Genomic DNA, 110,422 nt, shown 5'->3' on the forward strand with positions numbered 1-110,422 from the left:
GATACCGAGGGGCGACCGCACTTCGACCCCTACGAGTTCGTCCGTTCGAGCGGCACCGTCTACGCGATCTCCCGCGAGGGCGGTGGCAGCGCCCGGGCGATCACCGGTGCGTTGACCATGGCTGTGCTCACAGCCGCCGAGGAAGTCGGTTCCCGGATGCCGGGCGGCCGTCTCGCGACACCGCTCATGGCCGTGCTCGACGAGGCCGCGAACGTGTGCCGGTGGCGGGACCTGCCCGACGTCTACTCGCACTACGGCAGCCGCGGCATCATCATCTCGACGTTCTTCCAGTCCTGGCAGCAGGGCGTCGAGGCGTTCGGGGTCAACGGCATGGACAAGCTCTGGGGCGCCGCGAACATTCGCGCGTCCGGGAGCGGCCTCGCGGACGACAAGTTCCTCCCGCACCTGTCGCAGCTGATCGGTGACCATGACGTGGTTCACCGCACCAGCACGCAACAGCGGGGAGCCAGGTCGACGACGACCAGCATCAGCCGTGAGCGGATCTTCGACGTGTCGGAGCTCGCGGCGATGCCGCGGGGCCGCGCGGTGATGATCCCTGCAGGACAACCCGCAACGCTGTTCGCACTCGAGCACTGGTCCGCCAAACCTTACGGGGAGAAGGTCGCAGCGAGCCGCGACTACTACGAGGCCCAGGCCGTCCAGACGGGTCACCTCGAGGAGGCATCGAATGTCTGACTACGACGACGAGACCCCGGACGAGACCGAGGTCGAAACGTACTACCCGAACGTGTACATGTGGGTCGAACACTGGCTGTTGCCCCACTGGAAGCGCGATGTCACGCAGTCCCAGTGGGATCCCCGCTGGTGGGAGTACACCGAGGTCCTCAGCCGATTCGAGGCCCTGTGGCGAGCGTGGGAGTTCCTGCGCTTGGAGGGACCGACCGGCATGGCGGTGTTCTTCCGTGACTACCTCGACACGGCAATGCCGCTCATCACCGCAAGCGATGGCCCGTTCTGGCGCGTTGAAAAACTCGCACGGGAGCGCACGCTGCCGGAGCAGTGGAAGAGCGAGCTGCCGCCCCCCGAAGACATGGCCGACCTCCTCTGACAAAGGAGCTGCTCGATGCCGTATTTCGACATGCTGATCCTGGCCGTCCCGGTGGTCGCCGCGGCCGCGCAGCCCGCCGAGAAACGCACCCGACCCAGCACCATCAACAGTCTGTGATCCGTCCGAAACCCACACGCATCGGTCGGCGCCACGGCGAGCTCGCAGTTGCCGTGTGGAACCCCGACAATGGTTCTCAGGGTCTGACCCTCACAAGCTCCAACTGCATGACCCGCAAACAAGCGTGCGAGGTAACGCATAAGTGTCAACTCACACGGTCCGGGACGGCTCGACCTCTGCGATGGGCACTTCTGGACGCGGGCGCAGGAAGCGCACAACGTGCCGGAAGGAGTAGCCGGTCATGGCCACGTCGGCGGAAATCTCAACGACGAGAGGCTGCACGAGTGTGAGCTGCACCCGTTCGCGACCGCTTCGGTTGAATCGGTCGACAGCACCGGGCTTTACCTGCTCGGGCCACGGGTGCTGGCCTGCGGGTGTGTGCAGTAGCCGGCCCAACGAGCGAGAAGCTGACGCGGTCAGCGGTGATGACCTGCCGACGATGCGCAGCTCTCCACCGACCGGCAGGCCGATCACGAGCTCTTCGGGGCGCTGACGGGCACCTATTACCGCGGCGCAGATCACGTCGATCGTGTTGCGGTGCTTCACCTTCACCCAGGATCGTTCCCCACCCCGGTAGGGTTGCCCGCCGCCCTTGACCACGAGCCCTTCGATCCCGGAGGCGGTCAGCGCTTCGAACCAGTGCGCTGCTTCATCGGCCTCGGTGGTGACGGGGGAGAGGTGCAGTGGGGGAGACCATGAGCCTGCCAGCTCGTCTAGCAACGCGCGCCGGTCATCGAGACGCAAACCGCGTGTGTCGTGGCCAGCGACCGCGAGGACGTCGAAAGCGACGTACGACGCGGGCTGCTCTCGCACCATCCGGGCGCGAGTTTTCGATCCGGCACTGAGCCGATGCAGCAGCGCGTCAAAGTCCAGTCGGTCATCACTCCACACGACAGCTTCGCCGTCGAGGATGACACCACTAGGAAGCTGCGCTTCTGCGGCCGCCACAAGTTCGGGAAAGCTCCGCGTGAGGTTCTTCCCCTGGCGCGACCACAAACTCACTCCGTCGTCGACGACGACGAGCACGCGAAAGCCGTCCCACTTGGGCTCATATCTGGCCCCGCCCGGCATCCCGTCCGCTGCAGGAAGGGCGGAAGCCGGCCGAGCGAGAGCCACACCCAGCGGCGGGCGCAGCTCGGCCGGGAGGGGCATGTCTAGCCCTTCACATCCCGGGGATCGTTGCCGTAGCTGTTGCGCTCGGCGATCTGCCCGTTCTCGTTCTTGATGATGTGCTCGACCTGACGGGCCCTGGCGATGCCGCGGCCGGCAGCAACGGCTTCGGCCTTCGTCCGATGCGCCCCGGCCACCGTCACTGACTCACCCGTCACGCGATTGAACCAGGCACCATCCTGATGGAATGTTTCAACGTCTCCAGTTGGCATGTTGCCTCCGATCGGTCAGTGAGCGTCCATCGTCACCGACGCACGAAGACACGTGATAGCCCCTTGCGTTGTGCGACCCATTCACCCGTCCGCAAGCGGCCAGGTCGGCCGATGGGTTCAAGCAGAGCCGGGTCAGTGGGTCGACGGTGCGGGAGTTGCTGACCTCTCGGTCAACAATGTGTTTCTCCGATCGTGGCGGCGACGTCGGCGGAGGTGCGCTCGAGCGTGGCGAGCGTCTCGACCTTGCGGGTCGCCGGTGAGCTTGTCAGGCGTCAGACAGGTATCCCAAGTGTCCGGGGTCAGAATGCCGGCATCCGGTCTGGACCTCGGGCAGGTCACTCCGGCGCCGGGTCAGCGGCATGTGCAATCGGACAGTGAACGAACTGGTCGGCGGGGAGGGGCCTTCCGCTCCGCGGCCTGCCCCAGTGCTCGCTCGGCGGAAGGCGAGAACGCGGCGCAGACCATCCCCAGTTCAGCAATACCGCGGTCCTGAGGGTAGGCTACGCCGGTGAACGCACGGCGTCCAGGCGGAGAGCAGGGCCATCCGGAGGTCCCGATTTCAGACGGGCCCTCCGGACGGTCTTCGCGGATGCGGTGATCTGCGCCGTGCCCGTCGTGTTGGAGGGTGTCAACGGCGGTCCCCAGCGCGGTTGTCGCTGTCGCATCGCTCGCGGCTTTCCGGACTTGGCGAGGCCGCGGCTGATCATGTAGCCGACGGTGAGGATGGTGGTGTAGAGCCAGACCTGGGATGCGCCGAAGCCTCGGCCGTCTTCACCATCGTCAATGACCGCGGAAGCGATGAACATCGCGATGAGGATGACGACGTAGGCGATGAACTCGGTGGTCTTGAATGCTGCTTTGGGCTCTGTCGTGAGACGAAAGACGCGCCCGTTCGGGTTGGGGTTCGTCATGGTGACTCCTTGATGTGATCGTGCCGGACGTGGGCGCGTCTTCGCGCCCACGTCCTCAGCGAGAACCAGGTCAGCCCGTATGGGATAACCCCCTTGCTTTCCCGGCACCGCAGCGAAAGTCATACCCGTGTGGCGGGAAGGCTGGGTCGGCCGCGCTTCGATGAGCGCCGCACCGGTGACAGAAAACGAAACATTCCGCGTGCAACTGTTCGCAACTACCGCACCAAGGTCCCGGCCGATATGTTGAGCCGAGATCGCACGTGACGCGCGATCACGAGCCGGTGAAGTCCCCAGCGACACCGGCCGGTGGTCCCGAGGGTTCCCCAGATCTATCGGGACCACCCCTTCACACAGCCGGACCAGAACCACGGCCGCGACGCGCGGTCATAGGTGAGACAAGGCACCGATTCGAGTGCCCGATGCCGACGTAGCACCCCGCGGAATGATGCTGCCGTTCGAACGCCGACCCGGGTCCCTCTGCCCTCTCGCTGAGGTAGCTCGCGGAGTGCTTGAACCTCAGAGTTGGCCAAATCAGACTACCCGGGCAGGGCGCCCTCCCGGTGGCCTTCACCATCGTGGAAGCTCCGTAGCTGGCTGCCCCCGTTATGTGCAGCGCTGTTCGGCTGCGACGGCCTACGGCCTGGTAACGGCGACGACGCGCAACATCCATCCGAGGTCTCGCCGTTGATCGTGGCCTCGCCACTCTCCACCACGATCTCCGACGTGGGTGCCGTCGGTCCAGCCAATAGTCTCGGATCGATTGACGAACACGTATAGGTCGTCGGTGCCGCCGTGCGCCTTGAAGAGGACCGTGTACTCGCCTGAGGCACCCGTTGACCAGTCCTCCGCCCCCGGGGGAGCTCGCCCGTGAACCGGAACGGATCCCCGGTCTGAATGCCGGCGCCCAAAACCCTGTTGCGAGCCTTCTCATCTGCGCGTGTAGTCGGTGCACCCTGGGGACGGTTTGCGGGCTTCTGCCGCCGCTATCGTCGTGCAGACCTCGCATCGACCATGAGACCCACAGCGATGCCGACGGCGACCCCGCCTCCGAGTCCTACGGCGATGTTGTCGAGCAGCAGCCCGACCACCAACCCAAGCGCGAGCCCGAGCGCGACGCCGAGCGTTAGTCCTTTTTGCGATTTCCTGTTGCTTTTCTCAGTCATAGCTCAACGGTACGAAGGTGTTGGCCGACCAGCATCCCCCTCGCAGTTGATCGACCGATGTCCCCCACAGGGAGGACGCCGGGCTGCAATCAGCACGGCATGAGCATCTGATGTTGTTTGAACGGCGACGCGCTCGGCGGCTCTGAGTGCGCTGACGACACGCAAGTCGGACAGGCCTAGGTTGGTACGCATGACATGGTGGCGTCGACAGGGAATGAGAAGCAGCGACAAGGTGAATGGCGGCGGGCTCCGCTGGAAGGTCATCGATGAATCCGGGCAGGCAGTTGTGACCGTTCATCTGGTCTCGATGTTGCCCGGTGCCCGCTACCCACACCTGTCAGCAGTGGCACTCACTCATGCGGCGCCTGGCGCCAGCGATGGCCAGTGGCAACCGACCGACGTGATTGGCGGGAGCTTGGAGACCGGCGACGAGATGCGAATCTATTCCGCGTTCCTCAGCCGTTCAATCGAGAACCTCCGGCCCGGCGACACCCGCTCCTACGTCCTGCCCCTGCCTGCGAGTGAGGTGGTCGGGCTCGTCTTCGGGTCGCTCACCAACCGGCTTTGGGTGGAAACCCCTCGCGATCACCGATGGCTGCTGAACCATGAGCGAGGACCCCGACTCGACGATTGGGCCACGCAGATGGGTACTGACCCGCTGGTGCATTGCCAAAGACTCACCATCACCGACCAGCGCATCGCCCTCGACCCGATCGGCTCGCTTCCGCTCAGCGAGTTAGGCACCCGCGACGACACAATCTGACCGCGCGCCGCCCGCGACCGCTCGTCAGACTCGGCGGGTGAAGAATGACTCGGCAGGTGACGCTTTCCGTTGTAGAGCCGTGGTGAGATTCCGCAGGGGGGTGGGATGCAGGGGTTCGTGGCTCGCCGAGTCCTGTGGCAGTAGCGTTGCTAGGCGTGTCTCGTTCTTCTTCTCCCGCTCAGATATCGACGCGTGTGCTCCTCATCTGCGGTGCGCTGGCTGCAGTCCAGGTTCTGCTTCACCTGATCACTGTGCCTTTGTTGACGGTGCTGGCCCCTCTATCCCCGCCCCTATATGGCCTGGTCGCTGGCGTGCACAGCCTGATGCCCTTCGTCGCGCGTCGATTGACGCGCGTACGGGGTTCTGCCTTGATCACCAGCGGTGTGGCTGCGGTCTTCATCGCGGCCACAAGTCCTTCCGGGATCATCGTTGTCGTACCTTTGCTTCTCGCTGGAACGATCATTGACGGCGTTCTTTGGCCGAGAACGAGGCCGGGAGCCAGAAGTGAGAGGGGGAGCCGCTATTTCCTTGCAGCGGTCATCGCCGGCGTGGCCCTTTTCGTCTTGTCGCTGAGCGTCTTCTCGCCAGAGCATCTGACGGTGACGCTGATGGGTCTCACGCTCATCGGCCGGGTCGTGGGGGAGATCGGTGCGGCGTTCCTCTCAGGGCTTCTGGTTCTCGCGCTGCGGAGAGCTGGTGTGGGTGGGCGGATCTGACTTCTCGATCGCGAGAAGCGGAGTACCATTCCTGCAGGGCTACACGGACATCGACTGCTCAGTGGGGTGCGGGGCGTTCGCCAGTATGAGCGCGCGGAGGAGAGCTTCGCATGGGTACATCGGGTCGCCTGATGCGGGTGCCTCGGGCACGAGACCATCGGCAACCCACTGCTCAGCTCGCTGGAGTGGGATGCCGGCCAGGATGATGAATTCGTGTAACGACATAGCGCCGTCTGCCCCTGCCCGGTCGCGGATGGTGTTGACGGAGCGGTCGAGAGCTTTAGCGATTTCATGGAGCGAAAAGCCGCACGCCCGAGCCGCGGCGAGCAACGAGCGAGTGGCTCGGAAGTGGCTCCTGCGTTGCGCTCCGCTCGCTCGTTGTTCTGCGTCGAACGCCGCCCGCAGCGTGGCGATCAGCGGTGCCGGTATGCCCCCGAGCGGAGGCGGCGGGGAGTACGGCGCCTGCCGGCTTTCCAAGTCATCCAAAGTAGGCCCCTCCCGGTCCGGGGGTCGGGTGATTCTGACACCAGAACGCTATGACCGGTAGGCAGAATAAATGTTCGTTGAGCCCAACGTCGCAAAGGTGACCGCTGGGACGGCTGTGATCCCCAGCAGCTGGCGAATCTGTTGGGGAGTCGGGGTCGTTCCCGCAACCGACCAGTTGAAAGCGAACGGCATCCGTCCGCTTCGTGCTGGAAGGGACACGGGCAGTCCGGTGTATCGTGCGACGAACTGCCCGCCTTCCAGCGCTCTGGCACCGTTGTAGGTGACTCCGCCTGAGGAGAGTGAGACCGCTGTTGGAAGCGGGAACGCCCAGACACCTGTTCGTGTGGTCACGGTCGACGACACGGCAGTCTCGGTCGTGTTTCCGAAGAAGAAGGAGGGCGAGCCGACGAGGTTTCCCTCTCCGCCGGGCATCACAGCAACCCACACCAGCTGGTAAGGGGAGGCAATACTGACGGGTCCTCCCGGCGCGGTCGTCGCCGTGAGCGGGTCAGCAGTCACGGCAAAAGTCTGCGTCTCGGCGGCGAGCGGGAACGGACCGGCCCAGGTCAGAGGAACACTTACCGACTGGTTCGCGGGGATCGTCACTGCGGGCAACGTCCAGAGGCTGGTGGGACCAGCGCTCGTCTGTGTCGCTCCCGCGATGGAGAACGGCGCGACCGCCGACCATGCAGGCGTAGTGACCGTAAGAGGCCCGGAGTAGGGAGCACCGCCGGTATTCGTTACGACGAGCGTTGTGGAGCCGTAAGGGGCCTCGACGTCAACCAGCGGGACCACCTCATACGTAAGCGCTACCGTGGTGACGGAGGCAGCCGCGAGCGGAACGGCAACGGCGGCAGCGATAACGGGCACGCTCCACGCTGCGCCCCTCAACACCGTTCGACGCGTAGCCCCGCGAGAAGCCGCGGCAACACTCGACTGCTGATCCGAATCCATTGATTGTCCCTCTCATAAAGTGCGCGTCTTGACGTTGCCCTTGCCCTCAGCTGGACACGGATGATCGGGAACCGGGGGCGCAAGCACACGGCCGCTCCTGACCGAACCGACAGGTCACACCACCCCAGTCAAGGCATAAGCCAGCTCGCGGTAAACCCCAGACTGTGAACTCCACCCCCTACTCACCCTCCCTTGCCACCACCCGCGAGTCGGCGTACTACGGCCGCGAGTACTACGGCGCATACGAGCGCTACGGCCGCGATGCCGAGTCAGACGCTGACGCCACGGTCAGGGTTCAGGCCAAAGCACAGGATGCTGCTGAGCCCGGTGTCCAGCGGCGAGGCGCAACACGCTGAGCTGTGAACCAGCCGAAGGACAGGTTCGAGCCTCAACCGGCGGTAGTCAGTTCGAGTGATAGATCTGTCCGTTTAGGGATCGGTCAACAGTTCGACGGGCCTCAAAACCGCCAGTTGATGCGGCCGGTGAATTTGCCGGGTGTCTACGTCGGCGGGTGATGTTCAGCCTCGTGTCAAGGGTCAGGAGCAGCTTGGTCGGCTGTGTTCCTATAGGTGGGCAGGTCAGCGCCGAGGGGAGCGGAGCTGTAGCCAAGCGTGCAGATGGCGGAACTGGGGGAGTTCGACGATCACTGCTTTGGGGGCGGCGCTCCCGTGTCCGCGATGACGCGATCTCTTGTTCACCCGAGCTCTTCATTGACGAGCGCTAGCGTTTGAGCCCGCCCGTTTGGGATCGACCTACGGTGCCCGTGGTACCAGATTGCCTGCCTCCGAGGGGACGAGCTTCGCAGGCCATCGGCTTGTCACATTCGGTCTCGAGAATCCCACTTCATCGAACCCGCAGTCCCGACGGTTGCGCACCGAGATCGAGTAACACCGGGACCTGTCCGATAGCAGTGGTTCAGGCGTGCGGGGACGCTTTGAGGCGCTCTGTTGAGGTTGCACCTTCGTCGGGCTCCGGGACGAGGTAGAGGCCGCTGGGTGCGCTGGCGGTGAAGGCGAGTGCGTCGATCCATGCCCGGTTGATGGATGGTTGGCGGCTGCCGTGAAACTTGTAGACAAGGTTGCTTTGTGCGTGGACCCAGACTGTCGTGCGGCCGCCACCGATGCTGGGGTCTTCTTTCCAGGTGAAGCTGAACGGCTCCCCGCGTCGAAGCTTCGCGGTGATGACCAGGTGCAGGTGAGCGAGGGCGCGATCCTCGATCTCCGTCTTGACGCCACCTTCGTAGATGAATTTGCCCATGACGGGCTCCTCTGTTTCGCCACGGAAACCCGTGCCAGAAGGCGCAACCAAAATGACTGCTGAGGTGGTGTGCTCTCACCATCGCACACTTCCCGGCGCGGCGGTCGCTATCTATCGTTGGCGTTGCAGTGTCGGCATCATCGATGTCTGCTGCGCTCGAGTACATCGCTCGAAGACAGGCTCACGCCGTTCAGGACGCAGCGCAGCCGGAACGGGCCTGACCGTGTTCTCGCCAGACCCGCGCATTAGCGGGGTCCGGGCTCACGGGCTCAGCGTATGCCGGAAGCGTGCGGAGCGGCACGGGCTTGTTCACTCAAGCGTTGTGTGTCACTCGGACTCCAGGGCTGATTCGTGGTGCGGTGCCCCGACGGGCTTGGATTCGGCTGAGCCGCGTTGGCGGAGGTAGATCGCGAACGCGACCATGGTGCCGACGGCGAGGAACTCTGACTGCCAGTTCTGCAAGGTTCGGTCCCAGAAGTCTGCGGATCCGACGTAGTCGAGCCAGGTGAGGGGTGCTGCGCCGTGCATGGCGTTCTCTTCGTTCATGACGACCATGCCGGTGAGGGACTGCGCGAACCAGGACAGCAGGAAGATAGCTCCCATCACGATGAGGAGCGAGTTCCCGTAGAGCACGGTGCGCCATCCACCAACTCGAGCCCACAGGGGCGAATCTGGGCGAGTATGGTGCCCGAGCAGCTGGTCGGAGTCACTTCCCGGCCCTTCGTCTCCGGGTTTTTTCGACTCGGGAGAACCGCGCTGCACGAACCAGATCGTTGCGGCGATGAAGAGGAAGAACTGCAGGAACTCGGACTGCCAGTTCTCGGCGACGTCGACGAGGAAGTCCGACGACCAGACGAAGGCCCAGAAGTCGATCAGCGGCTGGCCATGATCGGACAACTCCGAGTTGTTGCGCACATACCCGGCGATTGACTGCCCGATAAGGGCGAGCACGAACAATGCCAGGAAGAAAAGACTGAGAGCGTTGTCACGAATGCGGCGCTGCACGATCAACTCCCGCTCAGGGCGATCGTGATGATCACGGTGAGCCCACTCACGATGATTATCATCCAGGCCCAAAAAATGGCCCGCATCCCACCGGTGCCACTCGCATTCTCCGACATGACTCTCTCCATTCGTCGAAGTCCCGTTCCAGCAGATCCTGGTCGTCCCGGGCCCTGCCGGACAAGACTAGCCACGCAACCGCGCGGGGCGGCGGATCTCCGCCAGCGCGGTGGGATCCGTCGGCGGCATACGTTGTGAAGCGAGCCGGTCCGCTGGGGCAATCTAGGCGAGACGGGAGAAGGGGGCTCCCAGGTGTCCGGTTTGATTCATCCCGGTTCCTGGGACGTCATTCGTCTGGGGTGTCGAGGACCTCGTCGATGAGGGTGATGCCGCCCGAGCTGCTGGCGGACTGCATGAGCGCTTCAACCCACTTGACGTTGAGCTCAGGAGTCTCGGGCTCGTCGAAGGTGAATCGGAGCGGGATCGACGGGTGCAGCCAGATGGTGCTGCGCCCGTTGGACACGTCTCCCTCGGCGTGCCGCCACGAGAGCGTGAAGGACTCGTTGCGGCGAAGTTTGGTCGCGACGACGACTTTGAGGTGCGCGAGAGCGCGTTCCTCGATGTGGATCGGATTCTCCGACCCACCGTAGTGAAGGGTGCCCATATGTTGACCGTATCCCACACGGACCAGACCAGCCGTCACCTACGTAATGTCAGTCGCGAGCCGTCAGGCCTACGGCCCACAAAATTCTGGCACCCGAACCAGGTGGGCAATAGCTCGTGCGAGTCGAACCATCGTTTGACCGATCCACTCATCGCTGATGAGTGGGATCGTTCGCGGCGAAGCGTTCGCGGGTAGGTGGTGGCTAGCATTCGCTGGTCGCCGGAACAAGGGCTTTCCCGAGCAGCACACGTTCGTCGTAGAACGGAAGAATGCGGATGGTCATCTATGCGGGAGACGAGTACCTGACCGGAGACAACATTGCTGACGCCTTGTTGGCGTACGGCCGCGCCTTGGGAGATGATGGGCGCGCTGGGGTTGTTGAGATACCGGTGCAAGAGCACGATGGGTCGGTGACGACGGCGAAGTTCCTCATTGGTCCGGCGAGCCAGATCGTCGCGAAGAGTGTGGATGGTTACGCGACAGAGCCTGAGGACGATGCGCTGGTCGACCGGCTGCGGCGTTTGACGCGCAGCCTGGAGTCTCCGTCAGGGGGAACACTGGACATGTCGGAGGACACCCCGTCCGACTTCGATTGACGCCAGCAAGCTCGCTTCGTCGTTGCTCGTTTCGTCTTTGTCCGCCCAGCCGCGTCGCCGATCCCAACGGGTGTGGGCGGAGGGCTTGCGCCGGGTTCGATGTGAGCGTAGGCAGTTCTCAGGAGGTTTCTTCGACTTCGTGAGCGTCACGCGCTTGAGGGCGGCGGTGTTCGTTGGTCGGGACGATCAAGGAATGAGGAGGGTGTCGTGGGCAGATTTGTGTATGAGGGTGGGCCGAAGACTGAGATCGAGGATCGTGCACTGACGCACCTGCAGCTAGTGATGGTAGCGAAGCTTCGCCGCGGCGAACCGTTCACATTCTCCTGGCGTGAAGACGCGAGCACCGGTGGCGGGCGCACCTCAGTGTGGGTGCACACAGGAAGCAACCTCGCGTTCAAATACGCCGGAAGCCGCCAACCTGCCATCAACCGTGCGTGGGTCGACGCCTTGGCATACACCGCGAACGCACCAACCGGCCTCTACCTGGTGCACGAGCCAACCAACCCCGACGACCACTCCCACGGCGACGAACCGGAACGGCTGAAAGTCTGACGTGCCTCAACGTGCTGTCTCCCGTTGCTGAGGTCCAGGCGATCTCGTCCTCAATCTTCGGGTCCGGAGTGATCTGGGATGTCGTAGTCGATCTGGGATCCGGGTTCTTCACAGACGGCCGCGGTGGGGTGGGTGATCGCATCAATCCGGTCCCGCATATCGACAATCACTCCGGAGTTGTCAGGTGGGGTCACCTCAGAGTTCGTTGATTCGACCATCAGGATGGTGCCCGGAGTCAACAGGAACGACGCTTCGACCGTGTTCCCGTCGGGACTGATCGATTGCAGGGTCACCGTGTCCGCCCTGTCGTTGTCCGCAAGGAGGCGCGCATACTCCAACAACGTGTCGGCCGCGTCGTCACCCATCAGAAGCGATTTTTCTGAATATGTCACATGTTTCATGCGAGCACGATAGGCCGTTGCCTGATGCCGAGCCTGGGTATTGACAATCCAGCGAACGCGCGCGGACACGGTCGGACTGGGAAGCCTGGTTGGACTGCGACCCGTGAGATGCTGCAGCTGCACGGCGCTGCTCGCGTGTGGCGGCGAGCGACTCCGCGTAACTTCGACCGGTACATTCGCGGGCTACCACTAGCCCTTTACCGGGGCAAGGGGCGCTCGGGTCGTCGAGAATTCACCTACAACGGCAGTATGCACGTGATCATGTATGCCGGAGGCGAATACCTGACAGGGGGCGAGATCGCGCAGGCGCTGCTGGGCTACAGACGCGCTCTAGGCAACGAAGAACGTGCAGAGATCGTTCGAATACCCGTACCGGTGCAAGAACGCGACGAGTCGGTCGAGAAGGCTCAGTCTCTGATCGGCCCTGCGAGTCAGATCATCTGATGAAGCGACGAGGTCACCCGCTGCGAAGGCGTCGCTCGTCAGGGTCGGCAGCGCCAGAGTCCACGAACGCGACGGTCGTACCCCCGCCGAGCACAGCGCCTGCGCCGCGCGCCGTGACGGTCTTCATCGTGATCATCGGAATCGTGGTCACCATCTTCGGGCTCCGTGAACTCACCTGGTTCGCTGCCCCCTTGTTCCTCGCCCTCATCCTCGTCATCCTGATGTACCCGATTTACACCACGCTTCGGCGCGGCACCTCTGGCCCTCGCCACGATGATCTCGGCCGCCTTCGCGGTGATCGTGGGGTTGGTGGCCCTGGTGCTGTTCGCGATCGCACGTCTGGTTGCGGTTCTACCCGGTTACGGGCCGGTGGCTGCGGACTCCGAACGCAACCTGTCCCGCGTCCTCGCCGATTTCGGAATCGGGCAGGAACCGGTTCGCGAGCTGCTCGAGTCGATCGATCTCCTGGCCGCAGTGCAGTGGCTCACGACCCAAATTCCGTCGTTGGTCACGATCGGTGCCAGCCTGATCCTCGGCTTCAGCCTGTTGCTGTTCATCGGTATCGAGGCCGCCCAGATCGACCTGCGGTCCCGTGCACTATACGCTCAGCACCCGAGGCTCGCGGCGGCGCTGGGTGGGTTCGCGATCAACACCCGCCGCTACGTCGCCGTCACCGGGATCTTCGCTGTGATCGTCGGTGCGCTCGATGTCGTCCTCCTGATGCTGCTCGGGGTCCCGCATCCGCTTCTGTGGGGAATCCTCGCCGCCGCCTGCAACTTCATCCCGTACGTCGGGTTCGTCATCGGTCTCACCCCGCCGGCCCTGCTCGCACTATTGGAGCATGGGTGGCAGGGGATGATCCTGGTGATGACCGTCTACGTCTTGCTGAACTCCGTGATCACCAATCTCCTACCCGCGAAGTTCGTCGGTGATGCGGTCGGCATGTCGATGACAGTCACGCTCGCTTCCGTGGCCTTCTGGGCGTGGGTGATCGGCCCCCTCGGAGCGGTCCTCGCGGTGCCGCTCAGCCTCCTCGTCAAAGCGAACTTCATCGACGATGTGCCCTCGGCGCGTTGGTTGGCCGGCTTCGTAGACGCAGCACCCCGGCGAAAGAAGCGCGCAGATCGACCACGGTTGGCTCCATGACGGGGGCGCACTGCTACTGAAGCAACTGTCGAGCACTGTTGGGACTACGCATGGAACCGCAGTTCCCGACATGGATAATCATCGCTATCGTGTTGGCGTCGATCATCTCTCCGGCCCGGGCGAACCCGAAAAAGGTAAACCGGTTCTGGATCTCTGACCCCGGCGTCGCCGTGCGTGTCGTGTTCGACGGAGCGTCCCCAGTGGCTGGCGCGGTCGTCGTCGAACGCCAGCACGCACAGAGAAGCCGACGTCGGTTCGCATCTACGGTGAGTTCCCCACGCTGCGGGCGGCGGGAAACGTTCGCCCTTTCCAATCACTGATCTGGCGCGGTCGCGTCTCAATCCTGTGCCACAGGGCCCAGAAGACGAGGGCGGTGAGCGCCGAGAGGCCCGCCGCGAGACTGTGGGCGCCGAGATAGGCGGTGTAGTCCGATGTGGGATCAGCGATGGTGCTGTCGACACCGCGGAGCATTGGCACGACCCACAAGATCGCGCCGAGCACGGTCGATACGACGCCCGCACCCGCGAGGACAACAGCAACTATGGTCCGGCCCCTCAGGGGGTGCCCCGTGTAAGGGACCACGGATCCGCGCCGGGCGAGCCACCAGGACGCCAGGCACGCACAGAAGAGAGCTACGGCGTCCGCGCCGAGAGTGTCACTAAATCGGTGCCATTTCGCGGTGATCGTGTATGCGCCGATCCCCACGGCCCATCCGAGAGTGAGTAGCAGGACGAGTCCGCGCCACCGGTAGGAGGTCACGATCAGAGCGGCGAACAGGACCGTCATCGCGATCGTGGTGTGTCCGCTCGGGAAGCTGTTGCCGGTGAAGTCTCCGGTGACGGCAATCAGCTCGGGTCGCGGGAGAATATAGCGTTTCAGCGATTGGGTGATGAGTTGACCGAGGACGATGACTCCGACGCCCGCGATGGCGAGATCCCAGCGCCGCCGGAGGACACCGACTGCCGCGATCGCCAAAGTGGCCAGCACGAGGGTCCCTACCGTGATATGGGCCAGCGCCACGGATGCCTCAGAGAGTGTGCCGTCGCGGACCCCGTCAGGGCCCCGCAAGGCCGCGTTTTCCAAAGCCTGGCCGCCGGGTGTCAACACAGCGACGGTGTAGGTCGCCACCAGCACCGCGGCACTGATGACAGCGCCCCAAACCCACCGCGCCGTCCAGACGCCCGCAGATGCCTTCGTCTCATCAGCTGCAGTCATACTCGGAATGTAGCAAACGCCAGAAACGATTGTTTTCGGTGGCGTCCAGGCTGAGAACTGGATGCGGCTGCCGCAAACGTCTCCGGAACCCTGACAGGAATCTCGAGGTGCGGCCGGGACTGCGGCTGGTTGCCTGCCCCTGATGCCAGGCGCCAATTCGGGTTCGAGAACGGAGGGCCTCAATGGTTTCGGGCATGGGAACCCTTCACTACGGCTCTGCAACGGACGCGATCCATATCGAGAATCGTGCCCTGGCGCATCTGGAAGTGGTCATCGCGACGAAACTTCGCCGCCTGGAGACCTTCACGCTGTCCTGGAGGCATCTCGAGGACGAGGCTGGGGGGCGGTCGACGGTCTGGTTGCATCCCTCGATCCCGCTGCGGTTCACGTTTGATGACCCGGAAACGCCACAGTTGAATCAGAAGTGGATCGAGGGCTAATGCACTCGGCCAATTGCAGCGGTGGATCATGCTTGTCGAAGAAGTTCTTGATACCCCGGTAGCTAACGCCTAGTAGGTGCGGCCTGACTCTGTCAATACGTGCAGGACATCCCGCGAAGGTGTCTATGGTCGGGTGGTCGGGAGTCGGAGGGCCGCACTGTTGCGGCCTTTCGGGCAGCTCCTGTAAGAGGCTGGCGGCCACCCGGGGGCTTCTCCCGTAGTGGCCTGCCAGCCGCCAAACTTTGCTGACGGGAGGGAACCTGTGGATGCGCTGCTCATCTCGCTCTGCGTGACGATCTTTGTCGTTGGCGCGGGGACTGTGCTGCTACTTTTCACGATGTCCTCGCGCGGTTCTGAGCGCGCGAACCGCTTTTAGTGCGACACCCTGCCGAAGCGGCGGGTGTGTCAGACCGGGGGCACCGGACCCTTGTCGTCACTGGATGTGGAGGTCTCCGGTTCCCGGATCAGGTAGAGCCCGGTGGTCGCGTTCGCGACGAAGGCCAGCGCATCGATCCATTGACGGTTGATGGAGGGCTGCCGGCTCCCGAAGTACTTGAAGACCATCGCGCTTCGCGGATGCAGCCAAACGGTCGTTTTGCCGTTGCCGATGCTTGAGTCTTCTCTCCATGAAAAGGGGAATGGCTCTCCTCGCCTCAGCTTGGCGGTGATCACAAGCTGGAGGTGGGTGAGCGCCCGGTCTTCGAACTCTGCTTTGACTTTGCCGTCATAAATGAACTGGCCCATACGGACGTCCTCTGATTACCACGGAACCCGTGCCAAAGAGGCGCAAACAAAATGATCGCTGAGGTGGTGATTACACACTCGCAGACGTCGAGGCGTGGCGGCACCCCATTGCTACGGAGGGGCAGGTGTGCTCACACCGGGCAGTCGGCTCTAGAGATCGAACATGCCGCCGTAGGGGGCTTCTTCATCGCCCGTGTCCCGCGGGTCGAAAAGAACACTGGCGACTGTGATGGTGATCTGAGTGTGCGGGGTGACCATCACGCTCGCGGATCGGTTACCCACCACGACGAAGTCTACGAAGGTACCGTAGCTAGCCATCGCTGCTTCGAATCGCCGTTTCAGATCGTCGATGTCTTGGTCTTGGGCCAGGAGGGCGCCGTCACCGTTGACCACCACAGTGGTCTGCATCATCGTCTTTGTATCATCGTCCATCAGCGCACTCTATGTGAGCCGACCGCTATTGAGGGTGCCGTTGCACAAGCGGTGGATGCGCGCTAGCACCGGGGGAATCAGGGCATCACGGACTCGTCCGTGTCTTCGCGCTCGATGATCGGCGGGTGGGATCGACCCAACCTCGGCGGTGCCGATGAAGGGCTAGCTCGCCTCTCCCCCGATAGCGACGCCGAAATCGGGCGGTTTCTGGGTCACGAGGAATCGGTGGAATGGTCATCGCCGAAAACTATTTCGAAGGGTCGATGATGTCGCGCGGCTCAATAACGATCATCGCCGTGCCCACCGGAAATGATCGTTTCTGACGCAGTCGAGCGTCGATCCCGTTAGGGCTCGCCACAAAGGTTCTCCGAAACTCCCTTTCGGCAGACGGTTTTGGCGTCCGCCAGGGGCCTTCAAGGTGTAGCGGTTTCCGGATGAGGGAATGACCGTCTACGCGAGGGCGAGCCAGCGAGCTGTGATGCCCTTGAAGCCACCGCTTGATGCTCGTGCGTTGTCATCGGATGTGACGTTCGACTCGGTTGATTTTTCCTTGTCGCTGGTTTCGGTGTTCCTGAGATGACGGGGCAGCTCTGGGGTGAGGGTGAGGATGACGTCGACGAGTTTCCAGTCCAACTGTGTGCATCGTTGCTGCGCGGCGCGGAGGTCCTCCAGGATGGGCATTGCGGCTCCGACGGGCACGATGAATGCTTCAAGGTGGAAGAACTGGCCTTGGTCGCGCACTCGAACAGCCACCTCGCCGACCCACGGCAGCGTGCGTAGGTACTCGAGGACGGCGTCGGATGCCGGGTGCGGTTTGTGGTCGTCGAATGTGGTGGCACGGGTGTCCATAAGGTCGGTGATCGCTGCGCGGGTGTTGCGTAGTCCGTCCCAGAGGATGCTGCCGGCGATGAAGGTTGCTGCTGCGGCGTCTGCCCACCAGTATCCGAGTCCGATGCCGCCGACGCCGACGATGGAGCCGGCGGCGGTCATCCAGTCGGCTTTGTTCATGTCGGCGTCGGCGTAGAGGACTTTATTGTGGAGGTCTTTCGCCAGGCGCATCTTGACTCGTCCGAAGTAGATCGGGAGGGGGATGGTCAGGGCCATCACGCCCATCATCAGCCACCCGGACCAGATCACGGTTCCGAACAGTTGGACGGAACCGATCGGCGGCCGGTCGCCGCTGATCAGCCCGGTCATGGAATCGAACAGGAGGAACGCGCCCATGGTGCAGAGGGCCACGCCGGCGACGAGGTGAGCGACTCCGACGGAGCGGAAGAACCCGTAGGGGTATTTGTCAGTCGGCGGTCTGGCGATGATGCGGACGGCGACAAGGAAAGCGATCGGCGGTGCCAGGGAGAGCAGATCTTCGATCCAGGCGGCCTTCATGGCTTGCGAGCTACCCATGACGAGGTTCACCCCGGTGATGGCAACAGCAAGGAAACCGATTGTGAACCATTCGATGCGGATGGCGCGGCGGAGTGTCTTCTCTTGCGCGGGGGGCAGGGCTGCGTGTGCCGTGTTCATCTGTCGTCTCCGTGTTCGAGCAGGAAAGTCTCGAGCGTCGTCAGGAGCTGGTTTTCACCGAGGACTGTCAACATCACGTGCTTCTTTGCTGTTCCGTCGACGTGTGCCTCGTCGAAGGGGACGGTGATCGCTGCTCTGTCGGTCCAAGGAGTGTCGTCGGTGAACCCGCCGACTGCGAGATCGAGAGAACCGGCGTGGAGCTGATCGGTGAGGATGGCTTCGCTTCCCACGGTCCACTTGATGGTCGCGTCGATCGAGTCGGCAAACCCTTGGACGAGACGAACCTCTTTCCCGGATGGCTCATCTGGGTCGGTGGTGTTTGTCCAGGGCGGGTTGTGCGTGATGCCCACCCGCAGCTGACCGCCCTGCGCGTTTCGAAGGGCGCCATCCACATCGGCAGGTACCCCTGCGCACCCCGAGAGCATCATCGCAACCGCGACACTAGCGATCGAGGAGGCACGCCAGCGGCGTTTGACTGACATCTGATTCCCATCTATTTTGCTGCCGACGCGTCAATCATGACCGGCGCCTGGCGTTACCCGTCTGTCAGGCGCCGATCGCGCGGCTGTGACTTTCCCAGCGGAGAGTCAGTGTCCCGCCGGGCGGCTTAGGGTCGCGGAACCGCGCATCGACCTGGTCGAGAGGCGACGCGCCCGTGCGCCAGGTTCGTCGATGAACGAGGATCACTCGGATCCCTCGGGGATCAGGCGCAAACGAGGGGATCTCTATCGGGTTACAGCTACGCGGCTTCGGCATGATTTTGACAATCGATACAGGCTGATGCGTAAGGGACGACCCCCAGTCGGGCCGGCGCGATCTGTCCACCGCACCGTGCGCACTGGCCGTAGGTGCCGACTTCCAGCCGACCGAGAGCTGCGTTGATCTGTTGGATCGTGACGCAGTGTGCCGCTGCCGTCTGATATGCCACGGGGTCGATCGTCGGAAGTGCCCGGGGCTCGAGTTCACGCAGGAGCGTCTGACGCTCCTGGCGGCGCTGCTCGAGCTGCTCTCTGATGGTCGCGGTGTCGCGGGCACTAGCCGTGACTTCGGAAATGGTGTGGGGTGTCACGACTGCTCCTTTGGGTACAAAAAAAGCGCCGCTGCTGCGACGCGCTGAGTGACCGGAAAGCCCTGAAGGGGAGGGTCTACGGTGAAGCAGCGCGGGAGGGGGACCGGAAGAGCAGGTCACCGCCGCCGATCCGGCGGGGCGGAAGAACCTCGTGCCGCGCGCCCGCGATGTCGACCGCGCTCGTCACCACGGAGGCGTCTGAAAGACGCCCCGAGGCAATGAGGTCAACAACGGTGGTCATGGCCCTCACCATAGTCCCGCCCACAGAAAAAGCAAGTCACCACCGTGTAAGCGTGAGTCAGTTGCGGTAATCCCCGTGCTGACTATGGTGAAGGCATGGTAGCCAACGTCTCTTATCGCAATGATCTCGTTGCGGATGCGGCTGCCCCTTTCCTGGTCGCCGTGCCTTTCCGGTCCGCGGATGTTCCGTGGTTCCTGCGTCTTCGACGCGCTCCGCCCGCGAACGCGTAACGCCTCGTAGCCGTGCGCGCCGCTGATCACGCGACGCGTTCTTTCGCCGTAGCCAAGGAACCCCATGACGACTGAACACAGCCCGGCCGCGCTCATCGAGCGCGCCACATCAGCACGTGTCACCGCACTGCAGGAGACCATCAATCGTTTTCGCCGCGAACACACAACCCCCCTCGCCGCCTCACGCGTTAAGGCTGAGCCTGCGGCCGAGGACGTCGATGTGAACGTGCACCACCGCCTCGCGTGCAACCACGAAACGGCGGAATTGACATGCGAGTGACACGAAAACACGGTTCGTCGCGCGTCGTCGAGGTGACGGGTGACTCGTTGCGTTGCCTGACCGCCATCGCAAAAGCCAACGCATCCGCCGAGCTCCCCTCGAACGTGCGCGTTGTCGGGGTTGACGGGCGCGCCGCCCAGACAAGAGCGGGGTTCGCGGCTCTGCTTCGTCGCCAAAAACGGACCGCCTCACAGGTCCCGGGTTCGACTTCTCACATCATCGTGGTGATCGATCACCCCGACTACAGCGACCCGTGGACGATCACGAAGGTTCACCGATGGGCCATGTCCATCCACCGACGGATCCAACGCGCGCGGGGCATCGATGCTGACGTCACCGCGCTCCTGGTGAACCGCGACGTCGATCCCCAACTCGTTCTCGAACGAATCGAAGAGCTCGCGCAGCGTCCTCCCGGAGTGAACCCCGCAGCTGTCCACACCATGCAGGAGATCCGTGCACACACGATCGCACAAGCATCAACGAACGATTTCATATAGAAACAAAGAGTGGCGTTCAGGGGCACCGACTGCGCGTACATGAGCGCGGAGTTGACTTCCTTTGGAACACGGCTATGGTCAGTGGTTCATGCGCCAGCCACCTAGGGGAAGCGAGTTCTGATGTCGGGTAAGTCACCAAGTACACGCGGAGCGAAAAAGGTCGCTCAACTGTCGATCAAGGAAAAACGAGCGGCGAAACGCGAAAAGCACGAGCCAGACGTGTTCCTCAAGCCGCGCAAGGGAGCGAGCCGCTGACCTGCTGACCTGCTGACCGCCGATCGCTCACAACTGATCAGGAGCATGATGCAACCATCGACAGTGTTCACCATCGGTCACTCCACGCACCCCATCGACGAATTCATTGCCCTGCTCCAACACAACGACGTGCATCAACTCGTCGACGTTCGGACGGTTCCCGGCTCCCGGCATAACCCGCAGTTCGGAGCGCAGGCTCTTGAGCGAAGTCTGACCGAGGTAGGACTGGTGTATGCACGTATGGAGGAGCTCGGCGGGTTGCGTCATACGCCGGCGGCCGTGGAGAGCATCAACGGTGCGTGGCGCAATAAGAGCTTCCGCAGCTACGCCGACTACATGCAAACCGAACCTTTCACTCAGGGGATCGGCACCCTGATCGACCGTGCGAAAGAAACGACTGTCGCGATCATGTGTGCTGAAGCGGTGCCGTGGCGCTGTCATCGGTCTCTGATCGCCGATGCGCTGATCGTTCGCCAGGTCCCCGTGAAAGACATCATGAGCGCCACCTCTACAAAACCTCACACCCTCACCTCGTTCGCGAGGGTGGAGGGTGAGCGGCTGTGGTACCCGCCCACCGATGCAGACCGGCACGTGTAAGCAACCCATTCCAGTCCCGGATCGAACCAACCCATCATCAGCTTTACGAAATGGATCGTCCGCCATGGGCACACTTCACTACGGCGGTACGGAGACTCTTCAATCCACACCGAAGAGCGCGCCCTCGCGCATCTCGAAGTCGTCGTCACGACAAAGCTGCGCCGTAACGAGTCCTTCACGCTCTCATGGCGGCACCCGGAGGGCGATGTTGCCGGTCGCCGGTCGCAGTAGCATCTGGCGCCACCCGTCGGACCTCTGTGATTCACCTTCGTCGAGCCGGAGGTCCGAATCTCAACATGAGATGGATCCAAGCGCTCATCCGTTCGCGAGCAGCTCTGGCGGCATCACGTTTCTCGAGGAAGTTCTCGAAGCACCAGCAGAATGACCCTTCCTGCGGTGCCCCGAGCACCAAACTAGAAGATCACAGCCACCAGCAACGCTGGCGAATTCCGTGAACCACGCAATCGCCCCGCGGTGATCTCTATCGGAGATAGCTAGGAACGGACTGGGACGGCCAGCATCAGCGACCGGTGTCAAGAAGAGCCGTTACGGCGGGAGCGGATAGCCCTCTCGAAGGTTAGATCCCCAGAACCGCGGCTCCGAGAGGGCTCGTCACCAAAACATGACGTCGCTACGTTACGGTCTGGCGTAGCGCCCCAGACGCTCCGCATGTAGCCCCAGCTACCCTCAAACAATATCACGGCGTGTCCCCCAAATGGGGGACACGCCATGATGCCTCGGTACCGCGCGATGCGACTTTGAGCGCGGCAGCGATGATGTCGGAATTGGTCAGGTGAAGTTCTCCTGACGCTTGGCGATGACGTGCGTGTTCTGAGGGCGAGGGAGCGCAGCGCTGAGGCTCTCCTGGTCGATGGCACATAATTGTTGCCCACCATGTAGTTGTTGCCCAACGCGGGCGACGCGCCGATGCTTGGAGATGAAGGGTGCAGTTCCGCCTCCCGCGTTTCGCCAGCGTCCCGGGCTATCAGCATATTGCTGCTGTGCGCCTCAATTGGGGGAGGTGCGAGCAACGCAGCAGACCGCTATGGCTGGCTGATCGTGTACCGGTTGGCGCTGATCGATCCGTTGAAGGAGATGAGGCGGCCGAAGACGGTCGCGGTGTTGGCGGTGATCGCACCGTCCGCGAGCAGCGTGCCGCGCAGTGTGCTGGTGTTCAGGGTCGCGCCGCCGCGAATGCGCCAGTACACGTTGGTGGCCGTGGCGCCGTTCGCGAGGACGACGGTGGTGTTGTTGGCGACGGTCAGGCTGTTGGCGATGAAGACGAATCGTGCGCTGGGGTCTCGCGCGGCGTCGAGGGTGATGGTGCCGGAGGTGCTGAGCGCGTTCCAGGAGTAGGTGCCGGGCGTCACGCGTCCGGTGAGGATTCCGGTGCGGGGTGTCGCGCGTCGCGCCTCCAGTGCGGTGGCGAGCGTGCGCGCATCGGCCATGGCCACGCGTGCCACGTTCGTGTTCCGCTCCAGTGATCCGTACCGGTCGAGCACGCTGAAGTTGGAGATCGTGGTGCCGGGGGTCGTGCCGATGCTGCCGCTGACGTCGGTGAAGGTGAGCAGGCCGTCCGAGACCGACGTGGCGGCCAGGAGTGAGAAGGGCTGGGCGCGTCCGACCGCGATGGGCGGGAGCGCGGCCGCGCCCCAGGTCGCGGAGGTGGTGGTGCGCACGCTGAACGCGGCATACGCGTGCATCGACGGGGATGCCGCTCCGGCGACGATCGCGGCAGCCGCGAGGGCAGCGATCACGATCTGCTCGGCGCGCCGTGCGCGCGACGGCGACGGAAGCGCGAGTCCGACCGCCACGAGGGTGCCGAGTATCCACGCCGCCAGAGCGAGCGGGTCGCGTCCCATCCAGAAGACGGGCAGCCCGATGAAGGGGACGAGCAGCCGGCCCGCGCCGTGGATCTCGCTTTCGGTGAGGATTCCGGAATCGCGATCCGCGTTCGCGTCTCCCCGTGTGACGAACCCGTCTTCGCGGGTCTCGACGATGCGGTGCATCTTGATGATGGGCTCGTCAGCGACAGTGACGGTCTCGAAAGCGACCACCATCCCGTCGCCGTAGGTCTGCCCGGTCGGGATGTCGGAGATGAGGACGACGTCGCCCACCGAGATCGTCGGCTCCATGGATTCGCTGAGGATGATCATGGGCCGCCAGCCGAGCAGGAGCGGCAGCAGGGCGATGATCGCGAGCGTCGCCATGACGGCGAGATATCCGCGGGAGATGAGCAGCAACCCGAACCGGACCCAGCCGTCCCTCCCGAAGGGCCCGGACGGCTGGTCAGGAGTCGCGTGCTCCTGAACAGACGCGTCGGCGTCCTTCGGGGGGAGGGTGGTGGTCATCGTTCGCCTCGCGGCGCGGCTCCTGTGAAGTGGGGGATCAGTTGTCGGTGGTCTGGAGTTCCCAGACCACGTCGAGTCCCACGCGTGCACCCTGGAGAGCGTCGATCTCGGCCTGCGTCATGCCGGTGGTGTCGAACGACCAGGTCGCGCGGTACGTCTTGGACTCGCCGGCCGTGCCGGTCGTCACCCAGCCGTTGGCGCCGGTCGCCCAGTCGGTGTCGGCGGCGGAGAGCTGGGCGAGCGTGCCGGTGAGCGGCGCCACACCCGACTCGGGCGTGAAACCGGTGCAGTCGTTGAACGAGCCGCCCGTGCCCTTTTCCATCGAGATGAGGATGTGGTTCTCGAGGCCGCGGTCCTTGAGCAGGTCCTCGACGTAGGTGCGGACCTCGCCGGGGACGTTCGAGTTCGACGTGACGACGACGCACTTCTGGCCGCGGTCACCCGGGACCATGTTCTCGACGGTGAGGGCAGCCGCGCCGCGGTCGTCGTCGGTGAGGGTCACGCGACCGGTGCTCCAGGAGTTGCCCGAGTTCTCGGTGCGGGCCGAGAAGGCGGCGTACGAGCTCTGCCAGACGAGCCCGCCGGCGAGGAGGACGGAGACGGGGATGACGAGAGCCGCGATGGCACGATTTCGACGGGAGGTAGACATGGAGAAACCCTTCAGAGGATGTGGGGTGGGGAAGAAGCGGGGGTGAGCGAGCGCGTCGCGTGATCGGGGAGGACAGTTTCGCTCAACAATGACGGTAGGCCCACCCCGGGGCGGGCAATAGGGACTAAAGTCCCACGGGGTTCAGGCTGGTGCGAGGAGCAGTATCGGTGATGCGGCGTTCATCAGCACGGTATGCGTGGTTGCGCCGATGAGAGCCCCTGAGGTGCTGCGAGAGCCGCGGCCAAGAACAAGGAGCTCCTTATCGCGTACGACGTCCAGGAGTGCATCAGCGGCCGGTGTCGACAGGATGCGCCGCCGAACGTCGACCGCTAAATCTTCATCCACCAGGGACTCCTCGGCGGCGTCGAGTCCGTCTGTGCAGTGTTCGACGCAGCCCCCATGGACCAAGGTCAGCGGGACTGAGCGTCGGCGGGCTTCCCCGTATGCGGCAACGGCCACGCGCGGGGCTGTGCTCGGGTGGCCAATTCCCGCTACTATTCCGCGTCGGAAGCTCAAGTCGATGTCCGGAATCACCGCGACAGTGCAGCGCGCCGTCATGGCGAGTTGGATACTGAGCACCCCGCTGACCCGTCCATGCAGGTGACCGGTCTTGTCTGTGCCGATCACGATCATGTCAGCCGGCTTAGCAGCACCGTTGAGCGCATCCCAGACATTGCCCTCAAGTAGCACTGATTCCATCTCCAGACCAGCATGGTCGGCTTGCACAAGCGCGCGTGCGTCCTCGAGAACAGAGGAAGCGGAGTGGTTCATCGAAGGAGCCACGTGAGCAAGCATCAATGGCGCGCCATCTTCAGCACATCGTTGGGCAGCCCACCGCAGCGCTGCGGTACCCGCGGCGGATCCATCGATACCAACGATTCGGCGGGGGAGGGGTCTGTCTTTGTTCATGATCCTTTCCACTCTCGTCCGAGTTTTTGCTTGTCAATAGGGTCCAAGGTCCTATGAGCCCTCGTGTAAGGTCCTCGTACACGAGGGGGTGGTTCAGGTGGCGGAGGACCTGAAGTCCGGAGGGAATTCGCGCTCGGAGCCGGAACAGGAACGGCCGGAGCTCCTACAGCAAGCCCAAACGTCGTCGTTGACCGCGAGCCGGCTGGGACGGCTCTTGGAGGCGCAGCGAGCCGTTATGGAGCCGCTTGATGTCGATGTCGTCCTACGGCGGACGGTGGCAGCCGCAGTATCTCTGTTGGATTCCCAGGATGGCGCAATCGTTTTGTTCGACCGGCGCGGCAACGCCGAACGCGTCATCCACTTCGACAGCCGCCCCGCCTCGGAACTTTTGTCATCCCTGAACCCGTCGGATCTCACTCCGCTGGCCCGTGTGGAATACGATCCCCGACATGCGGGATTCCTCGCGAACTGCTCAGCCGCATTCCTCGGGGTGCCGGTTCGCTCCCATGGGGACACCGTCGGCGCGCTCTACCTCGTCGGTCGTCCGAACGAACCTTTCAGCCAATACGACGAAGAGCTAGTGGCGGCGTTGGCGGGAACGGCCGGAGTCGCACTGGAGAACGGGCGACTCTACGAAAAGCTTCGTCGTCAGCTTCGGTGGAGTACTGCCCTAACTGAGGTGTCATCCGCCCTCCTGTCGGAGGACGTTACCGACGCGGTGGGGGTGGTCGTCGCCCGTGTGGGAAGCGTTGTCGCTGCCGACGTCATCAGCGTCGTGATCCCAGACCAAGACAACTCTGACCAGCTACTCATCCGCACGGCACGTGGAAAGGGCGCCGAGCGCTTCGAGGGCCTCCGATACAAGCGGCAGAGTAGCCTCGTCGATCGGGCGCTGAGCACCGGCCAAGCGGTTTTGGCCCCGGCCGGCACGGCAGTGAAGTCTCTGGAAGGGGAAATGGGACCCAACATGGTCCTCCCTGTCATCGTCGCGGGCGAAACGATATGTGCGCTCGCGCTCACACGATCCCACGGCAATGTCCCCTTCACAGCCGATGACGTCGAAATGGCTGCCGAGTTCGCGACCCAGGTGGGGCTCGCACTCGAGCTCATCCGCGCCCGCAGCGACCGACATCGAGTGGAGCTGGCCGAAGAACGCAGTCGAATCGCCCGGGATCTCCATGACCACGTCATCCAACGACTTTTCGGAACTGGACTATCGCTTCAAGCGTTGGCTGCTCGCTTTCCACGGGCGGAGCCCGCACTCTCCGAGCAGGTCGACGCCATCGATGCTGCAATCAACGAGATCCGCACGGCAGTGTTCGCGCTTACCTCTCGTCGAGCAGACACCTCCGCGGGAACGGCACGGCACCAGATCCTCGACGTGGTGAGTGAGATGAGTGGGTCCCTCCACTCGAGTCCACAACTCACCTTCAGCGGTCCGGTCGACCTGATGGTGACCGGGGCGTTGTCGGAAGACGTCTTCGCCGTCGTCCGGGAGTGCCTTGCGAATGCCGCCCGACATGCCTCAGCCAATGAGGTCACCGTGAACGTCACCGTCGATGAGAGCCAGGTGGAGGTGATCGTCGCGGACGACGGTGTCGGATTCTCCTCTGAACCAGTGCGTCGAAGTGGAACTGCCAATCTGGCGGACCGTGCTCGACGGCGCGGAGGTGACTTCACACTCCTCTCCTCCGTGGGGGAAGGAACGCGCGCGATCTGGTGGGCGCGCCTCGTCGAGGAGAGGAGCAGGGTATGACTCGCGTGTTCCTCGTCGACGACCACGAGATCGTCCGGCACGGCGTCGCGGCACTCATCGACGTGCAGCCCGACCTCACTGTCGTCGGCGAAGCGGGCACCGTCCGAGAAGCGCTGGCGCGCATCCCCGCGACATCGCCCGACGTCGTGGTCCTGGATCTGCGCCTTCCGGACGGCGACGGGATCCAGCTCTGCCGCGCCATCCGCTCGGCCCAGCCCCAGATCCACTGCCTCATGCTCACCGCCCACGACGACGACGAAGCCAGTGTGGCCGCAGTGTTGGCCGGTGCGTCCGGGTACGAACTCAAGAACATCCGCGGGCACAACCTCGCGGATGCGATTCGGCGCACCGCCCGGGGCGAATCACTTGTCTCCCGGCAGGTCGCCGACCGCGTCGTGCAGGCGGTGTCCGCGGCGCCTGCGCAGCCGAGCGCTGACAGCAGGTTCCCGGCAGTGGACCTCACTCTGCGTGAACGGCAGGTGCTGACGTGCATCGGCGACGGCCTGACGAACCGACAGATCGGGGATCGCCTCGGTCTCGCCGAGAAGACGGTGAAGAACTACGTCTCCGGCCTCCTCGCCAAGCTGGGCATGCAACGCCGCACGCAGGCCGCGGTCTACGCCATCTCGCCGTCCCGGCCCTAAATTCAGGCCCGAAGCAGACCGCGGTCTGGAGCGGTTCGTCCATCGCGCATCTACGATCTCTGCTGACATAGAGGCTGACGGCCCGCCCTCCTGAGGGGAGATGCGGTCGGGCCGCCAGCATGTAAAGGGGCGTTGAGGGACACCCTGGATCTCTACGCTCAAAATATACCCCCACTCGATCCGACAATCGCGACCGGCAGGGGCCACCTAGTCAGTGCTCTGGTGGGGTCCAGCGTTGCACGCGTGTCATCGCGTAGGACATCATTGATGGGGGGATCATACGCAACCCGGCGTCACGGAGTCCTACACCGAGGGCGCCTCTGCTTTGCCCGATCGCGCCGGTGCGTCGCGACTGTTGCCAGAGTGCACGGGTACGCGGACGCCGCAGATGGTCATAGCGTTCGAGCGCGGCCGTCAGCGACGAGTCAGCGAGTCCTGAGGGGACTTCGCGGAGGAGGTGCACGAGGGTCGCGGCGTCTTCGATGGCTTGCCCAGCTCCCTGTCCCAGGTCTGGAGTCATGGCATGCGCCGAATCACCGAGCAGAACGCCGCGTTTGTGGACGAACGAGCGTGGGAACTCGGCAAGGTCATGGATGTCATGTCTCAGGACGCTGAGGGCGGGGGTTGCGTCGAGCAGCTGCGTGATCGGTGCGTGCCACGAGCCGAACAGCTGCCGCAGGGTCCCGTGGGCGTCTGCATCTTGGCCGTCCGGAGGGGTGGAGAGCGTGGCGAACCAGTAGACGCTGTCGTCGGGCAGGGGCACGATGCCGAAGCGTGCGCCGCGGCCCCAGGTCTCGCCCGCCGCATTCACGAGATGGCCGCTCGCGGGCGCTACGCCTCTCCAGGCGGTGTAGCCCGCGTATCGGAGCCCTCGGTCCAGGCCCCATCGTTGTCGGGCGTCGCTGCGAATGCCGTCCGCGGCCACGACGAGATCAAATGCTTCGGCGTGTTCATCGATCGTGAGAACGGGGGCGCCGTCACTCGACACCGCCACCCTCTTTCCCGTGATGATCGTGCCTTCTGCCAGTCGCGCGACCAGCGCCTCGTGAAGGGCGACTCGGTGGAGGCTGCGGATCGCCGGGGTCTCGGCGGGCGGGAGTGACGTCAGCCATCTCCCCGAGGGCTGGCGTTGTCCGGACTGGAGTTGACCGACGGCGTCGCTGCTGACGCTTCGGACTGTCTCGCCGAGGCCGATCGCATCAAGCGCGGTGAACGCGTTGTCGAAGAGCGTCAGCCCGGCTCCCACGGCGGAGAGTCGCTCGCGCTGCTCGAGGACGGTGACGTGGTGTCCGTCGCTCTGCAGGCCCGCTGCGGCCACGAGGCCGCCGATGCCTGCGCCGACGATGGCGATTCTCATTCGCTGTCTCCGAACTTCACGTGGCGTTGACCGGAGGGAGGGCGTCAAGGAATGCCGTCACGGCGTGGCGATACTCGTGCGGGTCCGCTTTGATGCCCTGAAGATGGCCACCGGGAAGCTGCACGAAAGTGGCTTTCGCGTAGCGGGATGCGAGAGCACTCACCTGTGCCGGTCTCACGGTTTCGTCAGCGCCGCCGCTCAGGAAAAGCATCGGGATCGATCCGGAGGCCGAAGTCTCAGGGTCTGGAGGCCACTCGGTTCCCAACATGGTGACCGCAGATGATGCGAACGCAGACACCACCGCGGGGTGCTGCAGGATTTGGCCGAGCAGGGGAGGGACGGGGAGGTTTCCGCCGGCGATGAAGCTCTGCAACATCGCGTCCAGATCCAGGCCAGGGCCACTGTCGCAGATGATCGCGGCGACCTCAGTTGTTTCATGGCGAAGCATGTGCAACGTCGGGAACGTTGAAAAGGAGAACCCCCACACGATCAGTCTGCGGCTTTGCGGCCACGTCGCCGCAGCGAACGCGATGGAAGCGGCGATGTCGTTGCTGTAGCGCTCCGCGAGTTGCGCCCGTGATCGGTCTCCCGCCGAAAGCCCGTGGTTGCGATGATCGAAGAGGAGCACGTGATAGCCGAGCTCATGCAGCAGGGCGGCCTGACGCAGGCTGGCCGACTTGGTCAGCCCGATCCCATGGCCGACGATGACCGTGCCGATGCCCGATCCCGCGATGCACCACAGGTGCAGCTCGACGCCGTCGCAGCTCTTGGTCACATGCTCTGTCGCGCGTAGACCCAGATCCGCGGGGGAGCGGTGATGCTTCTTCCGCGGCGGATGAAAAAGCATGTACGCAAGCCGCAGACCCACGACGCTCGCGAAAGACGGCACCCTCACGGGGTCGGCCGATCAGAGCGGAGGACGGCCGCGGAGGCCGCAAGTACCGAATCGACAAGCCACGGGGCCGGGTGCTCGGAACGGAGCAATTGACGCGCTGCAGCGTAAGGGAGGTCGATGAGCGCGAATCTGACGCGTCCGGCGGTTTCCGCATCGACATGTCCGAAGTGCGCAACAGTGAAGGCTCTGACCGCAGCTTTGACCGCGTCGTTGAGACTGGCGAGTTCCTCGCCGAGCTCGTCGGGCCACAACGCGATGAGGTCCTCACGGCGGTAGAAGGTCAGAACTCTCGCTTCTTTGCGATGAGCAGCGGTCCATGCGAGCGTGTGCGCGACCGCATCCCGGGCGGCCGCCCCGGTGTCCGCCGTAGAGAGAGCGTCCAGAAAACCTTGCTGAAAGCGTCTGACAGTGCGGATCCACAGTGTTGCCAGGATCAGATCGCGGGAGGCGAAGCGATAGTAGATGGAACCCGACGGAGCGCCGAGCTTCTTGGCGATGGCAACTGCCGTCGCCGCGTGTGCTCCGTCTTCCGCGACAAGGTCCAGCGCCGCATCCAAGATGTTCTCATCCGTGTGCTGTGCAGCACGTCCCATTGGGTTTCCTCCGCGTCTGGATCGGCCAACTCGCCGGGTATGAAACGACTCGCCATCGATAGCGAGACCGACGCCACCCTTTACCCCATCACCGGCATTAGAGACCATTCTCTAATAAAGATCTGTTTCAGTCAATCCGACCGATTCGTGGTCGTCTCAAGTCGCGCTACCCCGAGAGCCGGCCCAGGGAACGAGGGTGTATGTGTTGTCGGCAATCACGAGCCAGCTACTCGCCGAAAACGATCGTTTACGGCGGTGGTACGTGCCGTGGGTCGCGAGCACACTGAAAACGACGGCGATTACTCCTGCCGATACGACCGGTTGTTGACCGCGATTAGAGTCAGGGCATGAGGATACGAGCCGTCGCTGTCGTGATTAATAGCGATGAGGTCCTGATTATCAATCGGACCAAGGACGGCAAGGAGTATCGCGTCCTCCCCGGTGGGGTCGAGGGTGGCGAATCACTCCAACAGGCTTGCCTTCGAGAGCTGTGGGAGGAGACCGGCTTAGAGGGGAAGATCGTCCGACGCCTGCCCTCCGTCTCCGAACCCTCCGAAGCAGAAGCCGTCTACTTTGAAGTCTGTGTCCGCTCGCGGCAACTGCGACTCGGTGGTCCCGAAGCAAAACGGAACGAGCCTCTCAACCGGTACGAGCCAGCCTGGGCCAAATACGGTCGCTCACCGGGTTGGTGCCAGAAACCGCCCGCGAGGTCGTGCGCTGCGTACGCTGGCCTCTAGTCCCACCAACAAGCTGCCGAAAATGATCGTTTCTGGTGGGCGCACGTCCCGTGGTTTCGACGGGCTGGCCTTAACGGTCTCCGGAACACCGTTTCGGCGGACCTATTCGGTGTCCTCGGGTCTGGGGTGCCGTCTGGCTTCGTGCGGTGCCTGATGACAGCTCCGTTACCGCTGCAGTGTCACTGTTCGGGGGTGTCGAGGACTTCGTCGATGAGGGTGATGCCGCCGGAGCTGTTGGCGGAGTGCATGAGCGCTTCGATCCATTTGATGTTGAGTTCGGGCGTCTCGGGTTCGTCGAAGGTGAAGCGGAGCGGGATTGAGGGGTGCAGCCAGATGGTGCTGCGTCCTCGCGGGTCTCCTTCCGGGTGCTGCCACGACAGTGTGAAAGATTCGTTGCGTCGGAGTTTGGTTGCAATGACGACTTTGAGGTGCGCGAGGGCGCGTTCCTCGATGTGGATCGGGTTTTCCGACCCACCGTAGTGAAGGGTGGCCATGCGGTGACCGTATCCCATCCTGCCTCCGTCGGTTTGTTGATATTGACGCGCGTTACAGCAGCGAACACCGTGATGACTGAATGCGCAAGACTCACTCGCGACGGGCGACGCGTCTTTATGGTTACTTGTGGCCGCGTCATGCACTGCGGTCATGGTCGGTGGAGTCCCCAGCGAAGCCGACCGGCGGTCCCGTTGCAGTTCCCCAGACTGCCCGGGGCCGCCGCTTTCGTTTCGACCGGTTATCGGCGGAGTCGTTGTCCGGTGTCGTCTTCGAGGAGCTTCACGGCGAGCAGCTCGCCCAGTGCGGGGCCATACCGGTCGAGCGCTGCGTGATGGATCCGCGCGGACGCGTCGAGCATGGGGGTGGTGACTTGCGCGGTCTTGGCCATGGTGTGGATGGTGTCGAGTTCTTCGACGACGCGGTCGATGCCGAACGTTTCGAGGTAGTCGCCGTCGAGGAGATGGCCGAAATGCTCGTCGAGGAATCGGCTGCCGCCGGCGCTGTTTCGCAGAAGGTCGTGCAGGGCGGGTGGAGTGAGTCCGAGACCTTGCCCGATGAGCATTGCTTCGGAGGTGGCGACGGCGTTGGCGAACCAGAGCCCGTTGGCGAGGAGCTTCACGATTTGTCCGTCTTCTGCCCGGGTGCCTGCCCGTTGCACACCCCCGGTGCGGGACAGCTCCTTCAAGATCGGTTCCGCTCGAGCAACAGCCTGGTCTGACCCGCTGACGAAGAACGTCAAATCGTGTGCCGCAGCCTCGGCAACCGATGCGCCCATCGGTGCAGACACCACATCGATGCCGCGGTCGCTGGCGAGTGCGGCGAGTGCGCGGGTTACGTTCGGGTCGCCGGAGGTGAGGTCGAAGCACAGCGTCCCGGGGCGCAGGGCCGGAAGCGCGTCGGTGACGCACTGGTGTAGCTCTTTCGGACCGGGCAAGACGGTCATGAAGACATTCGAGCGTTCGGCGAGCTCCTGGAGGGTGGAGCACCACTGTGCTCCGGGCGCCGCGGTTTTGCGGTCAGGGTCGGTATCGAACACACGGGTAGGGAATGTGTCGCTGAGTGCGTGCGCGAGGGGCGTTCCCATGCGGCCGATCCCCGCGATCCCGATCGTCACGTCGGTGCGGGGACTGTGTTCTGTGTCCATTCCCGCACTTTGCCACACGAGCGGCTCGAGCTGATCAGTGGGGTCCGGGGAGGTCGTAGTCGATCTGGGAGCCGGGTTCTTCGGTCTCCGCGACAAGCGGGCGGGTGATCGCGTCGATTCGATCCTGCATGTCTACGATCGCGCCCGTGTTGTCCGGTGGTGCGACGGTGGAGTTGGTGGATTCGATCATCAGGATCGAACCGGTGGTCAGCAGACGATGCTTCGACGGTGTTGCCGTCGGGGCTGATCGAGGTGAGGGTCACGGTGTCGGCTTTGTCGTTGTCGGCGAGGAGGCGGGCGTACTCGGGCGTTTGAGGATGAGCTCGCCCTTGAGGCCGCCCTCGTCTATGAGGCGCTCGAGGCGCCGCTGGAGTAGAGATGCGTTGGCCCTTCGCGGTAAGGCTCGGCAGCTTGCATCGACAACCGTGACTCGTGGACATCAATCCCGCTGCTCATCGTCTGAGGGGTTGGTTACCTCGTTCGATGCGCCGTCTGGTGAGCATGGGGTTTTGACAAAGGCGAGTAGACGATCGGCTGCTTCCGTCCAAAGTGCAAGCTCTTTCGTATGGACGGATGTCGGATCGCTTTTTCGAAGTTCTGGTTGATCGTATGTGCGCAGGAGTCCATCGCTGTGGAACTCATGGATGTAGGCGCGTGCCGTGAATCGATTGCCGCCGATGATTCTGGCAAGCTCTTCGACCGATGGCCACGCAGGGCGATCCGTAAGTGTTTCCTGGATCTTCTCTAAAATCTGGAAGTGCTCGAGGTCATACTTCGCGACGATCCGGAGAAACCGGTCGCGTTCAGGATCGCCGTGAGTGCGGACCCAGCCGTTGACAAGACCCAACCAGATGAATTCTCGCTTTTGCTCACTGCTCGCCTCTTCCGCGGCCCGGAGCGCACGAAGAACGGCCGCATCGAACTTTTCGGCGCCCGCAGCATCTTGCCAGTCTTGGGCGCTGACGACGTCCTGAAGGTCATTCATGAGGCGCCAGAGTGTTCGCAACGCACGAGCGTGTTGACGCTCGGCAGCAGACGGCAAGCTTTCAAGAACAAGCGCGGCTGCTGTCGCTGCGAGGGGAACTTCCGCGAGGCCCGTCAGAACCATCCGCGCTGCAGACACGATCTTGTCTCCCGGGAGCGCTGACAGCGGATCCGATTCTTCCGCTCCGCCGGGATCGATCACTGCTACTCCTAGCCTTGTTGCCTCGCCGATGCCTTTATAGTCAGCGAACGGGCTGATTGCCAGCGCCCACGCTCCCACAAGTACAGGGCAGGGAGGCATGATCTGACATAAGTACCCCTATCTTTTCGTTAACGGTCCAGCGGCCAGGCGTGTGCGGGTGCGCTGAGTGTGATCGAGGGCTGTCGGCTGCCGTGGAACTTAAGTACGAGAGAGCTTCCGGCGTGAACCCACACCGTCGTCTGGACTCCACCGATGCTCATGTCCTCTTCCACGTGAATCCGAACGGCTCCCCGCGTCGAAGCTTCGACGTCATCACCAGCTGCAGATGTGTGAGGGCGCGATCCTCGATCTCGGTCTTGACTGTGCCTTCTTAGATGAACGCCCAAGGAGGGCTCCTCTGTTTGCCCGGAACCCGTGCCGAGCGGCGCGATCAAGATGATCGCTGTGTGTGAGCGCTCTCTCCATCCGCACTCCGCGCTACCGGGCCCCCGTTTTCTCCTGATGGTGGGCGCGAATAGCAAGGGCACAGCCAAGAAGCGTGATGCGTGGTTGCGTTCATTGGTCGGTGCGAGTTCGCATCAGGCCTCACCCGATCACCAAAGCAAGGACACTTCATGAGTAACAACACCCCGCAGGCCCGCACTTCACGCCTGGCCACCGAGACCAAGGCCGCGTTCAAGACCACCGAGTTCATCGCCTACGTCGTCATTCTCGTCGTGATGTTCATCGCCTCGGCTGTCGTGGACAATAACGAAGACGGTCAGGGCTTCGGCGCTGAGCAGGTCTGGCTCTACGCCACGATCCTCACGGTCGGATACATGATCAGCCGTGGCCTGGCGAAGTCGGGCAGCCGCGAGAACTACGACCGCGACGACCATAACCGCTCCTCCCGCTGATTTCGCAGGGTTGGCTTCTCAGCCGATCCTGTAAGCAGCACGAGATTTGATGGAGGTTCCTCGCTACGCGAGGAGCCTTCATCTTCGTTCCCGTCCCGATCAACCGAGGTGCCCATGATCGAATCGCCAGTTTCCGAGCCGACCGAGGACGGCGCAGCTGCGCGTCTGCGCGTCGCTGCCGTGATCTACAACCCGATCAAGGTGGACTTGGCTGCCATCGAAGCTGTTGTGGCCACCGAGCAAACGGCTGCCGGGTGGGGGAAGACGCTGTGGTTCGCGACCACGGCGGAGGACCCGGGTGCGGGTGCGACGGCGGATGCGCTCGCGCGGGACGCGACGATGATCATCGTCGCCGGCGGGGATGGCACCGTGCGTGCGGTGGCCGAGGCGTTGCGAGAACACGAGATCCCGCTGGCGCTGTTGCCCTCCGGGACGGGGAACCTCCTGGCGCGCAATCTGAAGCTGACCCTCGACGACCTTGAGCATTCGGTCCACTCCGCTTTCACAGGGGAGAACCGACGGATCGATCTAGGCATGATCGAGATCCGCCGCGAAGACGCACGAATCGACGAGCACGCGTACCTGGTCATGGCGGGTCTGGGACTCGACGCGAAGATGCTCGCCAACACGGATGACGAGCTGAAAGCGAAGATCGGCTGGCTCGCCTACGTGAAAGCCATCGCGATCGCGCTCCGCGACAAGAATCAACTCCGGGTTCGATACAAGCTCGACACCGATCGCTCTCGGACCCTGCGGGCGCACACGATCATCATCGGCAACTGTGGCTCCCTTCAAGCCAATGTGCTGCTGTTGCCCGACGCTGCCGTCGACGACGGGCTCCTCGATATCGTCCTGCTGCGACCGGAGGGATTCGTCAGCTGGGCACAGATCGTCACCAAGATCTTCTGGGAGAACGGGGTCCTCAGCCGCACCCGGCTCGGCAGGAGATTCCGAACCAGAGAAGTCAAAGCCCTCAATTACATCAAGGGCCGAAGGTTCACTCTCACCGTCAACCGCCCCGAACTGATTCAACTCGACGGTGACGAGTTCGGCCAGACCGTTGCCATCCGCACCTGGGTAGAACCGGGGAAACTCACCGTACGCGTCCCCGCCGGCTCGACCGCCTAAACAGCGAGCTCACAAAGCCGCTGAACACAACCGGACATCCTTGATGCCGATCGAGAGACGTACGCCGGCAGGCCTTAGGGGCTGCTGAAGGTTGGTGCTGCCCGGGTGGGGTGTTGCGGGTTTAGGCCAGGCGTGGAGTGGCTGTGTTTAGTATCTCGAACCCGATCGGGTGAGCCGTCCGAGTCCGCGTTGGCGACGTTTGCGGTGGTAGGTCTTCTCGATCCAGGTCACGATCGCCAGGCGGAGTTCCTCCTTCGTAGCCCATCGTTTCCGGTTCAGGACGTTCTTTTGCAGGAGCGAGAAGAAGGACTCCATCGCCGCGTTGTCGCCGCACGCTCCCACGCGTCCCATCGATCCGGTGAGCCCGTGGTGTTTGAGGTGCGCACGAAGGCCGCGGATCGGAACTGCGATCCACGGTCAGAGTGCAGGACGGTGTCGACCAGGCCGCGGAGATGGATGGCGTTGCGAAGCGCAGACACGGCGAGGGCCGATGTCATCCGGTCGCTGATCGAGTAACCCACGATCCGCCGGGAGTGCATGTCTTTGATCGCACAAACCTTGAGGCGGTTGCTCGTCAGCGGCTGACGTATTACGACTATCGGAGCCCTCGAGGAGCGCAATGGTTGGACGGAAACTCGTACCTCATCCGTGCTTAGTCGAACCGTGGGCGCAGCTCTTCACGCAGCTCTCGAAAGTTTTGGGGCGTCATTTTCCATCGGGACTCGTCAAACTCTTCGAACGTGATGTCGTATCTTCCGGAGGTGCGGTCGAACTGCACGAGAAGCTTGCGGGGGAGGGCTTCGCCGGGCTTGTAGTAGCCGGCCATGTAGGCGCGACCGCGGGGGCGACCGCCCAGGGGTCGGACGCGAACGCTGAGATGACTCCGCCTGGTGAGTATGTGTAGCCGTGCGCTTCGTTGAAGGCGCCGTCGGGGAACTCGAGGATCACCGCGAGGGACTCCCAGTCGTCACGCGCTGCACCGGGGCCTTTCATGTTGAAGATCATCGTTCCGATGAGGTCGGTCGTGGCGTCGTCGGACATCGAGGTCTCCTGGTTGCTCATGCGGGCGCGGGCTGGTCGGCGAGGTACTGTTCCATCCGTGCCAGGATGCCCACACGGTAGGGGAGGGAGCGAGCCATCTCGAGGGGTGTGGCACCGCGCGAGGAGGGTGTCTCGAAATCGAGGGTGACGGGCTGGTCGAACCACAGGTCGTACAGCGGCTCGAGGTCCTCGTCCTTGTGCTTCATCCACAGCACTTCGCAGAACACGAGACCTCCACGTGGGCTGACGGCGTTGATATCCGCGCCGAGCGCGATCAGCTGTTTCGCGATCGCGAGGTCGGCGGGGATGTCGTGCTTCGCTTGTCCGAACAGCACGTGTAGCTCGGTGTATCCCTCGGAGTTGGGTGCGCCGAGCGGGCACCCGTGATCGAGCAGCCACTGCGTCGATGCGTACCGTGAGTCGAGATCCGGGTGCGACAGGGTGGACATCAGCAGGCTCTTCCCATCGGGGGAGGGAGCAATCACGTCCGCGTCCGTTGCGGCTGCGATGAACTCGGGAGTCGGCTTCATCGCAGCGATCAGAGCGAGTGTCTTCATCCGGCGGTTCCTGTCACTCGATTGCGGGTCTTCTGCTGGTGAGGCGTGGCCACGCTACACGACCTGAAAGAATGAGCGCATGATTCAGAGTCCGCAACAGGATGGCATCAGGCACGAGGCGACGGTTTCCTGGCGGTTCGACGGACGGGACTGGGTCGTCGCGATCGAGTCTTCGGAGTTCGACCCGGTTGAGGCGACCGCGAACGACGCATTCGAGGCGCTCGGCCTCGTGCGCGCCGAGCTCGAACCCGGCGGCTGGCGTCTCGGGGTCGCCGGTGCGCAGATCGACGTCTGGCCCAGCGGCATGGCCCGCGATCAGGGCGGCGGACAGGTCGCCCACAAGTGGACAGCCAAAGGGGCGGAGTTCATCGTCGACACGTTCGAGCCCGTGGACCCCACGACAGTAACAACAGTGCCGGTACAGACCGCGCAGGCGCACTGGCGCCTCGATGAATGGGACCGCAAATCGCAGACCCGCCCGCTCCGCGAATTCTTCGACATCAGCGACGCCATCGTCGTGTTCCTCACGAACTATCCGGGCAAGAACGAGACTGAGTTCCGCGCACGGTTCGACGGTGAGCGCGCTCGCACCGCCGTGCGAGAGATCCTGGGCGAGACCATCAAGATTCGAATCGAATGGGGGCACAAGACCCTCAGCGAGATCGGCGACGAGATCGTCATCGTGATGCACGAGCGGCACCCCGAACTGTCGGACGCCGCTTTGCAGAGCCTCGCGAACTACTACACCTACAACGTCAAATGATCACAGTCGACGAAGCTAGATGTCAGCCGCAAGATCGGGGGAGCGAATGAACACGAGTGAACTAGAGCGAATCGTGCGCTCAGAGGGCCTCGATCAACCGGTGCTGCACGGGACGGATCGCCCTCGTCGGGACGCGGTCGTGCTCGAGCGTGACGACACCGAGTGGCATGTGTATGTGGCTGACGAGCGCGGCGAACCCCTCGCCTCCACGTCCCGACGCTTCGACAACGAGTCGGACGCCCTCGAACACGTGGTCCGCAAACTGCGCCAAGTCGGAAACGCGCGTGCCGCTATGGAGAGGAGGCTGACGGCCCGACGTGATCCTGATCGGGTCCCTGACATCTGAGCGCACGGGCGCCCGCACTCGATCGTACAAATGGCGCCAGCTCCGTCTGGGCTGCAAGTGTGCGACCGTCCGTCGGATCAGGACGCCGCTCCCACTACCCTTGGCCCTCGAATTCGCCGGTCGGTGCACCTGGACCCGCAGGGGTGAAACGTTATCCTGTCGATCAACAGCTGACGGAGACCGGAGGGCGGCCCCATCATGATCGTGATCGAGGACTGGCGTGCACCGATCGTGGAGATGGCGATAGCGAAACAGGACCTTGCCGCATGGGATCCGCAGGGCATCTTCCCGAACCACCCCCCGGGGGGCGCCGCGACGGAGAAGTCGGTACGAGAAACGGAGCGGACGCTGGGCGTCTCGCTCGACCCCGAGCACCGCAGGTTCCTGAGTTACGCCGACGGCTGGAAGTGCTTCCACCAGAGCGTGACGCTCTTCGCGACGTCTGAACTCGCGGCCGGACCGCTGCGGGACTCTGCCCTGGAAGCTTTCGACTACATGCCGGAGTTGCTCGAAGATCTCGGCCGAGCACCGGAGGGCCTTCTCCCGATAGCAGGGAGCCTCGAACAGGCCGACCTCTTCGTCATGATGATCGACAACGACACCGTCAAGCACCCCGTGCTCTGGCTCGCCGAGGGAGAGGTCATCGACACCTTCACCACATTCGGGCAGTTCTTCGTCAGCATGATCGACTACACCAAAATCCAGACCGGCAGAACGCAGGAACAGGACAGAAATGCTGGATCCAGCGATCAGCCCGAGCGCCCCGATGGGAAGGTCTGATGGCCGAGTTCACACAGCTCGCTGGCAGTCGCGAGCTCGACACCGCGCGGCAGTGGCCGGTGCTCCCATGACCCGGGCAATAAGTGCCTATGAGAACCCCGCGTATCCAGGGGCGTGCGAGATCTGCGTGGCGTACTGGGTGACGTACGTGCCCGCCGGGCGTGCGGTCACGATCGGGGAGAGCGACGAGTTCATGGCCGAGGTGCGTCGCTGCCGCTACTGCGGCACCTACTGGGAGGTAGGCGCCTTCAGCCACCCAAAGGTGCTGTCACGCGAGGAGGCGTTGCGAGAGCTCCCCGACCTGAATGTCCTCGAACAGCGGCTCGGCATCGACTTCCCCGACCCGCCCACCCGGTAGACCCGCAGCGGCATCCGTAGAACCCGAGCACCTCATGCCCACGGGTGCGGGAGCCTGACCCGCCGAAGCGGTGAGCCTCATCAAAGTGGCAACACAACCGCGCCGTGAACGATCGTTTCTGGCGCAATCGTGAGTCTGAACGCAGAGGGCCCCTCCATAAACGTTCGCCGGAAGTATCTTTTGGCGGATTGTTGGTGGATGTGAGGGTGTCTACGTCCGGGTCCCAGGCGAGCTCGACGGCTACGTGTTGTGTGCGAACGCGTCGTCCTCGACAGCAACGGTTGCGGGACGAGGGATGCGCACGCCTGAGGTGCGCTCCACGGCGTGATCGAGGCGATCATCAATACTCGCAACGAGCCTCACGACCAGTCGCTCCAACTGCAAGAAGTCCTCATCGCTCCAGTCGGTGAAGATCCTCTCGTAGGCAGTACTGGATACGTCCGCGATGCGCATCGCGACCTTTCGCCCAGCGGTCGTTAGGCCAATCACGCTCTGCCGACCATCCTCGGGATCCGGCATTCGCCCCACCAACCCCGCGACTTCGAGGCGTCGCACGATCTTGCTCACGTTCGACCGGCCGGTCCCAATCGCGTCGGCCATATCCGTGGGGCGGGCGGTAGTGCGGTAGATGAGCTGGTTCAGCAAGAGGAATGCCGGCATGTCAGCCTGCAAAGGGAAGCCGCTGTTGACCATGATCGACTCACGTACTGCGGTCGAGTTCATGGCGGTGATGAGAGCCTGCAGCGCGATCGAGAGGTCAGTTCCTTGCCCGTGCAGCAGAGGAGCGGGGCTGACCACCACCTCACGAAGGTCGATGCTCTCTTGGGGTCGACGGGCCATGCTCTCAGTATGCACAGTCAGCGGGACAATCGACAATGATTGTCCTCAGGACAATCATGGGTATACAGTGAGGCAGTCAGCCGGATTTGATCGTTTCATTCACGGCAGTCGTAGCCAGTAATCACTTCAAAGGAGAAGCTCGTGTCTCAGATCACGTCTCATCGCAGGACGCGCCCGTGGTGGACTGCAATCGTGTCCGGTATGGCCTCGTACATTGACGCGGCCGCGATCGTCAGCTTTGGAACCGCCATGGTTCTGTTCCAAGCCGCGATCGGCCTGACACCGGGGGAGATCGGCCTCGCATCCGGCGGGCTCACGTTCGGTATCGCCATCGGCGCGATCGTCGGTGGCCGTCTCGGCGACAGGTTCGGTCGCCGCCCGATCTTTACCATCACGATGATTCTCATCGTTGCTTCTGCGGTTGCCTTGGCGTTCGCGGACACGTTCATCATGATCCTGATCGCGGCTATCCTCTTGGGCTTTGGGACGGGCGCCGACCTGCCGGTATCGATCTCGACGATTGCCGAAGCGGCCACTGACGCGAACCGCGGTCGGCTCATCGGTTTCACGCAGCTCCTCTGGGCCGTCGGCATCATCGTTTGCGCATTCCTGAGCGCGGGAGTTGCGAGCCTTGGACGCTTGGGCGCGCAGATCTTGTTCCTGCACATTGCCGTCGTCGCCGTGCTGGTCCTCCTCGGCCGATTGACGATCCCTGAGTCGGAGTCCTGGCTGCGGGCGCGTGACGAGCGTCGTCGCGGTATCCGCACGGTGCGCGCTGACCGCGTCTCGGTCCTGGACCTGCTCCGCGGCTCCTACCGCGCACCGTTCCTCGGCCTCCTTGCTTTCTATGCACTGACCAACATGGCCGCGAACACGGGCGGGCAGTTCGGTAGCTACCTGCTCGTGAATGCTGGCGGCGTGGACCTGCAGACCGCCACGCTCATCGGCCTGCCGTTCATCCCGCTCGGGATCGTGGCGGCCCTGTGGTTCATGAAGATCGCGGATTCCCCGAAGCGGTTGACGTACTTCGCCATCGGCGCGATCTGCTGGGTCGCCGCTCAGCTCGTGTATGTGTTCTTCGGTATCAGCCTCACCACCGCCATCATCGCCGGGCTCGTGGGTCTCATGGGCACCGCGTTCGCGTCTGAAGGCATCATGAAGATCTGGACGCAGGAGCAGTTCCCCACTCTCCTGCGCACCACTGCGCAGGGCGCCATCATCTCCGTCGCCCGCCTCTTCGCGGCCGCTCTCGCCACCGTGACCCCGCTGTTGGTCGCGTGGAGCCCGAACATGTTCTACCTCTTCCTCGCCATCGTCCTGGCGGCCGGTTGCGGCATCGCATGGCTGGTCTTCCGTACCCGCGACCGGCACGACGAGTTCGACACCGAAACACAGGAAGAAGTGGTCGCCACCGTATGAGCACCCCCACCCTCACCCCGTCACCAGCCTCGCTGCGTTTCACCAACCAAGAAGTAGCAAGCTTCATTGCTGCTCCCACGGGCACAGAGAACGCGGCCCCGTACTTCCGACGCGACTTCACAATCCTGGAGGGAGTGCGACACGCCACACTCTCGGTGACCGCCCTCGGCATCGTGGAGCCGTACCTGAACGGCACGCGCGTCGGTGATGAGGTCCTGGCACCCGGATGGACGTCGTACCGGCACCGCGTCACGGTGAGCACGTTCGATGTCACCGACGTCGTCCGCCCGGGTGAGAACGCCATGGGTGCGATCGTTGGAGAGGGCTGGGCGGTCGGTCGGCTGGGGTGGGAGTGGCAGCGGAAGCTTTACGCAGAGAAGCCCGCACTGTTCATGCAGCTCGTGCTCGACTACGGCGACCGGGTCGAGGTGCTCGGTACGGACGGTTCGTTCCGCGTCGGCACGGGAGCTGTTCAGGCGAACAGCATCTACGACGGTGAAACCTACGATGCGCGTCTCGAACCGCACGGGTGGAGTGCCGCCGGCTTCGACGACAGCTCCTGGCCGGCAGCGGACACGTACGACTGGGACCAGGAGTCGCTGCAGAGCCTTACCGCCGAGCCGATTCGACGTATCGAAGAGCTGGCGCCCGTCGCGATCCTGACCAGCCCGTCGGGGAAGACGATCGTTGACTTCGGTCAGAACATCTCCGGGTGGGTGCGCCTCACTGTCACCGGTGATGCCGGCCGACAGATCACTATCCGTCACGCCGAGATCCTCACCCCGGATGGTGAGCTGGAGACGGAGACGAACCGCACCGCCGAAGCCACCGACCGGTACACGCTCCGTGGCGGCGCTGCGGAGACGTGGGAACCACGCTTCACCTTCCACGGCTTCCGATACGCGGAACTCGACGGCTGGCCAGGGGCTGTCATAACAGACGACCTGACAGCGGTCGTCGTGCACAGCGACATGACTCGGGCAGGGTGGTTCGACACGTCGAACCCCCTCCTCAATCAGCTGCACTCCAACGTGGTGTGGTCGATGCGGGACAACTTCGTGGGCGTCCCCACTGACTGCCCGCAGCGCGACGAGCGCCTCGGGTGGACCGGCGACATCAACGCTTTCGCCCCGACCGCCTCCTACCTGTACGACGTGCGCGGTGTGCTCGGCTCTTGGCTGCAGGACCTCGCAGCCGAGCAGGCCGAGAAAGGCTTCGTCCCCTGGGTTGTCCCTGATGCTCTCTCGCAGCCGTCGACGCCGACCGCGTTGTGGAGTGACGTCGCGGTGAGCCTGCCGTGGGTGCTCTACCAGGAGTACGGCGACGACGCCATCCTCCGGGACAGCTACGACTCGATGACGACGTTCATCCGCCAAGTCGCAGCACTGCTCGACGACGCGGGCCTGTGGAGCAGCGGGTTCCAGTTCGGTGACTGGCTCGACCCCGACGCCCCCGCCAACAACCCCGCGGCAGCGAAGACCGACCGACACCTGGTCGCGTCCGCGTTCCTGTGCAAGACGACCCGGGAGATGGCTGCGACCGCCGAGCTGCTGGGTCACAGTGCCGATGCGGCAGAGTTCGCTGCTCTCGCGATCCGTGTGCATGACGCGTTCCGGCACGAGTACATCACCGGCTCCGGACGTCTCGCCACCGAGTCCGCGACCGCCTATGCACTGGCGATCACGTTCGACCTCCTCGACGCCGACCAGCTATCTAAGGCCGGCGACCGGCTGGCCGAGATCGTCGCCGGTCGCGGGTACCGGATCTCCACCGGCTTCGCCGGCACGCCCCTCGTCACGGACGCGCTCAGCCGCACCGGACACATCGATACGGCCTACCGGCTGCTGCTGGAGGAGGAATGCCCGTCGTTCCTCTACCCGGTCACGATGGGAGCCACCACGATTTGGGAGCGCTGGGATTCCGTTCTCCCGGACGGAACCGTCAACGCGACCGGCATGACCAGCCTGAACCACTACGCCTTGGGTGCGGTCGCTGACTGGATGCACCGGGTCGTCGGCGGCCTCGAGCGCACCGACGTCGGCTACAGGCGGATCCGCATCGCGCCCCGCCCCGGCGGAGGGCTCACCCACGCACGCGCCGCCCACGACACCGTGCGCGGCCGCATCGAGGTGTCCTGGACGATCGACGCCGGCGAGATCACCATCACCGCACTCATCCCGGAAGATGTCGATGCTGAAGTGGTGCCCCCGTTCTCCGCTGGCGACGCTTTCACGGTCGGTGCGGGGGAGCACACCTGGCGGTACCCCGCACCCGCCGGATACGGCGCGACTGCCGAGGTGACGATGGATTCTTCCATCCGTGAACTCGCCAAGGATGCCGCGGTGTGGGAGGCCGTCTCCGGGGTCCTGCAGCGCTACTTCCCGGGACTGCCCCTCGACGCTGACGCCCCCGAAGCGGCCGCGCTGTCACTGAACGGTGTGCTGCAGCACGTCCCCGGAGTTTCCGAAGAGCTGGAAAACGACCTGAAGACCGCGCTGACGGCCACCGCCGCCTAATCCCCGAGACCACGACCGTCACGCAGACGCCCGGCGACTCGTCGGCAGAAGGAGCACCATGAACCCGTTAGTCGAGAAACTGACCCTCGAAGAGAAGGCCGCGCTCGTCTCCGGGGAGGCGTTTTGGACGACGCGTGCCGTCGACCGAGTGAGCATCCCGTCGATCACGGTCACGGACGGCCCGCACGGTGTGCGGATGCAGAAAGCTGATGCTGACCATCTGGGCCTCAACGCCAGCGAGCCGGCCACTTGCTTCCCGACCGCCAGCTCGACCGGGTCAACCTGGAACCCGGACCTGCTCGGCCGGATGGGCGTCGCCCTCGCAGAAGAAAGCCGCGCGCTGGGGGTAGACATCCTCCTCGGGCCCGGGGTGAACATCAAACGCTCTCCACTGTGCGGACGCAACTTCGAATACCTCAGCGAAGACCCCTTCCACGCCGGGGTGCTCGGCACGGCCTACGTCAACGGTGTGCAGTCGCGCGGGGTCGGGGTGTCAGTCAAGCACTACGCCGCGAACAACCAGGAGACCGACCGGATGCGCGTCGACGCGCAGGTGGACGAGCGCACTCTGCGGGAGATCTACTTCCCCGCCTTCGAACGCATCGTTCACGATGCTAACCCCGCCACGGTGATGTGCTCCTACAACAAGGTCAATGGCACTTACGCGTCACAGAACCACTGGCTGCTCACTGACGTTCTCCGCGGCGACTGGGGCTTCGACGGGTACGTTGTCTCTGACTGGGGTGCCGTGGTCGACCCGGTTGCCGCCGTGGCCGCAGGCCTCGACCTGGAGATGCCCAGCACTGGAGACCGCAGTCCGAACGCCATCATCGCCGCCGTTCGAGCGGGTGAGCTCGACGAGAACCTCCTCGACCAAGCTGTGTCCCGAGTGCTCACCGTCCACGAACGTCTCCGCGCCGCGCAGACCGCCGTCGCAGCGGTTGATGTCGACGCGCACCACGCCCTGGCCCGGGAGATTGCCGCCGACGGTGCCGTACTCCTCGCCAACGAGGGCAACCTTCTGCCGCTTTCAGCCACCGATGGTGGACAGATCGCCGTGATCGGTGAGTTCGCCCGCACACCGCGCTACCAGGGCGCGGGAAGCTCTCACGTCAATCCAACCCGACTCGATGACGCCCTTACGCAGATCCGTGAAACCACCAGCAGAACCGTCGATTTCGCTGCGGGATTCACTTTCGACGGTGACGGCGACGACGCGCTGCGGCAGGAAGCCGTCACGCTCGCAGAACAGTCCGATGTGGTGGTGCTATTTCTCGGACTGCCTGATCGAGACGAGTCCGAAGGATTCGACCGGACGCACCTGCTCATCCCCGCCAACCAGCGTGCACTTCTGGCCGACATCGCCGCGGTGAACCCGCGGATCGTCGTCGTGCTGAGCAACGGTGGCGTCGTCACCCTCGACGGAATCGTCGGCACCGCGCCGGCGATCGTGGAGATGTGGTTGGCCGGACAAGCATCCGGGGGAGCCGCCGCAGACGTGATCTTCGGTATCGCAGAGCCAGGCGGACGGCTCGCCGAAACGATCCCGCTCGACCTGACCCACACGCCCGCGCACGTGAACTGGCCCGGAGAGAACGGCGTCGTCCGCTACGGAGAAGGCCTTCACGTCGGCTATCGCTGGTACGACGCCACCGACCGCGCCGTCGCATTCCCCTTCGGATACGGACTCGGATACACCACCTTCGCGTACGACCACCTCGCCGTCTCCGTCCCCGACGCGACCATTGCTCGCGCGACCGTGCAGGTGACCGTGACCAACACAGGGGTTCGTGCAGGATCCGAGGTCGTGCAGGTTTACGTGAGCGACAGCACCGCATCCCTCACCCGCCCGCCGCAGGAGCTGAAAGGCTTCACCAAGGTCCGGCTGGAGCCAGGTGAGGAACGTCGGGTGACCATCGAACTCGACGAGCGTTCGTTCGCTTTCTGGGGTGAGTCGAAATGGACCGTTGAACCCGGAGACTTCACCGTCCGTGTTGGTTCGCACTCGCAGAACCTGCCACTCAGTGAAGTCGTCACGCTGAATGTCCCCGCACCGGCCTTCAACTTGGATGCCGAGTCCACCTTGCAGGAATGGGCATCTCACCCGGTCGGACTGCCCGTGTTGCAGGGAGCGATAACCAACATGGGTCAGCCCGCCGACGCACTCACCAACGAAGAGTCATTGCCACTGTTCGGGTCGATGCCGCTCCGCACCATCCTCGGATTCGCCCAGCAAAGCACCGGCGCAACGTTCGACGTCGAAGAAGCGGTGCGGCAGCTCCTTGCTGCTGTGCATAGCGTCGCGCCCTGACCGCGACAAGGTCCTGCGAGAGGGCAGATGTCTAACCGCGATCATCCAGGACAAACTGAAAGCATGGTTATCTCCTTCTGGGTATGCGGCGCAGTGACGCTCGTCAGCGCCGGCGTGAGTTTTCAGCTACTCGATTGCCGCTCTCCGTAGGTCGACCCCTGACTCTCGCAGCGGACTCGTACGCTTTCGCGCGAAGCCTGGCACTCGCTCTCGTCGCCACCGTGGCACTATTCGTTCCATTTGTTCCCTTCCTGGTCGCGGTGGCAACGGCGATGATCCTGGTTCAAGCCGCAGACGCAGTCATCGGCGCCCTGCATCGTCGACGGTTGGAGACGGTCGGTCCGGCGGCCACCGCGCTCGTCAACGCCGCGGTGCTGCGTGGTTGCTTCTCAGCTAGACCCGGGCCCCGCCGAAAACGATCGTATTTGGCGAGGCGAACAAAGCCTGCTTCGTAGGGCCGTCGCTAACGGGGCATGGAATCCGCACGCCGCCCGTTGAGCGTGCCTTGCTAGTCGTCCCGAGCGTCGTCGCCCGAACCGGGCGCAGCTGGCTCGAGAGCATTCTTCGCGGCCCGCGCGATCAAGGGCTGAAGGTAGACGATGGGCAACGCCGTCCGAGTGGCCGCCACAATCGTCGCAATCGCGCCAATGGCTGCGACGATCCGAACCTGCCTGGCGAAGACCTGGGGGTGCAGTGCAGCCATCTCAACGGTGCTCACGGTCGCTACATCGTTGTCGAAGATCCGCCAGAGCGTGGGAACGATTCCCTCCAGAGACGAGCGCAACTCTTCGTCGCTCGAAATCAATGCAGCGAGCATCAGCGCCATGATTCCCGGATTCGCGAGAGCCATCTCAGTGAACAACTCGACAGCCCGTTCGTCCCGTTCGCCGCCGCAGCTGAGATCCTGGACGCGCTCCAGCACTCCGACTATCAGCTCCTCGGAACGGGTCATCACGGCGGTGAACAGACGATCCTTCGACTTATAGCGGGAAAGGAGCCCCGTCTTTGAATAGCCCGTGGCTTCGGCCACAGCCTGCACCGACGTTCCAGCCAGCCCTCGCGCAGCAAAGACTCCCGCCGCAGCATCCAGGATCGCCGCCTCGAGCTCATCACCACGTAGCCGTATCGCCATGACCACCTCCAAACGGAATCTACCATCACCGGGGAAAAACGACCAATATGGTCGGATAACGTCTACAATGGTCACATGACCTTCAACAAGACTCTTGCTCGCGTCGGCACTACCCTCCTTGGCATTGCTGCTCTCTGGTACCTCGTGTGCGAGACAGTGGCAGCCATCGGCTTCCCCGGGTATAACTACGCCACGAACTGGATCAGCGACCTCGGCGTACCGGAACCGGGCGTGTTCCAAGGGCGCGAGATCAACTCGCTGCTGGCCAACGTGATGAACGCCGGCTTCGTCGGCCACGGACTGCTCTTCGCCATCGGAGCGCTCCTCATCTTCTGGGCGCTGCCCCTGGGAAGAAGCCGGACGCTGTTCCTAGCGCTCGGCTTGATCGAGGGACTCGGCATCACACTCGTCGGCATGGTCCACGGCAGCCAGGCGAACCAAGACGCCGGACTCACGGGCTTCCACTTCGGAGGCGCCGCCCTCGCCATCATCGGCGGAAACCTGGCGATCATCGTCGCCAGGAGCGCGCTCCGCGACGAGCTGCCCCTCTGGATCCAGCGAGCGTGCACGTGGCTCGGCGTTCTCGGCCTCGTGTCGCTCGCGTTGCTTTTCGTCGCAGCCAACGGAGGCTGGACCCTCGCGCCCGTGTTCGAACGAGGCGCGGTCTACCCCTTCCTCGCCGCCTCCATCTTGATCGCGGGCAACGCGATCTCTCGCCGACGGGCCGAGGAACGGCTCCTCAACGCGTAGGAGTCAAAGCGCAGCGAGTACGGGTGCATTGTTCCGGCGAGCCCCACCGCCGAACGCCGAAGACGGCGCCCATCCAGCTTCTCACTCCCTTGGGGCAGCGGCCACAACGCTTACCGAAAACGATCGTTTCTGGCGTGGTTTCGTATTCTGCTCTGCGAGGGGTGCCGCAAACGTGCACCGGAAGCCGGTTTCGACAGCCAGTTTCGGCGCACTGGAAAATCAAGTCTCGCTCGATGCCGAGCTTGAGGTCCGAGGATCGGTGGCTCTTCAGTGGATAACGGAGAAGAGGCGGCCGTGAGGCCGCCCCTTCTCTGCGTGAATCGTGACTCAGTGCCCGGCGCCGAGGTTGCCGGTGAGGCGGCCGTGGAAGGCTGCTGCGGTGTCGTTGAGTCCTTCGATGGTGACGTTCGTTCCGTGGTTCTCGTACTTGGTGACGATCGCGTCGAGGGCCGCGACGGTGGAGGCGTCCCAGACGTGTGAACGGCTCATGTCGATGATCACGGTGTCGGGGTCGTCGGCGTACTCGAACTGGGTGGTGAGGTCGTTGCTGGAGGCGAAGAAGAGTTCTCCATCGACGGCGTAATGCGCTGTGTCGGCGTCGTCGCTGAGGGTGCGGGTGACACTGACGAAGTGTGCGACCCGTCGGGCGAACATGATCATCGCGGCGATTACCCCGAGGATGACGCCAACCGCGAGGTTGTGGGTCCAGACTGTGGCGATGACGGTGATGAGCATGACGGCGGTCTCGCTCTTCGGCATGCGCTTGAGCGTGCTCAGGCGGATGCTGTGCCAGTCGAAGGTCGCGATCGAGACGAGGATCATCACGGCGACGAGTGCTGCCATGGGGATGATCGCCACCACGTCACCGAGCGCGAGCACGAGGACCAGCAGGAAGACACCGGCGAGGAAGGTCGAGATCCGGGTGCGCGCACCGGAGGCTTTGACGTTGATCATCGTCTGGCCGATCATCGCGCAGCCACCCATGCCGCCGAACGCGCCGGAGAGGACGTTCGCGGCGCCCTGGCCGAGCGCCTCGCGGGTCTTGCGGGAGTGGGTGTCGGTGATGTCGTCGACGAGCTTCGCGGTCATGAGCGACTCGAGCAGGCCGACCACGGCCATAGCCAGCGCGTAGGGAGCGATGATCTGCAGCGTCTCGAAGGTGAGCGGCACATTCGGAATGAACAGCGCTGGCAAGCTCTCGGGGAGTTCTCCCTGATCGCCGACGTTCGGCACGTTCCATGCGAAGACCACGACTGCCGCGGTGAGCAGCACGATCGCGACGAGTGGTGCCGGGATCACCTTCGTGATCCGCGGCATCAGATACATCACCAGCAGGCCGACCGCGACGAGCGGGTAGACCAACCAGGGAACGCCGATGAGCTGAGGGAACTGCGAAGTGAAGATCAAGATCGCCAGGGCGTTCACGAAGCCGACCATCACCGACCGCGGGATGAACCGCATCAGCTTGGCGACACCGAGCAACGCGAGGACGATCTGGATGAGTCCGCCGAGCAGGACCGTGGCGATGAAGTAGTCCATGCCGTACTCGCGAGCGACGGGCGCGATGACGAGCGCGATTGCTCCGGTGGCCGCGGTGATCATGGCAGGCCGTCCGCCGAGGAAGGCGATCGCGACGGCCATGATGAAGGACGAGAACAGCCCGACCCGGGGGTCGACGCCCGCGATGATCGAGAACGCGATCGCCTCCGGGATCAGGGCAAGTGCGACGACGAGGCCGGCGAGGACTTCACGGGTGAGTAGGCGCGGGCTGCGCAGCGCCTGCATGACGGTGGGTTCGATGCGGTAACGCGACGCGGAGTCGCGGGTGGGAGTGACGGCAGTCATGTGCCCTCCGGGTGTTGGGCTCTCTCGTGAGAGCGCGGGAAACGAATGGGAGCGCAGCGGCGCGCAGGCGTCGGTCAGGCCGACACGGGAAGATAAGGGGAGCGGGCGTGAGAGCCGCGCCGATTTAGACTCTAACGTAACGTGAGTGTTGTGGGGAAATCAGTGGAAGACGAACACGTGACCGTCGAAACGATGCGGATCGGCGAGGTTGCCGAGCGTACGGCGCTCTCTTTCCGCTCGCTTCGACACTGGGATGACGTGGGGCTCGTGCAGCCGTCCGCACGCACGGAGGGCGGGTTCCGGCTGTACACCGAGAAAGATGTCGAACGCATCCTCATCATCCGCAGGATGAAACCACTCGGGTACACCCTCGACGAGATGCGGGAACTCCTCGACGTTGTCGACGCCCTCACCATCGAGCCGAGCGATATCGCACTGCGCGCCCGGATCGACGACATCCGCGACGGCGCTGACCAGCGTCGCCAGAAACTCACGGAGCAGCTCGCCATGGCCGACGAGTTCGTGCAGCTGCTCGGCCAACTCTAGAGCGGCCAATTTGGTCGGCCCGAGGCCTCAAGTCCGTAATCGATCGGTCCACCGAAAACGATCGTTTCTGGTGGGACCGCCGACGGCCACGTGGAAAGCCTTCCACTAACGGTCCCCGGAACACCCAATCGGCAACCGTTTTCGGCTGAGCGCGCTATGGCCTTGTAAGCGGACCAGTGTGTCTCGCAGGTCGGGGGTGCGAGTGACCCACGAGGCCGTCCCCGTCCCGAAGATGAGAAACAGTGAGGCAAGGGCGACCCTGCGCACTCGAAGCGACGAAACCACGTTCTCCTTCATTGGTTGCACTGTGACAACGTTCCAGCCTAGGTGCCCGCCTAGACCACCCCGGCACGGGCTTGAGGGAACCGCTATCTGATTTTCGTCGATGCTCGGGGGATCACCGTGACGGCTGGAACGCTGGCCTCGGGGACCTTGCCGTCTTTCATCCCGAGAGCGGTGGTGACACGGTGTGCGATGCCGTCGGCTTCCGAAGCGAGGTCGAAGCGGACGCTGCTCAGCGATGGGGCGGTTAAAAGGGCCAGAGGGGTGTCATCGCCGCCGACGACGCCCAGATGATCGGGTACCTGGAGGCCGAGGGCTGTTGCTGCGTTGAGGATGCCGGTGGCCGTGAAATCGTTCCATGCGGCGATGCCGAGCGGGCCGCCGGTGGATGACTGCCACGCGCTCAACTGGTGCTGAATGTTCGCAACGGTGGGTGAGACGACGGCGGATGGTGCCTCGGTCAGCCCGCGAGCGGCGCAGAGCTCGTGGAAAGCGCGGACTCGCGCCTCGAGGAAGGAGGTGTCGCCGGGCTCGCTCGTGGCGAGGTACGCGATGCGAGGGAAGCCTTGCTCGAGGAGGTGGTCGACCTGCGCGCGCACGATGTCGTGCTGGCTGATGCGGGTCGTGTGGGGGTGTCCTGGACGATCGAGGAGCCAGGCGTTGACCTCCGGGACGCCGGTCGCTTCCAGGGTCTGCGCGTCGACGTCGCCCATCGGATCGAGCGTGATCACGCACGCGGCGGAGATCCGACCCAGTACGCGGTCCAGCGAGCCTTGCCACTGCGGGCCCTCGTAGCGAAGGCAGACGAGGCCGCGCTGCGAGACGAGCTGCCCGATCTCATCGAGCAGCAGCTCGATCTGGCTGGTGATCGTCCAATCGGGCAGGAGCAGCAGGACGACATCGCCCCGGCCATTGCGAAGCGCACGGGCGGCAGGGGATCCGATGTAGCCCAGCCGCCTAGCGACCGCCCACACGTGTTCACGCGTGGCGTCGCTCATACGGACGTCCTGACGGTCGTTGAGCACGTAGCTCACCGTCGCGCGGGAGACGCCCGCCTCCTTGGCGACGTCGGCGGTGCGTACTGATGGACCGCTCATGGATTTCCTCCCCGGGCTGCTTGACACGAGTAAACATAGCGTCTTAGAGTGACGGAACGAAGTGCTTGACACGAGTAATCAAAGGAGATTCATGTCAACTCGAACCCGAACCCGCCCCGCCGGAGTAAGTGGCTACGCACACCCCTGGTGGGTCGCGGTCGTTGGCGGTCTCGCCTCGTTCGTCGACGGTGCAGCTCTGGCCGGCAACGGCATCGCCCTGGTGATCTATCAACAGACCATCGGGCTCACCCCCGCAGAGGTAGGCATCCTCACTGCTGTCGTCACCTTCGGGGTTGCCGTCGGTGCGCTTGTCGGTGGCCGACTCGGTGACGTGTACGGGCGGCGGAAGGTCTTCATTGTGACGATGGTCATGATCGTCCTGGGAAGTCTCGGGCCGGTCTTCGGCACGACCTTCCCCGTCATTCTTGCTGGTCTGGTCGTCGTCGGCCTCGGCCTGGGCGCGGATCTACCCGTGTCTCTGGGCGACGATCTCAGAAGCGGCGAACGACCGCAACCGTGGTGCGATGCTTGTGTTCACTCAGCTGCTGTGGCTGTTGGGATCGACCGTGATCATCCTTCTCTCCGCGACCACGGGTGGGATGGGTCGCACGTCGGGGCAGCTTCTGTACGGGCTGGTCGGTGCGGTCGGCCTCGTCGGGCTCGTGCTGCGGTTGACGATCCCCGAGTCGCCGCTGTGGCTGAAGTCGCGCGACGAGCGCCGCGCGGGTATCCACACGGTCCGGGCCGACAAGGCGCGGGTGCGCGATCTGTTCCAGTCGCCGTTCCGGCGCCCGCTGCTGATCCTCGTGGTCTTTTACACCCTGGTGACAACTGCGAACGGCATCCTGACCTCGTTCGCCACGTATATCGCTGTCGGTGTCGCGCAGGTCCCGGTGGCGGAGTTCACCGGGTATCTGCTGATCACGATTCCGGTGATCATCATCGCGCTGGTCGTGTTCATGAAGGTCGTGGACACCCGGTTCCGCATGCCGCTCGTCCTGATCGGCGGCATCCTCGCCGTCATCGCGTACGCGATCCCCGCCGTCGCTGGCATTAGTCTGGCGTCTATCGTGGCGGCCCTCGCTATCTCCGCGCTCGGCGCCACCGGTGCCGGCGAGCCGATCGCCCGGGTCTGGTCGAACGAGAGCTTCCCGACGATGCTGCGCAGCACTGCCCAGGGGTTCATCTTCACCGTCGGCCGTGTCGTGCTGGCGCTGCTCTCCATCGTCACGCCGGTCTTCATCGCCACTGCACCCCAGGCTCTGTTCGCCGTCCTGGCAGCCATGGCGCTCGTAGGAGTGGTCGTCGGCTGGCTTGGATTCCGAGGCGGACGGATCGCGAACGAGTTCCACGACGAGCAGGAGCCCGATGCCGAGTTCGCGGCGGCCCCCGTACCCCAGTCCGCCGCAACCCCCGTGGTGGACGCATAAGCGAACCACCCGCAGCGCAAAAAGCGACAGATCCTTCAAACAAACCCAAATCCTGAGACAACGGAGTACACAATGCCCATCGATCCCATCCTCGCCGGCCTCCTGTCGCAGATGCCCTCCCCGGAGATCATCACCGACCCGGACCAGCACCGCGCCGTCGAGAAGGCGACGAACAACGCCCTCGCTGCCCAGTTCGCAGAGCCCGCCCCGGAAGGAGCGGATCGCAAGCTGGTCGAGATCCCCGTCGAGGGCGGCACCATCGAACTGCACATCTACACCCCGCCCACGCCCGGACCGCACGCGGGCTACCTGTTCTTCTTCGGCGGCGGATTCCGCGGCGGGTCGATCCACTACGACTTCGTCGACATCGCCTGCCGTGAGCGGTGCATCGGCGCAGACACCGTGGTCGTCTCCGTCGGGTACCGTCTCGCTCCCGAGCACCCGTTCCCGACCGGTCACAACGACGGCTACGCCGCCCTGCTGTGGGTGAGCGAGCACGCCGAGGAGCTGGGCATCGAGCCGGAGCGCCTCATCATCGGTGGACAGTCGGCGGGCGGCAACCTCGCCTCCACCGTAGCCCTTCGCGCCCGCGACGAGCAGGGACCTGCCATCGCGCTGCAGGTGCTCGAAATCCCGTCGTTCGATCTGACCTGGGGCTCGGCTCGGCATGAGTACGACACGGGCTACATCCTCGAATTATCCGAGATCGAACAGATCAAGAGCGTCCTGTTCACCGACCCCGCCGACGCCCGAACGCCGTATGCGTCCCCGGTGTTCGCCGAGGACCTCTCGGGCCTGCCGGCCGCCGTGATCCTCACCTCTGAGTACGACCTCACCCGCGACAGTGCAGAGACCTACGCCCGCCGCCTGAAAGAGGCCGGCGTCCCCGTCACCTACAAGATGGCCGAGGGACAGATCCACGCCAGCGCAGCGTTGACCGGACTGCTCGAAGCCGCCCGCACCTGGCGCAGCGACGTCATCACCGCACTGCGTACCGTCAGCGCCAACTGACCTTACGCGCCCGATCTCAAACGAAAGACCGCACATGCCCACCATCACCGTCGCCAACGGCACGACCCTGTTCTACGACACCCTCGGCCCGGTAACCGACAAGCCACTCGTCCTCGTCGAGGGTCTCACCGCCCAGATGGTCAAATGGCGTCCGGAGTTCTGCCAGCTCCTCATCAACGAGGGCTTCCACGTCGTCCGCGTCGACAACCGCGACGTCGGACTGTCCCAGAAGTTCGAGGGTCAGAGCTACACGATCGTCGACATGGCCGACGACATCGCCGGCCTCATCCAGGCCCTGGACATCGCCCCCGCACACGTGGCTGGCCAGTCGATGGGTGGAATGATCGCACAGGAGCTCGCCGTCCACCACCCGGATCTCGTCGCGTCGCTCACCGTCTTCTACACCGCAGCGGCGAACAAGTGGCTACTCCCTCAGGCGTCGGATCGCGAGATCCTCAAGGACCACTCGGGCCTGACCAAGGAGCAGGCCCTCGAGGAGTTCATCGCCGGCGAAATCGCCTGCCGCTCCGCCGCGTACCCGCAGGACATGGACTGGCTCCACGAGCTGGCCGAGATGTCCTACGACCGCGACCCGGTCAAGGGAGGGAACGTCCGGCAAGCCAACGCCGTGTTCACCGCCCCCGACCGGACCGAATCGATTGCCTCGATCACCGCGCCGACGACCATCCTCACCGGAGATTCGGATCTGCTCATCGACTACCGGGCATCCGAAGAGCTGCACGCTCAGATCAAGGGCTCCCGGCTGCGGGTCTTCCCCGGCATGGGGCACGAGATCGTCGAACCGCTGTGGCCGGAGTTCGTCCAAGAGATCACCGACAACGCACGCCGCTTCGAGGCCGGGAAGGTCGTGAACGTCTAAAGCGACGCCGCGACGCTAACGCCCGCACCATACGACCCGGATTCAAAGGAGAGACCGTGTACGACCCCATCACCCCGAGCGCCTCGGCGCCGGTCACCATCCGCCCCGCCGAAACACCAGCAGCCGCAGCCGCTGCACGAGTAGCCGCTGCCGAGGGGTACGTTCGATGACGCGTTCGAAGCACGAGGATCAGCCCATGCGGGCGATGGCTCCGTGGGAGGACGTGGTCCAGGTCGCCGCGGAGATCGACGAACTCACTCGTCGATACTCCGCCGGCGACCTCACCATCGCCTCTGTTCTCTGCGACGACCACGCGCCCGGCGACATCGCCTTCCGGGTGGTGACCGCTGATCTGGAGACCTCCGTGCTCACGTACGGGGAGCTGCGGGAGGAGTCCTCTCGGCTTGCGTCGGCGCTTCGAAACCGCGGCGTCGCCGCGGGCGACCGAGTCGCCGTGCTCATGGGCAAGTCACGGCATCTTCCTGTCGTGTTGCTCGCCATCTGGCGGCTGGGCGCCGTGCACGTTCCGCTGTTCACCGCCTTCGCCGCACCCGCGATCGAGATGCGGGTGCAGGCGAGTGGGGCGAGCCTGCTCATCACCGACCCCGACCAGACGGTCAAGACCGCAGATCTCGACGTCCCGGTGCTTGAGTCCGGGGCATCGCTTCACGAGCTGATCGAGGAGTCCGAGATTCTTGAACACTCGGTGTCCATCGGCCCGGACGGCCCGTTCATTCAGCTGTACACGTCCGGGACGACGGGGACGCCGAAGGGCGTGGGAGTCCCGGGGCGTGCGATCGCCGCGTTCGTCTCCTACATGCGATACGGGCTGCAGGTCACTGACGACGATGTCTTCTGGAACGCCGCGGATCCCGGATGGGCGTACGGGCTCTACTACGCGATCGTCGGGCCGCTCGCCATCGGCCGACCGAACGTGCTTCTCAGCGGGGGGTTCTCCGCCGCCATGACCAAGGCCGTCATCGACACGCTCCAGGTGACGAACTTTGCTGCCGCTCCCACCGTCTACAGGGCGATGAAGGGTGATTCCTCTCCGCTTACGCGGAAGCTGCGGGTCGCGTCGTCGGCGGGCGAACCGCTGACCCCGGATGTCGGGGAGTGGGCGGTCAGCGCGTTGGGGACGGACGTGCGCGACCACTACGGTCAGACCGAGCAAGGCATGGTGATCGTCAACAGTTGGGACCCGCGGCTTCGTCGACCAGTGCAGCCGAAGTCCATGGGACAGGCCCTGCCGGGGTTTGTCGCGGGGACGATCGGCGCGAATATCGCGCTGTCGACCGTCGAGAGTCCGCTGATGTGGTTCACCGGATACGTCGACGATATGAAGAACACCAAGAAGCGGTTCACGAAGGATGGCGCCTGGTACCTCACCGGCGACATCGGCAGGCAGGAGGAGGGTGAGTTCTTCTTCGCGTCCCGAGACGATGACGTGATCCTCGCCGCCGGCTACCGCATCGGCCCCTTTGATATCGAGAGCATCCTCACCACCGACCCCGATGTCGCGGAGGCTGCCGTAGTCGGCCGCCCCGACGACGTCCGCGGCGAGGTCGTAGAGGCTTTCGTGGTGCTCGCAGGGGACGCTTCGCCAGGGGAGGAGATGCAGAAGCGGCTGCAGGATCTGGTGCGACGTGGATACGGCGTGCACGCCTACCCCCGACGCGTCCACGTCGTCGGAGCCCTTCCGAAAACTCCCAGCGGGAAGGTCAAGCGGTTCGTTCTCCGCAACCTGTCGACCGAGGAGCTCGAAGAGATGGTGATCTCGTGAACATCGACGGATCCGTCGCACTCGTCACCGGTGGCGCATCCGGCCTCGGACGCGCCACCGTCGAGCGCTTAGCGTTCGCGGGAGCGATCGTTGTCGCCGTCGACATCGCTGACAACACCGGCACCGCGGTCGAGCCCGACCTCACCGGTCGCGTACATTTGCGCGCCGCCGATGTCAGGAACGAAGACGCGATCCAGGAGGTGGTGAAATTCGCGTCCACCCTGGGTCCGCTGCGCATCGTGGTCAACTGTGCAGGCGTCGTATCCAGTAGCCGCCTGGTCGGTCGAGCGGGTCCGACCAGCCTCGAGGAGTTCCGACGGGTCGTGGAGATCAACCTCCTCGGCACCGTCAACGTCATGCGACTCGCCGCGGCAGAGATGATCGCAGGGCCCCTCCCCGGGGAGGAACGAGGCGTAATCGTCAACACCGCCTCGGTCGCGGCATACGACGGCCAGATCGGGCAGACCGCGTACGCGGCATCCAAAGGCGCCATCGCCAGCATGACCCTGCCCGCCGCACGGGACCTCGCACAGTCGCACATTCGGGTCATGTCGATCGCCCCAGGGATCTTCGAGACTCCGATGCTGATGGGCATGTCGGACGAGGTTCGCGGGTCTCTCGGTGCCCAGGTCCCACACCCCTCACGGTTGGGAAAGGCAGAGGAGTTCGCACACCTCGTCGCGCACATCGTCGAGAACCCGATGCTCAACGGCGAGACGATCCGACTCGACGGGGCCATCCGGATGGCCCCGCGATAGCCGCCGCCGCACGACGCCCCTACGCAACACACGAGAGCCGATACCCGATGTCACAGCCCCACACCACCATGCGCGCGGTGCGCAACACCACCCACGGCGGTCCCCGCCTGCTGGAAGTGCAGCACATCCCGCTACCCACACGCACCGCCGGCGAAGTGCTGGTGGAGGTCCATGCGGCTGGGGTGTCCTATCCAGACGTTTTGCAGTCACGAGGCGAGTACCAGCTCAGGATCCCGCTGCCGTTCACGGTCGGCTGCGAGTTCGCCGGAGTCGTCGTCGAAGCCGACGCCGATAGCGGGTTCACGCCCGGCGACCGGGTCCTCGGAGTCGCGGGCAGCGGCGCTTTCGCGGAGTATGTCGTCACCCCGGAAGACCGCATCTCGCGTCTGCCCGACAACGTGAGCTTCGTCGACGCCGCGGGGATGCCGATCAACGTGTTCAGCGCCGACTTCGCGCTCGTCGAACGCGGCCAGCTGCGCTCCGGCGAGACCGTGCTGATCCACGGAGCAGCCGGCGGACTGGGGGTGGCGCTCATCCAACAGGCCAAACTGCGAGGCGCGACAGTCATCGCCGTCGTGTCCACACCGCAGAAGGCAGAGCTTGCGCGGCGGGTCGGCGCTGACGAAACCATCTCGCCCTACAACTTCCTCGAAGAAGCACACCGACTCACACACGGACGCGGCGTGGACATGGTCCTCGACCCCGTCGGTGGGGAGCGCTTCACCGACTCCCTGCGCGCTCTCGCTACCCGCGGGCGACTGCTGGTCCTCGGATTCACTGGCGGCAGCATCCCCACCGTTCGGGTGAACCGACTGCTGCTGACGAATACGACGATCATCGGTGTCGCCTGGGAAGGCCTCATGCCGGTCTCGAGCGTATCGCTACCTGAACAGTGGACTCGGCTGCTTCCGCACGTTGCAGGCGGGGAGATTGCACCGGTGATCACAGAGGTCGTCCCTCTCGATCATGCAGCGGGGGCCATCGCGGCCCTGGATGAACGCCGGGCCAGCGGGAAGATCGTCCTGACTGTGCGCTGACGGACCTAGGAGCACGAGCCGGATCCGGGCGGTCTGAGGATCCTCCCGCTTGTTGGTGGACTAAAGCCGCGGTCCCACCAGTCGAAAAGCGTTGCCGAGTGCCGATTATGGCGAGCGTTTGCAGCATCGTCTACGAGCCCTCGCGCGTACCCTGCCGATAACGATCGTTTACGGCAGGCTGGTCGACGCCGATAGCCAGGAGTGCGACACGCCGAGGAACAACCCGCCGAAACCCCCTGCCGAAACCGAATTCCGCCGCAACCTCAGCGATACCGTTTTCGGCGGGGCCCATACCTGGTTTTCGGCGGGGTTCCACACCTGGTTTTCGCCCCTACGTGGCGTCAGGTGATGGTCAGTCGATGAGGGCTCGCAAGCAGCCCATGGTCCCGATGAGCCAGTCCAGCGCGTCTATCTGAGATGACCGTTACGGCGTGGTGTCCCACAGGAGCGTGGACTGTCGCGACATCTCTTCTAGCTGTGATGTTAGGACGGTGATTGAAGCGGTTGCGACTCCGACAGCGGGCCATCGAACCACTAGCTCGAGATGATCGACGGTCGGCAACGGCCACAACCATAGCCCCTCACTCGATTCGCACAGCCACAGGTCGCCGCTAGCCCCAGGACGTGTGCGCATCACCGAGAGGCTCGATGGCTTTTCGTTCACGTTCGCGTGGCCGCGGAATAGGGAGTTCGCGAACACCTCTTCACCGTCCGTGATGACGGAGTACTGCAAGCTCTCGCTTCCACCAGGCACAGCCGGTTTGTCGGGGGTCTGCAGGAAGTCACGAATCTTCGCTTGCCACTCATCATCCGTTTCGCCCCAGCGTCGCATCCGTCGCTCGAGCAACAACTCAACGCCCTCGCGGTACACGTGGGCGCCGACGAGAGTGAGGGCGGCCGTCGAGGTCCTCACGATCGAAGCGACGATGGGAAGAATGGCGGGAACAGCATCTTCGGGAGGCTGCCACCACGGCTTCACGTGGTTCCGCCTCTCCGGCGGAGACGGCGTCTGCGGTGAAAGCTCGTGCATGTCGGCAACGGTACGCGATCGAATCGCCTGACAGGAACGATCGTTTCGGAAGAGCGACGGGCGTCAATGACCAGCCGCGCAACTCGCTGAGAATGGATCTGCCACGACCCGAACGCGCCGGCACTTCGGCAAGGCCGTGCTCGGCGCGGCTGTGAGCCCGCTGCTCCAGGAACGGTCGCAGCTCCCCATGCCGCCTGTAGAAGAGACCGTCAGTCTGTGAGGGTTCGAGAGCGTCGGTAGAACGTTGCTCGAGACATACCGAGGTCTCGAGCAACTTGAGCGGCGGGTTGGCCTGCTTCGACGAGGTGGAGAGCGTTGCGGATTTGGCTGTCGGTGATACGTTGTGGCCGGCCGCCGAGGTCGTGGCCGGCGGCTCGTCGTTTGGCGATGGAATCGGTGACGCGTTCGCGTTTGATCTCATGCTCCATCTGAGCGAGCGCCGCCATGATGGTGAAGAGCATCGATCCCATCGGGGTGGATGTGTCGACGCCGCCGCCGCCAAGGTTGAGTACCCGCAGCCCGGCGCCGCGGCTACGCAGCTCGTCTGCGAATGCGAGCATGTTCTGCGTGGAGCGACCGAGCCGGTCCAACGTTGTGATGACCAATGTGTCGCCGGCCTCCAGCGCCGCAAGCGCGAGGTCGAATTGCGGCCGCGACGCGCGCGCGCCCGAGACTCCGCGATCAACATAGAGATCATCTCGACGTATGCCGGCGGCGAGCAGATCCGCTTCTTGCCGGTCGGTGGATTGCTGCCGCGTGGACACTCTCGCATACCCAATGAGCTTCGTCATCTGTGCCGCTTCCTGTCTCGTAACTAACCTCGCGTACCGGTTCGTGAACCAGCGGTTGCGACACGTAGTTATGAGAATTTGATCGGCGCGTGATCACGGCGAGCTCGTCTGGTTCGCGCCGGGTCGAGCGAGACGCCTCGTAAGGCTAGGGATGCGAGACAGCTATCCCAGGGTCCGGCGTCAGGGTTTGGAAAACATCGGCCACGTGCTCGGGGTCGGCGCCTCGAGCGTTCGTCGCGCGCTTGTTGCCCGACGCGTGCCCTCCTGATCTTTGGGACAGCTGGGGGTCGCAGCCTGGCCCTGCGCTGGTAAGGCTGGGTAGTACTAGAGTCGATCCGATGGAGGGTGATGATGGCATACGCGCTTGAGATCGCGACCGCCAATCCCCGGGCTGGTCGGCGCTTCGAGCCCGTCCAGGAACGCGGGCTGCACCAGCATGCGTTAGCCGCCGCCCAGGGCTTGCCTGGAGCAAGCCGCGGTCTCGTGGTCGTTCCTGAATTTGCTGGACCATTCGGAATCCCGGACTTCACGGCCTACGTGGGCAACCTCGACCTCATACGGCGTCGTCATCGTCTCGACGTCGCTCCGGTTCTCAATGAGTTGGAGGCAGGCCTGGTTTCGTCAGCGCATGTGCGCCGCGCATTGAGCGCTGCGCATCTCGCCAGGGCTCAAGGGTGGCCCGTGGCTGCGATTACGGACCGACTCAAGGGTCTTGTTCGGCGCGGCGCCCTGATCGAGGTCGGAGCCGATCGCTACGTGCGTCCCGATGCGCTGGAGCCCGGGGGGCGGCTATACGCCATCGAGGCAAAGGTGGAGGATTGGCGTTCAGCGCTTCGACAAGTGCGCACCTACGGCGTTTGGGCCGACAGCTACGTCTTGGTTATGGGACAGATCTCCGCTCGCGCCCAGACTGCCCTTGAAGCCGAGGTCGTCCACGACCGTGGTGGCCTCATGGTTGCGGGGCGTTGGGCTGTTCGACCTCGGCTTGGGCACACCGCGGCGCGGCGGCGCGTTCAGTCCTGGGAGCTCTTTACAGCAGCGACTCGGGCGGGCCTATACGATCCAGCCCTCGCTGTGCCCGTACATGCGTAACCCCTGCTGATAGGCGTTCACCCAGAGATTGGAGCGGTCGCGCAAGCCGGTCGCAGCTTGGACCGCTGCCCAGTTCGTGGACGCTTCGGTGTACATACGGTCTAACTCGTCGTAACGCTGGCGGTAGGAGTGCCCAACCCCCTGGATGCGCCGAATCGCGCCATCGAGCTGAGCAACGTGGTGCTGGAAAGCTCCCTCCGCGTTCGGTACGGGTGCAACCCCACCCAGCCGCGTCGACAGCGCCGCGTCCTGCTGCTGGAGCAACGCGCCGTCCGTCTTGCGGTCAAGCGTCCCGAGGAGGCCGAGGAAGCTGGGGCGCTCGTACCAACTCGCTTGCCCCGTCGTCTCGGGTCGTGGCGCGTAGTCCGCGTACGACACGACGCGCTGGCGCTTGTCCCACCCTGTGCCGACTGTGGTTGCGCCCGCCGCAACCGCAGGGAGAGCGGCAAAGTCGCCGTGCGAGACGTGTACGGGAGCGTACTCGCTAAGCGCCCGCACAGAGCGACAGATGCCGTAGACCTCTTCCGCAGTGAGCTTCGGGGGTAGTTCGTTATCCGGCTGCACAAAGGAGATGAACCAGCCTTGGGGAGCAAGTGCCGCGAGTGCTCCTACGTGGGCATCGAGGTCATGTCCGTCTCTCCAGAAAGTTCCAACGCCTGCGACGGTGAACCAGGTTGTCGGCTGGAGTTCCAGGGCCACCCGAGCTGTGTCGAGCGCAAGCGTGCTGACGTTGTTGAGTCCGGACGGAAGCAGAGGAGCGGGCGCGACCAGTGGGACGCCTAGTTCCGTCTGATGCTTGAACACTCGGCGCACGTGTTCGCGCCGATAGGCATCCTGAGTAAGGTCCCCGACCGGCCCGCCCCAGAGGTTGTACTCCGCGTAATACCGAAAGTCACCCACGCCAGGCATTTGGAGTGCGTGAGTGGTCGCATCGAACCACACGGCCACCCCGGCGTCGCGCAGCTCGCGAACGCGGTTTTCGACTCCCGGTTTTAGACCAGGCCCGCCGCGGTGAACGTAGGGTGTCGCCCATGGCGTGATCACAGCACCCGTTGCTGTGCCCGCTTGGTGGGCCCGTGTAATCCAGCCAGCCTGAAATGAGCGGGGGCTGTCCTCGATGAACGTGGTCACGGGGTCGCCTCCAGTGCATCGCGCAACGCGGCGGCATTTCGAAATCGTCGTGCGGGTTGCGGGTGCAAGGCCCGGTGAACCAGTTCGACTTGTTCGGTTGACAAGTCCGCTCTGTGCGTGCCGAGTGGAATCATGGCTCCGCTGCGCAGACGGGTCATGTATTCGTTATCGTTGCCGGTCCATGGGTACGGGGAGACGCCACTCAACGCCGTATATATGAGGATGCCAACCTGGAACACATCCGACATCTGCATGGGACCGCCGCTGTAGCTATTCAGGTGCTCCGGCGTGAGGTAGCCCCTTGTTCCCGGCTGGCCCGCAACCGTCAGACCTGACCGGAGCGTATGGCGTGCGAACCCGAAATCAAGCACTTTATACGTGCCATTGCTCAGGCGGCGCACGTTGTTGGCGCTCAGGTCACGGTGAATGACGGACTTCTCGTGGCCCGCAGCTAAGCCGTTGGCCACCTGGATGCCCATGGCCTTCGTGTCGGCCCACGACCACGGGGTGTTCCCAATCAGGTTTCCCAGGTCGTCGCCATCAAGATACTCCTCGATCCAGGCTGCCGCGTGCACGGGAATACCCAGCTCCATTAGCTCGGACTCGACCTTGACCACATTGGGGTTGTCGATGCTCGCGAGGAGTTGCACCTCCCTCTCTGCGCGCTTCAAAGTCTCGTCGGTAGTGAACTCGAGAGCCACAACCTTGAGTACGAGCGTCCGCCCATCTCGCGAGACGCGGTGCACAGCTTTCTGGCCACCGACAGCACCTATTGGCCCTTCATCGGTCAGGCCAAGCGCTGCGACTGCTTCCTCTACGAGCTGGTCATCTGCGACAGTCATGGCTTGAACCTATCGAGCCAGGGCTAAGGTTTGGACTCGGCGGTCTCGTGCGGCGTGTCGAGCCTCGTCTTCAAGCCCTGTCACCGCGTTGCTGACCTAAAGATCACCAAGCAGGTGTCGGACTTGCTACAGGCTCCACACACACGCGAGTGAAAGCGGCAATATCCTGGCGGCTCAGAAGTCAAAGAGAGGCACGGCAGTATTCTCAATCACCGCGTCTGCCTGGGTGTACGGTCTCATGATCGGAGGAAGCTTCGCGATTTTACCCGCGAGCAGTTCTGTAATGGTGAGGATCTGCAGCGTCGGATACGGGTTGCCTACTGGGTCGGGGAAGGTCGGTGCCTGGTCTGCGTACTTCCGCATCCCGGTCGTTGGCTCCCAGAGTGTTATCAAAATGCCCGCCTCAGCAACACGGTCCCTGTGAACCGTGCCCTCGAGGTCGCGAAGCATCGCGGGGTTGAGTTGCTTGCCGCCTTTCACGCTGACGACGGCGTGACCCGGCTTCAAGCGTTTCCCCTTGTAGAACCGGACGAGGCCGTCATGGCCGCTGTCTCCACCCGGCTTGTCCTTCGGAGTTCCGTGCACGAGCGAAACTGCCCAGCGCTCGAACTCGAAGTGCGACTTCTCGAAGAGGGCGTGAGCGGCGGCGAGGTCATGAGGGATCCCAAGAATCTCGTAGGTGCCTTCGACGTCGTCGAATACGTCCGCCAGACGATTCCTAATGAGGTCGATCGCAATGAACGTGATGTCGATGCCGATCCATCGCCGCCCGAGCTTCTGGGCCGCTGCAATGGTCGTGCCACATCCGCAGAACGGGTCGAGCACAACACCGTCCGGGGGGGCATGAGGCCCTGATGATGCGTTCCAGGAGGCCCACCGGTTTCTGCGTCGGGTAGCCGAGCCGCTCAGGGGAAGTCGGACCCAGATACATCACATCTTCGTCGATTGCGGCGTCCGTGCCCCAGAGCGCTCCAGCTGTCCCCGGCTGATAAGCCCAGATGTCGCCGGCGGAGGTGCCGTCTGTGGGCTTCAAGTACCGGACCGGTTCCGGCCAGGCTTTCCCTGCCGTGATCTCGATCAGTCCGGCTTGAAAGGCAGCTTCAAGCTTGTCGAGTACGCCGAGCGCTGCGAAAGTCGCGGGCATCTGCTCGCTGACGAAGCCGGGAATCGCCCAGTGACGATTCTTTACGGAGGGATCGAACCCCCGCCACTCCTTGCCGGACTCTCCTCCTGAAACGCCAGGACCAGTGAGCACGTTCCCACCCGATGTGAACTTCCATCCCTGAGCGTCATGCGTGTAGCGACTCTCGACGTGCTGGCGAGAATACGGCCGAGTGAGCGGCTTGAAGTACGCGGCTGCGGTCTTCGTATAGAACAGGATGACGTCATGAACGGGACCGAATGAGTTGCGCGGACTGTGCGCGCCCGTGCGTCGCCAGATGATCTCGTTGCGAAACATGGTCGGCCCAAAGATCGCGTCCAGCATGACCTTCAGGTAATGGGAGGCCGTGGGATCGCAATGCAGGTACAGAGAACCTGTGTCCTTGAGGACTCGATGCAGCTCTACGAGCCGGGGTGCCATCGCGACCATGTAGGCGGTGAGGGGAGATTCCCTCGCAAGCGCTCGTACCGCGGTGAGGCACTCGGCTGCCAGGGGGGAAGCCCCCCGCCGTTGACGAGCTGGTCGTATGTGGCGGATGTCTCGGGAGTCCAGCGCCAGGTGTCATCGAAAGCCTGGATCTGCGCCGTCGCGTCTCCAGCGTTAGCGAAGCTGACGTTATAGACAGCGTTGCTGTTGAAGGGCGGGTCTAGGTATATAAGGTCGACGGACGCCGAGTCCATCTTCCGTACTGTGCGGGACCGGGATGCTCGGGCGCGAGACGGTACTCGACCGCGACGCCGACCACGCCGTGCCGTTCAAGATTGTCTCCGTAGAAGAGCTGGTTTAAGTCTGCTGTCGCCACTCGCCCAGAGTAGCGGCAGCGCATCTTGTGCCGAGTGCGGGGTCCGCGCCAGAACTTGACGGCTACAGCTGGCGCCCACCCAGGGCCAGCGGGATGAGACCGCGCTCGTCGATGAGGTTCTTGATACTCCACGGCTTGAGATGTACCGTGAGCCCAACTCAGCGGGAAGGACCGCAATGGCCAACAATGACGAGGACCGGTACGTCGTCCAAAACAAGGATCGTGGCGGCTGGGACGTGAAGAAGGAGAATGCAGAGCGTTCATCCGGTCATTTCAACACCCAGAAGGAAGCGATCGACCGCGCACGGGAGATCGTCGACAACTCCGGTGGAGGGCGTGGGGACATCCGCATCCGGGGTCGAGACGGCAAGTTTCGCGACTCCGACTCAGGTCGCGAGAACGAGTCGCCGCGGAAGGACACGCGCTAAGCGCGTTCTCACACGCCGGCGTGGCGAGCGGCCGACAGAGTACTGTCACCCCCTAGCGTCAGAATGACCAGCTCCTGCGCGAGGCTCCACCCCTACGGCGTGTCGTAGCCGCCCGATCCCGTTGGACCCCCCTAGAGTGACAGTGCGCGATAGTCGTGCGCCCCGAACCCGGCCTTGAGCCGGGTTTTGTCGTTAAGAGCTATTCCGGAGCCGCGGCCCAAGGGCACGCACGCACGGACCACGTTCGCGGCTATTGCCGCGTTCCACCGTCCACAGTTTCGTGGACGGACCACCCAGAGGGGAGGTCGCAACGTGGATCTTTCGAGCCTGTTCTCGGATCCGCTGTTGCTGCCTGCTCTGCTGATCGCAGCCGGCCAGGTCACCTGCCGACTGCTGCCCCTTCTGTCGAAGCGAGCTAACAAGCTCGCCGTTCGACTGATCCGGGCCAAGCGGAGCAAGTAGCAAAAAGCGCCCAACGCCAATGGTTAAGGAGGACTCTGCCCAAAATCAGACTGACATAAGTACCCCTATCGGCGGGGCAGCGTCTGAACCTGGGGGAGTGGTGGGCGGCGAAAGCATGCGAGCATCCCGGGGTCAGCGTTCGATGTCACGGGCCATCTCGTCGGAAAACGCTCGTGTGATGGCGTCTTCGTCGGGCAGGGCTCTTTGAGCGTCCTCGGTCAGCTCGTACCGGCTGACCGCAACCGGCTGGGCTGTGGATGCGAGCGCGTAGCGGACCACGGTGTCGTTCTTCCCCGCCACGAGGAGGATGCCCACCGTGGGCTGGTGCTTTTCTCGGTGCGTAGACGGTCATCGACGGCGGCGACGTAGAACCCGAGCTGGCCGGTGTCGCGAGGATCGAATTTCGTTGTCTTGAGTTCGATGACGACGTACCGGAGTTGCTCGATGTGGAAGAAGAGCAGGTCGATGTAGAAGTCGTCACCGTCAATATCGAGGTGGACCTGTCGCCCGACGAACGCGAACCCGGGGCCGAGTTCGCGCATCGTGTCAAGGATCCGGTCGACCATACGCTGCTCGAGCTCCCGCTCGGTCGCATCGCCGTCGACGGCGAGAAATTGCAGCGCGTATGGATCTCTCGTCATCTCTTGCGCCTGGTCTGAATCAGACTGCTCGAGAGCAGCAACGAAGTTGCTCGGTGCGGCCGATTCCCGCTCGTGCAGTCGGGTGGTGATGTGGTGCGCGAGGACCGGGCGGCTCCACCCGTGGAAGACGGACTTCGCGGCGTACCAATCGCGGTGAGATTGGTCGTCGAGCTTGGTGATGAGGTCGATCACCTGACCCCAGGGCAATTGGTCAACGGGTCGTTGACCGATTGGATCTGGCTCCGTCCAGGTGTCAGCGAATCGCCGCATGTATTTGAGGTTGGTGACGGAGAACCCGTTCATCGTGGGGAACTCTGCGCGAAGGTCGGAGGCGAGTTGGGTGAGGATCTTGTCGCCCCACGAGGCCCGCTGCTGCCTGTCAAGAATCGTGCGCCCGATCTGCCACCACAACCGCAAGAGCTCATTGTTGGCCTTTCGCTGTACGCGGAGACGTGCGGCGTGGACGTGGCGTTTCAGGTCGTCGAGTGTGACCGCGTAGTCGTCGGGCACAAGTTCACTCATGCCCCTACCGTAGACCGGCCATCACCTCGGGCTCCGCACGACCCTGGGAAGCGATCGGGGAGGGTGGTCGCAGTGCTGATCTCGGCCCCATGCGCTGTTCCTACGGCGACGACCAACAACACGATCACGCAGCGCGATCCCGCACACTGGAACTATCGGCTATAGCGGTTCCAATCAAAGTTGATGTCGGGAGGTCCATGGGTCGCGGACATAAAGCGAACCACCCCCGGACGCGTGATGGCAGAGCATAAGACCGCTACACGTGGCGTCTGTAACGATTCCCTCGACGTCGTCCGCTGCGTTGGGGCTGTAATGAGTCTGCGGGGAGGCACGAGCGTGTGTCGCTATGAGCGGAAGCCGTCGGTGCGGCGTGGTTCCAAGCCCGGCACCACGCTCGACGATAGTCAACCCCCCACCGCAGAGCGTCGCGATCGCGTAGACCAATGCGATGGTTGATAAGACTTCCGGCCGACGCATTCGAAGTGTCTGTATCAGCGCCGCGAGCTTCTGATGTGCGGGATTGCGGGCGAGGTTGACTTCCTTCGTGGCGCAGTGCCCCTCGGGCGTACTGCTCAAGCGGTGTCCGCGCAGGCTCCTCGGGGACCGGACGGGACGGGGATGTGGAGTTGCGGTTGGGCCGTGTTGGGACATCGACGACTGAGCATCGTCGATCTTTCCGATCGGGGCGCGCAGCCGATGGTTGACGAGGTCACGGGGAGCGCCATCGTCTTCAACGGGTGCATCTACAACCATGACGAGCTCCGGCGGGAACTGTCGAGCGACTCACGCTTCCAGTCGCTGAGCGACACGGAGGTGATCCTGATGGGATACCGCAGATGGGGCGAGGATGTCGTCGACCATCTCGTGGGAATGTTCGCGTTCGTGATCGTCGACCGAGAACGGCGTCGTGTCGTGATGGCACGGGATCGGCTGGGGATCAAGCCGCTGTACATCTCCGGTGACGGACGCCACTTTCGTTTCGCCTCAAGCATCCCCGCCCTGCTCGCCGGCGGTGACGTCGATACAACTCTCGATCCTGTCGGACTCCATCACTATCTGAGCTGGCACTCGATCGTTCCCGGCGAACGAACAGTGCTGGCGGGAGTGCAAAAGCTGCCGCCAGCGACCGTTCGCACGATCAACGAGCACGGCGAGTACACGGACCGGCTGTTCTGGCGACCCGAGTATGAACGGGAGCCGCGCGACGCCGACGTCTCCGCCGATGGGTGGACCGATCGCGTGCACGAGTCGCTCCGTTCCGCCGTACGACGCAGGCTCGCCGGTGACGTACCGGTGGGTGTGCTGCTGTCCGGCGGTCTTGATTCAAGCCTTCTGGTCGCGCTGCTGGCCGAGGAGGGCCGCACTTCCGTACCCACGTACAGCATCGGCTTCGAAGGCCACGGTGGTAGGGCCGGGGACGAGTTCGCGTATTCAGATCAGGTCGTTGCTGCCTATGAAACGGATCATCGCCGCATCCGAGTGACGGATGAACAGCTCGCTCTTGCGCTCGACGATGCGATTGGGGCGATGTCGGAGCCGCAGAGCACGCACGATGCCACGGCGTTCTTCCTGCTGGGACGCGCGGTCGGCGCGGAGAACAAGGTGGTGTTGTCGGGTCAAGGTGCCGATGAGGTGTTTTCGGGGTACCGCTATCACTTGGCGGCCGCGAATGCCGCCAGGGAAGACGCACTAGCTGCTATGATCGCGCACTTCGTCGACCAGGATGACCAGACCCTTCGTAGGCTGGCGGATAGTGAGCAGCTCCCGTCGTTCGATGCGAGCCTGGAGGTTCTGCGTGCGCACCTCGATGCCCCGGGTGCGAGCACCGCACTCGACGCAGTCCTGCGGGCGGACATCCATCTGTTGATGCCCGATGACCCGGTCAAGCGAATCGACAACATGTTGATGGCGTCGGGTGTCGAGGCCCGCGTGCCGTTCCTGGATCACGAACTGGTAGAGCTCGCCGCCTCGTGCCCACCTGGATTGAAGATCGCAGACGGAGGTAAGGGCGTGTTGAAGGCTCTCGGTCGCCAGATGCTCCCGTCGGAGGTTATTGACCGCAAGAAGGGGTACTTCCCCGTACCGCAGTTCCAGCATCTCTCGGGCAGCGTGCTCGATCGGGTGGAACAGGCTCTTCGCGCACCCGAAGCGCGTGCACGTGGCATCTTCCACCAGGAGGTTGTAGAGCGGATGCTCGAAACCCCGAACGCTGCAATGACAAAGGTCGGTGGCAACGTCCTGTGGAAGATGGCGACGCTGGAGATCTGGCTCCAGCGTCACGTGGACCGCGTCTAGGACCGGACGACACGCACCGTCTTCAGCTCGGGGTCGGCGGCATCGCGGATGACCATTCCCGCCGTCACGCCTGTGGTCAGGTAGTCCATCACTGCTGAATTGATCCGTTCGCCGGGAAGGACGACCGGGACTCTCGGCGGATACGGTGTGATCTGTTCCCGCGGTGTGATGTGCTCCGCTCAATCCGTGGCCGGCGCCGAAGAAGTCAAGTCTCTGTCCGCACCAGCGCGGTTTTGACTGAATGTCCCCATGAGAACGTTCGGTGTTGAAGAAGAACTGCTGTTGGTCAGCAAGAAGACCGGGCTGCCGGTGGCGGTCGCACCTCGCATCCTGGAAGGGCAGTCCGGACTCGGCGCACCGTCGTTGGAGGCGGAGATCCAGCAAGAGATGCTCGAGGTCGTCGGTCCTGCATGCTCTATGGTGCAGCAGCTCGCCGATGGGATCGCTCAGGGACGCGGCCGTGCCGATTCGAGTGCGCGCGCTGTGGGAGCTAGAGCGCTCCCACTCGCCACCTCGCCTCTCGCCGTGACGCCGCATAGCTCGCCTTCGCCCAGATACGAGGAGATGATGCAGCGGTACGGCGTTACTGCGCGACGCACCTTGACGTGCGGCTTCCACGTGCACGTCTCTGTCGACTCGCCGAGAGAGGGCGTCGAAGCGTTGGACCGAATCCGCGAATGGCTGCCGACGATTCTCGCGCTGAGCAGCAACTCGCCATTCTGGGAGGGAACGGACACCGGCTACGCGAGCTACCGCAACGACGTCTGGAGTCGCTGGCCCTGCGCGGGGCCCAATCCTATGTTCGGCTCGGAGGCGGCCTACCGGGAGCATGAGAGATCGTTGCTTGGCACGGGAACCCTCGTCGACGCCGGGATGCTGTATTTCGACGCTCGGCTCTCACGTCATCATCCAACACTCGAGATTCGCGTGGCCGACGTCTGCCTCCGCGAGGAAGACGCGGTCACGATCGCTGCTCTGTGCCGGGGGCTCGTCGAGACCGCCGCCCAGGAATGGCGTCAAGGGGTCGCACCGAGGGGTGCCGACCAGCGACTCCTGCGACTCGCGACGTGGCAGGCGGCGCTGAGCGGGATGCGGGGCGACCACGTTCATCCGCTCACCGGTTCGCCGTGCTCTCCGGACACCGCAGTCGCAGCGTTGCTCAGCTACGTGGAACCGGGGCTATCAGCCACGGGTGACGGCGACCGGGTGGAGAGGGGAGTGCTCGCCATTCTGGAACGCGGCACCGGGGCGGACTGGCAGCGTGACCAGTTCGCACGTCGTGGGCGGATGGACGACGTCGTACATGCGGTTTGTACAAGCGAGACGTCGGGGGCAATCGCCTGATCGAGATTGCTCAGTCAGGCGCCTGTCCGCAGCAGTGGCGCGTCGTCAGCGACCACGACGTCCGCCCTGACGCGGTCCTTTGGAGGTGTGCGTCGTGTCATGGACATGACCCTTCGCCATAACCCCTACCGGCGCTTCGAGCACCACCTTCAAGCGAGACGAGGTTAGCGCTCCTTCACCGCCGCATGCGTCGGGCGTACACAATCGAAAGCGTCACCGTGGCAGCAGCGGCAAGCAGTACGCGGGGCCGGGCGGAACGCCATCCCCCAGCCACGGGGTCGGCCGCTCCGGTGGGTAGCATCACGGTACCGCTGGAGGTATCAGAGCCTCTGCCGTGGAGTTGCACGTGATGCATCATCCAGGACACGGCCACGTCGTACACGCGCGGTGCCAGGTGGTGCGCCGGGAGGGAGGCGGCCAATTGCACTCGGCCCACGTGGGTTGCGAACCGGCGGCGGCGTGGTGCGCGGACGATCGCTCGCGCCACTCGCTGAGGAGAAAGCGCCGGGGGAAGGGGGCGAACGTGTCGGCCCGTGACGTTAGCGGCGTGTTGGTAGCCCGGCGTGTCGATGGTCGCGGGGAGAACGACCCGGAGTCGGATACCGCTGCCGCGAAGCTCTTGGCGCAGGGACTCGGTGAAGCCTAGGAGGCCGAACTTGCTGGTCACATAGGGGGAGATCATCGGTGCGCCGACACGGGCGAAAAGGGATCCGACGATGACAAGAGATCCGTAGCCTTGTCGACGCAGTTGGGGAAGCACTGCGCGAGCGCCATGCACCTGCCCCATGAGGTTCGTCTCGATCACCTTTCGGAATACTTCCGAGGGGAGATCTTCGAAGGAACCATATGCCAACACGCCAGCGTTGCCCACCCATACGTCGATGTGTCCGAAGCTGGTCACGGCTGCGGAGACCAGTCGCTCCACAGCCGACTCGTGGGAGACGTCGGTGGGGACGATCAGCGTCTCACCGCCCAGGTCACGGCACTCTTGCGCCACGGTCTCAAGCCCTTGAAGGCTTCGAGACGCGAGTACGACCCTGGCACCTTTACGGGCATAGCGTCGCGCAACCTCGCGACCGACCCCGCTCGACGCACCCGTCACGACGACAACCAACCCACCCGGGTGAGTCACGTCATCACCCTGAACCATCCGGGACCGCGCCCGTTGGCGGGGTGGGTGAGCCCGGGGATGAAGGCAGCAATCCCACCATTTTGTACGGACCCCGGTGCGCCATCGCTCTCATCAGATCACACGCGGGGCGTTCGGGCGTCAGACCGGTCCACACGGGAGGCGCGAGAAACGAAGACGCCCAGCAAGATCATGCCGACGCCGAGGAAAAGGTGCAACCAGTTGTCGGCGTCGTTCACCGGCAGGAAGTTGATCTGGTCGTTGTTCACGGCGATGAGTCCATAGATCCAGACGACGAGATACAACGCCCCGCCGATGAGGAGGTACAGCCGGGAACCCCGGGCGCGCGCGGCGGCAGCGATGCCGGCTACGGCGAACAGGAGATGAACGAAGTTGTGCAGTACAGAGACCTGGAACAGCCCGAGGAGCTGCGCTTCCGAGTCGGCTCCTGCGCCATGGAGGTGGCCGCCATGCGTGAGACCGGGGATGAATCCGGCAATCCCGACGAGGAGGAAGACGATCCCGACGACGAGGGCGACTTTCTGGATTGGTGTCTTGGCGTAACCGGTCGTGATTTCCGCAGAGGTGCTCATGGTGGTGCTCCTTAGCTGTGGGGTGCACGGACCGGCGGGCCACCGGGCAGTGATGATGTGTCCGACGTTAGTGAGATGCATCATCCGCAAAGAGGGGATTGACGTGGCAGTGCCCACGCCGTAATGATTGCGCGGCCACGAGTCCAGGCAGCGGTCTGGATCTTCGCGCCGATGCCGATGTCAACCCCTGAGCTCAGTGGGGTCCGCGCTTGAATGCTTGTGCGACGTCCGACCGGATGCCGTTCGCCGAAGGCTCACCGTGTCCGGGCAGCACCAGCGAGGCGTCTGTGTGAGCGAGCGTGTCGAGGGAACGCATCGCCTCGGCTGTGTCGGCGGTAGCGGCCCGGGCCACGATCTGTGGTCCTGCCTCGCCGGTGTATGGGTCGAGTGTGACGAGGGCATCACCCGAGATCAGTACGCCTCGATCTTCGAGGAAGTAGGCGCAGTGGCCACCGGTGTGTCCGGGAGTCCACAGCGCGATGGGCGCACCTGGCGCGTCGACGGGATGTCCGTGATAGACGCGGCTTGACGCTTGGACACCTCTGACCATCAGGGCTCCGTTCGCGGCCATCCGGGCAATCACCGGGATTCCTTTCGGGTGTGTGAGCAGGTAGGGGACCCGTGGTGAGGCTGGCCGGTAACGGTATGGATGCCGCGCCAGCTCCGCATCCCGCGGATGCACCAGCACGGGCGCGCCCACGCTGCGGACTCTTCGCGCCATCCCCACGTGGTCGAAATGACCATGTGTCAGGACCAGCACGTCGATGTCGGAGAGCCTCGCGCCCAGATGAGTGAGCAGGTCTCGCAGCGCGGGCTCTGTGCGGGGGAGGCCCGCATCGAAAAGTGTCAGCCCGTGGGGCGTCTGCAACAGGTAACAGTTCACGTCAGCCACGCAGATGCGGAACAGTCCCGGGCTGACCTCCGACCACGCGCGTGCCCGCATCACGGGCGCCCGCTCTCGCCGTCCGCGGGCCCACGACCGGCGTCGAACGCGATCGTGTACCTCTCACGGGCCTCGTCCAGCAGCTGCTCGTCGAGGATGGCCACCGGCTCCACGTTCCGCAGCAGCGGCTCGCAGTCAGGCCCGCGACCGCACAACTCTCCTCGGAGGATCCACGCGACCCGCTCGGGGTCCTTCTCCGCGAGGTGGCGATACTGGGAGAGCTGTCGTGCGAGCCAGTCCTCCAACGGTCGTGTCCACCACGCTTCGGCGTCGAGTGGGTTCACCGACAGTCCCGGAAGTTCCAGCCCGCTCTCGGTGTCGATGCTGTTCCGCCTCGCATCATCGGCCGGGCCGGCCGAGTAGCGGACGTGCAGTCCGGGGTATGCCCGGACGACGGCAGCGAGCTGCACCAGGTGGCCCACGCGACGCAACTCATCGACCGCAATCCCCGGCTCAACCCGGCTGCTGGGTATATGCGGAAAGTCAGTTGCATGATGCGAGGAGAAGGCCACGTTCTCAGGGTATGAGGTGCCTCTCCAGCCGGTCAGGGCATTGACAATCACCGACCCGTGAGACTTATGCCAGGAGAAAACGGGACCCCGTAGCGCGGAGTGTGGGATGGTGAGAGCGCTCAGACACAGCGATCATCTCGATCGCACCGCTTGGCAGGGGTCCGCGCTTGAAGGCTTGTGCGACGTCCGACCGGATGCCGTTCGCCGAAGGCTCACCGTGTCCAGGCAGCACCAGCGAGGCGTCTGTCTGAGCGAGCGTATCGAGGGAACGCATCGCCTCGGCCGTGTCGGCGGTGGCCGCCCGCGCCACGATCTGCGGTGTGTGCGCTCGTCCGGACCGTGACTCGTGCTTAGTTGCCTTCTCTGTCTGACCGGGTAGCCGCGGTGTCGGAGCGTCGGCGCCCCCACCGTGCGAGGAAGAAGAGCACCACGCCGACGGCGAGCAGGATCGCGCCGAACAGCCAGACGATCGGGCGCTGCTGGGTGAGGAGCAGGATGCAGGAGGCGATGCCGAGGACCGGTACGAATGTCCACACGCGGAAGTGGTCGTGATCGACGTGGTCGCGGCGCAGGACCAGGACCGACACGTTCGCGCTGAGGAAGACGAACAGCAGCAGCAGCACGACGGTTTCGGCGAGGGTGGCCAGGTCGCCCACGAGCGTGAGTCCCATCGCGACGAGTGTGGTGGTGATGATCGCGACCCACGGCGTCTTGCGCTTGGGGAGCACGCGGGAGAGAGGCGAGGGCAGCAGGTTCTGCTCTGCCATGCCGTAGGTGAGGCGGCTGACCATGATCATCGTCAGCAGCGCCCCGTTGGCGACGGCGATCAGCGCGATGAGGCTGAAGAGCCAGGAGGGGATGTTGACGCCGGTCGCCTCGACGACGGCAAGGAGCGGACCCGACGATTCCTGGAGTTCGGCCGGTGGGAGGGCGATCGAGCTCGCGAGGCCCACCAGCAGGTAGACGGCGCCCGCCGTGAACAGTGCGGCGAACAGGGCGCGTGGGTAGGTCTTGCGGGGGTTCTTGACCTCTTCGATCATGTTGGCGGAGGTCTCGAAGCCGACGAAGGAGTAGTAGGCGATGACGGCACCGGCCAGCAGCGAGATCGCCACGTTGGTGCCCTCGGGCGTCTCGGTGACGCGCGACAGATCGCCGCCCCCTCCACCAACGAAAATCGCGACGCCGACGACGACGATGACCAGTCCGCTCAGCTCGATCGCGGTCATCACGAGGTTCGCGCCCATGGACTCGCGGATGCCGCGGGCGTTAAGTGCTGCGACGATCGCGAGGAAGACGATCGCGACGGGGATGGTCGGCAAATCGATGAATGTGCGGAAGTAGTCGCCAGCGAAGGCGATTGCAAGGCCGGCGGCGCTGGTCACGCCGGCGGCGAGCATACTGAATCCGACGAGGAACGACACCAGGGGACTGCGGAAAGCGCGCTCGGCGAAGACCGCGGCCCCGCCGGCTTTGGGGTACTTCGTGACGAGTTCGGCATACGAGCCGGCCGTGAGGAGTGCGAGCCCGAGGGCCAGCAGCAGCGGGGCCCACAGCATCCCGCCGACCTTCTCAGAGAGCACGCCCATCAGCGCGTAGATCCCGGCGCCCAGGACGTCTCCGAGGATGAACGCGAACAACAGAGGGCCGGTGATGGCTCGGCGCAGGCGGGTCGAGGAGCCGGTCTCGGATACCGTATCGGATGTCATCTGCCCACCGTAGCGCGGGAGGGAAGGCGAGCACGGGGTTCGCACGGGCGCGGATGCCCGTCGTCCCGCAAGAACGGACTGCGAGCATGGCAACCCGCCGAACCGAGCCCAGTTCAGCGTTCATTCGCGGACCGGGCCCGGTAAGCACGGTAGTACGCAGTGTTCGCGTCAGTGCATGGACGGCAGCGACATCCACCGGTGTACTTCGATACGGTCCCGTGCGGAGCGCGGGTGCGCTCCCACGCGGAGGGTATGCCGTAGTGCATCCTCCAGCGAAACACCGTTCGCGGAGTGACCTTAAACTCGTGCGCAATCCGAGCGTCGGACAGTTTCTTCGCAACAAGCGCCTCAAGCACACCCTTCGTCGGCCTCGCCATCCGTCACGCCTCCCGTTCCGCAGCAACTTTGCTACCTCGACCGTGTGAAATGCCTGGGGCCTGGGGTATTCCCAACGGCCCAGGGCCGGCCGCCGACCCGGTTACAGCAACTAAAGCACCCGATAAGGATGCCGGAGGTCAATCGAGGCTGATGCAGGATCCGAACGCGGCCGCCGGGCAATGTGCGCGTGACGGACCTCCATCGGCTGGGGCGTCTGGCTCAGAGTGTGCCGGATCCCCGATTCCTCCGCCCCTCGACGAAGCCGCCATGCGTCGTGCGATGTGCCGCGCTCCGCTCGACAGTAGCTCGATGGAGTCGCCCCACTGACATAATTACTACTATCGGAGGCTCTCTCACGGCGTTTGCTCCGCGGGCCGATCGGCATCGAGACACGGCGAGCCGGGCAGACTGTATCCGATTAAGGGTAGGCCTACGGAGTTTTGCCGCACGCTCGTGAATCTCCACTCGAAGCTGGTCGGACGGACACGGGGTCGGCTCGTCTCCCGGCTCAGCGGTGCTGCCAGAGCTTCGCTGCTGTGCACGCGCGAGTACAATTGATCGAGCGGAAGCTCGTTGGCGAGAGCCGAGTGAGCCATATCTAGTACGAGTGGCACGCAGAAGGCACGAGAACATAGCAGGATTGCAGAAATCGCGTGATTACGCCCTTTCCGGGCCGTTCCGGCGAGTACTGGGACTTCTGAGAGTTACTCTCTGAGGCCCAGCGAAAGAGCTGGTCAGAGGCCCGAATCCGCGAAATGTCGCGGGTTCGGGCCTTTTGCGTGCCCTCCCGGAACAGGGAGAGGAGCATCGAGCGCATCCCGGGCGAAGCCCCCGCTTGACTCTGAGAATCACTCTCAAATCCATAAATATATTGCTATTCGTTTATGCATCTGTTGAACTCAAGTCATGGAGCCGGACGAGGGGATCGACGCCGCTGCGGCGCTGTTCAAGGTGCTCGGTTCGCCCTCGCGGCTGCTTCTGCTGCGGTTGCTGGCCGTCGAGCCGGCCACGGTGGGCGCACTGACCGCACGGAGCGGCATGTCGCAGCCTCTCGTGTCGCAGCATCTGCGCACGCTGCGTGAGGCCGGCATCATCGCGGTCTCCCGGTCCGGCCGTGAAGCCGAGTATCAGCTCGCCGACCATCACATCGCGCACGTCGTCGACGATGCGATCACCCATGCCCTCGAGGGCACGAATCACGAGAAGGAAGAATCATGACGATCACCGAAACCCACGCCGAGCACACCGTCGACGAGCACGCGCACGGCGCGGACTGCGGTCACGAGGCCGTGCAGCACGACGATCACACGGATTATGTGCACGGCACCCACCACCACGCTCTGCACGAGGACCACTACGACGAGCACGAGAGCGTCGCCGAGCACACCGTCGACGACCACGCGCACGGCGCCGACTGCGGCCACGAGACCGTGGAGCATGGCGACCACGTCGACTTCGTCCACGATGGCCACAAGCACGCCGCCCACGGCGAGCACTACGACGAGCACTGATCGTCGTCACCGCAGTCAGGGACTCCCCGCTCGGGGAGTCCCTTCTCTGTTTCCCGGGTGGTGCGCCGCGAACATAGTCGGTCGCGCCGGGCCGCTCAACCCCCTGCGATCCTGAGCCCTGAAAGGGAAGACTGCGGGGAGATGACCGCACGCCTGCGGATCATCACCGCCGTGATGAAGGAGCAGAGATGGAATCGACACCGGACGCCTCGCGCGAGACTGCAGAGGGAATCACCGACAGCGCAGACGCCGTGCAGCCGCTTCGGGACGGCGACGCGACGGTCGTCGGCGACGGCAGCGACGACCCCGCCCAGATCGAGTGGGAGCGCACCGAGGCCCGCGATGCCGGAATCGTCGAAGACGATCTCGACCCCGCGACGGCGACGGGCGCAGACCCCGATGAGATCCCCGACCCGACGGACCAGGTGCCGGCCCAGGACCAGCCGTCCTCGGGTCTGCAGCCCGAGAGCCAGGGCGACGACCCGCTGATCGTGGAACTGGGCGAGGACGGCGAGGGCGACCTCAACCCGAACGACATCTGATCGCAGCCGCGGAGATCAGGGGCAGGTGCTGGCGAGACCGGCGATCAGCACGTCGTTGACAGCGGGGAAGATCGGATCCGTGATCGGATCGAACGACCCGCCGGTGTACGCCACCGTCACGACACGGCGGCCGTCGGCGCTCGCGAGCGTGATCGAGTTGTAGCCGAAACCGTTGCCGCGTTGGCCGTACACGAACTCGATGGGGTCGGCTCCGCACGCGTCGCCGGCCGCCAGCACCCCCAGCCCGTAGCCCTCCGCTCCGATGGCACGCATCTGCGCAAGCGATTCCTCGTTCAGCAGCTCTCCGCTCTGCAGGGCGGCGTTGAACGCCGCGACGTCACCGACCGTGGAGATCAGGGAGGCGCCGAACGACCAGAACGAGGGCTCGTACTCGGTCATGTCGATGGGGGAGCCGTCGACCGTCATGTAGCCGCGTAGCGCGTCTTCGGGCATCTCGGCGTCTGTCGGGTACGACGTCGCATCCATGCCGACCGGCTCGAACACGCGCGCGGACATCGCTTGGGGAACGGTCTCACCGGTGACTGCCTCGACCAGGAGCCCGAGCACGGTGTATCCCGCATTGGTGTAGTGGAAGGCGCTGCCCGGTGCGCCGACCCAGGGCTGCTGCTGCGCGATCGCGACGAGCTCCTCCGGCTCGTATGTGCGCTCCCGACCGTCCAACGCCGCCTGCACCTCGGGCACGAGTGCCGGAATGTAGTCGGGGAGACCGCTCGTGTGCGCCAGCAGCTGCGCGACAGTGACATCGCCCGGCGCGGCAGGCAGAAGACCGGGCAGGACCTCCTCGACCGTCGTCTCGAGTGCGAGCTCACCCTCTTCGACCAGCTGCAGAACGACGACGGCGAGCACGCTCTTTGAGATGCTCGCGATGCGCACCCGGTCGTGGGCTTGTGCGGCGCGATCCGTCTCGAGGTCGGCGACGCCCTGCGCCAGCTGCACGCCGTCGTCGCCGCCGCGCACGTCGACGACCACGGCGACGGCCCCGGCCTGCATGACGGCGTCGACGGATGCCGCGAGCTCGGGCGCCACGCCGGCATCTTCGCTCGGGGATGGCGGCGTCTGCTCCGGACTCGGCGTCGGCTCAGGAGTCGGAGCGGTGCATGCCGTGAGCATCAGGGCGACCAGTGCGCCTGACGCGATCGCCGTGCGCGTTCGCGGGAAAGTCCTGGTTCTCATGGGGTCCTCTCTTCGATGTCGGCGCAACGAGAAAGATTCTCCACGGAAGGGGCGGCCCCCGCGGGTCTGGGGAACCCGCGGGGACCGCCTGCCGGCTTTGCTGGGGACTCCACCGGCGCTGACCGCTTGATGCACCGCGGTCAAAATCCAACATAGCCGCGACTGGGGAGATGTTCTAGATATCTTCCTGGTTGCCGACCTGGTAGGTGATCGGCGGGTCGGGTGTCACTCGCCGGGGTAGAGGCTCTCGCGCAGCAGAGCGGCCAGATGCGCGGCGTTGCGCGCGGCGGTGCCGGTCACGGCGACCACCTGTTCCGGTGTCTCATCGAGATCCTTATAGTCGACGCCCTGCATGGCCTCGCCGTTCCAGTACACGGATCCCTGCGCTGGGATCGAATAGCCGATGTCGTCGAGCGACTGGAACAGGATGCCGGCGATGTGGTGCGCGCCGTCTTCGTTGCCGACGATCGCGGCGATCGCGACCTTGCCGAACAGGTGCGGGCGTCCTTCGTCGTCCTTCTCGCTCAGCTCGGCGTCGAGTCGCTCGAGCACCCGCTGGGCGACGCTGGAGTGCTGGCCCATCCAGGTGGGGGTGGCGAGCACGAGGATGTCGGCCTCGAGCACCTGCGCACGCAGCGCGGGCCAGGCGTCGTCCCCGCCCATGTCGGCCTCGACGCCGGGGCTGATCACGTGATCGACCGCGCGCACGAGCCGGCCTTCGACGCCGTGATCGGTGAGTGCGGCGAGGATCTGCGAGGCCAGAAGATCGGTGCTCGACTCACTGGGGGAGGGCTTCAGCGTGCACGAGATGGCGAGTGCCTTCAGAGGAGTGGTCATGCGTCGAGACAACCACTCCTCGCGCTGTCGGCACAGGGGGTTTCGGGCGATGCCCGTCTGCGCTATCCGCCCTGGGCGGTAGGCTGGAGGACGGCCGCTACGACAGGAGACCCCGTGATCCTCAGCTTCATCTTCTTCCTGATCCTCTTCCTCGGAGGCATGTACCTCATGGGTCTGGCGCAGACGCTCGAGGATTTCCAGGCGATCGTCTTCGTCGGCGGCCTGCTGCTCTCGATGCTCGCGCTCGCGTTCGTCATGCGCGAAGGCGGATCGGCCACGCGTCGCTCGAACAACTGGTCGGGCAACCCGACCGACTGAGCGTTCGCGCTCACCGGCGGCGGGCGAGCCTCGCTTCGAGGTTCGCCTTCACGGCGGGCCACTCCGGCTCGATGATCGAGAACTCGACGCTGTCGCGCAGCGCGCCGTTGCGATAGCGGGAGATCGCGCGCATCACGCCGTCCTGCTTGGCCCCGAGCCGTTCGATCGCCGCCCGGGACTGGAAGTTCATCCACTGCGTCGTCAGTCCCACTCGGAACACTCCGAGCGTCTCGAAGGCGTGACGCAGCAGCAGCAGCTTCGACTCGGCGTTCGTGCCGGTGCCATGCGCCGAGGGGCGATTCCAGGTGTAGCCGATGTGCAGCCGCGGCACGTCGGCCACGATGTCGTAGTACGTCGTCATGCCGAGGGCACGACCGCTCGCATCGAACGCCGTGAACGGCACCATCTCGCCGGATTCACGCAGTGCGATGCGCCGGTCGATCTCGGCGGCGACTCCGTCGGGGGCGGGCACCGAGGTGTACCACGCGGTCTTCCACAGGTCGTCCTCTTCGACCGCCTCGACGAGGGCGTCGTGGTGCGCCCGTTCGAGGGGCCGCAGCTCCACGAGTTCTCCGGTGAGCGTGACGGCGGCAGGGGTGACGAGAAAGGCCATGCGTCTCATTCAACCAGGGCGGTCAGCCTCGCCCGGTCATCTGAGCGTTGCAACAGGCGCTGATACGCCGCGACCAGTTCGATCGTCACCCCGAGCTCGAACGCCAGGCTCGCCCGGTGCGTGCCGCGCAGTGCCTCGGCAGCGGCATAGGCCGCGGGCGTGATCATCAGCCGCGCCGCCCACTCGTCGGCCTGGCGCTCCTGTCGGCGTCGACGGACCGGATCGGCGGTGACGGTGTGGCCGAGCGTGGCGTGACCGAGCTCATGCGCGAGCACGCTGCACGCGGTGCGCGCACTCATGCCGGGATCGAGCCGGATGCGGCGGGAGGCGTGGTCATAGCCGCCGAGGGTACGCCCGCGCCGTTCGACCACCGTGAGCCCATGCTCCTCGGCGAGTCGGAGGAGATGGTCCATGATGCCCCTACTGGTAGAGATCGTCGGTGTCGCCCTCGTGCCCGGCGTGAGAGTCGAAGGCGACTTCGGGGATATCTTCGCGGGGGCCGCGGACATTCGGGCGGCGGCGGAACGGGGTGAGCACGCCACCCGAATCGCTGTCGGCGCTCAGTCGCTCCTCGGCGCGGGCGAACACGAGGTTCGGTTCGACGTGCAGGGCGGCGCAGATCGAGTACACGACGGGTACGGGAATGGAACGCTTGCCGGTGACGTAGTTGTCGAGTGCGCTGCGCGCGATCCCGATCGTGCGGGCCATCGCGGCGATACTGCTCCCGCCCGCCGCGATCTCGCCCCGCAGCTGACGCCCGACTGCGGCGTTGAACTCCTCCGACGGTGTCTTCACCCGAGTCACGATAGCACCGGGGCGTAACCAGGATGCCGTCATATCGGTCCGCTCGGGTCTTGCCGTCGGTCATGCGGCGGGATAGTGTCGTCGGATGACGACGGATGCGCGACGGGTGGTGGCATCCGCGGTGTCCGAGCAGCTGGAATGCCACGGCGGCGGCCTCGGGTGGCTCGCGGGGCAGATGGGGACGACGGTGGTCACACTCCGGCGGCGCCTGGAGGCGCGCAGCGACTTCACGGTCACCGAGCTCGCGGCCATCGCCGCCGCGCTCGACATCTCTCCGACGCTGCTCGTGCCGCCCCGGCATCCTTCGCCCTGACCCGACCGCCGCGCCGGGTACGGGGGCGGGTATCGTGGCGGCATGAAGACTGTTCCGTTCGGGCCCACCGTCGCGCCTTCCGTCATCGCCGGCATGATGCGCATCGACGACAAAGACGATGCACACATCCGCGACCTGTACCGCGCCGCGCGCGACTCGGGCATCGACTTCTTCGATCACGCCGACATCTACGGCGGCAGCATGCACCACTGCGAGTCGCGGTTCGCCGACGCACTGCAGCTGAGCGCCGCCGAGCGCGACGAGATCGTGCTGCAGACCAAGTGCGGCATCGTGCCCGCGCAGGGGATGTTCGACTTCTCGTACGACCACATCATGACGCAGGTCGAGGGGTCCCTCCGGGCGCTGCGCACCGACCGCCTCGACGTGCTGCTGCTGCACCGCCCCGACGCGCTCGTCGAGCCCGAGGAGGTCGCGCGGGCGTTCGACGAGCTCGAGGCGTCGGGCAAGGTCCGCGCGTTCGGCGTCTCCAACCACACGCCGCGCCAGATCGACCTGCTGCGCACGGCCGTCCGACAGCCGCTGATCGCCAACCAGCTGCAGCTGTCGATCACGCATGCGCCGATCGTGGCGCAGCCGATCGCGATGAACATGGCCGGCGAAGAGCAGAGCGTGGTCCGCGACGGCGGCGGCATCGTGGAGTACTGCCGCATCAACGGCATCACGGTGCAGGCGTGGTCGCCGTTCCAGGGCGGCTTCTTCACCGGAGTCTTCCTCGGCAACCCCGAGTACGCCGAGCTGAACGCCGTGATCGACCGGCTGGCCGCAGCCTACGACGTGACGCCCCTCGCGATCGCGACCGCGTGGATCACCCGGCACCCCGCGAAGATGCAGGTGGTGCTCGGCACGACCACCCCGCAGCGCGTGCGCGACGCCGCAGCCGGCGCCGACATCGAGCTCACCCGCGCCGAGTGGTACGAGCTGTTCCGGGCCGCCGGGCACCTGCTGCCGTAGCGCGGATACTCTGAGATCATGCCGTTCCTGTTCTCGATCCTGGTCGTCGTGCTGATGATCGGCGCGCTGATCGACATCATCACGCGGGACGGCTCGCAGGTGAAGTACCTGCCGAAGATGGTGTGGCTGATCATCGTGATCCTGCTGCCTCTGATCGGCGGCCTGCTGTGGTTCGGCCTCGGTCGCGACTACGGCGACGGCGGCATCCCGATCCCGCGGATGCGGCGTGCCGCGCGTGCGCCCCGGCCCGCGCCGGTCGATGTGCTCCCCGCGCCGCCGGTCGACATCCGCACGACCGAGCAGCAGATCGCCGACCTCGACCGCGAGATCGAGGAATGGCGCCTGCGGCAGGAGATCGAGCAGCGCAAGAGCGACACCGATGAGAGTGGACAGGTCTGACATGGCGAAACGTGCGGTCATCGGCGGAGGGTCGGGGTTCCTCGGCACGGCGTTGAAAGAGGCGCTGGAGCAGGACGGATACGACGTCCGCGTGATCGGCCGCAACGGACCCGATGCGCGGTGGGACGACCCGGCGTCGATTCTGCGCGTGGTCGACGGCGCGGACCTGCTGGTCGGCCTGGCGGGCAAGGCGATCGACGTGCGCTTCACCGACCGCAACCGCGAGGAGTTCCTCGACTCGCGCCTCGACACCACCCGCGCCCTGCACGAGGCGGTCGAGCGTTCGGCGAACCCGCCGGCGGTGTGGATGAACGCCAGCAGCGCGACGGTCTACCGGTACGCGCTGGATCGCCCTCAGACCGAGGCCGACACCGACTTCGACACCGGCTTCTCGCCCGACGTGGCCCTGGCCTGGGAGGACGAGCTCTTCCGCGGCGATCTGCCCGGCACGCGCCGAGTGGCGCTGCGCATCACGATCGTCATCGGCGACGGGCCGGCGACGGACCTGTTCTTCCAGCTCGCGCGCTGGGGCCTGGGCGGGCCGCAGTTCGACGGCTGGTGGTTCCGTCATGACCGCTACCGCGGCATCGGCCCGCACCCGACCGAGCCGGAGCATCCGCTCGGCACGCGCTCGCGCGGACGGCAGAAGTTCAGCTGGATCCACGTCGACGACCTGGTGGGCGCGGTGCGGTTCATCCGCGACAACCCGTCGATCGAGGGGCCGGTCAACCTGTCGGCGCCGACACAGACCGACAACCGCGGGCTGATGGCCACGCTTCGTCGCGTGGTCGGGATGCCGTTCGGCATGCCCGCCTGGCGGTTCATGCTCGAGCCCGCGATGTGGGTGCTCCGCAAGGAACCCGAACTCGTGCTGAAGAGCCGGTGGGTCGCCCCGAAGGTGCTCACCGACGCCGGCTACGAATATGCCTACCCGGAGCTCGAGCCGGCGCTGCAGGACGCCTGGGATCAGCGCAGACGCTGATCAGCGCGTCTTCGCCGCGACGTAGCGGTCGACATTGGCGGAGGACAGTACTTCGCGCGCGACCATGATCGCCGCCCCCAGCACCGCGGCGCGGTCGCCGGCCTGCGACTGCACGATCGCGAGGTGCTGTGTCGCCAGCGGGATCGAGCGACGGTAGACGACCTCGCGCACCCCGGCGAGCAGGTGCTCGCCGGCACGGGCGATGCTGCCGCCCAGGACGATGATCGAGGGGTTGAGCAGGTTCACGACGGTGGCGAGCACCTCGCCGACATCGCGCCCCGCCTGGCGCGTGGCGTCGATCGCGGCGGCATTGCCGGAGCGCACGAGATCGACCACGTCCGACGCGCTGTGCGCCTCGTGCCCGTCGGCGGTGAGTGCCAGAGCGAGTGCCGATCCGCTGGCGAGGGCCTCGAGGTCGCGCTGGTCGCCCGGTTCGCGCGGTGATCCGGCGGCCATCGGCACCTGCACGTGGCCCATGTCGCCGGCCGACCCCTGGGCGCCGCGCTGCAGCTGACCGCCGGCGATGATGCCCGCACCGATGCCGGTGGACACCTTGACGAAGAGCAGATCGTCGACCTGCGGCCAGCTGGTGGCCTGCTCGCCGAGCGCGAGGATGTTCACGTCGTTGTCGACGAGCACCGGCACGTCGAACGTCTGCTGCACGTACCCCGGCACGTCGAAGCGATCCCACCCCGGCATGATCGGGGGGTTGGTGGGTCGGCCGGTGGAATGCTCGACCGGGCCGGGCACGCCGATGCCGACTCCCAGAAGCGGCAGCCCCGTTGATGTCGACGCCTCGAGCAGCGCCGCGCCGTCGGCGAGGATGAGGTCGAGCAGACGCTCGGGTCCGTCGCCGATGTCGATCGTGCGCGTGCGTGCGTCGAGGATCACGCCGGCGAGGTCGGCGACCGCGACGGTGGCATGCGTGGCTCCGAGGTCGACCGCGAGCACCAGACCGGCGCGGGCGTTGAAGGCCACGCGTGCGGGCGGGCGGCCGCCGGTCGACACCGCCTCCCCGGCGGGCCGCAGCAGGTCGGCGCCGAGCAGGGCGTCGACGCGCAGCGCCACCGTGGAGCGGGCCAGCCCCGTGAGGGAGGCGAGCTCCGCCTTGGTGCGCGCGTGCCCGTCTCGGAGGATCTGGAAGATCTCGCCGGCGCCGGGACTGGTCGCGGGGACCGGCCTCAGAACGTCAACCATTGCGTCAGTAAACCACAGGCTTTGACCGCCATCGCGATCGACTTCGAATTATGTTCCGATAACTTTTGACGAAGACCTAGCAAAAGTCGCACGGCGTGTGTCACACTCGCTCCCATGACAACGGATGTCACAGACACCGGTCTCGGAACGATCCGAGCCGGCATCCTCGGCGGAGGATTCATGGCCCGCGTGCACCGCACCGCGGCCCGAGACGCCGGCGGCGAGCTGCTCGCCGTCGCCACCCGCTCCGCCACCGGCGGCCGCGACGCGGCACTCGCTCTGGGAGCGCAGCGCGCCGAGGCCGACGCCACAGCTCTCCTCGACGCCGGCGACATCGACGTCGTGCACATCTGCACCCCGAACACCACGCACGCCGTGCTGGCGCTGCGGGCACTGGAGGCCGGCAAGCACGTGGTCTGCGAGAAGCCGCTGGCGACCTCTGCTTCCGATGCCCGGGCGCTCGCCGACGCCGCTGCCGCGTCGGGTCGCATCGCGGCAGTGCCCTTCGTCTACCGCTACCACCCGATGGTGCGCGAGGCGCGGGCCCGGGTGGCGCGCGGCGACATCGGCGACCTGCTCACGCTCGACTGCTCGTATCTGCAGGACTGGATGCTGCTGCCCACCGACGACGACTGGCGCGTGCGGTCGGCCTCCGGCGGCGCGTCGCGCGCATTCGCCGACATCGGCTCGCACCTCTGCGACCTGCTCGAGTTCGTGATCGGCGAGCGCATCACCGCGCTCAGCGCCCGCACCCGCCGGGTCTACCCGGAGCGGGCCGGCAGCGCGGTGGACACCGAGGACATCGTGGCGGTGCTGGTGGAGACGGCGTCGGGAGCGCTGGGAACCCTGCTGATCTCGCAGATGGCCGCAGGGCGCAAGAACGCCCTGACGCTGGAGCTGCACGGTTCGAAGCAGAGTCTGCGCTTCGAGCAGGAGCGACCGGAGGAGCTGTGGGTGGGCATGCGCGAGGAGTCGCGGCTGCTGCTGCGCGACCCCGCGGCATCCACCCCGGCATCCGCCCGCCTGCAGCGTGTGCCCGCCGGCCATGCCATGGGCTACCAGGACGCGTTCAACGGCTTCATCGCCGACGTGTACGCGGCGATCGCCGGCGGGCAGCCCGAGGGGCTGCCGACATTCGAGGACGGATACCGCTCGGCCGTCGTCACAGAGGCGGTCCTCGCCTCGGCGGCCGACGACGGACGATGGGTGGAGGTGACAGCATGACCGCGACCACGACCGAGTCGGTGCTCGCCGTGTCGGGCATCCGCAAGTCGTTCTTCGGCGTCGAGGTGCTCTCGGGCATCGACTTCGACGTGCGACCGGGCGAGGTGCACGGACTGGTGGGCGAGAACGGTGCCGGCAAGTCGACGCTGATGAAGATCATCGCCGGCGTGCAGCCCGCCGACGAGGGCGTCATCGCCTATCGCGGCGAAGAGGTGCACCACAGCCACCCCCGCCAGGCGATGGACGCGGGCATCGTGACGGTGTTCCAGGAGTTCACGCTGCTGCCCGAGCGCACGGTCGCCCAGAACGTCTACCTCGGGCGGGAACCGCGTCGCGCCGGGTTCGTCGACCAGCGCGCCATGAACACCCGCACGGCGGCACTGCTCGCCGACCTGGGAGTGTCGTTCATCGACCCGCAGGCGCGCGTGGGCTCGCTCACCGTGGCCGAGCAGCAGATCGTCGAGATCGTGAAGGCGCTCTCCTTCGACGCGCGGGTGATCTCGATGGACGAGCCGACCGCCGCCCTCAGCGACCATGAGGTCGAGCTGCTCTACGCGATCATCCGCACGCTGACCGCGCGCGGCGTGGCCGTGATCTACGTGTCGCACCGGCTGAAGGAGATCTTCGACCTCTGCGACCGCATCACGATCCTCAAGGACGGCGCGCTCGTGTCGACCGATGAGACCGCGGCGCTCACCACCGACGAGCTGGTGCGACGCATGGTCGGCCGGTCCATCCAGTCGTACTTCCCGGCACCGGTCGAGGGCACCGCGGTCGGGGAGCCCCGGCTCGAACTGCAGGACTGCGGCAACGCGTTCGTCGACGGGGTGTCGCTGACGCTGCGGGCCGGCGAGATCGTCGGCATCGCAGGGCTGCAGGGGTCCGGGCGCACCGAGCTCGTCGAGGGCATCTTCGGAATCCAGGGATTCGCGCGGGGCGAGATGCGCATCGACGGCCGACCGGTGCGCATCACGAGCGCCCGCGCCGCCGTGCGCGCCGGGCTCGCGCTGGTGTCGGAGGACCGCAAGGCGCAGGGCCTCGCGCTCGGCCAGTCGGTGCTCGACAACGCGCTGCTGGTGGTGCGCAGCGTCTTCTCGGGCCGGACCTCGGCCTCACGGCGCGAGGTGCCCGGGGTGCTGAGCTCGCTCGAGATCAGCTCCCGCGGCGTGGACCAGGAGGTGCGGTTCCTCTCGGGCGGCAACCAGCAGAAGGTCGTGCTGGCGAAGTGGCTGCTCACGCAGCCGCAGATCGTGCTGTTCGACGAGCCGACCCGCGGCATCGACGTCGGCGCCAAGTACGCCGTCTACCAGCTGATGCGCGAACTGGCCGCGAGCGGCAAGGCCGTGCTCATGGTCTCGAGCGAACTCCCGGAGGTGATCGGCATGAGTGACCGCATCCTCGTGATGCACGACGGCGAACTCGTCGCCGAGCTGCCCGCCGGATCGGCCGAGCACGAGATCCTCCGCGCCGCCACCGGCGCCGACATCGACGGAGGTGTCCGATGAAGCGGCTGCGGATCGACTCGACCGTCATCGTCCTCGGCATCCTGCTGCTCACGCTCGTGATCGGCGCGATCCTGGTGGCGACTGTCGGGCGCAACTTCCTGAGCCCCGGTAACATCCGCGACATCCTCACCGGAATGAGCGTGCTCGGACTCGTCGCGATCGGGCAGACACTGGTCGTGATCGGCGCCTCGCTCGATCTCTCGGTGACCTACGTGATCAGCCTCGCGAGCCTGCTGGCGGCGACCGTGATGAACGGGAACCCGGCGAACATCCCGGCGGCTGTGCTGATCACCCTCCTGGTCTGCGCGGGCATCGGCCTGCTCAACGGGCTCATCGTCACCGTGCTCAAGGTCAACGGCTTCATCGCCACCCTCGGAGTCGGACTCATCCTTCAGGGCATTCTCAACACCAACTTCCAGGGCTCAGCGGGCACCGTCCCGTGGGAGTTCCAGCTGATCGGCGCGACCGGCGTCGGCCCGGTGCCGGTGTCGACCATCATCATGATCGTTCTCGCGGTGCTGATCTGGTTCCTGCTGAACCGCACCCGCACGGGAGCACACCTGTACGCCGTCGGCGGCGACCCCGAGATCGCGCGCCTGTCGGGTGTGCGCACCCGTCCGCCGCTGATCGCCGCGCACGTCCTGTGCTCGGTGTTCGCCGGTCTCGCCGGACTGCTGCTCGCCAGCCGCCTCGGCGTCGGCAGCCCCACCGTCGGCCAGCAGGGCGGATACGCGCTGCTCTCGATCGCCGCGGTCGTGCTCGGCGGAACGCTGCTGCTCGGCGGCCGCGGCTCGATCTGGGGAACGATCGGCGGCGTCGCGATCCTCGCGGTCGTCGACAGCGTCATGAGCGTGATGCAGGTGAACCCGTTCCTGAAGGACGTGGTGCGCGGCGTCGTGATCGTCGCCGCGGTCGCGGTCTACAGTCGACGGGCGATCGTGCGGCGGCGCCCGCGCTTCGGCGCCGGAGGCACCCGCACCGGAGGGGATGACGCGGCGAAGGCGGCGGAGCCCGAGATGGCGGCGGCGGCGTCGCAGCTCGAGACGAACCCGCTCACCGACACGACCCCGCTCACCGATACGACCCCTGCGCATACGACTCCCACGGCGGAAGGAGGGCGCGCATGAACGCCCTGCGTGCACTCGTGAGCCCACGGGGAGCGGTCTTCCTGCTCCTGGTGCTCCTGCTCATCGCCGTCACCGTGCTGAACCCGAGCTTTGCGGAGCCCGGTCAGTTCATGCGCTTCATCCAGCGCGTCGCCCCCATCGCGATCGTCGCGATCGGCCAGTTCTTCGTGATCATCGCGGGCGAGTTCGACCTCTCGCAGGGCTCTCTCATCACCGCGCAGGTCATCATCGCCGGCAACCTCGTCGGCGAAGACGACTCCCGCACGGTGCCGGTGCTGCTGCTCATGATCGTGTTCGGCGTGGTCGTCGGGCTCGTGAACGGGGTGATCACGACGCTGCTGAAGGTGCCGTCGTTCATCGTCACCCTGGGCATGATGCTCGCGCTGCTCGGCGGCGTGATGTGGTGGACCGGGGAGCGGCGACCGGCAACCCCGCCGACAGCTTCCGCGAGATCGGCCGCGGCGGCATCCGCGACGTGCCGTTGCTCGAGTTCATCCCGTGGGCGGTGTTCCTGCTGATCGGCTGGCTCGCGCTGGGCATCTGGATCACCAAGCGCCCGCTCGGCAAGCTCCTGATCGCGGTCGGCGACAACGCCAGGGCCGTCGACTACGCGGGTGCGCGCAGCGCCTGGGTCACGACCCGCGCGTTCGTGATCTCGTCGCTCTCGGCGTCGCTCTCGGCCGTGCTGCTGGTCGGATACGCCGGCGTGCACCCCTCGGTCGGACGCGGGTACGAGTTCATCGCGATCACCGCGGTCGTGCTCGGCGGTGTCGTGCTCGGCGGTGGACGAGGATGGATCGTGGCCGCGGTCGCCGGAGCCTTCGCGCTCGAAGCGCTGTTCATGCTGCTCAACATCGCCGGCGTCCCCTCCACTCTCCGCGACGCCGTCCAGGGCGTCATCATCATCGCCGCCGTCGCGTACTCCGCCGTCGCCTTCCGCGCACGCCGCCGACGCGGCCCCCGCGCCTCCGACATCCCCTCGTCCGACATCCCCAGTTCCGACACGACCTCAGAAATCCCCGAAACCCGCACCATCCACACAGAAACAAGAGGAGTTTGACAATGCGTCGATCGATGAAGATCGCCACCGCAGGGGTGGCTCTCTTCGGCCTCATCGCGCTCGCCGGGTGTACGACAGACCCGTCCGTCGCGCCGGCCGAGTCCGACAGCCCCGAGGAGTCGGCAGAGACGACCGAGTGGTTCGACCAGGAGCTGTTCGACAAGCAGAACGAGGAACGCGGCGTCGAGCCGCAGGGCCCGGCCGATCAGCCGTACCTGCAGCACATCAACGCCGAGATGGTCGACACGTCGGCCTTCGCGAGCGCGGGTGCCAAGAAGGCCTGCTTCGCCAACGCCTCGATCTCGAACCCGTGGCGTCAGACGGGCTGGATCACCATGAACGAGCAGCTCAAGGCGCTGCAGTCCGAGGGCGCGATCAGTGAGATGGAGACCCGCGACGCGCAGGACTCCGATGACACGCAGATCGCCGACATCGACTACTTCATCGCCGAGGGCAACTGCGACGTCTTCCTGATCTCGCCCAACAGCACCGCCGCCATGACCCCGGCCGTGGAGCGCGCCTGCGAGACCGGCAAGCCGGTCATCGTGTTCGACCGCGGTGTGAACACCGACTGCCCGGTCACGTTCATCCACCCCATCGGTGGATTCGCGTGGGGCATCGACACCGCCGAGTTCCTCATCGACAACCTCGAAGAGGGCGACAAGGTCGTCGCGCTCCGCATCCTCCCCGGTGTGGACGTGCTCGAGCACCGCTGGGCGGGAGCGGAGAAGCTCTTCGACGAGGCCGGCATCGAGGCCGTGGATCACTTCACGGGCGCCGACCCCGCCGAGATCAAGAGCATCATCAGCGACGAGCTCGCCAAGGGCGACGTGCACGGCATCTGGATGGATGCCGGAGACGGAGCGGTCGCGGCCATCGAGGCGTTCGAGGACGCGGGAGCGGACTACCCGGTGATGACCGGTGAAGACGAGATGAGCTTCCTGCGCAAGTGGAAGGACACCGGGCTGACCGGCCTCGCTCCGGTGTACTCGAACTTCCAGTGGCGCACGCCGCTGCTCGCCGCCCAGATGGTGTTCGCGGGCCAGGAGGTGCCGAAGGAGTGGGTGCTGCCGCAGAAGCCGATCACCGAGGGGGAGCTCGACCAGTACCTCGAGGAGAACGACGGCATGCCGGACGGTCACTACGCCAAGTTCGGCGGGGAGACCCTGCCGGGCTACCCGACGGTCTGGCAGGAGCGCCAGATCCCGTAACCGCTGACGCTCCCACCCTTCCGTCCCGCTCGCGCGGGGTGGGAGGGTGGGAGCATTCTCACGAGAGGACGCAGGATGCCGCGCACGATCGCCGTCAACACCTGGGTGTGGACGTCGCCGCTGACGGATGCCGCGCTCGAGCCGCTCGCCGAGAAGGCCGCAGCGCTCGGGTACACCGCCCTCGAGCTGCCGCTGGAGAACCTGGGCGACTGGGACCCGGCGCGCGTGCGCGATGTGCTCGACGGGCTCGGTCTCGGCGCGATCGTGATCGGCGCGATGGGGCCCGGTCGCTCGCTCCTCGCCCGTGCCGGAGATGTCGGGGCGACGCAGGAGTACCTGCGTGCGTGCCTCGCAGCCGCGCAGATCGTCGGGTCGGATGTCGTCGCCGGGCCGTTCTACGCCCCGACCGGCGTGACCTGGCGGATGGATGCCGCGGAGCGCACCGCGGCGGTGCGGGAGCTGCGCGAGAACCTCGCCCCGCTCGCCGATGACGCAGCCCAGCTCGGGATCACCCTCGCCGTCGAGCCGCTCAACCGCTACGAGACCAGCGTGCTCAACACGGTCGAGCAGAGCCTGGACGCCCTCGCACCGCTGCTCGGGTCGGGTGTGGGGTTGGCGCTGGACACCTATCACCTGAACATCGAGGAGAAGAAGCCGGCCGACGCCGTTCGGGCGGCGGGTGCCGCCATCGCGCACGTGCAGGTCTGCGGCAGCGACCGCGGCGCCGTGGGCGACGATCACTCGGACTGGCCCGCGTTCCTCGAGGCCCTCGACGACGCCGGCTACACCGGAGCGCTCGGGCTCGAGAGCTTCACGGGCGAGAACGCCACGATCGCGGTCGCCGCCTCGGTCTGGCGCCCGCTCGCCCCCAGCCAGGACGAGCTCGCCGCGCGCAGCATCACCGCCCTCCGCGCGCTCGGCGCCCTCAGCATCCCGACTCAGGCCCTCGGCATCCCCACTCAGAAAGAGCACCCATGACTTCGACTCCCGCCCCCACGAACGCCTCGACGCGCCCGGTCACACTGTTCACCGGACAGTGGGCCGATCTGCCGTTCGAGGAGGTCGCCCGGCTCGCGGCGGAGTGGGGGTACGACGGGCTGGAGGTCGCGGCATCGGGCGACCACCTCGACCTGCGGCGGGCCGATGAGGATGACGCGTATGTCGCCTCGCGCCGCGAGATCCTCGACCGGCACGGCCTGCAGATCTTCGCGATCTCGAATCACCTGGCCGGCCAGGCGGTGTGCGACGCGCCGATCGACTTCCGCCACCAGGCGATCCTGCGCGACTACGTCTGGGGCGACGGCGAGGCGGAGGGCGTGCGGCAGCGTGCGGCCGACGACATGAAGCGCGCCGCGCGCGTGGCCCGCAAGCTCGGTGTCGACACGGTGGTGGGCTTCACCGGGTCATCGATCTGGCCGTACGTGGCGATGTTCCCGCCGGTGCCCGCGTCGGTCATCGAGGGCGGCTTCGAGGACTTCGCCGCCCGCTGGAACCCGATCCTCGACGTGTTCGACGGCGAGGGGGTGCGATTCGCGCACGAGGTGCACCCCGGCGAGATCGCGTACGACTACTGGTCGAGCGTGCGCGCCCTCGAGGTGATCGAGCACCGGGAGGCGTTCGGGTTCAACTGGGACCCCTCGCACATGATGTGGCAGAACATCGATCCCGTCGGGTTCATCGTCGACTTCGCCGACCGGATCTACCACGTGGACTGCAAGGACACCCGGATGCGTCCGCACAACGGGCGCGCGGGCGTGCTGGGATCGCACCTGCCGTGGGGCGACCCGCGGCGCGGGTGGGACTTCGTCTCGACCGGTCACGGCGACGTGCCGTGGGAGGACTCGTTCCGCGCGCTGGACGCGATCGGATACACCGGTCCGATCTCGATCGAGTGGGAGGACGCCGGCATGGACCGTCTGCACGGCGCCGCCGAAGCCGTGACCTACGTGCGGTCTCTGCTGTGGCCGAAGCCCACCGCCGCGTTCGACGCCGCCTTCCGCAACCAGTGATCACCCCCGCGAACAGGAACCCCATGCCGATCCAGCACACCGTCGTCTTCCGCCTCGGGCACCCCGACGGATCGGCCGAGGAACGCGAGTTCCTGGCCACCGCTCACGCGGTCCTCACCTCGATCCCCGGCGTGGAGCGGTTTACGATCCGTCGCCAGGTGAGCGCGAAGAGCGACCTCACCCACCAGTTCTCGATGGTGTTCGCCGATCAGGCCGCGTATGACGCGTACGACCGGCATCCGGCCCACCGCGCCTTCGTGTCGGAGCGGTGGGTGCCGGAGGTCACGTCATTCCAGGAGTACGACTTCGTGGAATGAGCCGAGGTTCGTGGAGTGAGCCGAGGTTCGTGGAGTGAACCGGGGCTTCGCGGAGCCGGCGCGCGCTCAGCGCTCGCGCAGACGCACCAGTCGTTCGTGCCCGGTCTCCTCGAGCTCGGTGATCTCGTCGCGTGACTTCAGGAAGTCCGAGAACGAGCGGTAGCCGAGCGCCTTCTCGCTGAACGACGGATCCATCCGGCGCATGTGGGTCTTGACCGCGGAGCTGTGCAGCCACTCGTCGGCGTCGGCCTTGTCGTGTCCGAGGCGCAGCGCGCGCTCGAGCAGCTGCGTCGCCTCGCCCTGCTCGTCGAGCTTGGTCTCGACCGGCTCCTCGACCTTCGGCGGAGCGGTCTTGGCGCGGCGGGTGCGGGGTGCGGCCTTCGTCTTGACGGCCGCGTCACCGTTCTCCGCGCTGTCGGCGCTGCCGGTGGCGTCGGCCGGCTCGGCGACGGTCGGCACGGTCTCGGGCACCACGATGGCGGGCTTGCTCGGGCGCACGACGCCGGTCAGCGAATCGTAGGCCTCGAACTCGTCGCACGCGGCGGCGAGGGACTTCGCGGTCGAGCCGGCCACGCCGACGCCGATCACGTAGCGCCCCAGGCGCTTGCAGCGCTGGGCCAGGGGCACGTAGTCGCTGTCGCCCGCGACGATCACCACGTGGGTGAGGTCGGGAAGGCGGAACATGTCCTCGACCGCATCGACGGCGAGACGGATGTCGGCGCCGTTCTTCGCGTACGCGGCGGCGGGGAACAGCTGCACCAGGTCGACCGCGCGGGCCACGAGCTGCGAGCGGTACACGGCGTTGACCGGCGATGACCAGTCCGCGTAGGCGCGGGTGAGCACGAGGGTGCCGAAAGAGGCGGCGTAGTCGATGATCGCGCCGACCTCGATCATCGCGCGGCTCAGACGCTCGGCGACCTCGGGGTCGTTCGGGTTCTCGGCGATTCGCTGGCGGTCCTTGCCGTACGCATTGCGGCCGTGCACGCGGTCGTACCAGGAGATGACGATGTTGTCGAAGTCGAGGTAGACGGCGACGCGGGTCGCATTGGGATCAGCCACGGTCGGCCTCCTCGCGGGGGTAGCGCACCCCGATCTGCGCGCGGATCTCGTCGAGCGTCCCCATGATGGCCACGCTCTCGGCGATCGGGAGGATGTCGCCCTCGGGCTTGCCCTCGCGCACCAGCCGCTCGGCGGCGAGCGCCTGATACTGCATGCCGCGACCGTCGACCTCGGAGGTGTACTCCTCGACGACGGTGCCGTCGGGCTGCACGACGCGGAACGTGGTGGGGCAGTACCAGACCCGGTCGATGTCGATGCGCGCGTCGGTGCCGATGATGCTCGCGGCGTTGGGGCCCGCTGCGCGCGAGGAGGACAGGCTCGTGGAGATCGCGCCGCCCTCGTGCGTCATGACCGTGGCGACCTCGGCGTCGGCGCCGGTCTCGACCAGGCGTGCGACGGCGCGGATGTCGGTGGGCGCGCCCAGGATGTCCCAGATGAAGGAGATCGGGTAGATGCCGAGGTCGAGCAGGGCGCCGCCGCCGAGGGCGAGGTCGTTGAGCCGGTGCGTCGGGTCGGACGGCAGCAGCTGCGTGTGGTCGGCGGTGACGGCACGGATCTCGCCGAGCGTTCCGGCGGCGATGATCTCGCGGATGCGCACCATGTGCGGCAGGTACCGGGTCCACATCGCCTCCATGGCGAGAAGGCCCTTCTCGGCGGCGAGACGCTGCAGGTCCTCGGCCTCGGCCCGGTTCAGCGTGAACGCCTTCTCGACGAGCACATGCTTTCCGTGCTCGAGGGCGAGACGGGCGTTCTCGTGGTGCATCGGATGCGGCGTCGACACGTAGATGATGTCGATCTCGGGATCGGAGACGAGCGCCTCATAGGACGGATGCGCCCGCGCGATGTCGAAACGGGCGGCGAAGGCGTCGGCGGACTCCTGAGATCGCGACCCGACGGCCGCGAGATCGAGCCCTGCCACGCGCAGGTCGGATGCGAAGGCGCCGGCGATGCCGCCGGTCGCGAGGATTCCCCAACGAAGACCAGTCATCATCTCAGCGTAGGGGGTGGAGCCCGTGTGACGGTCTGTTGCATCGCGTGACGCCCGGCATCGATCGCCTGGCCGCACCTCACGGTCCTTCGTAGCGTGACGGCATGAGCGAACCCCTGATCATCGGCGCCATGGTGCGCACCCTCGGCGCGTATCCCTCCGGGTGGCGACAGGAGGGCGCGCACCGGGATCCGGCTCGTGACGCCGGCATCCTGCGCCGGGTCGCCCGGGCGGGGGAGGACGCCGGTCTGGACTACCTCTTCTTCGGCGACTGGCTGGCCACGGGCCCCGACCTCGAGTTCCGCGACCCCTATCTGCTGGCGCGGATCGACCCGGTGAGCGCGGTGCTGTTCCTCGCCGGCCTCACCTCGCGCATCGGGCTGATCGCCACCGTGAACACCACCTATGCCGACCCGTACACGACCGCGCGGTCGCTGGCATCGCTCGACGTGCTCACCGGGGGTCGCGCGGGGATCAACCTCGTCACCGGCGCCGAGCCGCGAGCCGCGGGCAACCACGGCCGCGATGCGCACGCCGACAACGTCAGCCGCTACGACCGCGCCGAGGAGTTCGTCACCGCGCTGCGCAGGCTCTGGGACTCGTGGAGCGAGGACGCCTGGATCGCAGATGCCGCGCGCGGCGTGCTCATCGACCCGCAAGGCCTGCGCGCAGCGGACCTGCGGGGCGCGCACCTCGGCGTGACCGGACCGCTGAACGTGGCCAGACCACCGCAGGGGCAAATCCCGATCGTGCACGCGGGCACCTCGCCGCGGTCGAGGGCACTCGCGGCGACCGAGGCCGACCTCGCGTTGATCGCTGCCCCCACCCTGGCCGATGCGATCGCGGTGCGCCGCACACTGCACGACCTCGCAGCGGACGCTGGGCGCTCGCCGCAGACGGTGAAGGTGATCGCCCCCGTGCTTCCCGTCGTCGCCGACACCGACGCCGACGCGCATCGGATCGTCGAGCGCCTGCTCGCCCTCGTGCCGCTCGCGGAAGGCCATCAGATCGCGCGAACGGCGTTCCCGCCGAACCGGACGGTCGCGGCCCTGGCCGATGCGCTGGGCGTGGCAGCGGACGACCCGCTGCGGTCCGCCGCGTTCGACACCCCGGTGACCGCGGCGGAGGCGGAGCGACTGGGCGCCGACGGCACCGCCCTGATCGAGCGTCTCGCCCGCATCGCCGGACTGCGTGTTGCGGGTGAGTCGGGGTCGGCGGTCACCTGGCGGCATCTGGTCGCCGCCCACGCCGTACCGGCCGCGTTCGTCGTCGGCGATGCATCCGCCATCGCGGACCACTTCGAGACGTGGCGCGACGCGGGAGCGGCCGACGGCTTCAACGTGCTCTCGGCGTTCCAGCCGGCGCAGTTCGAGGCGTTCACCCGCCTCGCGGCCCCCGAACTACGACGCCGCGGACTGCTCGGACGCGACGGCGCGACCCTGCGCGAACGCCTCGGCGTGGCCGAGACCGCGGTCGAGCCCGCCCTTGCATGACGCCGCATGACGCGACGCGTCGGCCCGTGACATGCACCCGGCGACACCCCGAGCGCGTCTCTACCGTGATCTACACAGCCCGCATCACAGCCCGCACCACAGCCCGCTCCACAGCCCGCTCCACAGCCCTTCAGGAGGCCCTCGAATGAACCGCCGCATCGTCCGCGCCGCAGCCCTCGCGCTCCCGTTCGTGATGGCCGCCGGTCTCGTCGCCTGCGCCACCTCGCCCGCTCCGGCGAACGCGCCGGACGCCGCCGGCGACCCCGTCACGGGCGGAACGCTCACCTATCTCGAGCACCAGACCTACACGAACCTCTATCCGCCGCAGGCCGGCTTCTACCCCAACGGCGGCATCGTCAACAACATCGCCGCCCGCCTCACGTGGCAGAACCCCGAGTCTCTCGAGATCGAGCCGTGGATCGCCACGAACTGGACCGTGAACGCCGACGCGACCGAGTACACGTTCGACCTGCAGCCCGACGTCACCTTCTCTGACGGCACGGTGCTCGACGCCGCTGCCGTGAAGAAGAACTTCGACACCTACGGGCTCGGCGACGCCGAGCGCGGGCTGACCGTCTCCGAGGCGATCAACAACTACGCCGGCAGCGAGGTGGTCGACGCCGACACGGTCACGTTCCGCTTCTCGGCGCCGGCACCCGGATTCCTGCAGGCGACCTCCACCATCAACTCGGGCTTGCTCTCGCCCGAGACTCTCGACGGCACGATCGAGGACTTCGGCGCCGGCAACGCGGCCGAGATCATCGGTGCCGGACCCTTCACGGTGACCGACGAGAAGCTCGGCACCGAGTACACCCTCACCGCGCGCGAGGATTACGGCTGGGCGCCCGAGAGCGCCGAGAACCAGGGCCGCGCCTACGTCGACGCCGTGCACGTGCTGGTCACACCCGAGGACTCGGTGCGCATCGGCTCGCTGCTCGCCGGACAGGCCGACTACGTCCGCTACGTGCAGGCGTTCGACGAGGACCGCGTCGAGAGCGCCGGCTTCACGCTTCACGCCCCGCAGACCCGCGGCGTGAACAACGCGATCAGCCTGCGTCCGAGCAACCCACTGCTGGCCGACATCCGCGTGCGCCAGGCGCTCGTGGCCGCGGTCGACGCGCAGGAGGTCGTCGACACGCTGTTCACCGAGAACTACCCGGTGGCGACGTCGGTGCTCTCGTCCGAGGCGCTCGGCTACAAGGACGAGTCGGAGCACTACGGCTACGACCCGAAGAAGGCGGAGAAGCTGCTCGACGAGGCCGGATGGACGCCGGGATCCGACGGCATCCGCGAGAAGGACGGCGAGCGCCTCGCGATCACCGTCTACGAGGCGAAGCCGCAGCCGCTGTCGAAGCAGACGCTCGAACTCATCGCCCAGCAGCTGGCGAAGGTCGGCGTCGAGCTCACGGTCAAGCCGGGCGACGCGGGGAGCTACGCCGAGGACACCCGCGATCCGCTGAAGACCGGCTTCTATCACTCGATGGTCGGCCGCGCGGACCTCGATGTGATCAAGAGCCAGTTCTTCACCAAGAACCGCGACACGCTGATCTCAAACGACGCCGAGCTCGACGCGCTGCTGCTCGCCGTGGCATCCGAGCCCGACGCCGACAAGCGCATCGCCGCCTCGCAGGCCGTGCAGGACTACATCGCCGAGCAGGCCTACGTGATCCCGCTCTTCGAGGAGCCGCAGGTCTACGGCACCGCGACGTACGTGCAGGGCGTGGCCTTCGAGTCGGTGGGTCGTCCGACCTTCTCCGGCGTGTGGCTGGCCGAGCACTGAGCGACCGGGAGATGTGATGCTCTTCGTCCTCCGACGAGCCGGACAGGCCGCGATCGTTCTGATCGCGGCCTTCACGGCCACCTTCTTCCTGCTGCAGCTGCTGCCGGGCGACGCCATCCTGATCAAGTTCTCGGACCCGAGCCTGGGGCTGACGCCCGAGCAGCTCGACGGCATCCGCGCCACCTACGGCGCTGACCTGCCCTGGTGGCAGCAGTACCTGCATGCCGGGCTCGGCTTCCTCGGCGGCGACTTCGGCTACTCGACCCAGTTCGGCACCCCGGTGCTGACCATGCTGGCCGAGGCGCTGCCCTCGACCCTGCTGCTGGCCTCGCTCGGCCTCGTCGTGGCGCTGCTGATCGCGGTGCTCATCGCGGGACTGTCGTCGCTCGCTCCCTTCGCGTGGCTGCGCGACGGACTGCGGCAGGTGCCGGGGCTCTTCGTTGCCGTGCCGGTGTTCTGGCTCGGCATCCTGCTCATCCAGGTGTTCTCCTTCGGTCTCGGGTGGGTGCCGATCGTCGGCGCCGATCCGGTGAGCGGCCTGATCCTGCCGGTGCTCACTCTGGCGGTGCCGATCTCGGCGCCGCTGGCCCAGGTGCTGGTGCGGGCGGTCGATCAGGTGCAGGCCCAGCCGTTCATCACCGTGGTGCGTGCCAAGGGCGCCCCGCCGGTCTGGGTGCTGACCCGCTCGGTCGCACGGAACGCGGCGCTGCCGACCCTGACCATCGCGGGGGTGCTGTTCGGCGAGCTCGTGGGCGGCGCCGTCGTCACCGAGACGGTGTTCGGCCGCACCGGCATCGGGCGCCTGACGGAGCAGGCGGTCGCCAACCAGGACATCCCCGTGCTGCAGGGCGTCGTGCTGCTGTCGGCGCTCGGCTTCGTGCTGATCAGCTTCGCGGTCGACCTGGTCACCCCGCTCATCGATCCGCGCCAGCGCCGCATCGCTCATGCCACGAGTCCTCGCGCTCTTCAGGAGGTGCCCGCATGACCGCAGTCACGCCTGTTCCGGTGGATCACCGGGCTCCGGTGCCGCATGCCGCTCCGGAGGATGCCTCCGCGGTGCCGTCATCACACCGCCGCACCCGCCGCCGCCAGCCGTGGGACCTGTATCTCGCGATCGCCGTCGTCGTGCTCGCCGTGCTGTGGGCCGTCGTGCCCGGGCTCTTCGCACCGGGTGACCCGCTGACCGGGACCCCCGTCGACAAGCTGCTCGCCCCGAGCGCTGCGCACTGGTTCGGCACCGACACCCTCGGTCGCGACCTGTTCGGCCGCGTGATCCACGGCACCGTGCACTCGCTCTCGGGTGCGCTGATCGCCGTGACGGTCGGACTCGCGCTCGGCACGCTGATCGGCGCCGTCGCCGGAGCGGTGGGCGGCGTGCTCGACGACGTCCTGATGCGGGTCGTCGACGTGCTGCTCGCGATCCCGGGGCTGCTGCTGTCGCTGTCGGTGATCATCCTGCTCGGGTTCGGCACCGTGAACGCCGCGATCGCCGTGGGCCTGGGCAGCGTCGCCGCCTTCGCCCGGCTCATGCGGGCCGAGGTCGCCCGGGTGCGCCGGACCGAGTACGTCGAGGCCGCGTACGGCAGCGGGGCGACGTTCGTCGCGGTGCTGTGGCGGCACGTGCTGCCCAACTCGCTCACCCCGATCGTGGCGCTCGCGGCGCTGCAGTTCGGCACCGCGATCCTGGCGATCTCGACGCTCGGCTTCCTCGGCTACGGCGCCCCGCCGCCCACGCCGGAGTGGGGCCTGCTGATCGCCGAGGGCCGCAACTACGTCGGCACCGCGTGGTGGCTCACCGCCCTGCCCGGACTCGTCGTCGTCGCCGTCGTCCTCAGCGCCAACCGCATCAGCCATCGCATCGGAAGGGATGTCCGATGAGTGTTCTCACCGTCGACGGACTCCAGGTCTCGTACGCCAACCGCACCGGCCGACGCGCCGTCGTGCACGGGGTGTCGTTCGTCATCGGAGAGGGCGAGACGCTCGCGCTCGTCGGAGAATCGGGGTCCGGCAAGTCGACCACGGCGCATGCGCTGCTGGGGCTGCTGCCCGCCGGCGGCGCGGTCGACGGCGGGCGCGTGCGCCTGGGCGAGCTGGAGATCTCGGGCTGGTCGGACCGCGCGCTCCGCGGCATCCGCGGTCCGCAGATCGGGCTCGTGCCGCAGGATCCGACCACCTCGCTGAACCCGGTGCGCACGATCGGGGCGCAGGTCGAAGAGATCCTGCGCCTGCACGGGCACCGCGACCGTCGCTCGCGTCGCGCCCGGGTGATCGAGCTGCTCGACCGGGTGGGGATCGACGATCCTGAGCTGCGGGTGCGCCAGTACCCGCACGAGCTGTCGGGAGGCATGCGCCAGCGCGTGCTGATCGCCACCGCGATCGCCCTGCGCCCGCGGCTGCTGATCGCCGACGAGCCCACCAGCGCCCTCGACGCCACCGTGCAGCGGCGCGTGCTCGACCTGCTCGACGAGCTGCGGCGTGAGGAGGGCACCAGCATCCTGCTCGTGACGCACGACCTCGGTGTCGCCGCCGACCGCGCCCAGCAGCTCGTGGTGCTCAAGGACGGACGCATCGTCGAGCGGGGGCCGAGCGCCGCGGTGCTCGACGCCCCGACCGATGCCTATACGCGCCAGCTGCTCGCCGACGCCCCGGCGTTCACCACGGGATTCCGCCGCCCGGAGGCGCCGCCGTTCCTGCGCGACGCGGCCGCGGTCGCCGCCGAGAACCCGTACGCCATCGTCGCCGACGCGCTGGTGAAGGAGTTCGCCGTCGCGGGGCGCGAGCGCTTCCGCGCCGTCGACGACGTGTCGTTCCGCGTGCGGCGCGGCACCACGCATGCTCTCGTGGGGGAGTCGGGCTCGGGCAAGACCACCACCGCACGCCTGGTGACGCGGTTCGAGAAGCCTGATGCCGGCACGATCGAGGTCGCGGGGGCCGACGTCACCACGGCCTCGGGTGAGCGACTGCGCACGCTGCGCCGCCGCATCCAGCTCGTCTACCAGAACCCGTTCGCCTCGCTGGACCCGCGCCAGCAGATCGTCGACATCGTGGCGGAGCCGCTGCAGAACTTCCGCGAGGGGTCGCGGCAGCAGCGGCGTGACCGCGCACTGGCGCTCATCGACCGCGTGTCGCTGCCCGCCGACGTCGCCCAGCGCACGCCGCGGGAGCTGTCGGGCGGTCAGCGTCAGCGCGTGGCGATCGCCCGCGCGCTCGCCATCGACCCCGACATCGTGGTGCTCGACGAGGCGGTGTCGGCCCTCGACGTCACGGTGCAGGCGCGCATCCTCGAACTGCTCACGTCGCTGCAGTCCGAGCTCGGACTGACCTATCTCTTCATCTCGCACGACCTCGCCGTGGTGCGCCGCATCAGCCACACGGTCTCGGTGATGCGCCGCGGGCGGATCGTCGAGGAGGGCGCCACCGAGGAGCTCTTCCGCGACCCGCAGCAGGACTACACCCGGGAGCTGCTCGCCGCGGTCCCCGGCCGAACGGAGGTTCCCTCATGAGCGGTCCCGCCCCCACAGTCGCATTCTTCACGCGCCTGCTCGACGACGCCGCACCCGCCGAGCGCTATGCCCTCGCGACCGCGCAGATCCAGCACGCGGAGCGCCACGGCATCGGTCGCGCCTGGGTCGCGCAGCACCACTTCCACGCCGCGGAGGGCGGTCTGCCGTCGCCGCTGGTGTTCCTCGCGAACGTCGCGGCGCAGACCACGCGCATCCGCCTCGGCACCGGGGTGATCACCCTGTCGCTGGAGGATCCGGTGCGCGTGGCGGAGGATGCCACGGTCGCCGACCTGCTCGCCGCCGGACGCCTCGATCTCGGGCTCGGCAGCGGCGGGACCCCGTCGTCGTTCGTGCCCTTCGGCGAGGACGTGAACCACAAGGCCGCGACCTACGACCGCAAGCTCGGCGTGCTGCTCGACGCGCTCACCGGGCGAGACGTCGGTGCGGGCAACACGCTGTATCCCGACTCCGCCGGCCTCGCCGAGCGTGTGTGGCAGGCGACGTTCTCGGCCCCCGGCGGACACCGCGCGGGCGTGCACGGACACGGCCTGCTGCTCTCGCGCACGCAGCCCCGCCCGGTCGAGTCGCTCCACGCCCCGCTCTCGGCGCTGCAGGACCCCATCATCGACGCCTACCTCGCCGCGTTGCCGGCCGGGGTCGCCCCGCGCATCACGGCCTCGCGCACGGTGTTCGTGGCCGACGATCGCGACGAGGCGCTGCGCTTCGCCGAGGTGGGGCTGCGTCGCGCCGCCGCGGGCTTCCGTCGCCAGGGCCAGACCATTCCCGGCGACTCCCTCGACGAGCTCATCGTCGCCCTCGACACGCACCTGGGAACGCCCGAGGAGGTGGCCGCATCACTCGCCGCCGACACGACGCTGGCGCGCGCCACCGAGGTGGCGTTCCAGGTGCACTCGGTGGATGCTCCGCACGCGCACGTGCTGAGGTCGATCGAGCTCTTCGCCGCCGAGGTCGCCCCGGCGCTCGGCTACGCGCTCGACCAGACTCCGACCGCGAACCCGAACCCGACCCCGAACCCATCACTGACCCTGAAGGAGAACGCATGAGCCACGACATCGTCGACCAGATCCTGGAGGTGACGCCGGAGCTCGACCAACTGCGCCGCCGCCGCCCGGTCACGCGTGAGCAGCTGCAGGCCAGCTTCGACGCGCTGTTCCAGCCCGTCTCCACTGCGCACGTCACGCAGGCCGAACGCGAACTGGTAGCGGCCTTCGCAACGGCCCTCGCCGGTCCGCTCGATGCGACCGCCGCGTTCTACGCCGCGCGCGCCACCGACGCCGATCCCGAGCGCGCCGCCGTCGTGCAGGCCGAGGCCGTTGCATCCGCCGTCGCCGGTCCCTTCGGCGCCTACACGGAACTCGGTCTGCAGAGCGAGAACACCGACGGTCTGCGCTACGCACCGACTGACACCGCGGTCACCGTGCTGGGCGAGCGTCTCGCCGCGGCGCTGACGCACACGCACCTGCTGGTGCTGCGGCCCCGCGAAGCCGCAGGCGCCGACCTCGGCCGGCTCCTCGACGCCGGATGGAGCGCCGACGGCATCATCACGCTCTCGCAGCTGGTGTCGTTCCTCGCCTTCCAGCAGCGCGTCGTCGCCGGGCTCCAGGTGCTCTCCCGGGAGGTGGCAGCATGACCAGCACCAGCACCAGCACGGCAGCAGAGCTCCGGCACACCGACGCCGCGCACCCGCACGACTTCACGCGGGCCGAGGTCGGCTGGACCCCTCATCTCGCGCCGCTGGCCGAGGACGAGCTGACCGAGCGCCACTACGACGGGCTGGTCGACGCGGCCCGGGCCAAGAACGACTACTTCCGTCTGCTCGCCCGCGACCCCGAGGTATTGAAGGCGAGGACCCTGGTCGATAAAGACATCTTCTACAACGTCGCCGAGGGGCTGCCGCGCGCCGAGCGCGAGCTGGCGGCCACGGCGGCCTCGCGTCGCAACGGCTGCGTGTTCTGCGCGTCGGTGCACGCGCGGTTCGCGGCGCACCACAGCAAGCGCATCGACGACGTCGATCTGCTGCTCGACGAGGGTGTGGACGCAGATCTGGGGGAGCGGTGGAACGCGATCGTCGCGGCATCTGTCGCCCTCACCGACACCCCGGGCACGTTCGACGAGGAGCACATCGGCCGGCTACGGGCAGCGGGCCTCGACGATCTCGAGATCGCCGATCTGGTGCACGGCGCCGCGTTCTTCAACTGGGCCAACCGCCTGATGCTGTCGATCGGCCGCGCGGTCGCCCCGGCCTGAGTCAGGGGATCAGGGGATCAGGACGATCTTGCCCGATGCGGCGTGGGCCTCGACGAGTTCGTGGGCCCGCGCCGCGTCGGCGAGCGGCAGCTCGGGTCCGAGCTCGATCACGAAGTCGCCCGCGGCCAGCAGCGCGATCGTCTCGGGCAGCGCCTCGGCACGCCACGCCTGCTCCTCGTCGGTGAGCGGGGTGGGAGCGCCGCCGGAGAACGCGCGGATGCCGAACGACGCGGCATCGGGTCCGCGCACGATCGTCGCGATGCGCTCGCGGTCGGCGACCAGGGCGAGCGAGACCTCGATCGCCTCGTCGGTGCCCGCGCAGTCCAGCGCCACGGTGACGCCGTCCGGGGCGGCCTGCTCGACGCGCTCCTGCAGGCCGTCTCCGTACGCGACGGGGATCGCGCCGAGGTCGCGCAGCTGCTCGTGCCGTGCCTCGCTCGCGGTGGCGATCACGGTCGCACCCCAGGCCACGGCGAACTGCACCGCCGCCTGGCCGACCGCGCCGGAGCCGGCGTGCACCAGCAGCACGTCGCCCTCGCTCACCCCCAACGAGCGCAGCGACTGGTACGCGGTGCCGGCCGGGATGCCGATGGCCGCCCCCTCGGCCGCGGTGACCGCGTCGGGGAGCAGAGCGAGATGGTCGGGAGTGATCGCGAGTGACGAAGCGTACGTGCCGTGCGCATCGCGGATCGCGACGCGGTCACCGACCACGAAGCCCTCGACGCCGGCGCCGACCTCGGTGATGACCCCCGCGCCGTCGAAGCCGACCGGACGCGGTTCGGTGATGGGCGGCGACGGGCGTCTGCCGCCGCGGATCTTGGCGTCGATGGGGTTCACGCCCGCCGCCTCGATCCGCACGACGACCTCGCCGTCGGTGGCGACGGGGTCGGGGATCTCGGTCAAGTGGAGGACGTCGGGAGAGCCGATTTCGGTGTACACGATCGCGCGAGCCATGCATCCAGGCTACTCGCGGGTCCGCGTCGGCGCCCGGTTCCGCCCGGAGGTCAGCGTCCCGAGAGCACCTTCTGAATGCGTTGCGGAGACACCGGCTGCGCGGTGCCGAGGCGCTGCGCGAAGACACTCACCCGGTACTCCTCGAGCAGCCAGCGGGTCTCGACGAGCGCGGGCGGGGCGTCCTTCGGCAGCGGGATCACCCCTCCGGCGTCCTCGTAGACCTTCGCCATGCGCTCGTACTCGCTCATGCGCGTGCGGTCCTTGCCCGGTTCGCTTGCCAGCGTCTTGAGCCGGTCGCGCATCGCGTCGAGGTAGCGCGGGAAATGCGCGAGCCGGTCGATGCCCGCTGCCGAGACGAAGCCGGGATGCAGCAGGGCGGTCAGCTGCGTGCGGATGTCGTTGAGCGGCCCGAGCAGTGCGAGCGAGTTCTGCGACTTGATGCCGCGCTCCACATCGCGCGAGAGGGTCAGGATGCGGGCGACGAGCGAGACGCACGCGAACAGCTCGTCGACCAGCGTGACAGAGACGGCGTCGCGCACGCGGGCGAACTCGGCGGCGGTGCGGATCACTCCGCGCTGTCCCTCGCCGGCGGTGGCGGTCTCGGCGTCGATCACCCGTCGTGCGACCGCGGCGCGGCAGTCCTCGATCAGCGCCGCCGCCGACGGATACGACGAGGCCGCGAGAGCGAGCTTCTCGGCGCTGGTCAGATGCTGCTGCACATACGACGAGGGGGAGGGCACTCCGAGCAGCACGAGCCGCAGAACGCCGTTTCGGGTCGCGGCGGCCGCGGCGTCGGCCGTGGACTCCACGCGCACGGCGACGGTCTTGCCCTGGTCGACGACTGCCGGGTACCCGCGCACGACGCCGCCGGCGACGCGGGTGTCGAGCACCTCGGGCAGGTCGCCGAACGTCCACGCGGTGAGTCCGTCCTGCTCGATCGCGATGGGGGCGGCCGTCGGAGCGGTCGACCCGGGCTTCGGACGGACGGGCGCGGCGATCGAACGCGCGACACTGCTGCGGGCCCGGTCGGAGAGCTCGGTCTGCAGCGCGGTGAGGTCGCGGGAGGAGCCGGCGACCCTGCCGCGCTCGTCGACGGCGCGGAAGTTCATGCGCAGGTGCGCGGGCACCCGGTCGTTCTCGAAGTCGGCCGCCGACACGAGCTGATTCGCCAGCGGCTGAATGAGCCGGGCCAGTGCGTCCTTCAGCGTGCGCGGGGGGAGACCGCCGTGCGATTCGGGTCCCTCGCCCGCGAGCTCGGCGCCGAACTTGTCGGCCCAGTCGGCCGCGGGCACCACGTGTCGGCGGATGGCCTTGGGCAGCGCGCGCAGCAGTCCGGTGATGAGTTCGGCGCGCAGCCCCGGCACCTGCCAGTCGAACCCGCGGTCGGCCACCTGCGCCAACAGGGCGAGGGGCACGACCACGCTGACCCCGTCATCTGCCGCGCCCGGCTCGAAGCGATACGCGAGCCCCAGCACCTGGTCGCCCTGCGTCCACCGGGTCGGGAACTCGTTCTGGTCGGCGCGTCCGTCGTCGTCGATCAGATCGGCCTCGCGCATGGCGAGCAGCTTCGGCGTCGCGGCGAGCGCCTCACGCCACCAGGTCTCGAAGGAGCGCACGTCGAACACGTCGGCGGGGATGCGCGCGTCGTAGAAGCGGAACACCGCCTCGTCGCCGGCGAGGATGTCACGGCGACGCTCACGCTCCTCGAGCTTCTCGAGGCGCTTGCGCAGTTCGGCGTTGCTGCGCCAGAACGCCGACACCCGCTTGTCGAGGCGACTCGGATCCCACTCGCCCTCGACGAGTGCATGCCGCACGAAGAGCTCGCGCGAGGCGGCGCGGTCGATGCGCGCGAACTGCACGCGTCGACGGGGGATGATCTCGAGCCCGAACAGCGTCACCTTCTCGTACGCGACGGCGGCCCCGGCATCCTTCGACCAGTGCGGCTCGGTCACCTGGCGCTTGGCGAGGTCGCCCGCCAGCGGCTCGGCCCACGCGGGGTCGATGGCAGCGACCGTGCGGGCAAAGGTGCGCGAGGTCTCGACGATCTCGGCCGACATCACCGCGCGGGGGCTCTTCTTGCGCAGGCCCGAGCCGGGGAAGATCGAGAAGCGGATGCCGCGGGCGCCGCGGTACTCGGTGACGCGGCGTCCCTTCTCTTTCGCCGGAGAGTGCGCGGCACCGGACGGTGCGGTGCGCTCGTCGAGCAGACCGATCTGCGACAGCAGGCCGGAGAGCAGGGCCCGGTGGATGGCGTCCGGGTCCGCGGCGCCCTCGGCGGCTCCGACGCTCGACGGAGGACCATCGCCCCGACTCTTCGGGCCGGACAGGAGCGAGCGCAGCTGACGGTGCACGTCGAACCACTCGCGCACACGCACGTAGTTGAGGTGCTCCGCGCGGCACAGGCGACGGAACGCGCTCGAGCCCAGCTCGCGCTGCTGTTCGCGCAGGTGGTTCCACAGGTTCAGCAGGGTGAGGAAGTCGCTGGTCGGATCCGCGAAGCGCGCGTGCATGCGATCGGCCTGCTCGCGGCGGTCCTCGGGCCGCTCCCGCACATCCTGGATCGTCATGCCCGAGACGATGGGCAGCACGTCGTCGGTGACTCCGAGACGACCGGCCTCGATGACCATGCGCGCGAATCGCGGATCGATGGGCATGCGCGAGATCTCACGGCCGACGCGCGTGAGGTGCGGCGACTCGTCGCGCCGCGAGGGCTCCACCGCCCCCAGCTCGGTCAGCAGGTCGAACGCGGCCTTCACTCCGCGCGAGTCCGGGGGAGTGAGGAAGGGGAACGCCGTGATGTCGCCGAACCCCAGCGACAGCATCTGCAGGATCACCGACGCCAGCGAGGTGCGCAGGATCTCGGGCTCGGTGTACTCGGGACGCCGCGCGTAGTCCTCTTCGGAGTACAGACGAATGGCGATGCCGTCGCTCGTGCGCCCGGCGCGGCCCGACCGCTGGTTCGCTGACGCCTGCGAGATCGCCTCGATCGGCAGCCGCTGCACCTTCGAGCGGTTGCTGTAGCGCGAGATGCGAGCGGTGCCGGTGTCGATCACATAGCGGATGCCCGGGA

General features: G+C 65.9%; 118 protein-coding genes and 3 pseudogenes (2 of these 121 cut by a window edge). 63 read left to right on the forward strand and 58 right to left on the reverse strand.

Going from position 1 to position 110,422, the window contains the following annotated elements:
* Together AC2D10_RS16945 and AC2D10_RS16950 are read left to right on the forward strand one after the other, a co-directional pair.
* A protein-coding gene (locus tag AC2D10_RS16945) for a type IV secretory system conjugative DNA transfer family protein (RefSeq protein ID WP_484709296.1) crosses the window boundary here: on the forward strand, nt 1–696 show its 3' end. The gene continues 972 nt to the left of window position 1, outside the view; the window shows 696 of its 1,668 coding nt (coding positions 973–1,668); its start codon lies beyond the left edge, outside the window; the stop codon is at nt 694–696.
* Nucleotides 689–1,069: a DUF4913 domain-containing protein gene (locus AC2D10_RS16950; protein WP_484709297.1), complete on the forward strand. Its 381-nt coding sequence runs from the start codon at nt 689–691 to the stop codon at nt 1,067–1,069. The genes AC2D10_RS16945 and AC2D10_RS16950 overlap by 8 nt, the downstream gene beginning before the upstream one ends.
* A 267-nt stretch (nt 1,070–1,336) precedes the next feature.
* On the opposite strand, the gene AC2D10_RS16955 is transcribed toward AC2D10_RS16950, so the two are convergent.
* From AC2D10_RS16955 to AC2D10_RS16970, 4 genes are all read right to left on the reverse strand, one after another.
* The gene (locus AC2D10_RS16955) at nt 1,337–2,338 is read right to left on the reverse strand and encodes an ATP-dependent DNA ligase (RefSeq protein ID WP_484709299.1); all 1,002 of its coding nucleotides are present in this window, start codon (nt 2,336–2,338) and stop codon (nt 1,337–1,339) included.
* 2 nt (nt 2,339–2,340) lie between these two features.
* Complete coding sequence (locus AC2D10_RS16960) at nt 2,341–2,568, reverse strand: DUF2188 domain-containing protein (RefSeq protein ID WP_484709300.1); 228 nt, start codon at nt 2,566–2,568, stop codon at nt 2,341–2,343.
* A gap of 500 nt (nt 2,569–3,068) precedes the next feature.
* Nucleotides 3,069–3,479, reverse strand: a complete 411-nt coding sequence (locus tag AC2D10_RS16965) for a hypothetical protein (RefSeq protein WP_484709301.1) — start codon at nt 3,477–3,479, stop codon at nt 3,069–3,071.
* Between the two features lie 983 nt (nt 3,480–4,462).
* Nucleotides 4,463–4,642 carry a glycine zipper domain-containing protein gene (locus AC2D10_RS16970; RefSeq protein WP_484709302.1) on the reverse strand — a complete coding sequence of 60 codons (180 nt, stop codon included), beginning with the start codon at nt 4,640–4,642 and terminating at the stop codon, nt 4,463–4,465.
* Nucleotides 4,643–4,832: 190 nt separating this feature from the next.
* On the opposite strand from AC2D10_RS16970, the gene AC2D10_RS16975 reads away from it, so the two are divergent.
* Both AC2D10_RS16975 and AC2D10_RS16980 read left to right on the forward strand, forming a co-directional pair.
* A complete protein-coding gene (locus AC2D10_RS16975; RefSeq protein ID WP_484709303.1) occupies nt 4,833–5,405 on the forward strand; it encodes a hypothetical protein in 573 nt (190 codons plus the stop codon).
* A 368-nt stretch (nt 5,406–5,773) separates the two neighbouring features.
* The gene (locus AC2D10_RS16980) at nt 5,774–6,121 is read left to right on the forward strand and encodes a hypothetical protein (RefSeq protein WP_484709304.1); all 348 of its coding nucleotides are present in this window, start codon (nt 5,774–5,776) and stop codon (nt 6,119–6,121) included.
* Nucleotides 6,122–6,655: 534 nt separating this feature from the next.
* Here AC2D10_RS16980 and AC2D10_RS16985 read toward each other — a convergent pair.
* Nucleotides 6,656–7,477, reverse strand: a complete 822-nt coding sequence (locus tag AC2D10_RS16985; protein WP_484709305.1) for a hypothetical protein — start codon at nt 7,475–7,477, stop codon at nt 6,656–6,658.
* Between the two features lie 248 nt (nt 7,478–7,725).
* Between AC2D10_RS16985 and AC2D10_RS16990 the strand changes: the two genes are divergently transcribed.
* Complete coding sequence (locus tag AC2D10_RS16990; protein ID WP_484709306.1) at nt 7,726–7,917, forward strand: hypothetical protein; 192 nt, start codon at nt 7,726–7,728, stop codon at nt 7,915–7,917.
* A 559-nt stretch (nt 7,918–8,476) separates the two neighbouring features.
* On the opposite strand, the gene AC2D10_RS16995 is transcribed toward AC2D10_RS16990, so the two are convergent.
* From AC2D10_RS16995 to AC2D10_RS17005, 3 genes are all read right to left on the reverse strand, one after another.
* On the reverse strand, nt 8,477–8,818 hold the full coding sequence (locus AC2D10_RS16995) for a DUF7882 family protein (protein ID WP_484709307.1): 342 nt from the start codon (nt 8,816–8,818) through the stop codon (nt 8,477–8,479).
* Between the two features lie 327 nt (nt 8,819–9,145).
* Nucleotides 9,146–9,823 carry a DUF6766 family protein gene (locus AC2D10_RS17000; RefSeq protein ID WP_484709308.1) on the reverse strand — a complete coding sequence of 226 codons (678 nt, stop codon included), beginning with the start codon at nt 9,821–9,823 and terminating at the stop codon, nt 9,146–9,148.
* Between the two features lie 343 nt (nt 9,824–10,166).
* The gene (locus tag AC2D10_RS17005) at nt 10,167–10,484 is read right to left on the reverse strand and encodes a DUF7882 family protein (RefSeq protein ID WP_484709309.1); all 318 of its coding nucleotides are present in this window, start codon (nt 10,482–10,484) and stop codon (nt 10,167–10,169) included.
* A gap of 275 nt (nt 10,485–10,759) precedes the next feature.
* Here AC2D10_RS17005 and AC2D10_RS17010 point away from each other — a divergent pair, with 275 nt between their 5' ends.
* Nucleotides 10,760–11,080: a hypothetical protein gene (locus AC2D10_RS17010; RefSeq protein ID WP_484709310.1), complete on the forward strand. Its 321-nt coding sequence runs from the start codon at nt 10,760–10,762 to the stop codon at nt 11,078–11,080.
* Nucleotides 11,081–11,287: 207 nt separating this feature from the next.
* The gene (locus AC2D10_RS17015; protein ID WP_484709311.1) at nt 11,288–11,632 is read left to right on the forward strand and encodes a DUF7882 family protein; all 345 of its coding nucleotides are present in this window, start codon (nt 11,288–11,290) and stop codon (nt 11,630–11,632) included.
* 50 nt (nt 11,633–11,682) lie between these two features.
* On the opposite strand, the gene AC2D10_RS17020 is transcribed toward AC2D10_RS17015, so the two are convergent.
* On the reverse strand, nt 11,683–12,033 hold the full coding sequence (locus AC2D10_RS17020) for a hypothetical protein (protein WP_484709312.1): 351 nt from the start codon (nt 12,031–12,033) through the stop codon (nt 11,683–11,685).
* Nucleotides 12,034–12,282: 249 nt separating this feature from the next.
* Between AC2D10_RS17020 and AC2D10_RS17025 the strand changes: the two genes are divergently transcribed.
* Entirely contained in the window at nt 12,283–12,477 is a 195-nt protein-coding gene (locus AC2D10_RS17025; RefSeq protein WP_484709314.1) for a hypothetical protein, read from the forward strand.
* A gap of 13 nt (nt 12,478–12,490) precedes the next feature.
* Here the strand turns inward: AC2D10_RS17025 and AC2D10_RS17030 are convergent, their stop codons facing one another.
* On the reverse strand, nt 12,491–12,631 hold the full coding sequence (locus tag AC2D10_RS17030; protein WP_484709316.1) for a hypothetical protein: 141 nt from the start codon (nt 12,629–12,631) through the stop codon (nt 12,491–12,493).
* Between the two features lie 86 nt (nt 12,632–12,717).
* On the opposite strand from AC2D10_RS17030, the pseudogene AC2D10_RS17035 reads away from it, so the two are divergent.
* A pseudogene (locus AC2D10_RS17035) lies at nt 12,718–13,623 on the forward strand (AI-2E family transporter); the annotation flags it as partial.
* 261 nt (nt 13,624–13,884) lie between these two features.
* On the opposite strand, the gene AC2D10_RS17040 reads toward AC2D10_RS17035, so the two are convergent.
* On the reverse strand, nt 13,885–14,751 hold the full coding sequence (locus AC2D10_RS17040) for a phosphatase PAP2 family protein (RefSeq protein WP_484709318.1): 867 nt from the start codon (nt 14,749–14,751) through the stop codon (nt 13,885–13,887).
* A gap of 281 nt (nt 14,752–15,032) precedes the next feature.
* Here AC2D10_RS17040 and AC2D10_RS17045 point away from each other — a divergent pair, with 281 nt between their 5' ends.
* On the forward strand, nt 15,033–15,278 hold the full coding sequence (locus AC2D10_RS17045) for a DUF7882 family protein (RefSeq protein WP_484709319.1): 246 nt from the start codon (nt 15,033–15,035) through the stop codon (nt 15,276–15,278).
* 405 nt (nt 15,279–15,683) lie between these two features.
* On the opposite strand, the gene AC2D10_RS17050 is transcribed toward AC2D10_RS17045, so the two are convergent.
* The 5 genes from AC2D10_RS17050 to AC2D10_RS17070 all read right to left on the reverse strand — a co-directional run bounded on the left by AC2D10_RS17050 (nt 15,684) and on the right by AC2D10_RS17070 (nt 19,167).
* On the reverse strand, nt 15,684–16,022 hold the full coding sequence (locus tag AC2D10_RS17050; RefSeq protein ID WP_484709321.1) for a DUF7882 family protein: 339 nt from the start codon (nt 16,020–16,022) through the stop codon (nt 15,684–15,686).
* Nucleotides 16,023–16,172: 150 nt separating this feature from the next.
* Entirely contained in the window at nt 16,173–16,454 is a 282-nt protein-coding gene (locus AC2D10_RS17055) for a hypothetical protein (RefSeq protein WP_484709324.1), read from the reverse strand.
* 450 nt (nt 16,455–16,904) lie between these two features.
* Nucleotides 16,905–17,978 (reverse strand): cation efflux transmembrane domain-containing protein, encoded by a 1,074-nt coding sequence (locus AC2D10_RS17060; protein WP_484709326.1) that lies wholly within the window; start codon nt 17,976–17,978, stop codon nt 16,905–16,907.
* A complete protein-coding gene (locus AC2D10_RS17065) occupies nt 17,975–18,460 on the reverse strand; it encodes an ABC transporter substrate-binding protein (protein ID WP_484709328.1) in 486 nt (161 codons plus the stop codon). The genes AC2D10_RS17060 and AC2D10_RS17065 overlap by 4 nt, the downstream gene beginning before the upstream one ends.
* Nucleotides 18,461–18,717: 257 nt before the next feature.
* The gene (locus tag AC2D10_RS17070) at nt 18,718–19,167 is read right to left on the reverse strand and encodes a TraR/DksA family transcriptional regulator (protein WP_484709330.1); all 450 of its coding nucleotides are present in this window, start codon (nt 19,165–19,167) and stop codon (nt 18,718–18,720) included.
* 415 nt (nt 19,168–19,582) lie between these two features.
* Between AC2D10_RS17070 and AC2D10_RS17075 the strand changes: the two genes are divergently transcribed.
* From AC2D10_RS17075 to AC2D10_RS17090, 4 genes are all read left to right on the forward strand, one after another.
* Nucleotides 19,583–19,798, forward strand: coding sequence for a hypothetical protein (locus AC2D10_RS17075; protein WP_484709331.1), 216 nt, complete (start codon nt 19,583–19,585; stop codon nt 19,796–19,798).
* Entirely contained in the window at nt 19,795–20,295 is a 501-nt protein-coding gene (locus tag AC2D10_RS17080; protein WP_484709334.1) for a hypothetical protein, read from the forward strand. Before AC2D10_RS17075 ends, AC2D10_RS17080 begins: the two co-directional genes overlap by 4 nt.
* A gap of 300 nt (nt 20,296–20,595) precedes the next feature.
* The gene (locus AC2D10_RS17085; protein ID WP_484709337.1) at nt 20,596–21,147 is read left to right on the forward strand and encodes a DUF488 domain-containing protein; all 552 of its coding nucleotides are present in this window, start codon (nt 20,596–20,598) and stop codon (nt 21,145–21,147) included.
* A 102-nt stretch (nt 21,148–21,249) separates the two neighbouring features.
* Nucleotides 21,250–21,378 carry a DUF7882 family protein gene (locus AC2D10_RS17090; protein WP_484711867.1) on the forward strand — a complete coding sequence of 43 codons (129 nt, stop codon included), beginning with the start codon at nt 21,250–21,252 and terminating at the stop codon, nt 21,376–21,378.
* Between the two features lie 812 nt (nt 21,379–22,190).
* Here the strand turns inward: AC2D10_RS17090 and AC2D10_RS17095 are convergent.
* From AC2D10_RS17095 to AC2D10_RS17105, 3 genes are all read right to left on the reverse strand, one after another.
* Nucleotides 22,191–23,498, reverse strand: a complete 1,308-nt coding sequence (locus tag AC2D10_RS17095; protein WP_484709338.1) for a signal peptidase I — start codon at nt 23,496–23,498, stop codon at nt 22,191–22,193.
* A 37-nt stretch (nt 23,499–23,535) separates the two neighbouring features.
* Complete coding sequence (locus tag AC2D10_RS17100; RefSeq protein WP_484709340.1) at nt 23,536–24,147, reverse strand: hypothetical protein; 612 nt, start codon at nt 24,145–24,147, stop codon at nt 23,536–23,538.
* Nucleotides 24,148–24,288: 141 nt separating this feature from the next.
* A complete protein-coding gene (locus AC2D10_RS17105; protein ID WP_484709342.1) occupies nt 24,289–25,056 on the reverse strand; it encodes a universal stress protein in 768 nt (255 codons plus the stop codon).
* Nucleotides 25,057–25,153: 97 nt separating this feature from the next.
* Between AC2D10_RS17105 and AC2D10_RS17110 the strand changes: the two genes are divergently transcribed.
* Together AC2D10_RS17110 and AC2D10_RS17115 are read left to right on the forward strand one after the other, a co-directional pair.
* A complete protein-coding gene (locus tag AC2D10_RS17110) occupies nt 25,154–26,812 on the forward strand; it encodes a GAF domain-containing sensor histidine kinase (protein ID WP_484709343.1) in 1,659 nt (552 codons plus the stop codon).
* Entirely contained in the window at nt 26,809–27,456 is a 648-nt protein-coding gene (locus AC2D10_RS17115) for a response regulator (RefSeq protein ID WP_484709344.1), read from the forward strand. The genes AC2D10_RS17110 and AC2D10_RS17115 overlap by 4 nt, the downstream gene beginning before the upstream one ends.
* Nucleotides 27,457–27,667: 211 nt before the next feature.
* On the opposite strand, the gene AC2D10_RS17120 is transcribed toward AC2D10_RS17115, so the two are convergent.
* From AC2D10_RS17120 to AC2D10_RS17130, 3 genes are read right to left on the reverse strand one after another with little or no spacing between them, the layout of a single operon-like run.
* Nucleotides 27,668–28,813 (reverse strand): FAD-dependent monooxygenase, encoded by a 1,146-nt coding sequence (locus tag AC2D10_RS17120; protein ID WP_484709345.1) that lies wholly within the window; start codon nt 28,811–28,813, stop codon nt 27,668–27,670.
* Between the two features lie 16 nt (nt 28,814–28,829).
* A complete protein-coding gene (locus AC2D10_RS17125) occupies nt 28,830–29,702 on the reverse strand; it encodes an alpha/beta hydrolase (RefSeq protein ID WP_484709346.1) in 873 nt (290 codons plus the stop codon).
* A 2-nt stretch (nt 29,703–29,704) separates the two neighbouring features.
* A complete protein-coding gene (locus AC2D10_RS17130) occupies nt 29,705–30,301 on the reverse strand; it encodes a TetR/AcrR family transcriptional regulator (protein ID WP_484709348.1) in 597 nt (198 codons plus the stop codon).
* A 347-nt stretch (nt 30,302–30,648) separates the two neighbouring features.
* Here AC2D10_RS17130 and AC2D10_RS17135 point away from each other — a divergent pair, with 347 nt between their 5' ends.
* Nucleotides 30,649–31,038, forward strand: coding sequence for an NUDIX domain-containing protein (locus AC2D10_RS17135; RefSeq protein ID WP_484709350.1), 390 nt, complete (start codon nt 30,649–30,651; stop codon nt 31,036–31,038).
* A 179-nt stretch (nt 31,039–31,217) separates the two neighbouring features.
* On the opposite strand, the gene AC2D10_RS17140 is transcribed toward AC2D10_RS17135, so the two are convergent.
* The 5 genes from AC2D10_RS17140 to AC2D10_RS17160 all read right to left on the reverse strand — a co-directional run bounded on the left by AC2D10_RS17140 (nt 31,218) and on the right by AC2D10_RS17160 (nt 34,179).
* Nucleotides 31,218–31,532 carry a DUF7882 family protein gene (locus AC2D10_RS17140; protein WP_484709351.1) on the reverse strand — a complete coding sequence of 105 codons (315 nt, stop codon included), beginning with the start codon at nt 31,530–31,532 and terminating at the stop codon, nt 31,218–31,220.
* Between the two features lie 239 nt (nt 31,533–31,771).
* Complete coding sequence (locus tag AC2D10_RS17145) at nt 31,772–32,677, reverse strand: NAD(P)-dependent oxidoreductase (RefSeq protein ID WP_484711868.1); 906 nt, start codon at nt 32,675–32,677, stop codon at nt 31,772–31,774.
* Nucleotides 32,678–32,711: 34 nt separating this feature from the next.
* Complete coding sequence (locus AC2D10_RS17150) at nt 32,712–32,867, reverse strand: hypothetical protein (protein ID WP_484709352.1); 156 nt, start codon at nt 32,865–32,867, stop codon at nt 32,712–32,714.
* Nucleotides 32,868–33,116: 249 nt separating this feature from the next.
* On the reverse strand, nt 33,117–33,863 hold the full coding sequence (locus AC2D10_RS17155; protein ID WP_484709353.1) for a hypothetical protein: 747 nt from the start codon (nt 33,861–33,863) through the stop codon (nt 33,117–33,119).
* Between the two features lie 256 nt (nt 33,864–34,119).
* On the reverse strand, nt 34,120–34,179 hold the full coding sequence (locus AC2D10_RS17160) for a hypothetical protein (RefSeq protein WP_484711869.1): 60 nt from the start codon (nt 34,177–34,179) through the stop codon (nt 34,120–34,122).
* Between the two features lie 298 nt (nt 34,180–34,477).
* Between AC2D10_RS17160 and AC2D10_RS17165 the strand changes: the two genes are divergently transcribed.
* A complete protein-coding gene (locus AC2D10_RS17165) occupies nt 34,478–34,759 on the forward strand; it encodes a hypothetical protein (RefSeq protein ID WP_484709354.1) in 282 nt (93 codons plus the stop codon).
* A gap of 114 nt (nt 34,760–34,873) precedes the next feature.
* On the forward strand, nt 34,874–35,887 hold the full coding sequence (locus AC2D10_RS17170) for a diacylglycerol/lipid kinase family protein (protein WP_484709355.1): 1,014 nt from the start codon (nt 34,874–34,876) through the stop codon (nt 35,885–35,887).
* A gap of 147 nt (nt 35,888–36,034) precedes the next feature.
* Here the strand turns inward: AC2D10_RS17170 and AC2D10_RS17175 are convergent.
* The 3 genes and pseudogenes from AC2D10_RS17175 to AC2D10_RS17185 all read right to left on the reverse strand — a co-directional run.
* Nucleotides 36,035–36,450 (reverse strand): annotated as a pseudogene (locus AC2D10_RS17175) (transposase); the annotation flags it as partial.
* 142 nt (nt 36,451–36,592) lie between these two features.
* Entirely contained in the window at nt 36,593–36,928 is a 336-nt protein-coding gene (locus AC2D10_RS17180; protein ID WP_484709356.1) for a hypothetical protein, read from the reverse strand.
* A gap of 17 nt (nt 36,929–36,945) precedes the next feature.
* Complete coding sequence (locus AC2D10_RS17185; protein WP_484709357.1) at nt 36,946–37,485, reverse strand: hypothetical protein; 540 nt, start codon at nt 37,483–37,485, stop codon at nt 36,946–36,948.
* A gap of 79 nt (nt 37,486–37,564) precedes the next feature.
* Between AC2D10_RS17185 and AC2D10_RS17190 the strand changes: the two genes are divergently transcribed.
* From AC2D10_RS17190 to AC2D10_RS17200, 3 genes are all read left to right on the forward strand, one after another.
* Entirely contained in the window at nt 37,565–38,248 is a 684-nt protein-coding gene (locus AC2D10_RS17190; RefSeq protein ID WP_484709359.1) for a hypothetical protein, read from the forward strand.
* Between the two features lie 544 nt (nt 38,249–38,792).
* Entirely contained in the window at nt 38,793–39,374 is a 582-nt protein-coding gene (locus AC2D10_RS17195) for an SMI1/KNR4 family protein (protein ID WP_484709360.1), read from the forward strand.
* Nucleotides 39,375–39,441: 67 nt separating this feature from the next.
* The gene (locus AC2D10_RS17200) at nt 39,442–39,732 is read left to right on the forward strand and encodes a hypothetical protein (RefSeq protein WP_484709362.1); all 291 of its coding nucleotides are present in this window, start codon (nt 39,442–39,444) and stop codon (nt 39,730–39,732) included.
* A gap of 240 nt (nt 39,733–39,972) precedes the next feature.
* Here the strand turns inward: AC2D10_RS17200 and AC2D10_RS17205 are convergent, their stop codons facing one another.
* Nucleotides 39,973–40,572, reverse strand: a complete 600-nt coding sequence (locus AC2D10_RS17205; RefSeq protein WP_484709364.1) for a MarR family winged helix-turn-helix transcriptional regulator — start codon at nt 40,570–40,572, stop codon at nt 39,973–39,975.
* A gap of 141 nt (nt 40,573–40,713) precedes the next feature.
* On the opposite strand from AC2D10_RS17205, the gene AC2D10_RS17210 reads away from it, so the two are divergent.
* From AC2D10_RS17210 to AC2D10_RS17220, 3 genes are all read left to right on the forward strand, one after another.
* Nucleotides 40,714–41,991: an MFS transporter gene (locus AC2D10_RS17210; RefSeq protein ID WP_484709366.1), complete on the forward strand. Its 1,278-nt coding sequence runs from the start codon at nt 40,714–40,716 to the stop codon at nt 41,989–41,991.
* Nucleotides 41,988–44,507 carry an alpha-L-rhamnosidase gene (locus tag AC2D10_RS17215; RefSeq protein ID WP_484709368.1) on the forward strand — a complete coding sequence of 840 codons (2,520 nt, stop codon included), beginning with the start codon at nt 41,988–41,990 and terminating at the stop codon, nt 44,505–44,507. Before AC2D10_RS17210 ends, AC2D10_RS17215 begins: the two co-directional genes overlap by 4 nt.
* Before the next feature lie 148 nt (nt 44,508–44,655).
* Nucleotides 44,656–46,818, forward strand: a complete 2,163-nt coding sequence (locus AC2D10_RS17220; RefSeq protein WP_484709370.1) for a glycoside hydrolase family 3 C-terminal domain-containing protein — start codon at nt 44,656–44,658, stop codon at nt 46,816–46,818.
* Nucleotides 46,819–47,326: 508 nt separating this feature from the next.
* Here AC2D10_RS17220 and AC2D10_RS17225 read toward each other — a convergent pair.
* Nucleotides 47,327–47,950: a TetR/AcrR family transcriptional regulator gene (locus AC2D10_RS17225; protein WP_484709371.1), complete on the reverse strand. Its 624-nt coding sequence runs from the start codon at nt 47,948–47,950 to the stop codon at nt 47,327–47,329.
* 75 nt (nt 47,951–48,025) lie between these two features.
* On the opposite strand from AC2D10_RS17225, the gene AC2D10_RS17230 reads away from it, so the two are divergent.
* On the forward strand, nt 48,026–48,700 hold the full coding sequence (locus tag AC2D10_RS17230; RefSeq protein WP_484709372.1) for a DUF998 domain-containing protein: 675 nt from the start codon (nt 48,026–48,028) through the stop codon (nt 48,698–48,700).
* A gap of 327 nt (nt 48,701–49,027) precedes the next feature.
* On the opposite strand, the gene AC2D10_RS17235 is transcribed toward AC2D10_RS17230, so the two are convergent.
* Nucleotides 49,028–50,545, reverse strand: coding sequence for a SulP family inorganic anion transporter (locus AC2D10_RS17235; RefSeq protein WP_484709373.1), 1,518 nt, complete (start codon nt 50,543–50,545; stop codon nt 49,028–49,030).
* A 177-nt stretch (nt 50,546–50,722) separates the two neighbouring features.
* Here AC2D10_RS17235 and AC2D10_RS17240 point away from each other — a divergent pair, with 177 nt between their 5' ends.
* Nucleotides 50,723–51,091: a MerR family transcriptional regulator gene (locus AC2D10_RS17240; RefSeq protein ID WP_484709374.1), complete on the forward strand. Its 369-nt coding sequence runs from the start codon at nt 50,723–50,725 to the stop codon at nt 51,089–51,091.
* A gap of 368 nt (nt 51,092–51,459) precedes the next feature.
* On the opposite strand, the gene AC2D10_RS17245 is transcribed toward AC2D10_RS17240, so the two are convergent.
* Complete coding sequence (locus AC2D10_RS17245) at nt 51,460–52,470, reverse strand: LacI family DNA-binding transcriptional regulator (RefSeq protein WP_484709375.1); 1,011 nt, start codon at nt 52,468–52,470, stop codon at nt 51,460–51,462.
* A 91-nt stretch (nt 52,471–52,561) separates the two neighbouring features.
* Between AC2D10_RS17245 and AC2D10_RS17250 the strand changes: the two are divergent.
* The 7 genes and pseudogenes from AC2D10_RS17250 to AC2D10_RS17280 all read left to right on the forward strand — a co-directional run.
* Nucleotides 52,562–52,921, forward strand: a pseudogene (locus AC2D10_RS17250) (MFS transporter); the annotation flags it as partial.
* Nucleotides 52,896–53,900, forward strand: a complete 1,005-nt coding sequence (locus tag AC2D10_RS17255; RefSeq protein ID WP_484709377.1) for an MFS transporter — start codon at nt 52,896–52,898, stop codon at nt 53,898–53,900. The pseudogene AC2D10_RS17250 and the gene AC2D10_RS17255, both read left to right, overlap by 26 nt.
* A 72-nt stretch (nt 53,901–53,972) precedes the next feature.
* Complete coding sequence (locus AC2D10_RS17260; RefSeq protein WP_484709379.1) at nt 53,973–54,911, forward strand: alpha/beta hydrolase; 939 nt, start codon at nt 53,973–53,975, stop codon at nt 54,909–54,911.
* 34 nt (nt 54,912–54,945) lie between these two features.
* Nucleotides 54,946–55,791 carry an alpha/beta fold hydrolase gene (locus tag AC2D10_RS17265; RefSeq protein ID WP_484709380.1) on the forward strand — a complete coding sequence of 282 codons (846 nt, stop codon included), beginning with the start codon at nt 54,946–54,948 and terminating at the stop codon, nt 55,789–55,791.
* A 166-nt stretch (nt 55,792–55,957) separates the two neighbouring features.
* Nucleotides 55,958–57,574, forward strand: coding sequence for an AMP-binding protein (locus AC2D10_RS17270; RefSeq protein ID WP_484709382.1), 1,617 nt, complete (start codon nt 55,958–55,960; stop codon nt 57,572–57,574).
* Nucleotides 57,571–58,332: an SDR family NAD(P)-dependent oxidoreductase gene (locus AC2D10_RS17275; protein WP_484709384.1), complete on the forward strand. Its 762-nt coding sequence runs from the start codon at nt 57,571–57,573 to the stop codon at nt 58,330–58,332. Before AC2D10_RS17270 ends, AC2D10_RS17275 begins: the two co-directional genes overlap by 4 nt.
* Nucleotides 58,333–58,379: 47 nt before the next feature.
* Nucleotides 58,380–59,369, forward strand: coding sequence for an NADPH:quinone oxidoreductase family protein (locus tag AC2D10_RS17280; protein ID WP_484709386.1), 990 nt, complete (start codon nt 58,380–58,382; stop codon nt 59,367–59,369).
* 424 nt (nt 59,370–59,793) lie between these two features.
* Here the strand turns inward: AC2D10_RS17280 and AC2D10_RS17285 are convergent, their stop codons facing one another.
* The 6 genes from AC2D10_RS17285 to AC2D10_RS17310 form a co-directional block, all read right to left on the reverse strand.
* Nucleotides 59,794–60,348, reverse strand: a complete 555-nt coding sequence (locus AC2D10_RS17285) for a hypothetical protein (protein ID WP_484709387.1) — start codon at nt 60,346–60,348, stop codon at nt 59,794–59,796.
* A 260-nt stretch (nt 60,349–60,608) separates the two neighbouring features.
* Entirely contained in the window at nt 60,609–61,190 is a 582-nt protein-coding gene (locus AC2D10_RS17290; RefSeq protein WP_484709389.1) for a recombinase family protein, read from the reverse strand.
* Nucleotides 61,191–62,243: 1,053 nt separating this feature from the next.
* Nucleotides 62,244–63,413: a hypothetical protein gene (locus tag AC2D10_RS17295; RefSeq protein WP_484709390.1), complete on the reverse strand. Its 1,170-nt coding sequence runs from the start codon at nt 63,411–63,413 to the stop codon at nt 62,244–62,246.
* Nucleotides 63,410–64,255, reverse strand: a complete 846-nt coding sequence (locus AC2D10_RS17300) for a serine/threonine-protein kinase (RefSeq protein WP_484709392.1) — start codon at nt 64,253–64,255, stop codon at nt 63,410–63,412. Before AC2D10_RS17300 ends, AC2D10_RS17295 begins: the two co-directional genes overlap by 4 nt.
* A gap of 174 nt (nt 64,256–64,429) precedes the next feature.
* On the reverse strand, nt 64,430–65,080 hold the full coding sequence (locus AC2D10_RS17305; RefSeq protein WP_484709393.1) for a DNA methyltransferase: 651 nt from the start codon (nt 65,078–65,080) through the stop codon (nt 64,430–64,432).
* On the reverse strand, nt 64,974–65,846 hold the full coding sequence (locus tag AC2D10_RS17310; protein WP_484709394.1) for a DNA methyltransferase: 873 nt from the start codon (nt 65,844–65,846) through the stop codon (nt 64,974–64,976). The genes AC2D10_RS17305 and AC2D10_RS17310 overlap by 107 nt, the downstream gene beginning before the upstream one ends.
* Before the next feature lie 549 nt (nt 65,847–66,395).
* Here AC2D10_RS17310 and AC2D10_RS17315 point away from each other — a divergent pair.
* Together AC2D10_RS17315 and AC2D10_RS17320 are read left to right on the forward strand one after the other, a co-directional pair.
* Nucleotides 66,396–66,647 (forward strand): DUF2188 domain-containing protein, encoded by a 252-nt coding sequence (locus AC2D10_RS17315; RefSeq protein WP_484709395.1) that lies wholly within the window; start codon nt 66,396–66,398, stop codon nt 66,645–66,647.
* 312 nt (nt 66,648–66,959) lie between these two features.
* Complete coding sequence (locus tag AC2D10_RS17320) at nt 66,960–67,109, forward strand: hypothetical protein (RefSeq protein ID WP_179516243.1); 150 nt, start codon at nt 66,960–66,962, stop codon at nt 67,107–67,109.
* Nucleotides 67,110–67,241: 132 nt separating this feature from the next.
* Here the strand turns inward: AC2D10_RS17320 and AC2D10_RS17325 are convergent, their stop codons facing one another.
* Nucleotides 67,242–67,388: a hypothetical protein gene (locus AC2D10_RS17325; RefSeq protein ID WP_484709397.1), complete on the reverse strand. Its 147-nt coding sequence runs from the start codon at nt 67,386–67,388 to the stop codon at nt 67,242–67,244.
* Nucleotides 67,328–68,260, reverse strand: coding sequence for a PDDEXK nuclease domain-containing protein (locus tag AC2D10_RS17330; RefSeq protein WP_484709398.1), 933 nt, complete (start codon nt 68,258–68,260; stop codon nt 67,328–67,330). The genes AC2D10_RS17325 and AC2D10_RS17330 overlap by 61 nt, the downstream gene beginning before the upstream one ends.
* 522 nt (nt 68,261–68,782) lie before the next feature.
* Between AC2D10_RS17330 and AC2D10_RS17335 the strand changes: the two genes are divergently transcribed.
* Nucleotides 68,783–70,567: an N-acetylglutaminylglutamine amidotransferase gene (locus tag AC2D10_RS17335; RefSeq protein WP_484709399.1), complete on the forward strand. Its 1,785-nt coding sequence runs from the start codon at nt 68,783–68,785 to the stop codon at nt 70,565–70,567.
* Here AC2D10_RS17335 and AC2D10_RS17340 read toward each other — a convergent pair.
* Nucleotides 70,564–70,737 (reverse strand): Orn/Lys/Arg family decarboxylase, encoded by a 174-nt coding sequence (locus AC2D10_RS17340; RefSeq protein ID WP_484711870.1) that lies wholly within the window; start codon nt 70,735–70,737, stop codon nt 70,564–70,566. The genes AC2D10_RS17335 and AC2D10_RS17340 overlap by 4 nt on opposite strands.
* Before the next feature lie 79 nt (nt 70,738–70,816).
* On the opposite strand from AC2D10_RS17340, the gene AC2D10_RS17345 reads away from it, so the two are divergent.
* Nucleotides 70,817–71,911, forward strand: coding sequence for a carboxylate-amine ligase (locus AC2D10_RS17345; RefSeq protein WP_484709401.1), 1,095 nt, complete (start codon nt 70,817–70,819; stop codon nt 71,909–71,911).
* Between the two features lie 175 nt (nt 71,912–72,086).
* On the opposite strand, the gene AC2D10_RS17350 is transcribed toward AC2D10_RS17345, so the two are convergent.
* The 5 genes from AC2D10_RS17350 to AC2D10_RS17370 form a co-directional block, all read right to left on the reverse strand.
* Nucleotides 72,087–73,061 carry an SDR family NAD(P)-dependent oxidoreductase gene (locus AC2D10_RS17350; protein WP_484709402.1) on the reverse strand — a complete coding sequence of 325 codons (975 nt, stop codon included), beginning with the start codon at nt 73,059–73,061 and terminating at the stop codon, nt 72,087–72,089.
* A 98-nt stretch (nt 73,062–73,159) separates the two neighbouring features.
* On the reverse strand, nt 73,160–73,750 hold the full coding sequence (locus tag AC2D10_RS17355; RefSeq protein ID WP_484709404.1) for a DUF4383 domain-containing protein: 591 nt from the start codon (nt 73,748–73,750) through the stop codon (nt 73,160–73,162).
* Nucleotides 73,751–73,826: 76 nt separating this feature from the next.
* A complete protein-coding gene (locus AC2D10_RS17360) occupies nt 73,827–74,576 on the reverse strand; it encodes an MBL fold metallo-hydrolase (RefSeq protein WP_484711871.1) in 750 nt (249 codons plus the stop codon).
* Entirely contained in the window at nt 74,576–75,088 is a 513-nt protein-coding gene (locus AC2D10_RS17365) for a DUF6098 family protein (protein ID WP_484709405.1), read from the reverse strand. Before AC2D10_RS17365 ends, AC2D10_RS17360 begins: the two co-directional genes overlap by 1 nt.
* Before the next feature lie 350 nt (nt 75,089–75,438).
* Nucleotides 75,439–76,794, reverse strand: coding sequence for an APC family permease (locus AC2D10_RS17370; RefSeq protein ID WP_484709407.1), 1,356 nt, complete (start codon nt 76,792–76,794; stop codon nt 75,439–75,441).
* 1,284 nt (nt 76,795–78,078) lie between these two features.
* On the opposite strand from AC2D10_RS17370, the gene AC2D10_RS17375 reads away from it, so the two are divergent.
* From AC2D10_RS17375 to AC2D10_RS17385, 3 genes are all read left to right on the forward strand, one after another.
* Nucleotides 78,079–78,390: an ArsR/SmtB family transcription factor gene (locus AC2D10_RS17375; RefSeq protein ID WP_484709409.1), complete on the forward strand. Its 312-nt coding sequence runs from the start codon at nt 78,079–78,081 to the stop codon at nt 78,388–78,390.
* Nucleotides 78,387–78,683 (forward strand): hypothetical protein, encoded by a 297-nt coding sequence (locus tag AC2D10_RS17380; protein WP_484709410.1) that lies wholly within the window; start codon nt 78,387–78,389, stop codon nt 78,681–78,683. Before AC2D10_RS17375 ends, AC2D10_RS17380 begins: the two co-directional genes overlap by 4 nt.
* Nucleotides 78,684–78,871: 188 nt before the next feature.
* Nucleotides 78,872–79,225, forward strand: coding sequence for a sugar ABC transporter ATPase (locus AC2D10_RS17385; RefSeq protein WP_484709411.1), 354 nt, complete (start codon nt 78,872–78,874; stop codon nt 79,223–79,225).
* Between the two features lie 15 nt (nt 79,226–79,240).
* Here AC2D10_RS17385 and AC2D10_RS17390 read toward each other — a convergent pair whose 3' ends face one another.
* A complete protein-coding gene (locus AC2D10_RS17390; RefSeq protein ID WP_484709413.1) occupies nt 79,241–80,419 on the reverse strand; it encodes a serine hydrolase domain-containing protein in 1,179 nt (392 codons plus the stop codon).
* A 225-nt stretch (nt 80,420–80,644) separates the two neighbouring features.
* Nucleotides 80,645–81,256, reverse strand: coding sequence for a flavodoxin family protein (locus AC2D10_RS17395; protein WP_484709414.1), 612 nt, complete (start codon nt 81,254–81,256; stop codon nt 80,645–80,647).
* Between the two features lie 114 nt (nt 81,257–81,370).
* Between AC2D10_RS17395 and AC2D10_RS17400 the strand changes: the two genes are divergently transcribed.
* Nucleotides 81,371–81,574, forward strand: coding sequence for a hypothetical protein (locus AC2D10_RS17400; RefSeq protein WP_484709416.1), 204 nt, complete (start codon nt 81,371–81,373; stop codon nt 81,572–81,574).
* 10 nt (nt 81,575–81,584) lie between these two features.
* Here AC2D10_RS17400 and AC2D10_RS17405 read toward each other — a convergent pair whose 3' ends face one another.
* From AC2D10_RS17405 to AC2D10_RS17415, 3 genes are read right to left on the reverse strand one after another with little or no spacing between them, the layout of a single operon-like run.
* A complete protein-coding gene (locus AC2D10_RS17405; protein WP_484709417.1) occupies nt 81,585–82,187 on the reverse strand; it encodes a GNAT family N-acetyltransferase in 603 nt (200 codons plus the stop codon).
* A gap of 5 nt (nt 82,188–82,192) precedes the next feature.
* Nucleotides 82,193–82,600, reverse strand: coding sequence for an ImmA/IrrE family metallo-endopeptidase (locus AC2D10_RS17410; protein WP_484709419.1), 408 nt, complete (start codon nt 82,598–82,600; stop codon nt 82,193–82,195).
* Nucleotides 82,601–82,607: 7 nt separating this feature from the next.
* The gene (locus AC2D10_RS17415; protein ID WP_484709420.1) at nt 82,608–82,982 is read right to left on the reverse strand and encodes a helix-turn-helix domain-containing protein; all 375 of its coding nucleotides are present in this window, start codon (nt 82,980–82,982) and stop codon (nt 82,608–82,610) included.
* Between the two features lie 94 nt (nt 82,983–83,076).
* On the opposite strand from AC2D10_RS17415, the gene AC2D10_RS17420 reads away from it, so the two are divergent.
* The 4 genes from AC2D10_RS17420 to AC2D10_RS17435 are packed head-to-tail and all read left to right on the forward strand — an operon-like array spanning nt 83,077 to nt 85,657.
* Nucleotides 83,077–83,304 (forward strand): hypothetical protein, encoded by a 228-nt coding sequence (locus AC2D10_RS17420; protein WP_484709421.1) that lies wholly within the window; start codon nt 83,077–83,079, stop codon nt 83,302–83,304.
* Nucleotides 83,305–83,346: 42 nt separating this feature from the next.
* Nucleotides 83,347–84,276: an aldo/keto reductase gene (locus tag AC2D10_RS17425; protein ID WP_484709422.1), complete on the forward strand. Its 930-nt coding sequence runs from the start codon at nt 83,347–83,349 to the stop codon at nt 84,274–84,276.
* 18 nt (nt 84,277–84,294) lie between these two features.
* Nucleotides 84,295–84,675: a PLDc N-terminal domain-containing protein gene (locus AC2D10_RS17430; protein ID WP_484709423.1), complete on the forward strand. Its 381-nt coding sequence runs from the start codon at nt 84,295–84,297 to the stop codon at nt 84,673–84,675.
* A gap of 1 nt (nt 84,676) precedes the next feature.
* On the forward strand, nt 84,677–85,657 hold the full coding sequence (locus AC2D10_RS17435; protein WP_484709425.1) for an epimerase: 981 nt from the start codon (nt 84,677–84,679) through the stop codon (nt 85,655–85,657).
* Here the strand turns inward: AC2D10_RS17435 and AC2D10_RS17440 are convergent, their stop codons facing one another.
* Complete coding sequence (locus AC2D10_RS17440) at nt 85,658–86,854, reverse strand: ROK family protein (protein ID WP_484709427.1); 1,197 nt, start codon at nt 86,852–86,854, stop codon at nt 85,658–85,660. It lies immediately after the preceding gene.
* Between the two features lie 114 nt (nt 86,855–86,968).
* Here AC2D10_RS17440 and AC2D10_RS17445 point away from each other — a divergent pair, with 114 nt between their 5' ends.
* From AC2D10_RS17445 to AC2D10_RS17485, 9 genes are all read left to right on the forward strand, one after another.
* Entirely contained in the window at nt 86,969–88,078 is a 1,110-nt protein-coding gene (locus AC2D10_RS17445; protein ID WP_484709429.1) for a Gfo/Idh/MocA family protein, read from the forward strand.
* Nucleotides 88,075–89,583, forward strand: a complete 1,509-nt coding sequence (locus AC2D10_RS17450) for a sugar ABC transporter ATP-binding protein (RefSeq protein ID WP_484709431.1) — start codon at nt 88,075–88,077, stop codon at nt 89,581–89,583. The genes AC2D10_RS17445 and AC2D10_RS17450 overlap by 4 nt, the downstream gene beginning before the upstream one ends.
* Complete coding sequence (locus tag AC2D10_RS17455; protein ID WP_484709432.1) at nt 89,580–90,710, forward strand: ABC transporter permease; 1,131 nt, start codon at nt 89,580–89,582, stop codon at nt 90,708–90,710. Before AC2D10_RS17450 ends, AC2D10_RS17455 begins: the two co-directional genes overlap by 4 nt.
* Nucleotides 90,707–91,228: an ABC transporter permease subunit gene (locus tag AC2D10_RS17460; protein ID WP_484709433.1), complete on the forward strand. Its 522-nt coding sequence runs from the start codon at nt 90,707–90,709 to the stop codon at nt 91,226–91,228. Before AC2D10_RS17455 ends, AC2D10_RS17460 begins: the two co-directional genes overlap by 4 nt.
* Nucleotides 91,111–91,770: an ABC transporter permease subunit gene (locus AC2D10_RS17465; RefSeq protein ID WP_484709435.1), complete on the forward strand. Its 660-nt coding sequence runs from the start codon at nt 91,111–91,113 to the stop codon at nt 91,768–91,770. Before AC2D10_RS17460 ends, AC2D10_RS17465 begins: the two co-directional genes overlap by 118 nt.
* A gap of 14 nt (nt 91,771–91,784) precedes the next feature.
* Nucleotides 91,785–92,981, forward strand: coding sequence for a substrate-binding domain-containing protein (locus AC2D10_RS17470; protein ID WP_484709437.1), 1,197 nt, complete (start codon nt 91,785–91,787; stop codon nt 92,979–92,981).
* Nucleotides 92,982–93,056: 75 nt separating this feature from the next.
* Nucleotides 93,057–93,959, forward strand: coding sequence for a sugar phosphate isomerase/epimerase family protein (locus AC2D10_RS17475; protein ID WP_484709440.1), 903 nt, complete (start codon nt 93,057–93,059; stop codon nt 93,957–93,959).
* The gene (locus AC2D10_RS17480) at nt 93,956–94,990 is read left to right on the forward strand and encodes a sugar phosphate isomerase/epimerase family protein (protein ID WP_484709441.1); all 1,035 of its coding nucleotides are present in this window, start codon (nt 93,956–93,958) and stop codon (nt 94,988–94,990) included. The genes AC2D10_RS17475 and AC2D10_RS17480 overlap by 4 nt, the downstream gene beginning before the upstream one ends.
* A 23-nt stretch (nt 94,991–95,013) precedes the next feature.
* Nucleotides 95,014–95,307, forward strand: a complete 294-nt coding sequence (locus AC2D10_RS17485; RefSeq protein WP_484709443.1) for a Dabb family protein — start codon at nt 95,014–95,016, stop codon at nt 95,305–95,307.
* A gap of 66 nt (nt 95,308–95,373) precedes the next feature.
* Here AC2D10_RS17485 and AC2D10_RS17490 read toward each other — a convergent pair whose 3' ends face one another.
* Together AC2D10_RS17490 and AC2D10_RS17495 are read right to left on the reverse strand one after the other, a co-directional pair.
* On the reverse strand, nt 95,374–96,366 hold the full coding sequence (locus AC2D10_RS17490; protein ID WP_484709444.1) for an NYN domain-containing protein: 993 nt from the start codon (nt 96,364–96,366) through the stop codon (nt 95,374–95,376).
* Nucleotides 96,359–97,354 (reverse strand): Gfo/Idh/MocA family protein, encoded by a 996-nt coding sequence (locus tag AC2D10_RS17495; RefSeq protein ID WP_484709447.1) that lies wholly within the window; start codon nt 97,352–97,354, stop codon nt 96,359–96,361. Before AC2D10_RS17495 ends, AC2D10_RS17490 begins: the two co-directional genes overlap by 8 nt.
* Before the next feature lie 104 nt (nt 97,355–97,458).
* On the opposite strand from AC2D10_RS17495, the gene AC2D10_RS17500 reads away from it, so the two are divergent.
* The 8 genes from AC2D10_RS17500 (at nt 97,459) to AC2D10_RS17535 (ending at nt 106,398) form a co-directional block, all read left to right on the forward strand.
* On the forward strand, nt 97,459–98,847 hold the full coding sequence (locus tag AC2D10_RS17500) for an NtaA/DmoA family FMN-dependent monooxygenase (protein WP_484709448.1): 1,389 nt from the start codon (nt 97,459–97,461) through the stop codon (nt 98,845–98,847).
* Between the two features lie 145 nt (nt 98,848–98,992).
* On the forward strand, nt 98,993–100,627 hold the full coding sequence (locus tag AC2D10_RS17505; protein WP_484709450.1) for a TIGR04028 family ABC transporter substrate-binding protein: 1,635 nt from the start codon (nt 98,993–98,995) through the stop codon (nt 100,625–100,627).
* 16 nt (nt 100,628–100,643) lie between these two features.
* Nucleotides 100,644–101,612, forward strand: a complete 969-nt coding sequence (locus AC2D10_RS17510; RefSeq protein WP_484709451.1) for an ABC transporter permease — start codon at nt 100,644–100,646, stop codon at nt 101,610–101,612.
* Nucleotides 101,609–102,505 carry an ABC transporter permease gene (locus tag AC2D10_RS17515; protein ID WP_484709454.1) on the forward strand — a complete coding sequence of 299 codons (897 nt, stop codon included), beginning with the start codon at nt 101,609–101,611 and terminating at the stop codon, nt 102,503–102,505. The genes AC2D10_RS17510 and AC2D10_RS17515 overlap by 4 nt, the downstream gene beginning before the upstream one ends.
* Nucleotides 102,502–104,130, forward strand: a complete 1,629-nt coding sequence (locus AC2D10_RS17520) for a dipeptide ABC transporter ATP-binding protein (RefSeq protein WP_484709457.1) — start codon at nt 102,502–102,504, stop codon at nt 104,128–104,130. Before AC2D10_RS17515 ends, AC2D10_RS17520 begins: the two co-directional genes overlap by 4 nt.
* Nucleotides 104,127–105,194 (forward strand): putative FMN-dependent luciferase-like monooxygenase, encoded by a 1,068-nt coding sequence (locus tag AC2D10_RS17525; RefSeq protein ID WP_484709459.1) that lies wholly within the window; start codon nt 104,127–104,129, stop codon nt 105,192–105,194. Before AC2D10_RS17520 ends, AC2D10_RS17525 begins: the two co-directional genes overlap by 4 nt.
* The gene (locus AC2D10_RS17530; RefSeq protein WP_484709460.1) at nt 105,191–105,781 is read left to right on the forward strand and encodes a CMD domain protein; all 591 of its coding nucleotides are present in this window, start codon (nt 105,191–105,193) and stop codon (nt 105,779–105,781) included. The genes AC2D10_RS17525 and AC2D10_RS17530 overlap by 4 nt, the downstream gene beginning before the upstream one ends.
* Complete coding sequence (locus AC2D10_RS17535; protein WP_484709462.1) at nt 105,778–106,398, forward strand: alkylhydroperoxidase domain protein; 621 nt, start codon at nt 105,778–105,780, stop codon at nt 106,396–106,398. The genes AC2D10_RS17530 and AC2D10_RS17535 overlap by 4 nt, the downstream gene beginning before the upstream one ends.
* A gap of 9 nt (nt 106,399–106,407) precedes the next feature.
* Here the strand turns inward: AC2D10_RS17535 and AC2D10_RS17540 are convergent, their stop codons facing one another.
* Both AC2D10_RS17540 and hrpA read right to left on the reverse strand, forming a co-directional pair.
* On the reverse strand, nt 106,408–107,352 hold the full coding sequence (locus tag AC2D10_RS17540; protein WP_484709463.1) for an NADP-dependent oxidoreductase: 945 nt from the start codon (nt 107,350–107,352) through the stop codon (nt 106,408–106,410).
* Nucleotides 107,353–107,402: 50 nt separating this feature from the next.
* Nucleotides 107,403–110,422 carry the 3' portion of an ATP-dependent RNA helicase HrpA gene (gene hrpA, locus AC2D10_RS17545; RefSeq protein ID WP_484709466.1) on the reverse strand. It continues 958 nt past the right edge of the window, so 3,020 of the gene's 3,978 nt are visible here — the last part of the coding sequence; its start codon lies off the right edge, out of view; its stop codon occupies nt 107,403–107,405.

The organism is Microbacterium sp. PI-SA-G (assembly GCF_057215335.1).

What these genes read in the sequence shown, in the direction of transcription:
- AC2D10_RS16950 (WP_484709297.1), top strand. Translation starts at nt 689, where the DNA reads ATGTCTGACTACGACGACGAGACCCCGGACGAGACCGAGGTCGAAACG.
- AC2D10_RS16955 (WP_484709299.1), bottom strand. Translation starts at nt 2,338, where the DNA reads ATGCCCCTCCCGGCCGAGCTGCGCCCGCCGCTGGGTGTGGCTCTCGCT.
- AC2D10_RS16960 (WP_484709300.1), bottom strand. Translation starts at nt 2,568, where the DNA reads ATGCCAACTGGAGACGTTGAAACATTCCATCAGGATGGTGCCTGGTTC.
- AC2D10_RS16965 (WP_484709301.1), bottom strand. Translation starts at nt 3,479, where the DNA reads ATGACGAACCCCAACCCGAACGGGCGCGTCTTTCGTCTCACGACAGAG.
- AC2D10_RS16970 (WP_484709302.1), bottom strand. Translation starts at nt 4,642, where the DNA reads ATGACTGAGAAAAGCAACAGGAAATCGCAAAAAGGACTAACGCTCGGC.
- AC2D10_RS16975 (WP_484709303.1), top strand. Translation starts at nt 4,833, where the DNA reads ATGACATGGTGGCGTCGACAGGGAATGAGAAGCAGCGACAAGGTGAAT.
- AC2D10_RS16995 (WP_484709307.1), bottom strand. Translation starts at nt 8,818, where the DNA reads ATGGGCAAATTCATCTACGAAGGTGGCGTCAAGACGGAGATCGAGGAT.
- AC2D10_RS17005 (WP_484709309.1), bottom strand. Translation starts at nt 10,484, where the DNA reads ATGGGCACCCTTCACTACGGTGGGTCGGAGAATCCGATCCACATCGAG.
- AC2D10_RS17010 (WP_484709310.1), top strand. Translation starts at nt 10,760, where the DNA reads ATGGTCATCTATGCGGGAGACGAGTACCTGACCGGAGACAACATTGCT.
- AC2D10_RS17020 (WP_484709312.1), bottom strand. Translation starts at nt 12,033, where the DNA reads ATGAAACATGTGACATATTCAGAAAAATCGCTTCTGATGGGTGACGAC.
- AC2D10_RS17025 (WP_484709314.1), top strand. Translation starts at nt 12,283, where the DNA reads ATGCACGTGATCATGTATGCCGGAGGCGAATACCTGACAGGGGGCGAG.
- AC2D10_RS17030 (WP_484709316.1), bottom strand. Translation starts at nt 12,631, where the DNA reads ATGGTGACCACGATTCCGATGATCACGATGAAGACCGTCACGGCGCGC.
- AC2D10_RS17045 (WP_484709319.1), top strand. Translation starts at nt 15,033, where the DNA reads ATGGGAACCCTTCACTACGGCTCTGCAACGGACGCGATCCATATCGAG.
- AC2D10_RS17050 (WP_484709321.1), bottom strand. Translation starts at nt 16,022, where the DNA reads ATGGGCCAGTTCATTTATGACGGCAAAGTCAAAGCAGAGTTCGAAGAC.
- AC2D10_RS17055 (WP_484709324.1), bottom strand. Translation starts at nt 16,454, where the DNA reads ATGGACGATGATACAAAGACGATGATGCAGACCACTGTGGTGGTCAAC.
- AC2D10_RS17060 (WP_484709326.1), bottom strand. Translation starts at nt 17,978, where the DNA reads ATGAACACGGCACACGCAGCCCTGCCCCCCGCGCAAGAGAAGACACTC.
- AC2D10_RS17065 (WP_484709328.1), bottom strand. Translation starts at nt 18,460, where the DNA reads ATGTCAGTCAAACGCCGCTGGCGTGCCTCCTCGATCGCTAGTGTCGCG.
- AC2D10_RS17075 (WP_484709331.1), top strand. Translation starts at nt 19,583, where the DNA reads ATGACGACTGAACACAGCCCGGCCGCGCTCATCGAGCGCGCCACATCA.
- AC2D10_RS17085 (WP_484709337.1), top strand. Translation starts at nt 20,596, where the DNA reads ATGATGCAACCATCGACAGTGTTCACCATCGGTCACTCCACGCACCCC.
- AC2D10_RS17095 (WP_484709338.1), bottom strand. Translation starts at nt 23,498, where the DNA reads ATGACCACCACCCTCCCCCCGAAGGACGCCGACGCGTCTGTTCAGGAG.
- AC2D10_RS17100 (WP_484709340.1), bottom strand. Translation starts at nt 24,147, where the DNA reads ATGTCTACCTCCCGTCGAAATCGTGCCATCGCGGCTCTCGTCATCCCC.
- AC2D10_RS17105 (WP_484709342.1), bottom strand. Translation starts at nt 25,056, where the DNA reads ATGAACAAAGACAGACCCCTCCCCCGCCGAATCGTTGGTATCGATGGA.
- AC2D10_RS17115 (WP_484709344.1), top strand. Translation starts at nt 26,809, where the DNA reads ATGACTCGCGTGTTCCTCGTCGACGACCACGAGATCGTCCGGCACGGC.
- AC2D10_RS17120 (WP_484709345.1), bottom strand. Translation starts at nt 28,813, where the DNA reads ATGAGAATCGCCATCGTCGGCGCAGGCATCGGCGGCCTCGTGGCCGCA.
- AC2D10_RS17130 (WP_484709348.1), bottom strand. Translation starts at nt 30,301, where the DNA reads ATGGGACGTGCTGCACAGCACACGGATGAGAACATCTTGGATGCGGCG.
- AC2D10_RS17135 (WP_484709350.1), top strand. Translation starts at nt 30,649, where the DNA reads ATGAGGATACGAGCCGTCGCTGTCGTGATTAATAGCGATGAGGTCCTG.
- AC2D10_RS17140 (WP_484709351.1), bottom strand. Translation starts at nt 31,532, where the DNA reads ATGGCCACCCTTCACTACGGTGGGTCGGAAAACCCGATCCACATCGAG.
- AC2D10_RS17145 (WP_484711868.1), bottom strand. Translation starts at nt 32,677, where the DNA reads ATGGACACAGAACACAGTCCCCGCACCGACGTGACGATCGGGATCGCG.
- AC2D10_RS17150 (WP_484709352.1), bottom strand. Translation starts at nt 32,867, where the DNA reads ATGATCGAATCCACCAACTCCACCGTCGCACCACCGGACAACACGGGC.
- AC2D10_RS17165 (WP_484709354.1), top strand. Translation starts at nt 34,478, where the DNA reads ATGAGTAACAACACCCCGCAGGCCCGCACTTCACGCCTGGCCACCGAG.
- AC2D10_RS17170 (WP_484709355.1), top strand. Translation starts at nt 34,874, where the DNA reads ATGATCGAATCGCCAGTTTCCGAGCCGACCGAGGACGGCGCAGCTGCG.
- AC2D10_RS17180 (WP_484709356.1), bottom strand. Translation starts at nt 36,928, where the DNA reads ATGTCCGACGACGCCACGACCGACCTCATCGGAACGATGATCTTCAAC.
- AC2D10_RS17185 (WP_484709357.1), bottom strand. Translation starts at nt 37,485, where the DNA reads ATGAAGACACTCGCTCTGATCGCTGCGATGAAGCCGACTCCCGAGTTC.
- AC2D10_RS17190 (WP_484709359.1), top strand. Translation starts at nt 37,565, where the DNA reads ATGATTCAGAGTCCGCAACAGGATGGCATCAGGCACGAGGCGACGGTT.
- AC2D10_RS17195 (WP_484709360.1), top strand. Translation starts at nt 38,793, where the DNA reads ATGATCGTGATCGAGGACTGGCGTGCACCGATCGTGGAGATGGCGATA.
- AC2D10_RS17200 (WP_484709362.1), top strand. Translation starts at nt 39,442, where the DNA reads ATGACCCGGGCAATAAGTGCCTATGAGAACCCCGCGTATCCAGGGGCG.
- AC2D10_RS17205 (WP_484709364.1), bottom strand. Translation starts at nt 40,572, where the DNA reads ATGGCCCGTCGACCCCAAGAGAGCATCGACCTTCGTGAGGTGGTGGTC.
- AC2D10_RS17215 (WP_484709368.1), top strand. Translation starts at nt 41,988, where the DNA reads ATGAGCACCCCCACCCTCACCCCGTCACCAGCCTCGCTGCGTTTCACC.
- AC2D10_RS17225 (WP_484709371.1), bottom strand. Translation starts at nt 47,950, where the DNA reads ATGGCGATACGGCTACGTGGTGATGAGCTCGAGGCGGCGATCCTGGAT.
- AC2D10_RS17230 (WP_484709372.1), top strand. Translation starts at nt 48,026, where the DNA reads ATGACCTTCAACAAGACTCTTGCTCGCGTCGGCACTACCCTCCTTGGC.
- AC2D10_RS17235 (WP_484709373.1), bottom strand. Translation starts at nt 50,545, where the DNA reads ATGACTGCCGTCACTCCCACCCGCGACTCCGCGTCGCGTTACCGCATC.
- AC2D10_RS17245 (WP_484709375.1), bottom strand. Translation starts at nt 52,470, where the DNA reads ATGAGCGGTCCATCAGTACGCACCGCCGACGTCGCCAAGGAGGCGGGC.
- AC2D10_RS17260 (WP_484709379.1), top strand. Translation starts at nt 53,973, where the DNA reads ATGCCCATCGATCCCATCCTCGCCGGCCTCCTGTCGCAGATGCCCTCC.
- AC2D10_RS17265 (WP_484709380.1), top strand. Translation starts at nt 54,946, where the DNA reads ATGCCCACCATCACCGTCGCCAACGGCACGACCCTGTTCTACGACACC.
- AC2D10_RS17270 (WP_484709382.1), top strand. Translation starts at nt 55,958, where the DNA reads ATGACGCGTTCGAAGCACGAGGATCAGCCCATGCGGGCGATGGCTCCG.
- AC2D10_RS17280 (WP_484709386.1), top strand. Translation starts at nt 58,380, where the DNA reads ATGTCACAGCCCCACACCACCATGCGCGCGGTGCGCAACACCACCCAC.
- AC2D10_RS17290 (WP_484709389.1), bottom strand. Translation starts at nt 61,190, where the DNA reads ATGACGAAGCTCATTGGGTATGCGAGAGTGTCCACGCGGCAGCAATCC.
- AC2D10_RS17300 (WP_484709392.1), bottom strand. Translation starts at nt 64,255, where the DNA reads ATGACTGTCGCAGATGACCAGCTCGTAGAGGAAGCAGTCGCAGCGCTT.
- AC2D10_RS17310 (WP_484709394.1), bottom strand. Translation starts at nt 65,846, where the DNA reads ATGGTCGCGATGGCACCCCGGCTCGTAGAGCTGCATCGAGTCCTCAAG.
- AC2D10_RS17315 (WP_484709395.1), top strand. Translation starts at nt 66,396, where the DNA reads ATGGCCAACAATGACGAGGACCGGTACGTCGTCCAAAACAAGGATCGT.
- AC2D10_RS17335 (WP_484709399.1), top strand. Translation starts at nt 68,783, where the DNA reads ATGTGCGGGATTGCGGGCGAGGTTGACTTCCTTCGTGGCGCAGTGCCC.
- AC2D10_RS17345 (WP_484709401.1), top strand. Translation starts at nt 70,817, where the DNA reads ATGAGAACGTTCGGTGTTGAAGAAGAACTGCTGTTGGTCAGCAAGAAG.
- AC2D10_RS17350 (WP_484709402.1), bottom strand. Translation starts at nt 73,061, where the DNA reads ATGGTTCAGGGTGATGACGTGACTCACCCGGGTGGGTTGGTTGTCGTC.
- AC2D10_RS17360 (WP_484711871.1), bottom strand. Translation starts at nt 74,576, where the DNA reads ATGCGGGCACGCGCGTGGTCGGAGGTCAGCCCGGGACTGTTCCGCATC.
- AC2D10_RS17370 (WP_484709407.1), bottom strand. Translation starts at nt 76,794, where the DNA reads ATGACATCCGATACGGTATCCGAGACCGGCTCCTCGACCCGCCTGCGC.
- AC2D10_RS17375 (WP_484709409.1), top strand. Translation starts at nt 78,079, where the DNA reads ATGGAGCCGGACGAGGGGATCGACGCCGCTGCGGCGCTGTTCAAGGTG.
- AC2D10_RS17380 (WP_484709410.1), top strand. Translation starts at nt 78,387, where the DNA reads ATGACGATCACCGAAACCCACGCCGAGCACACCGTCGACGAGCACGCG.
- AC2D10_RS17385 (WP_484709411.1), top strand. Translation starts at nt 78,872, where the DNA reads ATGGAATCGACACCGGACGCCTCGCGCGAGACTGCAGAGGGAATCACC.
- AC2D10_RS17390 (WP_484709413.1), bottom strand. Translation starts at nt 80,419, where the DNA reads ATGAGAACCAGGACTTTCCCGCGAACGCGCACGGCGATCGCGTCAGGC.
- AC2D10_RS17395 (WP_484709414.1), bottom strand. Translation starts at nt 81,256, where the DNA reads ATGACCACTCCTCTGAAGGCACTCGCCATCTCGTGCACGCTGAAGCCC.
- AC2D10_RS17405 (WP_484709417.1), bottom strand. Translation starts at nt 82,187, where the DNA reads ATGGCCTTTCTCGTCACCCCTGCCGCCGTCACGCTCACCGGAGAACTC.
- AC2D10_RS17410 (WP_484709419.1), bottom strand. Translation starts at nt 82,600, where the DNA reads ATGGACCATCTCCTCCGACTCGCCGAGGAGCATGGGCTCACGGTGGTC.
- AC2D10_RS17420 (WP_484709421.1), top strand. Translation starts at nt 83,077, where the DNA reads ATGACGACGGATGCGCGACGGGTGGTGGCATCCGCGGTGTCCGAGCAG.
- AC2D10_RS17425 (WP_484709422.1), top strand. Translation starts at nt 83,347, where the DNA reads ATGAAGACTGTTCCGTTCGGGCCCACCGTCGCGCCTTCCGTCATCGCC.
- AC2D10_RS17430 (WP_484709423.1), top strand. Translation starts at nt 84,295, where the DNA reads ATGCCGTTCCTGTTCTCGATCCTGGTCGTCGTGCTGATGATCGGCGCG.
- AC2D10_RS17435 (WP_484709425.1), top strand. Translation starts at nt 84,677, where the DNA reads ATGGCGAAACGTGCGGTCATCGGCGGAGGGTCGGGGTTCCTCGGCACG.
- AC2D10_RS17440 (WP_484709427.1), bottom strand. Translation starts at nt 86,854, where the DNA reads ATGGTTGACGTTCTGAGGCCGGTCCCCGCGACCAGTCCCGGCGCCGGC.
- AC2D10_RS17445 (WP_484709429.1), top strand. Translation starts at nt 86,969, where the DNA reads ATGACAACGGATGTCACAGACACCGGTCTCGGAACGATCCGAGCCGGC.
- AC2D10_RS17450 (WP_484709431.1), top strand. Translation starts at nt 88,075, where the DNA reads ATGACCGCGACCACGACCGAGTCGGTGCTCGCCGTGTCGGGCATCCGC.
- AC2D10_RS17455 (WP_484709432.1), top strand. Translation starts at nt 89,580, where the DNA reads ATGAAGCGGCTGCGGATCGACTCGACCGTCATCGTCCTCGGCATCCTG.
- AC2D10_RS17460 (WP_484709433.1), top strand. Translation starts at nt 90,707, where the DNA reads ATGAACGCCCTGCGTGCACTCGTGAGCCCACGGGGAGCGGTCTTCCTG.
- AC2D10_RS17470 (WP_484709437.1), top strand. Translation starts at nt 91,785, where the DNA reads ATGAAGATCGCCACCGCAGGGGTGGCTCTCTTCGGCCTCATCGCGCTC.
- AC2D10_RS17475 (WP_484709440.1), top strand. Translation starts at nt 93,057, where the DNA reads ATGCCGCGCACGATCGCCGTCAACACCTGGGTGTGGACGTCGCCGCTG.
- AC2D10_RS17480 (WP_484709441.1), top strand. Translation starts at nt 93,956, where the DNA reads ATGACTTCGACTCCCGCCCCCACGAACGCCTCGACGCGCCCGGTCACA.
- AC2D10_RS17485 (WP_484709443.1), top strand. Translation starts at nt 95,014, where the DNA reads ATGCCGATCCAGCACACCGTCGTCTTCCGCCTCGGGCACCCCGACGGA.
- AC2D10_RS17495 (WP_484709447.1), bottom strand. Translation starts at nt 97,354, where the DNA reads ATGACTGGTCTTCGTTGGGGAATCCTCGCGACCGGCGGCATCGCCGGC.
- AC2D10_RS17500 (WP_484709448.1), top strand. Translation starts at nt 97,459, where the DNA reads ATGAGCGAACCCCTGATCATCGGCGCCATGGTGCGCACCCTCGGCGCG.
- AC2D10_RS17505 (WP_484709450.1), top strand. Translation starts at nt 98,993, where the DNA reads ATGAACCGCCGCATCGTCCGCGCCGCAGCCCTCGCGCTCCCGTTCGTG.
- AC2D10_RS17510 (WP_484709451.1), top strand. Translation starts at nt 100,644, where the DNA reads ATGCTCTTCGTCCTCCGACGAGCCGGACAGGCCGCGATCGTTCTGATC.
- AC2D10_RS17515 (WP_484709454.1), top strand. Translation starts at nt 101,609, where the DNA reads ATGACCGCAGTCACGCCTGTTCCGGTGGATCACCGGGCTCCGGTGCCG.
- AC2D10_RS17520 (WP_484709457.1), top strand. Translation starts at nt 102,502, where the DNA reads ATGAGTGTTCTCACCGTCGACGGACTCCAGGTCTCGTACGCCAACCGC.
- AC2D10_RS17525 (WP_484709459.1), top strand. Translation starts at nt 104,127, where the DNA reads ATGAGCGGTCCCGCCCCCACAGTCGCATTCTTCACGCGCCTGCTCGAC.
- AC2D10_RS17530 (WP_484709460.1), top strand. Translation starts at nt 105,191, where the DNA reads ATGAGCCACGACATCGTCGACCAGATCCTGGAGGTGACGCCGGAGCTC.
- AC2D10_RS17535 (WP_484709462.1), top strand. Translation starts at nt 105,778, where the DNA reads ATGACCAGCACCAGCACCAGCACGGCAGCAGAGCTCCGGCACACCGAC.
- AC2D10_RS17540 (WP_484709463.1), bottom strand. Translation starts at nt 107,352, where the DNA reads ATGGCTCGCGCGATCGTGTACACCGAAATCGGCTCTCCCGACGTCCTC.